At 43.5% G+C, this 115,343-nt stretch carries 80 protein-coding genes, 5 tRNA genes, 1 rRNA gene and 1 other annotated feature (1 of these 87 running past the window's edge); of the genes, 29 read left to right on the top strand and 57 right to left on the bottom strand.

Annotation, left to right across the window (positions count from 1 at the left end; translation table 11 throughout):
- Positions 1-106: the final stretch of a cation diffusion facilitator family transporter gene (locus HAP68_RS01235; protein ID WP_014304270.1), read on the top strand. The gene continues 788 nt to the left of window position 1, outside the view; 106 of the gene's 894 nt are visible here — the last part of the coding sequence; its start codon lies off the left edge, out of view; its stop codon occupies positions 104-106.
- Positions 107-186: 80 nt separating this feature from the next.
- Here HAP68_RS01235 and HAP68_RS01230 read toward each other — a convergent pair whose 3' ends face one another.
- The 4 genes from HAP68_RS01230 to glnK form a co-directional block, all read right to left on the bottom strand.
- The gene (locus tag HAP68_RS01230; RefSeq protein WP_003156693.1) at positions 187-351 is read right to left on the bottom strand and encodes a tryptophan RNA-binding attenuator protein inhibitory protein; all 165 of its coding nucleotides are present in this window, start codon (positions 349-351) and stop codon (positions 187-189) included.
- 88 nt (positions 352-439) lie between these two features.
- Positions 440-690 (bottom strand) — a binding site (T-box leader).
- 48 nt (positions 691-738) lie between these two features.
- A complete protein-coding gene (locus tag HAP68_RS01225; RefSeq protein ID WP_024084850.1) occupies positions 739-1,662 on the bottom strand; it encodes a macrolide 2'-phosphotransferase in 924 nt (307 codons plus the stop codon).
- 296 nt (positions 1,663-1,958) lie between these two features.
- Positions 1,959-2,906, bottom strand: coding sequence for a glutamine utilization two-component system response regulator GlnL (glnL, locus tag HAP68_RS01220; protein ID WP_024084849.1), 948 nt, complete (start codon positions 2,904-2,906; stop codon positions 1,959-1,961).
- A gap of 1 nt (position 2,907) precedes the next feature.
- Complete coding sequence (gene glnK / locus HAP68_RS01215) at positions 2,908-4,200, bottom strand: two-component system sensor histidine kinase GlnK (protein WP_041482349.1); 1,293 nt, start codon at positions 4,198-4,200, stop codon at positions 2,908-2,910.
- 243 nt (positions 4,201-4,443) lie between these two features.
- Here glnK and HAP68_RS01210 point away from each other — a divergent pair, with 243 nt between their 5' ends.
- The 4 genes from HAP68_RS01210 (at position 4,444) to HAP68_RS01195 (ending at position 9,468) form a co-directional block, all read left to right on the top strand.
- The gene (locus tag HAP68_RS01210; RefSeq protein WP_003156697.1) at positions 4,444-5,427 is read left to right on the top strand and encodes a glutaminase; all 984 of its coding nucleotides are present in this window, start codon (positions 4,444-4,446) and stop codon (positions 5,425-5,427) included.
- A 24-nt stretch (positions 5,428-5,451) separates the two neighbouring features.
- Positions 5,452-6,888, top strand: a complete 1,437-nt coding sequence (locus HAP68_RS01205) for an alanine/glycine:cation symporter family protein (protein ID WP_003156699.1) — start codon at positions 5,452-5,454, stop codon at positions 6,886-6,888.
- Positions 6,889-7,003: 115 nt separating this feature from the next.
- The gene (mmuM, locus tag HAP68_RS01200; protein ID WP_024084847.1) at positions 7,004-7,951 is read left to right on the top strand and encodes a homocysteine S-methyltransferase; all 948 of its coding nucleotides are present in this window, start codon (positions 7,004-7,006) and stop codon (positions 7,949-7,951) included.
- Positions 7,952-8,064: 113 nt separating this feature from the next.
- On the top strand, positions 8,065-9,468 hold the full coding sequence (locus HAP68_RS01195) for an amino acid permease (protein ID WP_024084846.1): 1,404 nt from the start codon (positions 8,065-8,067) through the stop codon (positions 9,466-9,468).
- A gap of 40 nt (positions 9,469-9,508) precedes the next feature.
- On the opposite strand, the gene HAP68_RS01190 is transcribed toward HAP68_RS01195, so the two are convergent.
- The gene (locus HAP68_RS01190) at positions 9,509-10,576 is read right to left on the bottom strand and encodes a branched-chain amino acid aminotransferase (protein WP_003156706.1); all 1,068 of its coding nucleotides are present in this window, start codon (positions 10,574-10,576) and stop codon (positions 9,509-9,511) included.
- A 370-nt stretch (positions 10,577-10,946) separates the two neighbouring features.
- On the opposite strand from HAP68_RS01190, the gene gltP reads away from it, so the two are divergent.
- Positions 10,947-12,197, top strand: a complete 1,251-nt coding sequence (gene gltP, locus HAP68_RS01185; protein WP_024084845.1) for a glutamate-aspartate/proton symporter GltP — start codon at positions 10,947-10,949, stop codon at positions 12,195-12,197.
- A gap of 36 nt (positions 12,198-12,233) precedes the next feature.
- Here gltP and trhO read toward each other — a convergent pair whose 3' ends face one another.
- The 9 genes from trhO to HAP68_RS01140 form a co-directional block, all read right to left on the bottom strand.
- Positions 12,234-13,202: an oxygen-dependent tRNA uridine(34) hydroxylase TrhO gene (gene trhO, locus HAP68_RS01180; RefSeq protein ID WP_003156708.1), complete on the bottom strand. Its 969-nt coding sequence runs from the start codon at positions 13,200-13,202 to the stop codon at positions 12,234-12,236.
- A gap of 106 nt (positions 13,203-13,308) precedes the next feature.
- Positions 13,309-13,584, bottom strand: coding sequence for a hypothetical protein (locus HAP68_RS01175; protein WP_024084844.1), 276 nt, complete (start codon positions 13,582-13,584; stop codon positions 13,309-13,311).
- Positions 13,585-13,626: 42 nt separating this feature from the next.
- Positions 13,627-14,442, bottom strand: coding sequence for a phosphatidylserine decarboxylase (locus HAP68_RS01170; protein WP_003156710.1), 816 nt, complete (start codon positions 14,440-14,442; stop codon positions 13,627-13,629).
- Positions 14,435-14,923: a DedA family protein gene (locus tag HAP68_RS01165; protein WP_003156711.1), complete on the bottom strand. Its 489-nt coding sequence runs from the start codon at positions 14,921-14,923 to the stop codon at positions 14,435-14,437. The genes HAP68_RS01170 and HAP68_RS01165 overlap by 8 nt, the downstream gene beginning before the upstream one ends.
- The gene (gene pssA, locus HAP68_RS01160) at positions 14,914-15,447 is read right to left on the bottom strand and encodes a CDP-diacylglycerol--serine O-phosphatidyltransferase (protein ID WP_003156712.1); all 534 of its coding nucleotides are present in this window, start codon (positions 15,445-15,447) and stop codon (positions 14,914-14,916) included. Before pssA ends, HAP68_RS01165 begins: the two co-directional genes overlap by 10 nt.
- Positions 15,448-15,924: 477 nt before the next feature.
- Positions 15,925-17,079 carry a phosphoribosylglycinamide formyltransferase 2 gene (purT, locus tag HAP68_RS01155; RefSeq protein ID WP_014304260.1) on the bottom strand — a complete coding sequence of 385 codons (1,155 nt, stop codon included), beginning with the start codon at positions 17,077-17,079 and terminating at the stop codon, positions 15,925-15,927.
- A gap of 81 nt (positions 17,080-17,160) precedes the next feature.
- Complete coding sequence (locus HAP68_RS01150; RefSeq protein WP_024084843.1) at positions 17,161-18,231, bottom strand: iron-containing alcohol dehydrogenase family protein; 1,071 nt, start codon at positions 18,229-18,231, stop codon at positions 17,161-17,163.
- A 72-nt stretch (positions 18,232-18,303) separates the two neighbouring features.
- Entirely contained in the window at positions 18,304-18,774 is a 471-nt protein-coding gene (locus tag HAP68_RS01145) for a helix-turn-helix transcriptional regulator (RefSeq protein ID WP_003156718.1), read from the bottom strand.
- Positions 18,775-19,033: 259 nt separating this feature from the next.
- Entirely contained in the window at positions 19,034-19,477 is a 444-nt protein-coding gene (locus HAP68_RS01140; RefSeq protein WP_017419322.1) for a hypothetical protein, read from the bottom strand.
- A 364-nt stretch (positions 19,478-19,841) separates the two neighbouring features.
- Here HAP68_RS01140 and HAP68_RS01135 point away from each other — a divergent pair, with 364 nt between their 5' ends.
- The 3 genes from HAP68_RS01135 (at position 19,842) to hpaB (ending at position 24,110) form a co-directional block, all read left to right on the top strand.
- Positions 19,842-22,016, top strand: coding sequence for a glycoside hydrolase domain-containing protein (locus HAP68_RS01135; protein ID WP_024084842.1), 2,175 nt, complete (start codon positions 19,842-19,844; stop codon positions 22,014-22,016).
- Positions 22,017-22,088: 72 nt separating this feature from the next.
- On the top strand, positions 22,089-22,514 hold the full coding sequence (locus tag HAP68_RS01130; RefSeq protein WP_015388753.1) for a hypothetical protein: 426 nt from the start codon (positions 22,089-22,091) through the stop codon (positions 22,512-22,514).
- Positions 22,515-22,664: 150 nt separating this feature from the next.
- A complete protein-coding gene (hpaB, locus tag HAP68_RS01125) occupies positions 22,665-24,110 on the top strand; it encodes a 4-hydroxyphenylacetate 3-monooxygenase, oxygenase component (RefSeq protein WP_015388754.1) in 1,446 nt (481 codons plus the stop codon).
- 55 nt (positions 24,111-24,165) lie between these two features.
- Here the strand turns inward: hpaB and HAP68_RS01120 are convergent, their stop codons facing one another.
- Positions 24,166-24,408: a DUF2651 family protein gene (locus tag HAP68_RS01120; RefSeq protein ID WP_003156724.1), complete on the bottom strand. Its 243-nt coding sequence runs from the start codon at positions 24,406-24,408 to the stop codon at positions 24,166-24,168.
- A gap of 334 nt (positions 24,409-24,742) precedes the next feature.
- On the opposite strand from HAP68_RS01120, the gene glpT reads away from it, so the two are divergent.
- Both glpT and HAP68_RS01110 read left to right on the top strand, forming a co-directional pair.
- Entirely contained in the window at positions 24,743-26,077 is a 1,335-nt protein-coding gene (gene glpT, locus HAP68_RS01115; protein ID WP_003156725.1) for a glycerol-3-phosphate transporter, read from the top strand.
- A 95-nt stretch (positions 26,078-26,172) separates the two neighbouring features.
- Positions 26,173-27,060: a glycerophosphodiester phosphodiesterase gene (locus HAP68_RS01110; protein WP_003156727.1), complete on the top strand. Its 888-nt coding sequence runs from the start codon at positions 26,173-26,175 to the stop codon at positions 27,058-27,060.
- Positions 27,061-27,154: 94 nt separating this feature from the next.
- Here the strand turns inward: HAP68_RS01110 and HAP68_RS01105 are convergent, their stop codons facing one another.
- Positions 27,155-28,774 (bottom strand): APC family permease, encoded by a 1,620-nt coding sequence (locus tag HAP68_RS01105; protein ID WP_024084839.1) that lies wholly within the window; start codon positions 28,772-28,774, stop codon positions 27,155-27,157.
- A 185-nt stretch (positions 28,775-28,959) separates the two neighbouring features.
- Between HAP68_RS01105 and HAP68_RS01100 the strand changes: the two genes are divergently transcribed.
- A complete protein-coding gene (locus HAP68_RS01100; RefSeq protein ID WP_003156732.1) occupies positions 28,960-29,220 on the top strand; it encodes a hypothetical protein in 261 nt (86 codons plus the stop codon).
- Positions 29,221-29,265: 45 nt separating this feature from the next.
- Here the strand turns inward: HAP68_RS01100 and HAP68_RS01095 are convergent, their stop codons facing one another.
- The 21 genes from HAP68_RS01095 to HAP68_RS00995 form a co-directional block, all read right to left on the bottom strand.
- The gene (locus tag HAP68_RS01095) at positions 29,266-29,964 is read right to left on the bottom strand and encodes a YqeB family protein (protein ID WP_024084838.1); all 699 of its coding nucleotides are present in this window, start codon (positions 29,962-29,964) and stop codon (positions 29,266-29,268) included.
- A 109-nt stretch (positions 29,965-30,073) separates the two neighbouring features.
- The gene (locus HAP68_RS01090) at positions 30,074-30,322 is read right to left on the bottom strand and encodes a sigma-G-dependent sporulation-specific acid-soluble spore protein CsgA (RefSeq protein WP_007408989.1); all 249 of its coding nucleotides are present in this window, start codon (positions 30,320-30,322) and stop codon (positions 30,074-30,076) included.
- An 80-nt stretch (positions 30,323-30,402) separates the two neighbouring features.
- Positions 30,403-30,879 (bottom strand): DUF4879 domain-containing protein, encoded by a 477-nt coding sequence (locus HAP68_RS01085; RefSeq protein WP_014304250.1) that lies wholly within the window; start codon positions 30,877-30,879, stop codon positions 30,403-30,405.
- Positions 30,880-31,034: 155 nt separating this feature from the next.
- On the bottom strand, positions 31,035-32,078 hold the full coding sequence (locus HAP68_RS01080; protein ID WP_024084837.1) for a methyltransferase: 1,044 nt from the start codon (positions 32,076-32,078) through the stop codon (positions 31,035-31,037).
- Positions 32,079-32,098: 20 nt separating this feature from the next.
- Positions 32,099-38,719, bottom strand: coding sequence for a non-ribosomal peptide synthetase (locus HAP68_RS01075; RefSeq protein WP_051401525.1), 6,621 nt, complete (start codon positions 38,717-38,719; stop codon positions 32,099-32,101).
- Between the two features lie 94 nt (positions 38,720-38,813).
- Entirely contained in the window at positions 38,814-40,337 is a 1,524-nt protein-coding gene (locus HAP68_RS01070; protein WP_024084835.1) for a phytoene desaturase family protein, read from the bottom strand.
- Positions 40,338-40,358: 21 nt separating this feature from the next.
- Entirely contained in the window at positions 40,359-45,149 is a 4,791-nt protein-coding gene (locus HAP68_RS01065) for a type I polyketide synthase (RefSeq protein WP_024084834.1), read from the bottom strand.
- 184 nt (positions 45,150-45,333) lie between these two features.
- Entirely contained in the window at positions 45,334-50,106 is a 4,773-nt protein-coding gene (locus HAP68_RS01060; RefSeq protein ID WP_052719505.1) for a type I polyketide synthase, read from the bottom strand.
- A gap of 43 nt (positions 50,107-50,149) precedes the next feature.
- Positions 50,150-51,403: an ACP S-malonyltransferase gene (gene fabD, locus HAP68_RS01055; RefSeq protein WP_024084832.1), complete on the bottom strand. Its 1,254-nt coding sequence runs from the start codon at positions 51,401-51,403 to the stop codon at positions 50,150-50,152.
- 82 nt (positions 51,404-51,485) lie between these two features.
- Entirely contained in the window at positions 51,486-62,240 is a 10,755-nt protein-coding gene (locus HAP68_RS19610; RefSeq protein WP_192580575.1) for a non-ribosomal peptide synthetase, read from the bottom strand.
- Positions 62,200-69,822 (bottom strand): non-ribosomal peptide synthetase, encoded by a 7,623-nt coding sequence (locus HAP68_RS19605; RefSeq protein WP_052719503.1) that lies wholly within the window; start codon positions 69,820-69,822, stop codon positions 62,200-62,202. Before HAP68_RS19605 ends, HAP68_RS19610 begins: the two co-directional genes overlap by 41 nt.
- Before the next feature lie 372 nt (positions 69,823-70,194).
- On the bottom strand, positions 70,195-70,890 hold the full coding sequence (locus HAP68_RS01040) for a thioesterase II family protein (protein WP_024084830.1): 696 nt from the start codon (positions 70,888-70,890) through the stop codon (positions 70,195-70,197).
- A 71-nt stretch (positions 70,891-70,961) separates the two neighbouring features.
- A complete protein-coding gene (locus HAP68_RS01035) occupies positions 70,962-71,135 on the bottom strand; it encodes a hypothetical protein (protein WP_223203784.1) in 174 nt (57 codons plus the stop codon).
- 55 nt (positions 71,136-71,190) lie between these two features.
- A complete protein-coding gene (locus HAP68_RS01030; protein WP_184123331.1) occupies positions 71,191-72,354 on the bottom strand; it encodes an ABC transporter permease in 1,164 nt (387 codons plus the stop codon).
- A gap of 2 nt (positions 72,355-72,356) precedes the next feature.
- Complete coding sequence (locus tag HAP68_RS01025; RefSeq protein WP_024084827.1) at positions 72,357-73,565, bottom strand: ABC transporter permease; 1,209 nt, start codon at positions 73,563-73,565, stop codon at positions 72,357-72,359.
- Between the two features lie 15 nt (positions 73,566-73,580).
- Complete coding sequence (locus HAP68_RS01020) at positions 73,581-74,513, bottom strand: ABC transporter ATP-binding protein (protein WP_024084826.1); 933 nt, start codon at positions 74,511-74,513, stop codon at positions 73,581-73,583.
- A gap of 217 nt (positions 74,514-74,730) precedes the next feature.
- On the bottom strand, positions 74,731-75,384 hold the full coding sequence (locus HAP68_RS01015) for a response regulator transcription factor (protein WP_024084825.1): 654 nt from the start codon (positions 75,382-75,384) through the stop codon (positions 74,731-74,733).
- Positions 75,385-75,407: 23 nt separating this feature from the next.
- Positions 75,408-76,565 (bottom strand): sensor histidine kinase, encoded by a 1,158-nt coding sequence (locus HAP68_RS01010; RefSeq protein WP_024084824.1) that lies wholly within the window; start codon positions 76,563-76,565, stop codon positions 75,408-75,410.
- Positions 76,566-76,620: 55 nt separating this feature from the next.
- On the bottom strand, positions 76,621-77,325 hold the full coding sequence (locus HAP68_RS01005; RefSeq protein WP_024084823.1) for a YjjG family noncanonical pyrimidine nucleotidase: 705 nt from the start codon (positions 77,323-77,325) through the stop codon (positions 76,621-76,623).
- Between the two features lie 92 nt (positions 77,326-77,417).
- Complete coding sequence (locus tag HAP68_RS01000; protein ID WP_024084822.1) at positions 77,418-78,803, bottom strand: amino acid permease; 1,386 nt, start codon at positions 78,801-78,803, stop codon at positions 77,418-77,420.
- A gap of 425 nt (positions 78,804-79,228) precedes the next feature.
- Positions 79,229-79,660 carry a MarR family winged helix-turn-helix transcriptional regulator gene (locus HAP68_RS00995; protein ID WP_003156749.1) on the bottom strand — a complete coding sequence of 144 codons (432 nt, stop codon included), beginning with the start codon at positions 79,658-79,660 and terminating at the stop codon, positions 79,229-79,231.
- A gap of 194 nt (positions 79,661-79,854) precedes the next feature.
- Here HAP68_RS00995 and HAP68_RS00990 point away from each other — a divergent pair, with 194 nt between their 5' ends.
- From HAP68_RS00990 to HAP68_RS00980, 3 genes are all read left to right on the top strand, one after another.
- Positions 79,855-80,259, top strand: a complete 405-nt coding sequence (locus HAP68_RS00990; protein ID WP_003156751.1) for a CidA/LrgA family holin-like protein — start codon at positions 79,855-79,857, stop codon at positions 80,257-80,259.
- Positions 80,229-80,921, top strand: a complete 693-nt coding sequence (locus tag HAP68_RS00985) for an LrgB family protein (protein ID WP_003156752.1) — start codon at positions 80,229-80,231, stop codon at positions 80,919-80,921. The genes HAP68_RS00990 and HAP68_RS00985 overlap by 31 nt, the downstream gene beginning before the upstream one ends.
- Before the next feature lie 110 nt (positions 80,922-81,031).
- Positions 81,032-81,877 carry an aldo/keto reductase gene (locus tag HAP68_RS00980; protein ID WP_079891861.1) on the top strand — a complete coding sequence of 282 codons (846 nt, stop codon included), beginning with the start codon at positions 81,032-81,034 and terminating at the stop codon, positions 81,875-81,877.
- A 52-nt stretch (positions 81,878-81,929) separates the two neighbouring features.
- Here the strand turns inward: HAP68_RS00980 and HAP68_RS00975 are convergent, their stop codons facing one another.
- Entirely contained in the window at positions 81,930-83,096 is a 1,167-nt protein-coding gene (locus tag HAP68_RS00975) for a DUF4885 family protein (protein WP_024084820.1), read from the bottom strand.
- Between the two features lie 134 nt (positions 83,097-83,230).
- Here HAP68_RS00975 and HAP68_RS00970 point away from each other — a divergent pair, with 134 nt between their 5' ends.
- Entirely contained in the window at positions 83,231-84,106 is an 876-nt protein-coding gene (locus tag HAP68_RS00970) for a hypothetical protein (RefSeq protein ID WP_024084819.1), read from the top strand.
- 114 nt (positions 84,107-84,220) lie between these two features.
- Here the strand turns inward: HAP68_RS00970 and HAP68_RS00965 are convergent, their stop codons facing one another.
- The 13 genes from HAP68_RS00965 to HAP68_RS00905 form a co-directional block, all read right to left on the bottom strand.
- Positions 84,221-84,874: an ABC-2 transporter permease gene (locus HAP68_RS00965; protein WP_024084818.1), complete on the bottom strand. Its 654-nt coding sequence runs from the start codon at positions 84,872-84,874 to the stop codon at positions 84,221-84,223.
- Positions 84,852-85,724, bottom strand: a complete 873-nt coding sequence (locus tag HAP68_RS00960; protein ID WP_024084817.1) for an ABC transporter ATP-binding protein — start codon at positions 85,722-85,724, stop codon at positions 84,852-84,854. Before HAP68_RS00960 ends, HAP68_RS00965 begins: the two co-directional genes overlap by 23 nt.
- 418 nt (positions 85,725-86,142) lie before the next feature.
- On the bottom strand, positions 86,143-87,945 hold the full coding sequence (glmS, locus tag HAP68_RS00955) for a glutamine--fructose-6-phosphate transaminase (isomerizing) (RefSeq protein WP_024084816.1): 1,803 nt from the start codon (positions 87,943-87,945) through the stop codon (positions 86,143-86,145).
- A 431-nt stretch (positions 87,946-88,376) separates the two neighbouring features.
- On the bottom strand, positions 88,377-89,723 hold the full coding sequence (gene glmM, locus HAP68_RS00950) for a phosphoglucosamine mutase (protein WP_003156759.1): 1,347 nt from the start codon (positions 89,721-89,723) through the stop codon (positions 88,377-88,379).
- Positions 89,724-89,740: 17 nt separating this feature from the next.
- A complete protein-coding gene (locus HAP68_RS00945) occupies positions 89,741-91,180 on the bottom strand; it encodes a CdaR family protein (protein WP_024084815.1) in 1,440 nt (479 codons plus the stop codon).
- Positions 91,173-91,994 carry a diadenylate cyclase CdaA gene (gene cdaA, locus HAP68_RS00940; protein ID WP_003156763.1) on the bottom strand — a complete coding sequence of 274 codons (822 nt, stop codon included), beginning with the start codon at positions 91,992-91,994 and terminating at the stop codon, positions 91,173-91,175. The genes HAP68_RS00945 and cdaA overlap by 8 nt, the downstream gene beginning before the upstream one ends.
- A gap of 166 nt (positions 91,995-92,160) precedes the next feature.
- Entirely contained in the window at positions 92,161-92,787 is a 627-nt protein-coding gene (rsiW, locus tag HAP68_RS00935; protein WP_024084814.1) for an anti-sigma-W factor RsiW, read from the bottom strand.
- Positions 92,788-92,800: 13 nt separating this feature from the next.
- A complete protein-coding gene (sigW, locus tag HAP68_RS00930; protein WP_003156766.1) occupies positions 92,801-93,364 on the bottom strand; it encodes an RNA polymerase sigma factor SigW in 564 nt (187 codons plus the stop codon).
- 229 nt (positions 93,365-93,593) lie between these two features.
- Positions 93,594-93,665, bottom strand: a tRNA-Gln gene (locus HAP68_RS00925).
- A gap of 4 nt (positions 93,666-93,669) precedes the next feature.
- Positions 93,670-93,754: transfer RNA gene (locus tag HAP68_RS00920), tRNA-Tyr, on the bottom strand.
- Between the two features lie 19 nt (positions 93,755-93,773).
- A tRNA-Thr gene (locus tag HAP68_RS00915) sits at positions 93,774-93,846 on the bottom strand.
- Positions 93,847-93,851: 5 nt separating this feature from the next.
- Positions 93,852-93,927: transfer RNA gene (locus HAP68_RS00910), tRNA-Val, on the bottom strand.
- A gap of 3 nt (positions 93,928-93,930) precedes the next feature.
- Positions 93,931-94,002: transfer RNA gene (locus HAP68_RS00905), tRNA-Glu, on the bottom strand.
- A 180-nt stretch (positions 94,003-94,182) separates the two neighbouring features.
- Here HAP68_RS00905 and HAP68_RS00900 point away from each other — a divergent pair.
- The 12 genes from HAP68_RS00900 to HAP68_RS00845 all read left to right on the top strand — a co-directional run bounded on the left by HAP68_RS00900 (position 94,183) and on the right by HAP68_RS00845 (position 107,742).
- Entirely contained in the window at positions 94,183-94,635 is a 453-nt protein-coding gene (locus HAP68_RS00900; RefSeq protein ID WP_003156767.1) for a 2-thiouracil desulfurase family protein, read from the top strand.
- Positions 94,636-94,653: 18 nt separating this feature from the next.
- Positions 94,654-95,130, top strand: a complete 477-nt coding sequence (locus tag HAP68_RS00895) for a GNAT family N-acetyltransferase (RefSeq protein ID WP_014304238.1) — start codon at positions 94,654-94,656, stop codon at positions 95,128-95,130.
- A 99-nt stretch (positions 95,131-95,229) separates the two neighbouring features.
- Complete coding sequence (murQ, locus tag HAP68_RS00890) at positions 95,230-96,159, top strand: N-acetylmuramic acid 6-phosphate etherase (RefSeq protein WP_003156769.1); 930 nt, start codon at positions 95,230-95,232, stop codon at positions 96,157-96,159.
- 128 nt (positions 96,160-96,287) lie between these two features.
- Positions 96,288-97,655, top strand: coding sequence for a PTS transporter subunit EIIC (locus HAP68_RS00885; RefSeq protein WP_024084813.1), 1,368 nt, complete (start codon positions 96,288-96,290; stop codon positions 97,653-97,655).
- Positions 97,656-97,673: 18 nt separating this feature from the next.
- Positions 97,674-98,957: a penicillin binding protein PBP4B gene (gene pbp4b, locus HAP68_RS00880; protein WP_024084812.1), complete on the top strand. Its 1,284-nt coding sequence runs from the start codon at positions 97,674-97,676 to the stop codon at positions 98,955-98,957.
- A 46-nt stretch (positions 98,958-99,003) separates the two neighbouring features.
- A complete protein-coding gene (locus HAP68_RS00875; RefSeq protein WP_024084811.1) occupies positions 99,004-100,917 on the top strand; it encodes a glycoside hydrolase family 3 protein in 1,914 nt (637 codons plus the stop codon).
- A gap of 15 nt (positions 100,918-100,932) precedes the next feature.
- Complete coding sequence (locus HAP68_RS00870; protein WP_024084810.1) at positions 100,933-102,177, top strand: exo-beta-N-acetylmuramidase NamZ family protein; 1,245 nt, start codon at positions 100,933-100,935, stop codon at positions 102,175-102,177.
- 137 nt (positions 102,178-102,314) lie between these two features.
- Positions 102,315-103,910 (top strand): bacillibactin transport transcriptional regulator Btr, encoded by a 1,596-nt coding sequence (gene btr / locus HAP68_RS00865; protein ID WP_024084809.1) that lies wholly within the window; start codon positions 102,315-102,317, stop codon positions 103,908-103,910.
- Positions 103,911-103,997: 87 nt separating this feature from the next.
- Complete coding sequence (locus tag HAP68_RS00860) at positions 103,998-104,954, top strand: ABC transporter substrate-binding protein (RefSeq protein WP_024084808.1); 957 nt, start codon at positions 103,998-104,000, stop codon at positions 104,952-104,954.
- Between the two features lie 19 nt (positions 104,955-104,973).
- Complete coding sequence (locus HAP68_RS00855) at positions 104,974-105,981, top strand: FecCD family ABC transporter permease (protein ID WP_003156779.1); 1,008 nt, start codon at positions 104,974-104,976, stop codon at positions 105,979-105,981.
- Between the two features lie 58 nt (positions 105,982-106,039).
- Positions 106,040-106,993 carry an iron ABC transporter permease FeuC gene (gene feuC, locus HAP68_RS00850; RefSeq protein ID WP_228841463.1) on the top strand — a complete coding sequence of 318 codons (954 nt, stop codon included), beginning with the start codon at positions 106,040-106,042 and terminating at the stop codon, positions 106,991-106,993.
- The gene (locus HAP68_RS00845) at positions 106,990-107,742 is read left to right on the top strand and encodes an alpha/beta hydrolase (RefSeq protein WP_024084806.1); all 753 of its coding nucleotides are present in this window, start codon (positions 106,990-106,992) and stop codon (positions 107,740-107,742) included. Before feuC ends, HAP68_RS00845 begins: the two co-directional genes overlap by 4 nt.
- Here HAP68_RS00845 and HAP68_RS00840 read toward each other — a convergent pair.
- The 5 genes from HAP68_RS00840 to HAP68_RS00820 form a co-directional block, all read right to left on the bottom strand.
- On the bottom strand, positions 107,731-108,672 hold the full coding sequence (locus tag HAP68_RS00840) for a bile acid:sodium symporter family protein (protein WP_088005472.1): 942 nt from the start codon (positions 108,670-108,672) through the stop codon (positions 107,731-107,733). The two genes, HAP68_RS00845 and HAP68_RS00840, sit on opposite strands and share 12 nt — an antisense overlap.
- A 150-nt stretch (positions 108,673-108,822) precedes the next feature.
- The gene (locus tag HAP68_RS00835) at positions 108,823-110,256 is read right to left on the bottom strand and encodes a SulP family inorganic anion transporter (protein ID WP_024084805.1); all 1,434 of its coding nucleotides are present in this window, start codon (positions 110,254-110,256) and stop codon (positions 108,823-108,825) included.
- Between the two features lie 228 nt (positions 110,257-110,484).
- Positions 110,485-111,531, bottom strand: coding sequence for a zinc-dependent alcohol dehydrogenase (locus HAP68_RS00830; protein WP_003156784.1), 1,047 nt, complete (start codon positions 111,529-111,531; stop codon positions 110,485-110,487).
- Positions 111,506-112,456 carry an inositol monophosphatase family protein gene (locus tag HAP68_RS00825; RefSeq protein ID WP_015388773.1) on the bottom strand — a complete coding sequence of 317 codons (951 nt, stop codon included), beginning with the start codon at positions 112,454-112,456 and terminating at the stop codon, positions 111,506-111,508. The genes HAP68_RS00830 and HAP68_RS00825 overlap by 26 nt, the downstream gene beginning before the upstream one ends.
- On the bottom strand, positions 112,453-113,721 hold the full coding sequence (locus tag HAP68_RS00820) for an aspartate aminotransferase family protein (RefSeq protein WP_015388774.1): 1,269 nt from the start codon (positions 113,719-113,721) through the stop codon (positions 112,453-112,455). The genes HAP68_RS00825 and HAP68_RS00820 overlap by 4 nt, the downstream gene beginning before the upstream one ends.
- Before the next feature lie 228 nt (positions 113,722-113,949).
- Here HAP68_RS00820 and HAP68_RS00815 point away from each other — a divergent pair, with 228 nt between their 5' ends.
- On the top strand, positions 113,950-115,161 hold the full coding sequence (locus HAP68_RS00815) for an MFS transporter (RefSeq protein ID WP_003156787.1): 1,212 nt from the start codon (positions 113,950-113,952) through the stop codon (positions 115,159-115,161).
- Between the two features lie 95 nt (positions 115,162-115,256).
- Here the strand turns inward: HAP68_RS00815 and rrf are convergent.
- A 5S ribosomal RNA gene (gene rrf / locus HAP68_RS00810) occupies positions 115,257-115,343 on the bottom strand; the annotation flags it as partial.

The raw sequence follows: 115,343 nt of genomic DNA, 5'->3' as shown, positions 1-115,343 counted from the left end.
TAAGCAGGGACACGATATAGCCCGGGAAATCCGAAATGAAATCAAAAGACACTTTTCAGATGTTGAAGAAGTGCTCATCCATGTGAATCCTTATTTTGAAGAATGAAAAAGCAGCTTGTAGAGAAAACGATGTTTTTTCTACAAGCTTTTTTGTTTTGTGCTGTTTCTTTACATATTCGTTTGATTTCACTGATCCATATGCTTTCTGATAAAATGCAGCAGCGTGTTTCCTTGAGCGGTCAATATGACGCCCTTCGCGCTGCACTTCGGACAGGGCGTCCCTTCTTTCTCCTCGCCGGTTCCTTCACAATGCGGACATGTGAGCTCAAGATCGTCGGTTGCGATCACCATGAATATCCCTCCTTTTTTGATTGTCTGTCCGTCTCCAGTCACTTTCCATGGCCATCACCTCCTTAACAACGCAAAAAAACCCCGTCCATCAAAGGACGAGGTTTTCGCGGCGCCGCCTTTATTAACGGCTGAAGAGCCATTCTCTCAAAAAGTACAGAAACTCAGGGTTTCAATACTCCTATCTTGATAACGGGGAAAGAATCCCGGCACCGCCTACTGTTATTTCAGCGCAGCAATTCAGAAGCCCATTCGGCACCGGACGGGGATCGGTTCACAGCGGCCACCGACTCTCTGAACCCCGCGCGCTGATGCGTACTTACTCTTCCTCAGCATTGTTCATCCGTTCTATGATTTTAAAATGTATCATACGCTGTCATCCGGCGGAAGTCAATAACCTTTCGGATCGGACAGTCCGAGCATGTCCCGCGCCATTTGCATATGCTCCTCTTGCCCCGTCTGAAGCGCGAACTTCGCCGTTTCCACAGGGTAAGCGGCCTGCCATTCTGACACATGCTCCTGCATTTTCGGCCAGACGCGCCCGCCCTCAGCTTCGTAGCTCTTCATCAGCCGTTTTGTTTCTTTTTCTCCTAATATCACTTGATAAAGGACAAAATCCTTGGCCGGATCGGCAACCTTTGCCTCCGTCCAATCGAGGAGACCCGTCACACGCTGATTTTCGCCGATCAAAATATGCGGAGGATGCAAGTCGCCATGGATCAGCGCAGAAAAATCAGGCCAGTACGAGCTGTCATTTATCCACGTTTGCCATCTTTTCCAAAGCTGTTCTGAAACCCCGATTTCTTTTTTTATATGATCCATTGATTCCGCCGCCCTTTGCCTGACGTCATCCGGTTTTATGATTTCAATTCCGGATCTGGAGGCCGCATCCGGGTCTGCCCCGTGCAGCCCGGCTAATGCTGCGGCAAGCGAGCCGACAAAACCGTCTGAAGGCGGCTCGTGTTCCATATTCCAGACATACTGTTTCTTATCCAGATCAATTGCGGCAGCCGGTATTCCGTCCAGTTTCGGATAAGCGATCAGTTCCGGTGTATGAATCCGCCAATCGGGGACTGATACAGCGGCATGGCTGCGGAGAAACGCGAGAACATCGCTTTCTGCAGCCGCTCTTTCGATAACATCGGGACGGCGCGGCTTTCGGAGCACCCATGTCACGCCGCTGTCATCTTCAGCAAATACGACTTGGAAGTCCATACCCGTTTCATTTATGTCCGCCCCTTCATATTTTAACCGTAAGCCATTTTCCTTTGCGATGTTCAAAACGGATTCTATTTCCCTTTGTTTTTTTGTCATCTTGTTTCCCCATTTCCCTTATTGACTGACACAGAGCTTCGCCTTTAGGCGGAGAAGAAAGAGATGTGTGAAGACGCCAAAAAGAGGGCGGCATAATCGCCGCCCCCTCACTATTACTGTCAGGTTCCTTATTCAGGCAGACAATCCCGGTTTCCTCCGCGCTCAAGGCAGAGACTTTGACACTATTTCATTAGTGCGAAAACCGGAATTTGATCAGCCATCAGGATCCCTCCGTTCCTTCTTAGTTAACATTATTTTACACAAAAACCTTATATACGTAAACCCTATTTATCAGCTTACCGGCTGCCTCCGCTGACAAATTTTGATCCTTCGCGTAAATCTTTCGCCTCCAAAAAAAAGACGTGAATGAATTTTTTCATATTCACTTTAACCGGAGAAAGCGGCACGGTTTCCTTGGCCTGCATTTCTTTCATTCTCTTGCTGACAGCTGGGAAATCAAAGAATTTCGAGGCGTAATATTCAAATTTGGGGTTTGAAAAATCAGTTGTGCCCAATGAAGCGAAATGGTTTAACGAATGAATGATCGCTCTTCTGATCCGCTGTTCCGAGGCTTTGATTTCTCTGTTAACCTCGGTTTGTGCCGCCGCAGGTCCCAGCTTCCGAATGGCGGCGTTTGTAAACATCTGCTTTAAAGACGGGATGTTTCTTTCCGCCTGTTCATCCTCAAATAAATAGTGAAGGACGGCCATGAGGTCATGCGCCCCGCTTTCTCCCACGATGCCTAATTCCGACAAAAGAAATTTTCCTGTTTCTTTGATTGACTTCTCGTGCATCCCCCCCGGCCCGCTTTTTTTCGGCTCATTCCGCTGAATAAGACGGCTTAACGAATGTTGGATGTCGCCGATCGAGGTTTCCAGTTCAATCCGCTCTTTTACTTTTCGCAAAACGGTGACGATCTCGATTTTGTTGATCGGTTTATGGATAAAGTATTCGATGCCGAGAGAATAAGCTTCTCCCACCATTTCCTTTGCCTCCACCTGCGATATCATCACTGCCTTTCCGTTGTACGCCCCCTGAAGATGCCGGATCGTCTCAATCCCGTCCCGGCCCGGCATCAGCAGATCAATTAATAAAATATCGACTTGTTTAAAATGGAGATAATGCCCTTCAATCTGGCTTCCGTCCTCTGCCTCACCGACGACTTCTCCTAAGTCCTCGTCCTCAATCATCTGTTTTAAAATGGAACGGATCGCCCGGTCATCATCAGCTATAAAAAAACGCATATTATGAGTTCATCCTTTCTGCAATCAAATGCTTCACCGGCAGCTTAATCGTAAATATGACGCCTTTTGGCTTGTTATGAAAGGAAATGTCTCCGTCAAGTTCGGTTACGATTTCCTTCACGTATGAAAGCCCGATGCCCGTTGAAGGTGTGCCGAATTCATCGTATTTGGACGTAAAACCGGGATCATAAACGACCTCTCCGATTTTTTCCGGAATGCCGGGACCGTCATCTTCCGTCTCAAATTCGGCCATCCCCCCCTCCGCCCTGCGCAGCGCGAGGCGGATCTCACCCCTGTCACCCATGGCTTCGACGGCATTGGCGGTCAGGTTATTTAAGATCGACAGGACGGTAAAGACGTGATAATCGGGGTGTTCTCCTTCAATCACGCTTTTGAATTGAATGTCTTTGCCTAAAGATTCGGCGTATTTTTCATTGATGCGGATAACGAGGCCGACCAGATCGGCGGCCTTCATGTAATCCCGGAATCTCTCATTTGAAATCAGCTTCGACAGGCCGGCGAATATTCGCTGATTGTCTTTTTTCACTTCATGAATTTCTCCCGCAAGGCGCAGCATTCGGCTCCCGAGCTCCCGGTCGTTCCCGCTCATTTCCCGATACAGCTGATAGGATTCTTTCGTCACATGCTCCGTCGTTTTTAACGTTTTTTTCAGATGAATCGTTTCTTCATATAAGTTAGACACAATCATCAGCATGTGCTCATGCTGCTTTCTCGTTTGTTTTTCCCTGACCTGAGATTCGTGCAGCTTCATCACGTTGAAAAAACTCAGCACAATAAATGTGTGAGAAACAGCGATAACCGCGATATCCGCCAGCTTGTCCGGCATCATAATCTGCTTGCCGCCGGAAAACTGAACCGTCATTTCAACGGCATCGGACGCCATTTCAATGAGAAAACCGAGAAACCCGATCATGAGCGGCCGATCCCAAAAAAGCCTGACCTTCAGCACATAAAACAAACAGGCATATGTAAAGTAAAAAAAGAAACTGGGATATTGGCTGAAAAAAGCCGCCGAAAATCCGGCATGCTCTCCTCCCCAGCACGCCAGGCCGATCCGGAATGCCACAACGGCTGCACCTGTCAACAGCCCTGACAATACCGCCGGCACATGCCGAAGCAGCAGAAGAAAAAAGAAAAAAGCCGGAGCGCCGAAGCTGATCCGATATACCTCATTCAGGGGGTAAAATTTCAGTTCCCCCGCCAGCGGCACGGTGATCAGCATAAGAGCGAAAAGATAGCCGTCTTTTTTCAGTAAATAGTCGAGCCTGATCATAATCACTTCCTTCTTCTGTCTATTTTGAACAAGACCGATACAGTCCGCAAATTTCTTTAGACCCGAATGGCGGGACACTCCGGCTGATTTATAAATCTATCGGCTTATTTTAAGAATGATTTTGTCGTATTTTGTATGATTCTGTAGATGTCATTATACATTAACATGGAACACGCTATTTTTGAAAACGTTTTCCAAGACCGATTTCCGCTTCGGACAGGCTTGCAATAGAGGAGGAATGTTATGAAAGATATGGTCAGAGAGCGCCTTGAAAAAGAGGAACTGGCTTCACTTTTACAAGATTGGGTCGAGCATTACCGACCGTTTTCCGTCAATGGAAAAAGCGCAAATTATATACCCGCCCTCGGAGAAATCAACGACTCTCAGCTGGGCATTTGCATATTAGAGCCGGATGGCTCAATGATTCATGCCGGTGAATGGAATGTGCCGTTCACATTGCAGAGCATCTCAAAAGTCATCAGCTTTATTGCCGCATGCATGTCCAGAGGCATTCCTTATGTGCTCGATCGTGTGGACGTGGAGCCGACGGGTGATGCGTTTAATTCTATCATCCGGCTTGAAATCCATAAACCCGGGAAGCCCTTCAATCCGATGATCAATGCCGGCGCCATTACCGTCGCCTCGCTGCTTCCGGGTGAAACGGCGCATAATAAATTAGAATATCTCTTTTCCGTTTTTGAAAAATTAATAGGAAAACGGCCTCACATTCACGAGGAGGTCTTCCGTTCTGAATGGCAGACCGCGCATCGGAACAGAGCGCTCGCCTACTATTTAAAAGAAACGAACTTTCTCGAGGCGGATGTGGAAGAAACGCTTGAAGTGTATTTAAAGCAGTGCGCCATGGAGGGTACAACCGAGGACATCGCTTTAATCGGATTGATACTTGCCCATGACGGCTACCATCCGATCCGACGGGAACAGGTCATTCCGAAAGATGTCGCGAAACTCGCCAAAGCCCTGATGCTGACGTGCGGGATGTACAATGCGTCAGGCAAATATGCGGCTTTCGTCGGCGTCCCGGCCAAAAGCGGGGTATCCGGCGGCATCATGGCATTGGTTCCCCCAAGCGCCAGAAGAGAGCAGCCTTTTCATAACGGATGCGGCATCGGCATTTACGGTCCGGCCATTGATGAATACGGCAACAGCCTGACCGGCGGCATGCTGCTGAAACATATTGCACAGGAGTGGGAGCTCAGTATTTTTTAATCAAACGAACCAAGAGGTGATTGGATGCAGGAATTCCTTGAAAATGTAATCGGCTCGGCAAATGATTTTTTATGGTCAAAACTGTTAATCGTACTGCTTCTTTCTCTGGGACTGTTTTTTACGTTCAGATCAAAGGGTCTGCAAGTCCGCATGCTGAAGGAAATGATCCGGGTTTTGAAGGAAGGCGCGGCCGCCCGGACAAAAAACAGCATTTCCCCGTTTCAGGCATTTTGCATCAGTATGGCGGCGCGTGTCGGAACCGGGAATATTACCGGAATCGCCATTGCGATCGCACTCGGCGGTCCGGGCGCTATTTTCTGGATGTGGATTATCGCAGTCATCGGTTCGGCTTCAAGCTTTGTTGAAAGCACGCTGGCCCAAATTTATAAAGTAAAAGATCAAAACGGATTCCGCGGCGGCCCGGCCTATTACATGGAAAAAGGCCTGAAGAAACGCTGGATGGGCGCGCTGTTCGCCGTATTAATCACACTGTCATTCGGGGTTGTTTTTAATTCCGTTCAATCCAATACGATCAGCGTCGCCTTTCAAAACGCGTTCGGCACCAGCCGGCTTACATTGGGCATTATTTTAATCTTGGTTTTCGGCGGCGTAATCTTCGGCGGCGTCAAACGAATTGCGAAAATGGCGGAATACATCGTAGTCGTCTTGGCCGTTTTATATATCGGTGTCGCCTTCTTTGTCATTCTGACGAATATCACCCAGTTGCCCGGCGTTCTGTCGCTAATCGTAAAAAATGCGTTCGGCATTGATCAGGCAGCGGGCGGCGCTTTAGGTGCGGCCTTGATGCAAGGTGTAAGACGCGGGATTTTCTCAAATGAAGCGGGTATGGGAAGCGCTCCGAACGCGGCGGCGACAGCTACGACGAGCCACCCGGTGAAACAGGGGCTCATTCAGGCATTCGGCGTCCTGACGGATACGCTCGTCATTTGTACAAGCACGGCGCTTATCATTTTATTTTCAGACGCTTATCACCAGCCGGGACTGAGCGGCATCGCGCTTTCTCAGGCCGCCTTGAGCGACCATGTCGGCGCGTGGGCGTCAGGTTTCCTTGCCGTCTTAATGCTTTTGTTCGGCTTCAGCGCTCTGATGGGCAACTATTATTACGGAGAAACCAATATCGGATTTTTAAGCCAGAACAAAAAGTGGCTGTTCATTTACCGCATCTGCGTGCTCGGAATGGTACTGTTCGGCTGTATTTCCAAAGTCCAGCTTGTGTGGGATATGGCTGACTTGTTCATGGGCTTAATGGTGGTCGTGAACTTAATCGCGATTTTCCTTCTGTCGAAAAAAGCATTTGCCGCTTTGAGCGATTATGCCCGGCAAAAGAAAGCCGGAAAGGACCCCGTCTTTTACAGAGATGTGCTCCCTGATGACGACGGGATCGAATGCTGGGAGTATTCAGATATCGCGAAAAGCGCGAAAGGCAAACACATTTCCTAAACAAAAGGTGTTCAGGCAGCGTCCTGAACACCTTTTTTCCGCCGGTTCATTGACAAAGAGAATAGCGTCCATTACCCTTTTTATATATTTTCAGTAAAGTCAGAAAGGAAGGCCTATGAATCCCATTACACAAATATTAAATGAATACCCGGTTATGATCATAGACGGCGCGATGGCAACCGAGCTTGAGCGGATGGGCTGTGATTTACATGACGATCTGTGGTCGGCCAAAATTCTTTTGGAGAGACCCGAACTGATCAAACAGGTGCATGCAGAATATTTTGCCGCCGGCGCTGATTGCGCGATCACCGCCAGTTATCAATCGACAATTGAAGGATTTGCAGCGCACGGCATCCCGGAAACCGATGCGATACGTCTCATTCAGACATCTGTTGAACTTGCCGCACAAGCACGCGATGAATTTTGGGCGCATGAAGAAAACCGTTTACACCGGCCCAAACCTTTGGTCGCCGCTTCTATCGGACCTTACGGCGCGAGCCTCGCTGACGGCTCTGAATATCGCGGGCATTACGGACTGACGGAAGATGAGCTGATCAGCTTTCACCGCCCCCGGATGAAAGCCCTCATAGAATCCGGCGCCGATCTTTTGGCCTGTGAGACCATTCCGTGCCTGTCAGAAGCAAAAGCGATCACAAGGCTGCTGGAGGAATTCCCCGGCACTTACGCATGGATCAGCTTCAGCGCCAAAGACGGGCGGCATATCAGCGAAGGCACGCCTATTTCCGAATGCGCGGCCCTGCTTGACTCCTGCAGCCAAATCGCAGCGATCGGCATCAACTGCACACCGATCGAATATATTCCGCCGCTGATAGAAGAAATCAAACAGGCAGCATCCAAACCGATTATCGCCTATCCGAACTCCGGCGAACAATATGACCCGGTGACAAAAACCTGGAAAGGCGCAGCGTGCGAAAACCATTTCGGAAAAAGCGCGCAAAGCTGGTACGAAAACGGCGTGAGCCTGATCGGAGGCTGCTGCCGGACGAAACCCGCGGACATCCAAGCCATTGCCGATTGGGCCAAGACCTTAAAAACAACTTGACTAATCGGAATAGTTTGTATATTCTATTCAAAAAGCCGGTTCGCCGGAATCTCGTGCCGTTCGCCGGCATGAGATTTTTTATTAGAACGGCCCTCGCAGAAAGTTGGAAAACAATGAACAACAAGAACGAGACGAATTTTCAGAGAAGTATGAAAAGCAGACACCTCTTTATGCTATCACTCGGAGGTGTGATCGGAACGGGGCTGTTTTTAAGCTCTGGGTATACCATTCATCAGGCGGGTCCGGCGGGCACCATTTTCGCTTACCTTTTGGGCGCGGGCATCGTCTATCTTGTCATGCTTTGCCTCGGTGAACTGTCAGTGGCCATGCCGGTGACGGGCGCATTCCACACCTATGCGAAGACCTATATCGGGCCCGCGACGGGCTTTACGGTCGCATGGCTGTACTGGCTGACGTGGGCGGTGGCGCTGGGCTCTGAATTCACGGCGGCCGGGCTCTTCATGCAGCGCTGGTTCCCGCATACTTCAGTTTGGATGTGGAGTGCGGTATTCGCTCTTTTCATCTTTTTATTAAACGCCTTCTCCGTGAAATTTTTTGCTGAATCGGAGTTTTGGTTCTCAAGCATTAAAGTCTTAGCCATCTTACTGTTTATTTTATTGGGCGGAGCGGCGATGTTCGGCCTCGTCCCGATGAAAAGCGGTGAGGCCGCCCCTATGCTGTCGAACTTTACGGATGGCGGCAGCCTTTTTCCAAATGGCTTTTTCCCGATACTGATGACGATGCTTTCAGTAAACTTTGCTTTCTCAGGGACGGAATTGATCGGAATCGCCGCCGGGGAAAGCGCCGATCCGGAAAAAACCGTTCCGCGCGCCATTAAGACCACAGTCTGGCGGCTGGCGCTTTTCTTTATCGGAACGATTTTTGTGCTGTCAGGGATGATCTCCATCAAGGAAGCCGGTGTGATTGAAAGCCCGTTTGTCACGGTATTTGACAGAGTCGGCGTGCCTTATGCGGCCGATCTGATGAATTTCGTCATTTTAACGGCGCTTCTGTCCGCGGCCAATTCAGGGCTGTACGCGTCATCACGTATGCTGTGGTCCCTGTCTAAAGAAGGGGAGCTTCATCCCGCCTTTGCCAGGCTGACCTCTAAAGGCATTCCTTTTAACGCTCTGATCTTCAGTATGATCGGCGGCATTCTGTCGTTGTTGTCAAGCGTATTTGCAGCGGATACAGTCTATCTTGTTCTCGTCTCCGTCTCAGGATTTGCGGTAGTGGCTGTGTGGATGAGCATCGCCGCATCACAATTTTTGTTCAGAAGACGATTTCTTAAAGAAGGGCACCAGCTTTCAGACTTGAAATACAGGACGCCGGGATATCCGGCCGTACCGATAGCGGCCTTTCTCCTATGCCTCGCCTCCTGTATCGGCATCGCTTTTGATCCGAACCAGGCCATTGCCCTTTATTGCGGAATTGTATTTATGGCCGTTTGCTACACCGCTTATTACTTGAAAAACCGGAAAAGCAGAGCCCGCGTGCAAGCCGTAAAATCCCAATAACCAAAAAAAGAACCCTGCGGCGCAAGGGTTCTTTTTTCATTTATACTTCAACGACCCATCTGAACGAATCCCGCACCTTCCCGACTTGGATGCCGGCAATCGTTTCATAGAGCTTTTCTGACACTTCACCGATCAAACCGTTATTCAGCTCAATCGTTTCTCCGTGAATATGCAGCGCGCCGACCGGCGAGATGACGGCCGCGGTTCCCGTACCGAATACCTCCGACACCTCGCCTCTCATTGCAGCCTCATAGATGTCATCAATGGCGACCTGTTCTTCCCTGACACGGATGCCCCAGCTTTTTAACAGCTCTATCACAGATGCGCGTGTGATGCCCCCGAGAATGCTTCCGTTTAACGCCGGCGTTACGGCCTCTCCGTTTATGATGAAAAAGATATTCATACTGCCTACCTCTTCGGCATATTTCTTTTCCACTCCGTCGAGCCAAAGCACCTGATCATACCCCAGTTCTTCGGCTTTCCGCTGAGCCTGTAAGCTGGCCGCATAATTTCCGGACGTTTTGACGTCGCCCACTCCGCCGGTGACGGCGCGCACATACTCATCCTCCACATAAATACGGATCGGTTTCAGCTGATCGCCGTAATACGAACCGACCGGCGTCAAAACAACCATGAACTTGTAACGCTTTGAAGGCCGGACGCCTAAAGAAGGCTCAGTCGCAATCACAAACGGACGGATATATAAAGAGGTTCCTTTTTCTATCGGTATCCATTCCTGCTCCAGCTCCACCAATTGTATCAATGCTTCCAGCGCCAGCTTCTCGTCAAGAGGCGGCATGCTCATCCGCCGTAACGATTTATTCAGCCGTTTTATATTTTGGTCAGGACGGAACATCAACACCCGTCCGTCTTCTGACCTGTAAGCCTTCAGCCCTTCAAATACGGCCTGCCCGTAATGGAAAACCGATGCGGAAGGATCCAGATGGACCGGTTCATAAGGTGTGATTCTCGGATCATGCCACCCTCTCCCCTCTTCGTAATCCATGACAAACATGTAATCTGTGAAGTACTTGCCAAATCCCAATGAAGCGGAATCCGGTTTTTCTTTTCTAGCTGTGACCTTACGTCTTTCAATCAGTTGATTCAACAAAAGCACACCTTTCTTCTAATTGTTTAAATTTTCAGTCTTCTCTGGGCTGCATGTTTTTTCTGTCCCGAATCTTGTATGCACAGATATATGAGAATGCAGTTGACCATATCATATCAAATATACCACTTATAAGAGGATAATTATCAAAATTTTTAATATTTTCAGCGGAAATCTTTCTTTATTCTTATGCTCCTTCATTTTTTTCAATGAGGACTTTCTGTCATATTCAATGATTGCGCTTACATAATGTAAAGCAATCCTTCCTTTCGCACAGTCAATAATGTGACAAATTTATGGCGGACAGGAAGGTGGTTGCCGCCTGCTTCACGAATTACGTAAGAAATGCGCAAGTAAAAGGGGGATTCGCTTGAAAAAATTTATCGCATTCCAGATTTTGATTGCTTTAGCCATCGGAGCATTGATCGGCCATTTCTTCCCGGATTTCGGGATGGCGCTGCGGCCTGTAGGAGACGGATTTATCCGCCTGATTAAAATGATTGTCGTGCCGATCGTGTTTTCGACCATTGTTATCGGAGCCGCCGGCAGCGGCAGTATGAAAAAAATGGGCAGTCTCGGCATCAAAACGATTATTTGGTTTGAAGTGATTACGACGCTCGTTCTGGCGCTCGGTCTGTTATTAGCGAACGTGCTGAAGCCGGGAGTCGGACTTAACCTCTCTCATCTTGCTAAAAAAGACATTCACGAGCTTTCCGGCTATACGGAAAAAGTAGTCGATCTGAAACAAATGCTTCTTGATATTATCCCCGTTAACATCATTGACGTTATGGCGAAAAATGATCTTCTCGCCGTCATTTTTTTCGCGATCCTATTCGGTGTTGCCGCAGCCGGCATCGGCAAAGCCTCCGCACCTGTCATGAATTTCTTTGAATCCACGGCAAATATTATGTTCAAGCTGACGCAGATGGTGATGGTCACCGCTCCGATCGGCGTTCTCGCCCTGATGGCCGCCTCCGTCGGGCAATTCGGAATCGCGCTTCTGCTCCCGATGCTGAAGCTGATCGGCACAGTGTTTCTCGGGCTGTTCCTGATCCTTTTCGTTCTGTTTCCGATCGTGGGGCTTATCTTTAAAATCAAGTACTTTGAAGTGCTGAAAATGATTTGGGATCTGTTTTTGATCGCTTTCTCCACGACAAGCACAGAAACCATTCTGCCTCAGCTGATGGATCGGATGGAGAAATACGGCTGTCCGAAGCGGGTCGTCTCCTTTGTGGTTCCGTCAGGTTTATCGCTTAACTGTGACGGTTCAAGCCTCTATTTATCGGTGTCCTGTATTTTCCTGGCGCAGGCGTTTCATGTGGAGATGCCGCTTTCTCAGCAGCTTCTGATGATGCTTGTGCTCGTCATGACAAGCAAAGGCATTGCCGCCGTCCCGTCAGGCTCACTCGTCGTGCTTCTGGCGACAGCGAATGCCGTCGGTCTCCCTGCGGAAGGCGTCGCCATCATTGCCGGTGTCGACCGCGTCATGGACATGGCGCGAACCGGTGTCAACGTGCCCGGCCATGCGGTCGCCTGCATCGTCGTATCCAAATGGGAAAAAGCCTTCAAATATAAAGGACCCGTCACGGCAGACCAGACCGCCCGGACAGAAAGTATGTAAACACAAAAAAGACCACCTCATTGGTGGTCTTTTCTATTAATCAATCGCCGCATGATCCTCTTTTTCAATCAAAGCAAGGCGTTCATTGATTTCTTCCTGAGTCATTTCGTGCTCTTTCACATACATGTTTCGTTCGTTCGTACGGCATTCGTGACTGCAGCTTCGCATGTATTTGTATTCATTCTCAGGTGTGCAGATCATTTTTTTATTACATGCCGGATTTGCGCAGTTCACATAACGCTCGCACGGCTCGCCCGTGAAATAATCTTTTCCGATGATAACGTGCTCTACGCGGTTGACCGGTACGCTGATTCTTTCGTCAAACACATAGCACTGTCCGTCCCACAGCTGCCCTTGCACTTCAGGATCTTTACCGTAAGTGACGATACCGCCGTCAAGCTGGGACACGTCTTCAAATCCCTGCTTCAGCAGCCAGCCGGAAAATTTCTCACAGCGTACGCCGCCTGTGCAGTACGTGAGGATTTTTTTGCCTTCAAGCATGTCTTTGTGTTCTTCAATCCAGTCCGGCAGCTCACGGAACGCCTCAATATCAGGTCTGACCGCTCCGCGGAAATGACCGAGGTCATACTCATAGTCGTTTCTGGCGTCGATCACGATCGTGTCAGGATCCTGCATTTGCTCATAAAAGTCTTTCGGTTTCAAATGCTTGCCCGTCGTGACATTCGGATCAACATCATCTTCGAGACGAAGCGTCACCAGCTCTTTTTTATGGCGCACAAACATTTTGCGGAATGCATGGCCGTCAGCCTCGTCAATTTTGATCGGCATGTCGGCAAAACGCGGATCAGCTTTCAGCGCATTCATGTATTGTTCCGTCTGTTCAACCGTTCCGGACACCGTGCCGTTAATGCCTTCCTCAGAAATCAAAATACGGCCTAACAGACCGAGCTCCTTACAAAACTTCAAATGCTGAGCCGTGAACTCTTCAGGCTCATCAATCTTTACATATTTATAATAAAGTAAAACTCTATATTGTTTTTCCATGATTTATACACCCTGTTCAATTATATTAATGATCACGCACACTATACTATATCATACAGGAAAACGGGCGAAAGATGAACATTTCCGTCCGTACTCTTTCTTCCAGTCACGCTTCGCCTTTTAAAACCTGCTGAAAATAAAACCGATACGTATTGCGCAAAAAGGTCTCAAGCGAAAGGCCGGCCGCGGTCTGATACTTGCCGATAATAAACGGAAAACGGTCACGGCCTTTTGCCCGCAGAAGATCCGCGCTGTCTTCAGCCAGTTCTGAGATGAGCGCCTCAACGACAGGCCGGCATGCATCCCGCACCGCTTCAAGAATTTGCTGATCGCCTGTATCCTGGTACTGTTCGATCAGTTTTCCCAAATCCTTTTCTTCCATAAAGTCCACTTCCTTACACCATATAAAAAAGAGGAGCAGCTTTTATAAAGCGGACGCCTCCTCCTGTGACTCCGCATAACCGATGATCTGACCGACCTGTAATTCACGGCCTTCAGTCAGGTTATCCGAAGGGGTAAACATACCTTTCTCGAATACTAAAATAACGGTCGATCCAAATGAAAAATAGCCCAGCTCTTCCCCCGTCTCAAGCCGGTTTCCGGTGTTTGTCTGAACGATCGAGTTAATATTCATCGCACCTACCGGAATCATGAGCATCTGCTGATCAGCACGGGTCAGCTCGTACACATAACGGTAATTTTTTGAGAGCACATCTTTCCCGTACTTTAACCCCATCGTATTAACGGGATAGGAGCGTTTCCCCAGCTCGGCCAGCTTTTTATACGTGCAGCTGACGGGAGAATGGAAACGGTGGTAATGTCTCGGGCTCAGGTAAAGCACGGCAAAACACCCGCCGTTATACTTGTGATCGGCGCTTTTAAACCCCGTCAGTTCGGCGAACGAATAATCCTTCCCTTTTACCATGAAAGTTTGATTGGGATTAATCATGCCCACCGTCTGAACGACGCCGTCCACCGGGCTGACGATGGCGTTCTTCTCTTTTGCCACGGGGCGGAGATTCAAATTAATATCACGAATGAAAAATGACGCCAGTGAATCAAAGTCAGAAGCCGTGCGTTCCGTTTCATTCCAGTTAATGCGATAGTGTTTGGAAAACAGCGGAATCATCGGCTTGCTCAGTTTCGATTCACAGAAGTTTTTAATGAGATAAGACGTCAATCGATTATTAGTCAGTTCAATCAATGAACGGTAAAGAACTTTAGCGGCAGTATTAAACATTGATTACTCCTATGAATTTTCCTATAGTAATAAAAATAAAACACCATAAAAACGCTCCGATGGCGGCGAAGCATAAGTAGGTTTTGAATTCCATTCTGCCGATTCCGGAAAAGTAGCAGGTCACGTGTCTGATGCCGGGGATGAAATAACCTAAAATAATGGTGTACGGCCCGTACTTCTTCATCCACCTGTCTACTTTCTCCATCCTCTTTTCCTTCAGGCCGACCCATTTCCCGAACTTATTAATAAACGGCCGGCCGGCTTTTCTGCCGATGAAGTAGCTGATAATCATCCCAAGGAGCGCTCCGATAAAGCTGATCAGAATGGAGAGCCCGTAATTCAGCACGTTTAAATGAGCGAAGTAACCCACAAGCGTCATCATGACTTCATCCGGAATAGGCAATCCGATAATACCGAGTGTCAGCATAAGAAAAATCGCGATATATCCGTAATCGGATATTAATTGCTGAACTAATTCCATCTTCTGCTCTCCAGGTTTTCAGGCGCCTGTTTTTTAAAGTGCGGAAATTTAATGTTGCTGACCATTAAATAACCGAGCGCGATCGTTCCCGCCCCCAGAAGAAAAGCGTTATTGATAAAGCTCAAAATGACAAGACACATACCCGCAAACGGAATCGGCATCCCGATAAACGTCGGCAGCTTGCTTTGTTCAATATTAAATCTGGAAAGACGGATCATCCCGCAGATGCTGTAGGAAAGCGCGATTAAAATTCCGATGAACGGAAGCGTATATAGTGAAACACTGTAAGCGAGCATGGACGGCGCTACGCCGAACGTCACGAGATCAGCAAAAGAGTCAAGCTCCCTTCCCATCTCCGATACCGCGTTCAGCTTACGGGCGGCCAAACCGTCAAAGAAATCAAGAAACATCCCGGTGAAAATAAAGATCACCGCAGAGTGTATATTATGATACAAAAGGGAATGAATCGATAAGAGCCCGCAAATAAAATTTCCAATTGTAATCATACTAGGTATATAATTCACAGTTTACACAAACCTCCAATTAAAACCATATCAAATCGGACTGCGTATGCATAAAGACTCCATTTTACGGAAACATAAAATGGAATTCTTTCAATGCTATCATTCAAATTCTTTTATTATACAGCATTTGGTGTTATTTGAACAATCTAATCTGGTGATTTTTGTTTTTTCGCCGTTCATATTAAGGTAAGCAATCATGGTTTCCTCTATTCCGGATTACCCTGCTTAAATATTCCATGCTGCGATCCGGATTGTCCGTTCTTGATGAATGAAAAGCCGTATGATGTATTGTTATTTCCTTCTCCGTGAAATGAGAACATTACATATAACGATTGCGGACATAAAAAGTTTCAAGAATTAAAAAACCGGCACAAAACGGCCTCATACATTATCTCACAACCCCGTTTTCCAGTATATAGTCTGTCCAAACAAAAAAGGCGCCTTACCATTACGGTAAAAACGCCTTTTAAGATCATTTTATGTAATTGATAAATGACTGAGTGCTTCGGCCGCTCTTTCTCTGGCCTCTTCAACGGTCTCGGCTGCAGAAAGCGCAACCGCCATACGGCGTCCGACTTTCGTGACGGGTTTACCGAATACGCGGACCTGAGTGCTTTTTACCGCCAAAGCTTTCTCCAAACCTTCAACCGCATAATCAGCAAGCTCTTTGGGCGCCTTCAGCGGACGGCTTGCCCCCGGCGACAGCTGAATGATTTCCGGAATCGGGAATCCCAAGACCGCGCGGACATGCAGCGCAAACTCTGACAAATTTTGCGTCACAAGCGTTACGAGCCCCGTATCATGCGGACGGGGAGACACCTCGCTGAAATATACTTTATCTTCAGTAAGGAAAAGCTCCACCCCGAACAAACCGTATCCGCCGAGCTCATCCGTTATGCTTTTCGCAATGTGTTTCGCCTCTTCAATCTGCTGTTCCGTCATATGATGAGGCTGCCATGATTCAATATAGTCACCGTCTTTTTGTTCATGTCCGATCGGCGCGCAAAAGGACGTACCGTTCGCCGCGCGCACTGTCAGAAGAGTGATTTCTGATTCAAACGGAATGAATTCCTCAACGATGACCCGGCCGTTTTTCACCCGGCCGCCTTCCATTGCCATGTCCCAGCAGCTTTTCAGCCCGGAAGCCGAGCGGCACACGCTTTGCCCTTTTCCGGAAGAGCTCATCAGCGGCTTTACCACGCACGGAAAGCCGATTGTTTCCGCCGCTTCTTTAAATTCTTCGTATGTATTCGCGAATTCATAGCCGGCAGTCGGAAGATGAAGCGTCTCTGCTGCAAGCCGTCTGATGCCTTCACGGTCCATCGTCAGCTTTGCCGCACGCGCATTCGGAATGACGTGAAACCCTTCTTCCTCGAGCTTCAGCAGCTCATCCGTCGCAATGGCTTCCACTTCCGGCACGATTAAGTCCGGTTTTTCTTTCTCAATGACTTCTCTGACCTGCGCTTTATCAAGCATATCAATCACATAGCTTTTGTGTGCGGCCTGCATGGCGGGAGCATGCTCATAGCTGTCAACGGCTACAGTGACAACCCCGAGCCGCTGCGCTTCAATGACGACTTCTTTCCCCAGCTCGCCTGATCCTAATAACAACATCTTCTTCGCCTGATACATGTCCTTTGGCCCCTCCCTTTCTATACCCCACTCATTATAACGGAAATATTCAAAAAATAAAGACAAGACAGATTACAAGCTCTATCCTGTCTTTTGTGCTGATTCGAGCGATTCAATCGCCGCTGACACGTCCTTCCCGCAATATTGCCCCATTAAGCATAACGATTCTTCCGCCCGGCAGGCGTGAGAAGCGATGCGGCGCTTTGCTTCCTCATGGTTGTCAAGGATGCCGAGAGCACAGAGACTGACGGGGAAACCGAGCCGGCGGTAAAACGGAAGCAGCTCTTCAATCTCATGTCTCCGATTCTCAAGCGCGAGCTGCACCAATATGCCGTAAGCAACCTTCTGGCCGTGCAGCACCTGATGTGTCTCCTGAAGAAAACTGAGGCCGTTGTGGACCGCATGCGCCCCTGCCATCCTGCACAAACGGCCGCCATACCCGCCGACCGTTCCCGCAAGCATAATGATCGTTTCCGCCGTATGGATGAACGGCACGGACAGCTCGCCTTTCTCCATGCTTACGACGGCGGCTTCACTGTAACGCAATAACAGATTACGGATATATTCCGCCTGTCTCAGCCCCGCCTGCGCCATCAGAGGCGGCGCTTCCTCCGTATTTCTGATGACCGCCTCGGCCTCATACCATTTCGCCAGCGTATCACCGATCCCGCTTTTCATATATTCAATGGGAGAGGAAAGCAAAAACAGCGGATCAACAAGCGTCAAATAGCTTGAACGCTTGTGATAATCAACTCTGATAAAATTGCCGCTGTCATCATATATGACACTCAACGGCGTACTTGCCGCACACGTCCCCGCAATGGAAGGAAGCATCACAGCCTCAATATCAAGCCGGTCTGCCGCCGCTTTTGCCAAATCCAAAATCGTGCCGCCTCCGATACCGATGATCACATCCGCGTCTTCCGCCTGCCCGCAGACCTTACGCACCGCCTCAGGTGAACAGTATCCTTTGTGCTGAATCACATCCCAGGAAGAACCGCCGCCGTAATCGGAGAACGCCTGATAAGATTTGATTCCGGTCACAATAACGGGTTTTCTGAATGTCTCCAGCAGCCCCGGAAGTTCTTTTGCGATTCCTTCCTTGCATATGTACTGATTCGGGCCGCTTCGGACGATATCTTCAGGCTTCATTCGAATCTCTCCTTTGGCTGGAATTTATACATATTTTCTCACTTGTCAGAAAATACATCAACCGGAGGTGCGTCAGCGCTTCGCTTCCTCCGCCTCCAAAAACAGCTCATCAAGCCGCTCCAAAGCTTCTGCCTTTTCAAAACTGCTGAACCACAGATCATCATAAGAATCAAGGATGCGGTAATGGTGGGAAATCAAATGCTGCTGCAAGCGGAACTCGCCTTTTTTCTCGATGGCTTTCCACCACACCTTGCCGCCCATCGTCTTCCCCTTCGGCCTGTCAATTGTGCGGTGAGCAACCGTTTCAATGACCTCCAGCGGATCATCTCCTAATACGGATTGCAGTGTTTCACTTGATCTGAAAAGCGCGCAAACCGCCACAACGTGCGGCCATTCCGCAAGCGCCCGCCCTTTCTCAATCTGCACCAGCGACTTTTTAGAAAGGCCGATCACATCCGCCATTTTCTCCTGTGTGTAGCCTCTCTCCGACCGGATTTTCTTCAGCTGGACTGAGACAAGCTCAGTCATATAATCTTGATCCATCTCAACCTCCATTTTTATCAATATAGCCATTTTACACCGCGGCACGCCTTTTTTATATCAGAACATTTTCAAACAAATCAAAAGGACCCGGGATTGGCTTTTCATTGAAACGATGTACCTTTCCGCATAATCCAGAATGATGCGGTGAATACAAACGTACGCCCGAAGAGACAGATGGCTCCCTGGCGGTTGAGCTCCGGAGAAAATAAAAAGCTGCCACAGCTGCGGCAGCTAAAACATTATAAGCTGAAAATCAAAATTATGAAGCGAATACAATCCAACTCGCACTATAATTGACACGTTTTTTCGAACCTTGATTGACCATTTTAAATCTGTATGAATCTCCTTTTTTTAACGAAGGTGTTTCAAAATAAGTCGTTCCATTTTTCTTTGCATTGGCGGTTTTGATTGTTTTCCAGGCACCTTTGCCGTTGACTTGCTTTTGAACGTATATTTTATACGTGCCCTTCCCTTTACTGTTGGATTTAAAAGTCACGGCTCTCAAGCTGTACTTTTTTGTCGTCTTAGTGAATTTAGGATGATATGTATTGATCACATAGTTAGTGAAATACCCGCTTTTATAAGTATGAAGCCAGTCTTTAGCCTCTGCTTTTTGCGGAGAAGAAAAACCCATAAAACCAATTCCGCTGATTAAAAGAGTAAAAATAATGATGAGCGACTTAAAAATCTTTTTGCTTTTCATCGAGAAAATCCTTCCTTCCTGTAACTATTTACCCTATTTATGTTAATGACAATATAGCTAATCATAAATCCGTCCAACTAACCATTTTGATTGCAGGAAGAGATGAGAACAGCCCTGAAAATGACTATATGACTAATACTTATGATTCTTGTTATTTTTGATTAAGTGATAAAGTTACTTTAAAGCGCTATCCATTTTGCTGTTTTTGTATCAATTGTCATAGAGAGATCTTTACCTATCAATGCCTCTCTATCGGCGTTTGTATGATGGGGCTGTCCTCTGACAAACTCCTGCGCCCATGACAAACTGTCATACGTTTGCCACCTATGAATGAACGCACACTACACGTAATGGAGGGATTGCAATGGACGAAATGGTCCTGGAAACACAACAATGGCTGAATGAGACGTACAAAGGCAGACACGGGTACAACAAGGTGCCGGAAAACGGAAAAACAGGCTGGGATACCATTTACGGTCTGACACGGGCGCTTCAAATTGAGCTCGGTATTTCAGAACCCGCCGATAACTTCGGACCGACGACACAAAGATTGTTTAAACCGTTGAAAAAGCAGGCTCCCGATTCTAAGCCGACAAACATGAATTACATTCTGCAGGGGGCGCTGTGGTGTAAAGGTTTTAACCCGGGCGGATTTTCTGGCGTTTTCTATGAAAATACCGAAAGCGCTGTAAAAGAGTTTCAAAAAGCGGCCGGGCTCACTAAGCAAGACGGCATCGTCACGGCACTCATTATGAAGGCTTTGCTGGATATGAGCGCTTTTCGGTTAGTAGCGGGAGGCGACAAAAGAATCCGCCAAATCCAGCAGAACCTGAACCGGGATTACAATGACTACATCGGCTTGATGCCTTGTGACGGCTTATATGCCCGCGATACAAACAAGGCTCTCATCTATGCTCTGCAAAAAGAAGAAGGCATGAGCACAAGCGTCGCCAATGGATTTTTCGGGAACGGAACGACCAGCTTATGTCCTACCTTGACTCCCGGCGATTCACGGACAGGCTTTGTTTTGATTGTTCAATACGCGCTTTACTGTAATGGGAAATCATTTGACCCCGGTGAATTCGACGGAAAATACGGCGTCGGAGTTGTATCGGCAGTGAAAGCTTTCCAAGAATTTATGTGCCTGCCGCAGACAGGTTATGCGGACATGCCGACGATTAAAGCTTTATTATCAAGCTCAGGCGACACAACGCGGGCTGCTTCAGCTTGTGACACCGCTGCCATTTTGACGGCAGATACGGCTAAAACTTTGCGTGAGAACGGCTATAAGATCGTGGGAAGATATCTGACCGGGAATGTGCGGACTAGCAGCGGACTGACATCGAAAGCGTTAACGTCAAAAGAACTTTCCGCGATTTTCAATGCCGGCTTAAGCGTGTTTCCGATTTATCAGGACGGCGGCTATGAATCTTCTTATTTTGTAAAAGACCAAGGAACGAGAGATGCGTACAGCGCTGCATCAGCCGCCCGAAGATTAGGTTTTCCGTCAGGAACGACCATTTACTTTGCCGTCGATTTTGATGCGTATGATTATGAAGTCACGGATAAAATCATCCCTTACTTCCAAGAAATCAAGTCAGCTTTTATGAAAATGCAGGCGTTCTCAACTGCGCCGAAATATGAAATCGGGGTATACGGACCGAGAAACATTTGTATCCGGACGTCAGAAGCAGGTCTGACCAAATATAGCTTTACGGCTAACATGTCGACCGGATTCAGCGGCAACCTCGGATACCCGATGCCGAAAAACTGGGCTTTTGATCAATTTTATGAAGGAACGATCGGAAGCGGAGCGGGAAAAGTCGCCATTGACAAAGACGGATACTCCGGAAAAGACTCGGGTGCAAGCAGCGTCCATCCGCCTTCTGATCCCGTGTATGATGCAAGACTGCGCACACTGACGGACATTTTAACAACCATTCCTGCTTTAGAAAATATATCGAATCTTGCGAATGCCATGTTTGAATTCGACAAGACAGAAACCATTTATGCATCACCTGAAATGGATATTCTTTTATCTACTTCACTTTTGGCAACAGTGCCAAGCGAAGGTTCTCCCAACACAGTTACCATTACAAATGGCAAACCGGGAGCTTATATTACCGGTCTGATGGGAGATTCACAAGTCTCTTTTACAGCATCACAAATTGATTCGTATCAAAACCTGCTTAACAGTCTGAGCTTGTCAGTCCGCAACGGTTATTTAGAAGTGTATGTCAATCCGGCTGCGGGATCGCTGAATATTCAATTTAAAATTTATACACCTGATATTCCGGTCGGTGACAGTGCTACTACTGGACTAACAACTACCATTACATTTAAAATAAAACAAAAGAGCTTCAGATTGCCGGATTCCGAAGAAGTGTACTCTCCGGATTGGGATTCTGTCGTGAATACCATGGCTATTGCAGGCGCAGGAATTATTGTTATTGTAGGGATCGGTGCTTTAGTCGTTTTAGCACCTGAATTAGGAGGAGCTGCAGCCTTGTTCAGCACAGTTTTATCACTATTTCTATAATTGAACAGGCAGCTCCTTGCTCCAGGAATGCTCAATGAGTATTCTTGGAGTTATTTTTTAAGGAGGATTCGTATGAAGATTGATATGCAGACATACAAGGACACCGTTCAAAAAATAGAAAATGATTTGATTCCGCGAAGTCAAAATGACAAAGAACTGCTTACATATTTAATGAAACAAGATTCGCTCACACTGAATCAAATGAAAATGTGTTTCACTGAACCGCTCCTCACCTTCCAACATACTGTCAAAATCGTATGTACAGTCACATTCATCACGTTATATATCTTTTTTTTCAGCACTCATTTTAATGATTTGATTGAAATGGCTCTGCAGATGGTTTTTGGCCTGGCCGGCCTTGTTTGGATTTTTGCTGTATTTCCGTTTTCAAGGAAAATCCAAGTGTCTGACCGTTTCAGACAAAAATCTGAAAACACCCGTATCACCGGAATGATAGACTTTGTCCTCGAACAACGATACAAAGACATGATCAGTTAAAAACCCCTCTGCTTAAGGGGTTTTTTTATGATGCAATCCCTTCACCCCCCTTATCAAAAAAGGCTCTTCCCCTTTGGAAATAACCGGAACACCCAATTTCGTTTTCAATATAATGAGGTAGTGGATCTGCAAAGAAAGAAGGGCGACATGATGGGTATCATTAATGGCAAAATGTTCATTGACCGATTAAATCAGCTAGGAAATGAGATTTGGCTTGATGGTGAAAAGATCGAGGGACAGATTTCTGAACATCCCGCATTTAAGGGCCTTCTGGAAACGAAGCGCTCTCTTTATGATTTGCAAACGAAACCGGACATGAAAGATCAAATGACTTACAGTCTTCCCGGTAAAAAAGAACGGGCCGGGCTTTCATACCTGCAGCCGAAAACGAAAGAAGACGTAAAAAGAAGAAGAAACATGTTCGAACATTGGGCCAGACACACGCACGGAATGATGGGACGAAGCCCGGATTATATGAATACCGTGCTGATGAGCTTCGCCTCCTCTGCCGCGCTTTTGAAAGACCGTGATCATTGTTTTCCGGAACATGTTCAAGCGCTGTACGAACGCGCTGCCGCACAGGATCTTTCTTTTACGCACACGTTTATCACCCCTCAGGTGAATCGTTCACAAATGGGTGTAAACGTATCGCCGACACCTATCTCGGCAAAAGTCGTCGATAAAAATGAAAAAGGCCTTATCATACACGGCGCGCGGATTTTGGCCACACAAGGCGGCCTGACGGATGAAGTGCTCGTGGTTTCTCTGCCTAAGATGTATTTTGAATCGGATGAAGCGTTCGCTTTTTCAATCCCTTCCAATACAAAAGGAGTAAAATTCATCTGCAGGGAATCTTTCGTACTCGGAAAATCATCATTTGATTATCCGCTCAGCTCAAGATATGAAGAAATGGATTCTATCGTTGTATTTGATCACGTTTTGGTCCCTTGGGAACGCGTATTTTTTTACAATAATTACGAGGCGGCTTTTGATTTTAATATGAAAAGCTCTTTTAACGCCTTCGCATTTCATCAAGTTATCACGAGACAAATTGTAAAGACGGAGTTTCTCCTGGGCCTCGCCCAGACGCTTGTCGATGCGATAGATGTGGGGGAATATCAGCATATTCAGGCCAAGATGGCTGAGATCATCACCGGTCTGGAAACGATGAAAGCCCTTTTGGAAAAGTCGGAGAATGATGCGGAAACAGACGAATGGGGTTATATGCGTCCGAGTGTCACTCCGCTTCGCGTGGTCAGCGCGATTTTCCCTGACATCTACCCGCGCTTCACGGAAATCATCCAGCTGATCGGGGCAAGCGGAATGGTGACTTTGCCGACTGAAAAAGCGTTCCGTTCCGACATCAGAGGAGACCTTGACCAATATTTACAGGCGGCCGAATTGAACGCTGAGGACCGGGTAAAAGTGTTCCGCCTCGCATGGGATTTGACCATGAGCCCCTTTGGAACAAGGCAGACACAATATGAGCGGTACTTCTTCGGTGACCCCGTCCGCTTAGCCAGCCATCTGTACAGAAGCTATCCGAAAGAAGAACAGACCGCGGTCATCAAGGAATTCCTGCACATTCATAAATAAAACAAAGCAGAGAACGCATCTCTGCTTTTGATAGCTGGATCGGCTGCCGCCGATCCTATTTTTTATTTTGGCTGATCACCACCATCGTAATATGCGATAACGCGAAAGAGACGAGCGTGTACACGACGGCCCACCCGATAAACGAGAAATTCAATATGGTAAAGGTGCATATAAGGCAAACGGCCAAAGCGGCAGCCGGCATAATGAACGCGTTTTTAAACAGGTACGTTCCGGCGACTGACAGGATGATGATACAAAGCGGCAGAACACCGAACGCAAAATCCAACTCATCAATCAACAGATGCACTCCCTTCGCTTTTCTTAGTTCGGCCTAACACATCTTATGCCTGAGTACAAAATCGAGTACATCAAATCTTTCGCGCTCCGGCTGATATTCCCTCCGGTTATTTATTCAAAAAAATGAAAACTTTCCTTAAAGCGTTTACATTCACGCCAGACTGTGATAATTTAAGAAAGCGCTATCATATACAAGTTAATGATTTTTGGATGGAGATGAGGAGAACCAGGAAACCGCGCCCTTTCATAAGGGTGATTTCTGGTTCTTTTTGTCATTTTCAAGGAAAGGAGTCATACATACATCATGATAGACGTTCAGCAAAGGGGAGGATATGATGTTTCAATTGTTCAAGCCGGCTCCGCATATTGAGAGATTGGATGATTCAAAGACGGATGCGGCCTATAAACGGCTCAGGCTGCAGGTATTTTTGGGGATTTTCATCGGGTATGCCGGGTATTATTTACTTCGCAAAAACTTTGCCTTCGCTATTCCTTATTTTCAGGAACAAGGGTTTTCAAAAGGGGAACTTGGCTTGGTGCTTGCGGCCGTATCAATCGCTTACGGCTTCAGCAAATTTATTATGGGGATGGTGTCTGACCGCTGCAACCCGAGGTATTTCCTTGCGACAGGTCTGTTTTTGTCAGGTGTCGTCAACATTTTATTTGTTTCCATGCCATGGGTCACGTCAAGCGTGACGATTATGTTCATTTTTATGTTTATTAACGGATGGTTTCAAGGGATGGGCTGGCCGCCTTGCGGACGGACGATGGCTCATTGGTTTTCCATCAGTGAACGCGGAACGAAAATGTCGATATGGAATGTCGCCCATAACATAGGCGGAGGTATTCTCGCCCCGCTCGTGACTCTCGGCATCGCCATGTTTGTTACTTGGAAAAGCGTATTTTTCTTTCCGGCGATTATCGCCATCGTCATTTCATTTGTGATTGTTCTTCTCGTTCGGGACACGCCGCAATCCTGCGGGCTTCCGCCGATTGAAGAATACCGGAATGACTATCCGAAACATGCGTTCAAAGACCAGGAAAAAGAGATGACGACCAAAGAAATTCTTTTCAAATACGTGCTGAATAATAAATTTCTGTGGTATATCGCATTTGCCAATGTCTTTGTTTATTTCGTGCGGTACGGTGTCGTTGACTGGGCGCCGACTTATTTGACGGAAGCGAAAGGGTTCTCTCCTGAAGATTCCAGATGGTCTTATTTCCTTTATGAATATGCGGGAATTCCGGGAACGATTTTGTGCGGCTGGATCAGCGACCGATTTTTCAAAAGCCGCCGCGCACCGGCCGGCGTGCTGTTCATGGCCGGCGTATTTATCGCTGTATTGGTCTACTGGCTTAACCCTGCCGGTCATCCGCTCATCGATAATATCGCGCTGATCAGCATCGGATTCTTAATCTATGGGCCTGTCATGCTGATCGGACTTCAGGCCATTGACCTTGCGCCTAAAAAAGCGGCGGGAACAGCAGCCGGCTTAACCGGGTTTTTCGGCTACATCGGTGGCTCTGCTTTCGCCAACGCCATCATGGGTTATGTCGTAGACCGCTTTGACTGGAACGGCGGCTTTATCATGCTTATCTCCTCATGCGTGCTGTCCATCGTCTTCTTGGCTATGACGTGGAATACAGGCAAGCGGGCGGAGCATGTGTAAGAAAACAACATAAAAGATTAATATTTTTGCAGTACAGCATTTACAACGATTTTCTACACTAGAGACAGATATTGATTTTTAAGGGGGAAGAAAACATGCGGAAACATAAGTTGTTTGCTTTGGTATTGCTTTCATTCGGTTTATTGTCATTCATCGTCACGCCTGTATCGGCGGCGGGAAAAGGAAACCTCTTGTCTCCTGACAGAATTTTAACCATTGCCCATCGCGGTGCTTCGGGGTATGTCCCGGAGCACACGATCCTTTCTTATGAAACTGCGCAAAAAATGAAGGCTGACTATATTGAGCTGGATTTACAAATGACAAAAGACGGCAAGCTGATCGTCATGCATGATGAAAAACTGGACCGCACCACAAACGGACAAGGCTGGGTGAAGGATCATACATTAGCCGAGATTCAAAAGCTCGACGCCGGTTCTTGGTTCAATAAGGCCTATCCGGAAAAAGCAAAACCGCAATACGCCGGACTTCGCGTTCCCACACTTGATGACGTGTTAAAACGGTTCGGCAGACATGCAAACTATTATATTGAAACAAAGGCGCCTGAAACATATCCGGGTATGGAAGAAAAACTGATCGCCTCACTGAAAAAATACAAACTGGCAGGTAAGCATGCGAAACTTGGACAAGTTATCATTCAGTCTTTCAGCAGGGAGAGCCTTCTGAAAATCAAACAGCTCGATCCGAAACTTCCCGCCGTCCAATTGCTTGAAGCGGAACAGATGACCTCAATGACTGACGCAGATTTAACAGACATCAAAACATATGCCGTCGGAATCGGACCGGATTACAAAGCGCTGAACGCTCAAAATGTCCGAAACATTCGCAGCCACGGCCTACTGCTTCACCCTTACACCGTGAACAGCGAGACGGACATGCGCCGTCTGCTGAATTGGGGCGTAACCGGTGTGTTCACCAACTATGCGGATATATTTCAAAAGGTTAAAAAAGAATATAAATCATAAAGCCAGCATGGGTTCGGAGATGATGCCGAACCCATGTTTTTTTGCCTGATCAAAAAACCTTGCGGAAACGTTACCGCAAGGTTTTTATCAATCATTATTCTTTTCCGGCAGCGGCTTCCGCCTGCCCGCCTTTTAATTGATCGTTGATTGCTTTGGCGTCTTTCAAATACTCAGTCTTGAATCCGCTCTTCAGCGCCCACGCATAGAAGGCAAGGGCAACGATTGCGATCAGCCCCATATCCCATCCGTACGGAATGATGTTCAGACCGCCGAATTTTTCACTTCCGAGCCATGAAATGACCATCATGCTGAGCAGATAGACAACCATCCAAACGCCGCCTTTAAAGTTTCTGCGGAATCCTCTCCACTTCGCTTTCGCTTGGTAGTAGAAATAAATCGGAAGGCCGATCAAAATGATAAACAGCACCTGCCCTGTTAACGGCCAGCGCGCCCAATACAGCACGAGAGACGCGAACACGAAGCCGAGCGGTGCAACCACGCTGAGTCCTTTCAGACGGAGAGGCCTGTACAAATCCGCCGCCGTCCTCCGCAGCGTCATTACCGTCACGGGACCCGTGATATAAGAAATCAGCGTCGCTACGGAAATGATTTCAGCAAGCACGCCCCATCCTCTGAATAAAAACAGAAAGATAAACGATACGATCAGGTTGAAAATCATCGCTTGGCGCGGCACGCCGTACAGCGGATGAAGCTTTCCGAAAATGCTCGGCATATATTTATTTTTTTCCATGCCGTAAATCATGCGTGACGTCGTAGCGGTATATGTGATACCCGTTCCCGACGGAGATACGAACGCATCCGCATAAAGAATAATGACAAGCCAGTTGATATTCAATGCGATCGCCAAATCGGCAAATGGAGAGTTAAAGTTCAGGTGACTCCAGCCGTGAACGATCATGGAAGGTTCAACCGCACCGATAAATGCGATTTGCAATAGGACGTAAATGACGGTTGCGACCAGCAGCGAACCGACAACCGCAATCGGAATCGATTTGCCGGGATTTTTTGCTTCTCCGGCCATGTTAATCGGGCTTTGAAACCCGTTAAACGCAAATACGATACCTGATGTGGCCACCGCCGTCAGCACGCTCGCCCAGCCGTTCGGCGCAATGCTTGAACCGGATGTGAAGTTTCCGCCGTGAAAACCGGTAAACAGCAGCGCTCCGATTGTCAGCCCCGGAATAATAATTTTAAAGATGGTAATCAATGAATTCGCTTTTGAAAACAGGTTAACTGTCCAATAATTCAGTAAAAAGTAAATAATCAGCAATACGGATGCGAAGCCGAGCCCCTCTCCCGTAAGTGTGCCGTTGTGAACGAGATTGCTTGTCCACTTTGCCCAGTCCCACGGCCATGAGCTCATATATTGAACAGACGCAACCGCCTCCACCGGAATAACGGAAACAATCGCAATCCAGTTTGCCCATCCTGCGATAAATCCAATAAATGATCCATGAGAATATTGAGTATATTTTACCATTCCCCCGGCTTCCGGGAACATTGAACCCAATTCACTGTAAGAAAGTGCGATAAACAAAATTACGATCATACCGATAATCCAGGAAATAATTGCGGCAGGTCCCGCAATCTGAGCCGCCCGCCACGCCCCGAATAACCAACCGGAGCCAATCATCGACCCAAGTCCGACCATCATGAGTGCAAACGTTCCCATTCTGCGATGTAATTGATTCATAAAGTTAACACCTTTCAATTAAAATATGACTCCAGCGCTATCATATATTTATAATATTATTCTGAAAATAGTTTTGTCAATCTTTATCGCATTAAAGCGGCAAGCCAAAATTAACCTTCCGATGTTTAAACAGCCGTTAAGCGGGAATAACTACTGCAAGCCAGAAATAGAAAGGAGTTTTTATCGTGAAACAAAAACTGCTCATTTCAGGACTTGCCGTGTCGACTGTCGGAGTGACTTCCTACCTGCTCAAAGATAAATCAAACCGCCAAAAGGTGATGAACTTTATCCGCAATATGAAAACATCGCTCTCCGGGAAGCAGGATATTGAATCATTCCCCGTCAACAAAGCAGGCAACCCGCATCCCGAAGATATTGAAGATAACAAAATGGTATCCGAAGGCTCCATGTACCCGGTTCAATATTATGATGACAAGAAGAAATAATCTGTTCCCGGGCTGCCCGGCCGTATCAAACGGCGGCAGCTTTTTTTATGCAGACGGCGTTTTATAGATCCGCCAATATTGGCGCGACCCTTTCTCCCGCACGGTAATGCCCAGTTTGGATATTTCCGCTTTCAGCTCTTTCGCATCAGCCTTTTCCTCCTCTTTCAGCGCCTTTTCTCTCGCTTTTAAAAGAGCATTTGCCCCAGGCTCCAAATCCGGCGTGTCCGGCACCCACCGTTTGTATTCTTCTTTAAAAGGATCTTCCGTCCCCAGCCAGACATACCCATGCGCGCGAAACGCATCAGCCGCTTTTTCAACCGCCGGCTCAAGCTTCTCCCGAAAAAGCTCCTGTCCTTCAGTGCCTAATAAGACAAGATACTTCCCATCCGTAAACACACCGGAAATGCTGTCTTTCGAAAACACGCTTTCTTCATTATATATGGTTAAGGACACCTCGCTGTCCGTCACGACTGCCACAAGACTTTCTTTAAAAGCTGCCCGCGTCAGCCACACTCCCCCAATTAAGCCGATAACGGCGGTTGCAGCCGCAGCCTTCCATCCGTGAAAGGAAGCGATTATTTCCAGCGGCCCGTGAAAAGGCAGCCAATCCAATGTTACGGCCCACTTCGCAATGACCGGCAGAAACCATCCGATGACCAGCCCCAATAATGGCGGCACCAGATAAACCAAAGCTTTTTCAACCGATGACAACTCAAGAACCGTCTGTTTTTTTATTTCGTTCATGTTTCTCCTCCGTCTGTGTTTTTCACAACTATCCATTATACAAAGGGTTGGATGATTCTGTAAACTGGTTCCGAAACAATAAAAAGCCTCCCGGCCGCCGGGAGGCTCTTTAAAATAGAAGCTCATATACTTCATTCAATTCCATCGTGCGCTTCTCATCCTGCTCGTTCTCAGCATATTTGATTTCCTTTTCAAGCACCTGATTCAACGCATCCATTTCCAGATCATTTAGATCTTTCACGAACTCGCCCTCATTTGCATAATGCTTCACCTGAAGCTTTTTATAAATCCCCCGGCACACATCATGCTCCAAGTGGTTCGAAAGCGACTCGCGCAAATATCCGAGTGTCCTGTCCATCATGTAAGCCCTCCCTTTTCTTTAGGAATAGCTTCCCGGAAAGAGAGGAAAACTATACATGAAAGCACCGGGCGGCTGTTTTAACTCTGTACCTGAATGGAGAAAAATCCGCTGCTTAACGGCGTGTACGGCCCGTTCAGCCCCGTTGCGGAGAAAGAGAACGTTCCTGAACTGACATAAGAAAGAGGAACGCTGTAATATTTAATATAGCCTGTAACGATATTGCCGTTTTTCGTATATTCATCTTCCAGCGCTTTTGACGTAAGATTTGTAATATTCGTTCCGTTGTTAAACGCCTGGATCGTATTATTGTTCGGATACCCTTGGAAATATACGGCTAAATAACCCGTTGTCCCCTTCATCGGTTTTGATGCGCTGATTTGGTTCGGACCGATATTTTCCCATTGGTAATTCTGACCGTCAGACGTCACACCGATAATACGGATTTGTGTTAAAGCAGGAGCCGGCGCCGCAGACGCTGACGGAGCCCACAACCCGCTCACAAGCAACAAAGCAGCGGCGGCCGCGGCAAATAGCATAACGAGTCTTTTTTTCATGTTTCTTCCTCCTTGTGGTTCAAATTTATAATTATGTTAAATATTATAAGTTTCATTTTATCAGAGAAATCAATAGATAGACAGAATCAATCAGTCAAATTGGTGAACTTTTTATATAAAAAAGCTATCTCCTAAAGGAGATAGCTTATATAACATTATTTCTTTCCACACTCCAAAATTGTGTATTTACTCGGGGTCTGAATTACATTTAATAGTGTTAATCCGGCTTTTTCAATCAATTGTTCAAACTCGGTTTTCTTTCTGACTCTGCCGCCTGCAGAACATACTAAAAATAATAAATCACGAAAAGCTTCTTCAGGGGACAGCCTGTCTGCTTCAGGCACATTTTCAACTATAATCAGCTTGGAATGATCAGACATGGCACCGGCTATATTTTCAAGAATAGCAACCACATGCTCATCATCCCAATCGTTTAACACTTTGCTTATCACATACAAGTCTCCGCCGGAAGGAATTTCCTCAAACATACTCCCTTCCGTAAACTGACAGCGTTCGCTCATCTCTGAAGATGCTAAATGCTTTTTTGCACTTTGTATCGTTTTTGGAAGATCAAACAATATCCCCTTTGATTTAGGAGCCACACCTAAAATGCCTGTTATTAACTGGCCCATTCCTCCCGCGACGTCTACGATAACATCAAACTTTTCAAATGAGTAAGCTTTCAATATGGATGGCAGACTCATTTTTGAATAAATCTCCATCGCCTTATCCATTGTTTTTAAGTAATCTTGATCAAGACTATTATTCTCATACCATTTATCACCATAAATGGCTTCAAAAGCGGATTTGCCGGTTTTGATACTATAATCCATTTTAAACATAGACTGCACTACTGTTTCATGCAGCAGATATTCTACCAAAGGCTCAATGGATTTTGCTTTCCCAGGCATCAAAGTGGCACCATACTCTGTTACATCATAATAGCCATTTTGAGCTTGGGCGACCAAACCGACGGATTCCAGCGCTCTTAAGAGCCTGAATAAGGCAGAGGGGTTCAATTCAAGGGCTTCAGCTATCGCTTCCGCTGAAGCTGGTCCATTTTGAAAAGCGGAAAATACATCCAATTCTACCGCTGTTTTAACTGCCAGGGAAAACCCCAGCCCTGAAACCATTTGCATGACTGCGGCCTGAGGATATTTCTTCGGTACTTGTTTATCTTGCTGAACTGAATTGGTCATTTACGTTAACCTCCGATTAATTAAATGGTTTCTGCTGCTTTTTTGATATAACGCATATACTGATTGAGCAGATTTTCTACAGTACTCTTATAGTACTGATTTTGATTATATTCAATTCCAATGCTCAATTTTTTCTCTCTTACCAACACAATAAACTTAAACTTGTAATTCCAAATTTCATCTTCACTTATATCATTCCCGGTTGAAAGCGGAGATACCGTAAAGCTTTCTGTGTGCAGTTCATTATCAAATTCGCCCATATAATTAAATGAAATGTCTGGTTTTGATTTCTCTTTTATATCTTGTTTTAAATATCTTAAAATACCATATCCTATCCCTTGATCAGGAATATTGGCTAAGGTCGAGTTAACATTATCTAAACTCGAACCGATATGATCAGAATCGGAGACCTCCAAAGCCACCGGATAGATTGCAGAAAATCTGCCTACTGTTCTGTAGATATTAAGCTTCTCACTCTGATGAGTGCGGCCATGGTTGCCTAAGTGCACGAGAGATGTATTACTGCCTGTTTGATGTTTTACTGTCAAACCTAAAGCTGTGAGCAAAACAGTCTCAATAGTGAAATGATCTTGTCCTTGAATCGCATTCATTATATTTTCAGTTTCCCGAACATTAAACTGCCTGTACACTTGTCTGTTATCTTTGACTTTGGCAATTTGCCCCTGAATATCAACCGGAATAGACGGAGCATAAACATTTTCGATTTTCGTCCAATACTCTTTCTCAAACAACAGCCGTTCACTTTCAGCATATTTATAGAGATAATCAGACCATTTTAAATACGAATCGGTTTTATTTGGTAATACAATGTCTTCGTTACTTTTAACTTGCTGATATGCTGTATTAAAATCTTCAAGCAGTATTCTCCAAGACATATGATCAATGATCATTTGGTGAATGACGATTAACAGATGTTCCCCATCTGCTTCCTTAATGAGTGCCAATTTAACAAGCGGGCCGTGAGTCAGATCCATACTGGCTTGTATTTGATTTATTTTCATTTTTAAAACTGATTGCGGCATGTTTATTGCATTGATCAGATGAAAGTCAAACAAGTCGCCGTCCGTCAGGCCTCTGATTACCTGTACCATTCTATCGCCTTTACGTTTGAATACTGTTCTCAGACTGTCATGATGCTGAATAATCCGGGTGAAAATGTCTTTTACAATATCTTCGCCAAACCCGGCTTCCCTGTATAACATAAAAGAAAGATTCCGATGGTGCAGAGTATCATTATGGCTTTCAGCCAGCCAGCATTGAATTGGCACAAGACGGGCTTCTCCCGTTATCACACTGTTATCAGATGCCGCTGTTATATAACTGACTTTATTCGAAACTCCTTCGATTGTCTGGTAATGAAAGATGTCTTTCACTTCCAGCCTAAGATTGAATTTTTCCATTCTGACCGCTGCTTGTATGGCTTTAATTGAATCTCCGCCTAAAACGAAAAAGTTATCTTTTATACTGATTTTAGAAACTTCAAGAATGTCGGACCAAACCTCACTGACGATTCGTTCAATCTCGTTTCTCGGAGCAATAAAGTGATGCAGCTCGGCATTATTTTCAGCTGGAAGCGGCAAACGTTTTACATCAGTCTTCCCATTGTTCGTCAACGGAATTTTATCTATGCCAATAATGACTGTCGGGATCATATATTCCGGCAGATATTCCAATAAGTATTCTTTTAGCTGAGAAGGCGGCTGCGTATCTTTACATACTGTATAGGCATATATCTGATCATTGTGAGCAATCGCAACCGCTTCTTGAACATTGCGGTGAGACAGCAGTCTGTTTATAATCTCATCCAGTTCAATTCTAAATCCTCTGATTTTTACTTGTCGGTCGATTCTTCCGGCAAATTCTATATTCCCATCCTCATTCCACTTGCCTAAATCTCCGGTTTTATACATTTTCTCACCAGAATGAACAAGATCCGGGATAAATTTAGCCTTGGTTAGTTCTTCACGATTGCAATAGCCTCGTCCAACTCCTTCCCCTCCGATGTATAACTCTCCGATAACTCCCGGCGGCACAGGCTTCTGCTGTTTATCTAGTATGTAGATAGAACAGTTTTTTATCGGTGTGCCGATAGGGATTCTCTTTATATTGGAAATATTATCCTGGTTTATCGTATAAGCTGCAGCATCAACACAGCATTCCGTCGGTCCATATACATTTGTTATATAAGGACGGTCATTCTTTTTAAATACTTTATAGAAACGCTTTACTTCTTCAGGTTTAAGCACTTCGCCGCCTATAATAAAATGTTTTACACCTATACGGCCACACTGCGGAGACTCAGAGAGCAGGCTGAGATAGGCTGGTGTTCCATCAGAAATAGTTATTTTATTTTGGATATAGAATTCAGCAAGTTTCGTGATATCATGCCTGGCTTCTTCAGAGACGATGTAAAGAGAGTGTCCCAAAAGCAGTGCAGAAAAAATCTGTTTGACAGAAGCGTCAAAAGAAAAGGGTGCCAACAACGCTACATTCTGCTGCCCGCCATGTTTGCAGTAGATACGTTCATGCAGGGCTTCTGTTAAATTCGCTATACTTTTATGTTCGATCATCACACCTTTTGGGTGTCCCGTTGATCCAGAAGTGTAGATGATATAGGCAAGGCTATGCCCTTCCGTTCCTCCTTTAACATTCCTCCCGTCGTCTGGAACTGTTTCCAATTCATTCAGACAAACACTTTCTACTCCGTACCTTTGACCATGATTGTTGCGATCCGTCAGTAACAAACGGGCCCCGCTGTCTTTGAGCATATACTCAACTCTTTCTTGCGGATATGATGGATCAATTGGCAGATAAGCTGCTCCTGCTTTTAAAATTCCCATTATTCCGATGATAAAATCAGTGGTTCGGTCTGCAGCTATGCCTACTGCTTCATTCTTTTTGACACCTTTTTGAATGAGTGCTCTTCCAAGCCGGTTTGCATTTTTGTTCAGCTCACTATAAGTTAAGCTTCCGTCTTGTGCAGACACAGCTATTTGATTCGGCGTTGCTTCCGCCTGCTTCTCAAAAAGCTCACAGATAGATGCATCTGTGCCTCTGCTTCTCAGTGATCTTCCACTGTAACTCAATATTTCGCGTCGTTCATTTTCTTCTAAAATGTTAATCTCCCCGATTAGTCCATCTTGACTTTCAACAATATGATTGAGGATCATTAAGAATCGCTGTGAGAATTTTTCTACAGTTGTGCGCTTAAACAAGTTTGATGAATAAGTGAACTCAAACTTGATATCCTCTTTTGAAGGAAATGCTTGAAGCAGAAGATCAAATTTCGCTGTTTTGTTTTCATAAAGATACGGCTTATATTTCAGCCCATTTACTTCAATTGCCGGATTATCCATCAGCTGAAGGACAAACATAACGTTGAAAAGAGCATTCTGGTTTATATCCCTCTCAAGGTTCAAATGGTCTACAAGCTCTTCAAAAGGATAATCTTGATTTTCATAAGCTAGAAGCGCATTATCCCTAACGGCTTCAAGCAGTTCTTTGAATGTTTTGTCGGCAGATGGTTTATTTCTCAGTGCCAGCGTATTTACAAACATTCCTATCATGTTTTCTAATTCTTTATGCTTTCTTCCGGCTACAGGTGTGCCGATAATAATATCTTCTTGACCAGTAAGTTTATGGAGAAGCACATTAAATGAAGCCATTAAAGTCATGAAAAGGGTGACTTTTTGTTTTGCGTTTAATTCTGTTAACTTGGCAGTCAGCTCTCTTCCTGCATAAAAATAGATTCGTTCACCTTGATCATCTCGTTCGGCTTCTCTTGAAAAATCTGCGGGCAGATTGAGAACGGGAATTTCTCCTTTAAACTCATTTAACCAAAAATCTTTTTGTTTTTTCATTTCTTCAGTATGAAATAATTCATTTTGCCATATCGCAAAATCCTTAAATTGAATGTTCAATGACGGCAGTTCGTTGCCTTCGTATAAATTTATCAATTCCCTTTGGAAGATCGGGATAGACGCCCCATCCGCTATAATATGCTGTAAATCTATCATTAAAAGATGTTTTTGATGACTAATCTCGGCTAATCCTGCACGCAGTAAAGGAGCCTTTTCTACATCAAACGGGCGGACAAAATTAGACATAAGGCTCTCTAATTCTTCTTCGGAGGTCTTGATTCTATCCATTTTAAATCGAACGTCTTTTTCTATGATTTGCACAAGCTGCCCGTCCCTTAAACCTATGGACGTTCTTAAAACCTCATGCCTGATTATTAATTTTTTAAACGCATCTTCTAAACGTTTATCGTCCAACTCTCCTTCAATCATTAAAAAGAACGGGATATTATAAGAAGTGCTGTTTTTATTTAATTGATCTAGAATAAAAATTCTTTTCTGTGCAGATGAGGCCTCATACCACTCTAAATCGCCTGCTTTGGGAATCACATTCACATCATTTGTCTTCCTCAGAGAATATTCATCCAAATAAGCTGAGAAGAGTTTTATATTCGAATGCTTTAGCAAGTCTGAAACTGAAAGCTCCGTTCCTTGCTGTTTATTGATAAAGTTGATGATTTCTATTGCTATGATTGAATCTCCGCCCATTTCATAAAAATCGGATGTAACATCGATCGGATTGATTCCAAGGGCATTTCCCCAAATTTGTCCTGCCATTAGCTCTGTTTCTGAATAACAGCCGTCTTCCCTGCCACTCAGTCTTATTATTTGAGGCTTGTTGACTGAAGGGTTATCTGGTGCATTGCTTATCGGTAATTTTTCAGGCAGTTTCACCCAATGTCTCTCCCGCAAAAATGCGTAACCCGGCAAGCTGATTTTTCTTCTTTTTTCTCCTTCATATAACATTTCCCAATCAATCTCTGCACCTTTTTCATAGAGCTTGCTTATATCAATCAGAAGACTCTCATCTGTTCTCCCGCCTGCATTATAAGCCTTAAGTTTTTTTCCAGCAGCGGTACTTAGATCTCTATCGGTCTTATAAGAAAATGCAGCTTCTTCTTGCTGAACCGGCGCTTCGAGCAGACTTTCAAGTTTTTCCTTCATATCTTCGATGTCTTTTACGAGAAAACACACTCTATTCTCCAGATGTTTTCTTCCCGTATTCGCTGTATAACAAAGATCAGAGAGATTCAAATTGTTTTCTTCCGAGATAAAATGAAGATACTTTGATGCTATATCATTCAGGACGGACTTATTTTTTGCAGACAGAGTGAATACCTCTTTTACCTGTCTCTGTTCAGTCTCACCTATTATTTCAGGTGCTTCTTCCAATACAATATGACAGTTGGTTCCGCTGAAGCCAAACGAACTTACACCGGCTCTTCTTGGCGTCTCTCCTTTTTCCCAATTTCTTATCATGTCATTCACATAAACAGGTGAATTCGAAAAATTAATTAAAGGATTCGGTTCATTAAAGTTGATACTTGGGGGGATGACCTTCTCTTTTAAAGCCATGCATGCTTTAATGAGAGACGCCATGCCTGATGCCCCTACTGTATGGCCGATATTGGGTTTGACTGAACCTATACCGCAAAACTGCTTTTTATCGGTATATTTCTTAAACGCATTCGTTATCCCTTTGATCTCAATCGGGTCTCCCAAAATCGTGCCTGTTCCATGTGTTTCAATATAAGAAATAGTTTCCGGACTAATATTCGCATTCTTCCAGGCACGGGAAATCAATTTCTCTTGTGATTCAGCATTAGGAGCAGTGATTCCGTTAGAAGCCCCGTCATTATTCGTAGCGCTCCCTTTAATGACAGCATATATGTGGTCTCTGTCTTCTATAGCCCTATGTAAAGGTTTTAATACAATAGCAGAAATCCCCTCACCCCATGCGGTCCCCTTTGCATTTTTATCAAAAATGCTGATTTTAGCGTTTTCCGCTTCTATTTCGCTCATCGTACCTATATTTTCAGGTCTCAGAAATAAATTAACGCCTCCCGCAATAGCCATGCTGCATTCTTCATTTTTAAGTGCCTCACAAGCAAGATGAACCGAAACGAGTCCGGAAGAGCAGGCTGTATCAACAACCAAGCTTGGCCCTTTCAGATTAAAAATGTAGGAGGTCCTGCTTGCCAATATGCCGGGATAAGTACCCGTCATTGCAATCATATCCGCATCCTTTACTAGGGAAGCATAGGAAAACTTCAAGTCACCGCTATGATCATGTCCAACGAAAATACCTGTATTCGAACCTTGTAACTTGTTCCCCGCATAACCGGAGTCCTCAATAGCGTGATAAACTGTCTCCAAAAACAATCTTTGTTTCGGATCCATAAGCATGGCTTCTCTTGGCGAAATTCTGAAAAATGATGAATCAAACTTATCAATTTCATCTAAGAATCCCGCTCTAAAATAAGAATTCTCATTCGCACTGGGCAGCAATGGATCAATATCTTTCCGCCGCTTCTCCGGTAAGTCCCGGATGCATGAGGCACGGTTCATAATGTTTTGCCAGTATTCTTTTGCATTATTGGCTTTTGAGAAACGGCAGGATATGCCGATAATGGCAATATCACATTGATTTTTCTTGGACTTATCAGATAATCCTTTTAAAATGCGCAAAGCCATTTCCCTGTCCATTTTTTGCTCTTTTACTTGCTCCAATACATATTGTTTTATAATCGAAATATCATCCACGATTAATCACCCCTATCGATTTTGATTCTATATAAAATATGAGAAGCATCATGGATATATAGAATAGCTGCTTCAATTGAAGCAGCTTATTGAATTAGTTAATTTTTGTCTCAAAAACCTTTCCATCTTCTTTACATAACACCTGCACCAGATTTCTGGCCTGTAAGACAACACTCGGAAGACCTCCTCCCACTTGACTCCAATGCCCAACCATATAAAAGTCTTTAAGTCCGGGAAGTGAACGTTTCAGTTTTTTCTCGTGCATGATGCCTTCCATCTGTTTTTCCCAGCCCTGCCAGCTTCCATTTCTATTATTTGTGTATCTTCTGATCGTATATGGGGTGGATACATCAGTCACGTCAATATTTGATTTAATTTCACCAAACCATTTGTCTAATTCATCAATCATTACATTCGCAATTGCTTTTTTCTCTTCTTCATATTTTTCGCGGTTGTTTTTTTGCAAAGTCTCCCAGTATTCAGCAGAAGTTTTCGCATACACGATAATACTCGTTTTGCCATCAGGCGCGAATGAAGGATTTTCGTTATATATTTTCACAAATATGTTTTTAACGTTGTCACAGCCATAGGCATTAAGAGGCTGTTCTAATTCCAGACTCAAATAATGAGGATATTTTTCAAACGTTTTTGATACGCCCAATCCGACATAAATTTGCGGTGCACTTGTTTTAAGGTTGTCATAACAAAATGTCAGTTCATCATCTGTATATTTTCCATCCAGCATTTCAAAAATAGTTTTATAGCCATCCGCTGCTGAAATGACGATATCTCCATAATGACACTGTCCGTTTTTCAGCTCTATTCCGATCGCTTTATCATTTTCTACTAAAACCTTAGAAACAGGTGATTTATATTGAATCTCACCGCCTAATTCAACATATCTGGCTTCAATAATTTTTGCGAATTGCAGAGAACCTTCTACAGGATGTCCTGAAGATTTGCTATTAGCCCAGCCTAAAGTAGCCATAAAGTAAGATATAGGGGTATCTACATTAAACCAAAACAGACGATTTACATTTTCTCTTACAAAACTGCTTTTAAAGCGCTGGGCGAATTCTTTGATCGTCACTTTTCCCCATTGCCCCATTACTTTCATGTAAGGGCCAGCCTTTGCTTTGAAGGCCTCAAAGTCTGCTAAATCGAACAGTTCGGGCGCTTTATCCAAATCCAGCTCTACATCAGAAACAACTCGAATGCCATCAGTTAAAAGCTTAATTGTTTCCGCATCTTCAGGTGCAACTCTTAAAAACTCCTGTTCTAATTTATCTACATCAGCATACAGCGTAAATGTATCACCATTTCTAAAGTTAACAACCGCAAATTCTTCATCATTAATGAATTCCATATTTTGTATTACATTCAGTTCTTTCCAAAATTTATGGAAGGTATTGTTAGGTCCTGAACCGACCAGCCAGCTGATACAACCGTCAAAAAAGTACCCTTTTCTCTTCCAGCCGGTACATAAACCACCCGGCAGCAAACCCATTTCAAAAATTTTCGTGCTGTATCCGTTCATTTGCAAGTAACAGCCCGCGGCCATTCCTGCAATACCGCCTCCGATTATGATTGCAGTCTTGTTTTCTTCTGTATTCTTCATTAATTTTCCCCTTTTCCGAAACTAGTTTTCTAGAATTTTCAATCCTTCTTGTATATTGATTTTGCCGTTCTCCAGGTCGTCAAATAGATTGTTGAGTTCTTGCTCAAGCCGATTTTCAGCAGTATCTTCTTCCGTTTCTTGCTGATGATCTTTATTCAGCTGCTTGTCAATATACTCTGATAGCTCCACTACAGAGGAATATGTAAATATATCAGATATATCCACAATGTCAGGATATTGTTGATTTATCAGTTTTAACAGTTGGGTTGCCATAATAGAATCGCCGCCCATGGCACTAAAGCTTTCATATAAATCCAGCTCTTGCATATCCAAAACCATAGAGTACATTTGCGCAATACTTTTTTCGGTATCAGAGTAAAGTTCTCCCTTTCCTTTCAGCACTATATCTTCAGTATCTGTTCTTCGACGTTTTTCTGCTTCGTTTTTTGTCCTGTTTTTATCTATTAATTTGTTTTTGATTTGCTCAGATAATTCAAAAGACAATTCATCCTTCGCAAAAGCGAGGAGCTTCATATTTAATGTACCTGGAATGATATTAGTAAGCTTATTCGATGCTATTTCTTCTAAAACGGAAATAGCCCTTTCTACCGTCAATAATCTGAAAATAGAGCTCTCATCAGTAATTCCATAATCGACAGCTATGCCGACCTCATCCCAAGCCGGCCAGTTAATTGACAGCGTGTTTTTCCCCTGTTTGTTTTGCATATAAGCAAAGGAATCTAAATAAGCATTTGCAGCTGTATAATCTCCCTGTCCGGCACCTCCGAAAATAGAATTAATTGAGGAGAACAAAATCGTGAAATCTAAATCTACGTCTCTCGTTAAATGATTGATAACCCATGTTCCATTAATTTTAGGAGCGAGCACTTCTTTAAAAATATTAGCTTCTTTTCTAAAGAGGAAACCGTCCCCGGCAACTCCGGCACAATGGAACACGCCATTGATCGTACCGTATTTCTGTTTTATTTCTTCAATTACCGGCTCCATGCTGTTTAAGTCAGAAACTTCACAGCTGTAGCAATCAACTTTAGAACCCATTGACTCGATAGCTCTGATGGACTTCAGTTTTCTGCAAAGCTTTAAATCCGTTCCATCAGCAATGATATCGTCCCATCGGCTTTGATCAGGCAGTTTAGAGCGATTGAGCAATACAGCATTGACGTTATGTTTTCCAGCCAGGTGCTTTGCGATCTCCAAACCGATTCCGCCGGTGCCGCCGGTAATCATATAGACACCGTTTTCTTTAATCTCCATACCGCCGTGTTTCTTATCCTTTATCGGTTCAACCGTATCCAACCGACTGATATACCGCTTACCATCCCTAAAGGCGACTTGATAGTGTTTCCCTTTTGTTCTTAACTCCTCACTAATAATTTCCGGTGAAGTATGTTCATCAATATCAATTGCTTTACATGAAACATTTTGGAACTCCTGCGAAATAACACGTCCCAGACCAAACAACGCGGCGCCCAATGGATTGATTGTATTTTCTTCTCCGGACACTTCTGTCACAAGTTCAGAAATAAGATGCAAATTAATATTGCTTTTCATCTTATTCTTACTTAATCCCCGGACTAAGCGGAACAGGCTGTATACGCCTTTATTCTGCATGTCTTCTAAATCTGTTAATGATTCCGTTCCTTGGCGGCTGATAGAAGACATATGTATAATGCTGCTGATATTTTGATCGTTTATGCTATGCAATAATTGAACATAGTCTTCTTCTGATCCGCTAATTAGGAATTTCCGCCCATTTATCTTCTGAAATTCATCCCCAAACTCCACTTCAATAACATCATCGTCATGAATTTTCAACTGTTCCAGTATAGATTTATAAATTTCCATGTTGTCTTTAAATAACAGTATAGGACCTGTTACCTCTGTTTTTTCTTCTTCAAAAGCTTCTTGCGCCATCCATTTTAATTGATAAAGTGATTCAGAACTTTCTTCAAAAAGGGCATTAATCCGATTTACTTTTTTTAATACATAATCGGTGATTTCTGCAAAAACATTTCCTTCTGTATCTATTAAATGAATATCACACAGCTTTGTCTCTTTACTGCTTGCGTTCTTTTTGACAAATGCATAAAAATGCTGCGGCATTCTTGAGTAAATCTTCACGCTTTTATATGAAAAAGGAAGGAATGTACTATCGTCATCATCTTCTCCAATAAACACGTTCACTGCATTATCTAGCAAAGCGGGATGTAAAAAGACGTCTTTTAAATCTGCTGTAAATTCATCAGCCAATTTTAATTCGGCCAATTGTTCATCAGGGCCCAGTATGACTTCTTTGAAGTTCAGCCACCTCGGTCCGAAAGTAAAGACTTTGCTGATTAAACCATTTTTATTTTCATAATTGACTTTTATCTTCTCTCTATTACTGTCATTCCTAACAGAGTCTAAATCAAACATTGATACAGAGTCTGTTAATGGAAACGCTTTTCCTTCTGCATGTGTAATCCAGGTTTCTCCTTCCTGACTGGCTATTATAAATTGAATACATTCTTTCTTTTTCTTAATGATTGTGTGTACAATCTTATTCTCATCCTCATTTACCGTTAACGGAGTGAAGAAGATAATATCTCGTAATTCTAATTGATTGCTTTTATAGTAAGCGGCACTTGCTCTTCTTCCCATTTCGATATAAGTCGTTCCCGGAATAACGCAAGCCCCCATGATTTTATGGTCACTTAAAACCCAATCCTTATTCACATTAAATGTCGTTGAATAGATCGTCTCATTCATTGAATCAGCCAAACACTGGTCAATCAGCGGGTGACTGATATTTTTCTGATGCGGCGCTTGACCTCTTCTGTCCTTTACTTCTCCCCAGCATAATGTTCTTTCAAATTGGTATGTCGGAAGACTGACAATCTTTCTGCGCTCATCCTTGTACATTTTTGTCCATTCTACTTTTGCTCCTCTGACATACAGGTTGCAAATTTCCGTAAGGTTTAGCAGTAAATATTCATCCCCTTCAGTAAGAATGTCATGTATCAAATTGTCAGATTGAGCATTCATTTTGCGATGTTCAGATAAGGAAATTTCTCCTTCATCCATAATCTGTTTTCTATCAGAACCAACTTTATGGAAAGAAAAATATACGCCTTTTTCTGATATTTCATTCAGGTTATGTCCTGCAAGCCTGCCGATTTTTCTCTTTAATTCTTCGTAACTTTTTACAATCAGAGCCAATCGGTAGCCGTAATGGCCCCGCCCTGTGTTTGCTGTATAGCAAATATGTTTTACGTTTTTTTGAGTTCCTTTTTTAAAGAATTCATTATATTCCTTGATGAGTTTCATTAAAGAATTCTCTGTTTTAGCTGATAAAGTAAATATCTCAAATGTTTCATTTGCAGGAATGACCTCTTCAACCTCATCTCCAGCATCTTCAATCACTACATGTGAATTGGTCCCCACAAAGCCGAAAGAACTGATTCCCGCTCTCCTCGGTGAGTTATTTTTAGGCCATTCATGGGCTTTGTCTGTAACAAATACAGGTGACTTCACAAAGTTAATCAATGAATTCGGTTCTTTAAAATTAATACTCGGAGGGATGACTTGATGCTTCATAGACAGAACGATCTTGATAAGTGACGCCAAACCCGAAACGGCAACGGTATGGCCAATATTAGATTTAACAGATCCGATCCCGCAAAACTGCAGCTTGTCCGTATATTTTGAAAACGCATTGGAAATCCCCTTTATTTCAATTGGATCTCCAAGCTTTGTGCCTGTACCGTGCGCTTCGATATATTGAATGGTTTCGGGATCAATTTGAGCATTTTCCCATGCCTGAACCAGTACTTCTTCCTGGGCGATGGCATTTGGAGCTGTCAATCCATTTGAGGCCCCGTCATTATTAACTGCACTCCCTTTGATAACAGCATAAATATGATCTCCGTCCTGCTTGGCTTTACTTAAAGGTTTTAAGATGACTGCAGCTACTCCGTCACTGAAAAATGTCCCGTCTGCGTCTTTATCAAATGAGTGTACTTTATCACTTACTGATTCCATCATTGATTTTTTGGACGTTTTGAAGCGCGGAAAGAATCCTAATGAAATTCCGCTGACAATAGACATATCGCATTCTTTATTTTTCAAAGCATTACAGGCAAGATGCACACCAAGCAGCCCCGAGCTGCAAGCAGAATCCAAAACCATAGAACTTCCTTTTAAATTTAATAAATAATTAATCCGCCCCGCCATCAAACCCGGCCAGTTGCCCGTCATACTTGTCGATTCTGATTCTGTAATGTAGCGGTACAACGTATTATTGACATGGTCTTTTCCAACAAAGAGCGATGTGTTGCTTCCATAAATTTTGTCCCCTGCATACCCTGCATCTTCAATCGCAGTCCATACCGTCTCCAGCAATACTCTGTGAGACGGGTCAATGGCCTTTGCTTCTTTAGGAGAAATATTAAAAAATTCAGGATCGAACTTGTCTACGTCTTCTAAATATCCGCCAGGTTTCCAGTTATCTGCTTGTTCTTCCGTCAGATATCCTGAACCGAGAAAATCAGTAAACCCTTTATTGTTTACGATCGGTTTAATGTAATTGATCATATCTTTTGGATATTCCGCTTTGCAGTCTTCTCCATTCATCAGATTCTGCCAGTATTCATCTGTATTGTTTGCTTTCGGCAGTCTGCAGGAAATTCCAATGATAGCAATATCTTCATTGCTGCTTGCAGCCTTTAATTCTTTTAGCATTCGCTTTGCTTCTTTCTGGCTTAGCTTATGCTGTTTCACTTGTTCAAATATATAAGATTGAACGCTATTCATTACGGATCACTCCCGCTTTCTTTCTAAGAAAATTTTTGATAGGAAGGGTAATAAGATCTACATTTTTACCTTAAAATGGAATTCAGTTCCCGTAATAATGTGATAGGCAGGCTGCTTTTTCTTCATTCAATTCGCAGCCTGCCAATATCCATTTTGCGAATATATTCTTACAGGCCCAATTCAGTTATTTTCGGTCTGGATGAAATATTTGATTTGCTTCGCTGACTTCCATCTCTCCGGATGCCAGCTTATTCAAAATTGCATCCAGGTCATCTTCATTGTCTTCTTCAGGGATTCGGTCAGAAGACTTCTGATCACTGAAGTGGGATTCAAGGTAGGTTGACATCTCCTTAATGGAGGGATACGTAAAAATATCAGAAACATCAATGAGAGAAGGCCATTCTTTCTCTATTTCTTTGACCAGATATATCGCGGATATTGAATCTCCGCCCAAATCATAAAATTTATCAGTTATACTGATTTGTTCTAAGCCTAAAACTTTTATCCAAGCTTTCATTAGTTTATTTTCAATATCGCTGAAGCTAAATGTCTGATCGGTTTTCGACTCAACAGATTTTTTTACAATCGCCTGCTCCTTAAAAGTCAAAATATCCGGAGATAATCGGAAATGAATTTGATCTTGATTTAATTCCAGTACCCGATGATCAATTTCCCCGATGATCACATTCCGGATGTCCTTTTGCATGACTTCATCGAAGGCACGTATCGCTTCAGCTGAGGTAATCGTCTTAAAGCCGTTTTCATCTTTATGTTCGTTTCCGGCCTTTTGACGCTCTTCAATATATTCGGCAAGCATACCCACATCAGACCAGCCGCACCAATTAATCGTAACTGTTTTTTCATCCGGTCTTCTTCGCTGTCTGCGTTCTGCAAAGGAATCCAGGTAGGCATTAGCCGCAGTATAATCAGCCTGCCCCATACTCCCCGCAAGTGCTGTGATAGAAGAAAACATTATGAAGAAATCCAGATGCTCATGCTTTGTCAGCTCGTTTAATATCCATGTTCCATTAACTTTCGGTCTGAGCACGTTATCAAACACTTTTTTTTCCTTTCTGAAAATAAACCCATCTCCAGAAACACCAGCACTATGTATGACACCGTGGATTGTATTGTATTTACTCTTTATTTCCTCGAATACATGAATCATTTCACTTTCATTTGCGACATCGGCCTTATAGTAATCTACCTTAGAACCGCTTTCTTTTATTTCTTTTAGAGCATCGATTTTCTTGTTGTTTCCCTTCTCCATGTTGATCTGCTGCTCGGAGCGTCCAATGAGGATTAATTGGACATTTTCTTTTGATGATAAATACTTGGCCATTTCTAATCCCAGTCCGCCCATACCGCCGGTAATAACATATACACCGTTCTTTCTGATGCTTATTTTCCCTTCCCGAATTACGGATAAGTCTTCAGTCTGGAGCTCTTGAACGTATTTATGCCGGTCTCTGTAAGCGACAAGCTCTGACTGTTTTTTTGAGTTGATTTCAAACAAGATGCTTTCCGCCATAAGATTTTGATCCAAATCTATGCATCTGACACTTACACGCGAATATTCCTTTTCAATTACTTTTCCAAAACCGAAAAATGCCGCGTTATGCGGGTTAATGTCTGGTTCTTCACCGCTTACTTGATGTGCAAGGTCTGCAAACAGCATCAGTTCTATGTTATTTTTTGTATTTTCTACAAGTGATTTTGTTAAATAAAATAAACTGTCTACCCCTGAGGATATTTTTTTCTGAAGCTGATATATGTTTTTGTCTTTCTCATTGCTGATAGACATCAAATGGACAATCTGAGAAACCTTTTCACTTTGAAGAGCTTTTACAAGACAGTCATAATCTTCTTGAGAATCACTGACAGTATAATGATGGCTTCCGATTTTAGAGAAATAGTCACCCTGTTCCGCGACAATCACAGTTTTCCCTTCCAGTTCTAACCTTCGAATGATTTCCTCGGATAAACTGCAGCCATTATTCTTAAATAATAAAATAGGATGATGAATTTCTCGCATCTCGTGTGATTGATCGTTTTCTCTTATCCAAGATAGCTTATGATATATATTGTTTCTTTTAGTCTTTTCAGCTGCTTTATGCACCCTTTTTACGATGTAATTGTTGATTTCACCGAAAACTTCTCCAGTGTCATTCAGCAGGACGATGCGAAACGTTCCTGTTTCCCCGTTGCTTCGGCTCTTTTTCTTGATATAACTGTAAAACTTTTTAGAAGCAGAGCCATAAATCTTAAATTCTTTATAAAAATAAGGGAGATAGGTTTCGTTATCTATTGTGAATGTCCCGGCATTAACGGCACAATCCATCATCGCAGGATGAAGCGAAAACTGAACGAAATCACTCTCATATTCTTTCGGCAATTCCAATTCACATAGAAGCCTGTCGTCGTCTCTGTAGATTGCGTTGGTGCATTTCCATCTGCCTCCGACTTGAACGATGCTTTCCGGTCTATTGGTATCTTCTATATGATAAACCGACTTGTATTCATCGGTGTTTATTTCCGTCAATGGATGATTATTACGTTGAATGACATAAACAGAATTAAAGCTTTTCTTTAAATCCTCAATGTCATATGTTTCCCGTACCGGTTCTTCTTTCGCAATGACCGCTTCCGCGTGTTTTATCCATTTATCGCCGGTCTTACTTATCACACTAAACTCTAAAACGCTGTCCTTTTTCTTTATGATCGTATGAACTTCTTTAACTTCATTTGCTTTTACCTTTAACTGATTTGAAAACGTAACGTCTTTTAACAGAATGCCGACAGGTTCGCCGAAGTATTTTCTTCCCGCTTCTCTAGCTGTTTCTATATAAACCGTTCCAGGGATAACGTAAGAATCATTCACTTTATGTTCATTTAAAAACCAATAATCAGTGACATTCAAATGGGATATATACACTTCCAGATTCAGTGACTGCACTGCAAGATTGCTCAATAAAGATTGTTTTTTCTCATCGGCTGAAGGGCCGTCTGCAGCCAGCTCAGCCCATAATCTTTTTCCGCTGAATTTGTATGTCGGCAAGCTGACCTTTTGAAAATTCATCTCGCTATAAAGATCTTCAAAGTTAATATTCGCCCCATCACAATACATTTCACATAAAATATGTAAGTCAGAGATTGGAATATTAGAGACGTCTTGTCTGACTCTTTGAATCACATTTTTTATTGTTTGAGTATTCTGCACACTGTCTGTATGCGTTTTTCCTATAAACTTTGTTTGATTTGTTATCGATTGAAAGTATATATTTTTCTCCCGATACGTTTTCCATTCAGAGCATGATAAAAACTCCAGCTTTTCCAGCAGTTCCGCGACAGAGCTTATTACCATAGCGAGTCTGTATTTGTTTGGCAATCTCCCAGTGTTTGCTGTATAACATATATCTCCCAGATTCACATCTGTTTCTCTCTTTAAATAATCAATATGATCTGTAAGCAAGTGCGCGAGAGATGTTTTAGTCCTAGCTGATACAGTAAAAATATGTTCAGATAAAACGGATTGATCGACTTTTTCAACTGCGGGTGCCTCTTCTAAAATGACATGACAGTTTGTACCGCTCAGCCCAAAACTGCTGATGCCGCACCTGTATACTCCGCTGCTCTCCCATGCTGAAACGGAGTCATTGACGTAAACAGGCGATTCATGAAAATTGATATTTCGGTTCGGCACTTTAAAATGTAAACTTGGCGGAATTTTTTTATGCTTTAATGCCATTACCGCTTTAATTAAACCCGCTATTCCCGCCAAACTATCAAGATGCCCGATGTTTGTTTTGACTGAAGATACGGCACAGAACTGTTTTCGGTCTGTATATTTTCTGAAAGCCCGTTGCAACGCATTTATTTCAATCGGATCCCCTAATTTGGTCCCTGTCCCATGAGCTTCAATATATGTAATTGTTTTAGGATCTATTTTTGCATTTTTCCACGCATCTACTATTACTTGTTCTTGAGCTGCTGCGTTAGGAGCGGTAATTCCTACTGAGCTGCCGTCCTGATTAACAGCGCTCCCCTTAATGACTGCATAGATCTGGTCATGATCACGAATCGCTTGGGCCAGCGGCTTCAGCAATACGGCAGCGACTCCTTCGCCGCTATTCGTGCCGTCAGCAGAATCATCGAAAGTCCTTACAGCAAAATCAGATGAAGAATTCCCGATATTTAACCTGCTCTCCTCTATTGTCTTTGGGAATACTTTTATATTCACTCCGCCGGCTAATGCCATATCGCAATCCTTATTTCTTATTGCCTGACAAGCCGTATGGAGGGCGACAAGCGATGAAGAGCATGCAGTATCGATTACCATTGCTGGCCCTTTAAAATCCAAGATATATGACAGTCTGCTTGCGATAACTGATTTAATGTTACCCGCGGTAGCCAGTCCGAGTAATGATTGATCTCCTTTTTCAAGCAATCTGAAGTATTCATTTGAGCCGTCACTGCTGAGTCCAATGTATACTCCCGTATTTGTCCCACATAATTTTCCGCCGCCGTAACCCCCGTCTTCCAATGCGTTCCAGGCCGTTTCAATAAATAATCTTTGTCTGGGATCAATCAACTTTGCTTCATTTGGAAGGATACTGAAAAAGTCACAATCAAATTTATCAATCTCATCCATATAGGCTATTTTTGTATAGGCTGCATCTTTACTGTACTTGGTTCCGCTGTTTTTTAATGACTGGTCAGCATCTTTTTTTCTGTTCAGAGGAATGTCTCTGATGAACTCTTTTCCTTGTAAAAGTAAATCCCAATATTCATTTACGTGATTGGCTTCGCCGATTCTGCATGATAAACCGACAATGGCAATGTCATCTCCGGAAATGTCTTTGGTCCCTTCCTCGTTTTTTTGTTTCTTTACATTAGGAGTTTGATTTGTAAAAGCGGCCGCTTTTAAGTTACTTAAACTTATAAAGTCTGTTTTCATTTTTTTACCTCGCTGAGAATCACTAGATAGGTGATCATACCTGTCAAACTTCAAAGTCTTCAAAGTGTTTTTTTGTGTTTGTTTCAGAAAATAATTGATTAAATCTTTTTTTCTGTTCATTTATAGGGGTTTTTTTTGTTCGAAACACTGACTTCAGCATTTCTACTGCCATATGCATTTGTTCTCTTGACGGCTGACGACCTGATGTTTCAAGTTCAGCCTGTATGGCAGCTACTTTTTCATATGGTTCGATTACACCTTTGGCGTATTCCTCATTGTTCCAGTTGTAATTTTTAGTAGCAACCGCGATCCCTAAACTTCTCGAGATAATAGAAAAACCGGCTTGCAGTGAAACAGATTCGTTCAAAAGAGTCTCTTTTATAATCTTCACGTCCTCTTCTTTGTCGTAGCTGTACGATTTGATGTCAGCGATATTGTTTCTTACAAGATTCCTTAATACAGATTTCGGCCCAAATTCAATCACAGTATCAGTATGATTTGCTTCTAAATACTTCATGATTCCCATCCAATTTACCGGTTTTACGATTTGAGTTCCCAGTATGTCAGCCATTTGCTGTTTATCTGAATATGGAAGAGCCGTCACATTAGATAAAACTTTGTATTTTGGAGTTCTGAGATCATACTTTTTTAACTCATGGCTGAATTTTTCCGCAGCAAAACCCATGATCGGAGAATGAAAAGCAGCACTTACATTTAATTTAAAAATGTCTGCTCCTCTGGCTTTAAGAGTTTCACTAAGCTCTTCAACTGCTGCCGCTTCTCCGGATACCACAACATCTTTATATCCATTGTAGTTAGAAACAGCAATCGTTTTTCCTCTTGAAGAGAGAGATTCGCACTCTTCTTCTGCTATTCTTTCATCCAGGTTCCTGATAACAGCCATTGCTCCGGTCCCTTGTTCGGCAGCTTCTTTCATTAATAATCCTCTGGCTCTCACCAGCTTTACAGCGTCCTGGAAATCCAAAACGTCACTGCAAACCAAGGCAGAATATTCTCCTAAACTATGGCCGGCGATATATTCAGGTTCTTTTCCGACCTCTTCCATGTAGATTCTGAATTGTGCAATACTTGTTGCCAGGATGGCCGGCTGAGTATTTTCTGTTTGAGATAGCTCAGCGGCACTTCCATCTATACATAATTTCTTCAGGTCAAATCCCAATGCATCACTGGCTTCGTCATACGTTTTTTTAGCGATAATAAAATTGTCACATAAACGTTTGCCCATTCCTGCATATTGAGATCCTTGTCCTGAAAATAAAAAACCTATTTTCGACATTTAAATACCTCCAAAGTCCCTATAATGCCTGATTTGCCTTACATTCTGCCGATCAGCAAAATGTAAGGCAGAACCGGCCGCTTTATATTGAATTGTCTGCTTTGTCTGCTGTAATCACTTGAATCAAATTCATGTAGTTATAAAATAAATCTTTCATTTTGTGCTCATTTAGTTTCTGATGGTTATATATAAAAACGATTTCTGCTTCGGATGGCTTTTCATGAACTGCAAAAACCAGATCATATAATTCTGAGTACTCTTTTTTTGATTCATTACTAATATAAAAAAGAGGAAAAACATCTTGGGCCGAACTTGATTTCTTATAGTGAGTATTCAAATCGTATTGTGAATCCTCTTGATTCTCAATCTGCTCCTTCGCCATACGAATAATATCGTGAAAATTCTCGATATCAGACAGATCAAAAGACAGCTGACTCATCCGATCATCTCCATGACCCGAAAATTGGATATGAACCAAGTTTTGCTGGCTGACATCAGCTAATAAAAATACATAACCCGCTAATAAAACATGAGAAATATCATATTTGTAGGTATTGCATATTGTTTTTAAACCATCATAATAATTCGCATTTACCGCATATTCGTGCATGGCTGTATGACTTTGTCCAGTTGATTCCGAGATGTATTCAAGCGGTAAAGTAATAGGAATGATTTCTTTTTCCAAGGACACTGCTATCTCCGCAAAGGCTATAGCTGATTCTATATATTCGGACAATCTGTAAATAGTCGGATATGCAAACAAGTCAGCAATTTGAATTTGTTTTGGATACAGCTTCTGAAGCTCATTATAAACTGCAACGATTTTGATTGAATTACCGCCTGCTTCAAAGAAGTTATCATGTATTCCAGGCTCTTCTATTTTTAAAACATCGGTCCAAACACGGCTGATACTTTTTTGTACATCCGTTACCGCTTCCTCAAAAGGCCGGTCAAAACCTGTTCTATCTATAACAGGTTCAGGCAGTGCCAGGACATTTATTTTTCCGTTTGCTGTCAGCGGAATTTGGTCAATTTTCATAAAGATCTGCGGAATCATATACTCAGGAAGCACAGGTGATAATAACTTAATAAATTCTGAAGGATATACAGTGCTTTCTGCCACATAATACAGAACTAAATCTTGGACTCCTGCGGAATTTGTTTTTCCGGCAGCTACACATTCCTTAACTTTTTCATGTTGGTTTACTATGCTTTCAATCTCTCCCAATTCTATCCGATACCCTCTGATCTTTACCTGATTGTCCATTCTTCCGATAACGTCCAGTTCACCATTTGGCAGCCACCTTGCTAAATCTCCTGTCTTATACATCTTGGTTCCTTTAACAAACGGATTGTCTACAAACTTTTGCGCAGTCAAATCTTCTTTTCCTAAATATCCTCTGGCCATTCCGGCTCCAGCAATGCATAATTCGCCAGTACTGCCGAGCGGTACAGTGTTTCCATCATGATCTACTATATATATCTGTGTATTCGCAATCGGCTTGCCTATATTTACACTATTTTCATTGGTTAAGTCTTTCACAGAAGACCAAATCGTCGTCTCAGTCGGACCGTACATATTATAGATCTTCAGATTTTTATATTTTTTTAGCTCAAATAACAATTCCCGTTGAAATACCTCGCCCCCAACCATGATGGTCTTCAATTTCTGAAGACTCTCCGTGCTGTTTTCTGCACTTAGCATCAGCTTTAATCTGGATGGCGTAAGCTGAATAGTATTGACATCAGTCTCAACAACGATCTTGTTTAACAAGTACGGATCTCTTTGTTCCGCTTCACCGGCTATGACAACTTTCAGCCCTTGAGTTAAAGGCAGCAGCGACTCTAATCCGAATATGTCAAATGAGCACGTGGTGACCGAAAGAAGGACATTGTCTTGTGAAAAGCTGATCCTGTCTGTTATTCCCTTAATAAAGTTATGAACGGCACGGTGCTCTACGGCGACCCCTTTCGGTTTTCCGGTTGATCCCGACGTATAAATGACATATGCTAAATCTTCGGCCCTGTTAATAACATCAATGTTCGTCTCCAACTGATGTAATAAATCCTCTGAATCTATGTTAAATATGGTTCCGCTGTACGTTAATTCATTTGGAAGTCCTTCTTCAGTTAACAGCAGGCCGCTTTTACTGTCTTTCAGCATATAATTGATCCTGTCTGCCGGATAATCAGGATCAAGCGGTAAGTAGCATCCCCCTGCCTTTAGTATTCCTAATATTCCTATAATCAATCGGAAAGACCTTCTTACCAAAATAGGAACCACAACATTCTCTTTGATGCCGTTTTCCCTGAGGGCTCTTGCCAATTGATTTGCCTTATTATTCAGCTCCTTATAGGTCAAGAAGTCTCCGTTCCATTCCAGAGCGATTGCATCAGGTGTCCTTAAAGCTTGCTCTTCGAAGAGCTCTTGTAACGTCTTTTCTTTCTTATATGATAATTCCGTGCAGTTGAATTCTTTCACCAGCTTTTGTTTCTCTGTCTCATTTACCATATCGATCTGAGAAACTATTACTTCATGATCAGCCGCTGCCTGCTGTAAGATGCTAACCAGGTTATCTAAGATTGAACTTACCGTTTCTTTACTGTAAACACTGGCGTTATATGTGATTTTCATATGCAAGTCGTCACCGGGAGCAATTAAAAGCTCTAAATCATAGTTGGTTTGTTCAAACCCATGTTCAGCAGTTATTTTTACACTCGAACGGGCTGAATCTTGGAAAAGATCCTCACTCAACGGGTAATTTTCATACACGACTACGTGATTGATTAATTTATTCTTCATACTTGTCAAAGACTGTATGTCTGCCAGAGAACAATAACTGTATTCGTTCGCTTCAATAAAGTCTTTATTTATTTGTTTAGCCAATGAAATAAATGATGTATCACATTCTCTTTTCACTCTGATTGGCACTGCATTTATAAATAAGCCGACCATATTTTCAATTCCGTTTATCTCACTCGGTCTGCCTGAAACAATGGAACCAAATACCACATCATTTGTATTGTTATATTTCTGAAGCAATATCCCCCATGCTGTTTGAACGATAGAATTTAATGTAATGCTGTTTGACTCAGCGATTTTTTTCAGCTTAGCGGCGGTTTCACCGTTAAGCGCTCCCAGTTTTTGATCATGCTGATACTCGTCAGATTTCAATTCCAGTTCCGGAAATGAGATCTCTTGTTCATATGCAGAAAGATATTCCTTCCAATATTCAAATGCACGGTCCTTGTCCTGCTGATCAAGCCATTCAAGATAACGACTGTACGGTACAGGTGATTCTTGAAGGAGTTTTTTCCCTTCAGCCACGTCTCCATATAGATCCATAAGCTCTTTTAACAGGATACCGACACTCCAGCCATCCAAAATAATGTGGTGGAAACTGTATATGACTTTAAATTTATTTCTTCCCAGCTTGATCACCGATACTCTGATCAGACAATCTTTGTTCAGATCAAACGGAGTATTCCTGTCTCTCACCTTGAATTGCCCTACAAAGGCATCCTTCTTCTGCTCCTCCCATTGGCTGATATCATGATATTGAATGTTTAGTTTTCTTTCTTTTAAAATGGCTTGTTTAAATACACGGAAACCGTTATAGAAAAATGACGTTCTTAATATTTCATATTTAGCAATCAGCCTGTTTAATGCGTCACTGAGAACTTCTGTATTCAGATTTCCTTCAACTGTTATTTCACTTTGTTCGAAATAAGCGCTAGATTGATGGTCAATCACAGCGTTATACAGCATGCCTTCCTGCATCGGTGAAAGAGAATGAATTTTTTCTACTTCAGCACCGCTTGCAAGAATTTGATTTAACTCCTCTATTTGAAGATCGGGATCCCCATAATCCCATGGAGTTTTCTCAGATATTTTCTTATTCACACAATGTTCTATGATCTGATTTATTTTCAATTGATAGGCTTTCGTAAATTGCTCAATCGTCTCTCGTTTATATTGGTTTGCACTGTAATTGAACGTAAACATCAGCCTGCCATCCATGATATATCCATTTATTTCTATACTATGTGTCTTTTTATTTCTTCCAGATATGCTCGTTCCGGCGGACAAAGGTGATATTTGAAATAGGTTGCTGCGATCTTCTTGGCCAAATTCACCCAAGTAGTTAAAACTGATATCAGGTTTTAATTGAAGATGAACCGAGTCCGACAAATATCTGAGTATTCCGTAACCAATCCCGTTATGGGGGATATGTCTAAGCATTTCCTTTGTATACTTAATGGAGCTTGATAAACTATTACTTTCCGTCATATCGAGAACAATTGGGTATATTGTCGTAAACCAACCTATTGTGCGATGGACCGGGGTTTTTATAACACTTTCACGGCCGTGCCCTTCAAGATTCACAAGGATCTTCTCGTTGCCGGTCCATTCTTTGGCTGCAAGTCCCAGTGAGCAAAGCAATATATCATTAATTTGTGTATGATATGCTGCATTTGTATTTCTTAAAAGTGTTTTTGTTTGATCCTCTGTTAATTCAATTTTAATTTCTTTACTATCTTCATAAGAGCAGCTTTCGGCAATGAAATCCTTTGGAAGAGGTTCAATAATAGCCGTTTCTATGGTCTCCCAGTACCCAGCTTCCTTTTGAAGAGCCTTGCTGTTTGCATATTCTTTCAATTGACGCGCCCATTCTTTGAACGATGCTGTTTTAGTTTCCAGCTCCACCTTGTTCCCATTAACTGTTTGAAGATAAGCTGTTTCAAAATCTTCCAATAGGATTCTCCAAGATACTCCGTCAATGATCATATGATGAATGGTTAATAGAAGATGATCTCCGTTTTTGGTTTTAAATACCGCCAGTTTTATTAAAATCCCCTTTTCCAAGCTCAATTCGTTCTGCATACGGTCAGCCAGTGATTCAATTGCCATGGCTGGATCTTCTGTTTGTGTCATATCAAATACTTCTAAAGTAAATGTTTCTTTTGCCTGTTTAATGCCCCTATTCCATTGCTTAATTTCACCGTTTTCCTTTTTAAACTGCATCCTGAGGGCATCATGATGCCTCACCAGTTCCAAAAAGGCCGTTTCGATTGCTTTTTCTTCTATGCCGGACTTTTTGTAAAGCATAAAGGCTTGGTTATAGTGGTTTTCTTGTTCAAATCTCTGTTCTATAAACCATTTTTGAATCGGTGTCAGATCAACGTCTCCTTCTACAATCGACTGATCTGCTTGTATATCAGCTGATTTTACGTGAGCACTCAAGTCTTTTATGTGCGGATATTTCATTAAATCTCTGACTTCAAGTTTTAAGCCGTATTTTTGGAGTTCGGAAACTACTAAAATGGATTTAATTGAGTCTCCGCCGATCTCGTAATAGTTATAGTTAATCCCGATTGATTTCATCCCCAGAACTTTCTCCCATACGCATGCGAGAATTTGTTCCTTTTTATTTCGCGGTGCTTCATATGCAGACTCCAATACATCCGCAATATCTATAATCGGCAATGATTTCGCATCTATTTTTCCGTTTGAACTTAACGGCATTTTTTCAATCTGGAAGATATAACTTGGCACCATATATAACGGTAATTCTTTAGACAGATTTTCTTTTAAAGCATAAACATCTATTTTTTTGTCGGAAGTAACATAACCGCAGAGATATTTATCCCCATGTTGGTCATCTCTCGCTACAACAACAGCCTCTCTTATGTGACTCATTTTCAGAAGCCGGTTTTCTATTTCTCCCGTTTCAATACGATATCCTCTGATTTTGACTTGATCATCAATTCTTCCTAAATAATCAATTGTCCCGTCCGGCATCCATTTTGCCATATCCCCTGTTCTGTATAACTTAGCCCCGGGTTCAAAGGGGTTATCTACAAATTTTTCTGACGTTAAGCCCGCTTTATTTTTATATCCGTCTGCAAGTCCTTCTCCGCTGACACAAAGTTCCCCGGCTGCCCCTAAAGGAAGTAATTCCAATTGTTTTCCTAATATATAAAGCTTAGTATTATCCGCAGGTTTGCCTATTGATACTGCATTGCCATTGTCTCTTTCAATATGATATTGATGAATCATACACCCGACTGTAGCCTCTGTCGGGCCGTATTCATTGTAGATTTTGACATGACCGTTAAATGCACCGTGTATTTTTTTTGCAAGCCCGGTTTTCAGCTCTTCCCCGCCGACGATTATTTTTTTTATCTTTGACGTACTTAAATCTACATTCTCCAGCAATCTCAAATGCGTCGGCGTTAGCTTAATAATATCCGCTTTATTTTCTTCTATAATTCTTCTGATCAGAAGAGCCTTGTCCGGTCCCTCATAAATAATAATTTTATTTCCTGAAATAAGCGGTGTATAAATTGAAGTAACCGTTAAGTCAAAAGAAATAGAAGAATACAGAGGAAAATCAATATCTTCATCATTTACATATATCTTATTTGCCCAATGAATATAATTTACCACGCCTTTATGTTTTACCATGACGCCCTTCGGCAGCCCTGTAGTCCCTGAAGTATAAATCATGTAGGCAAGGTCTTCCGGGCAACTGACATTCGGCAGATTACTTCTGTTATGCATATATAGAGCAGGATCACTTAATGATAAAATTTCTTTATTGAATGTAATACCACCTGACAATCCGTTTTGAATTAGGAGAATGTTTGCATCACTGTCTTTCAGCATGTAATTTACTCTTTCATCAGGATATTCAGGATCTATCGGCAAATACGCTCCCCCTGCTTTCAGCACCCCGATAATTCCGATGATCATCTCAAGAGATCTCTCTGTCATGATTCCGACAATGCTGTTTTCTCTAATTCCTTTTTGTCTCAAAAGATTAGCCAGGCTGTTTGATTTCTCGTTTAGTTCTTTATAGGTTAATAGCGTATCTTCTTGGACAGCCGCAATACGTTCAGGTGTTTTTTCTGCCTGCTCTTCAAATAATTGATGAATCGTTTTATTCCGAGGAAATTCAGCTGCCGTGTCATTGAATATATGGAGCAATGTGTGCTTCTCCTGTTCAGGAATCAAATCCAGTTTCATTAAAGGTTGATCTAGGCCGGCAGCTGCACTTTGTAAAAGCTTCGTAAAATGGGCACCCATTCTCTCGGCTGTTTCTTTTTCAAATAATTGACTGGAGTATTCCAAGTGGAACTTGATTCCTTTATCAATTTCCGTCGCGGTTAACGTTAAATCGAATTTTGAAATATTGATCTCGGTTTGAATATGCTCTTCCGGATTTGGATCCAAGTGATTTTCAATACCGTAATCTGCATTTTCAAGTACAAACATGACATCAAACAGCGGGTTCCGGCTCGAATCTCTTTTTACCCCGAGTTTTTGAACAATATTTTCAAATTGGTAATCTGTATTCTCAAAATCTTTTAACGTATGATGTTTGACCTCTTCTAAAAACGCTCTGAATGTTTTATGTTCCTCAGGAAAATTTCTTATGGCGACGGTATTGACGAACATCCCCACCGTATTCTCCAGTTCGGTGTCTGACCTTCCGGACTCTGCCGTTCCGATGATCACATCCTGCTGACCGCTGTATTTTGAAAGCATGACATTATATACCGCCAGCAGCACCATGTACAAAGTTGTTCCTGTTTCTTTCGCCACCGACTTTAAGCTTGATGTTAACCTTTCATCGGCCGTAAAGCTGACTCGGCTTCCTTCAAAGCTTTTGACTCTCGGCCGCTCGTAATCAGTCTGCAGATTGAGAATCGGCAGATCTCCGCTTAACCGCTTAAGCCAATACTCCTCTTGTTCCTTTAACGCCTCTTTTGTTCCTGAGCTTACTTGCCATTCTGAATAATCTTTATATTGCAGCGGCGGCTGTTTTAGTTTATGACCCGCATACAGCGCATTGAATTCTTTGCGGATTATTCCAACCGATACACCGTCCGCAGCGATATGATGAACATCTAACAGCAGCAGATTCCGGTCTTCATACGTTATGAGTCCGGCTCTGATTAACGGTGCTTTGTCCAAATGAAAGGGTCTGATAAACTGCTTCACATATGGTCGTATCCCATCAGACGGCAGCTTCTGATAATTAAATTCGAGCTCCCATGTATCGTGAATAATCTGAACCACATCGCCGCTTACAACATCGAAACTTGTCCGTAAGGCTTCGTGTCTGCCAATAATCTCTTGTAAAACTGATTCGGCTTTTTTTACATCTAATTTTCCGTTTAGTTCGATCATAATCGGCAAGTTATAAACGATACTGTCTTTATCCGTCTCCCAAAGGGCAAACATTCTTTTCTGAGCAGATGACGCTTGATAAGAAGACTGCTTTCTCGCTTTACTGATGACCGGATAATTCTGTTTATCCCGCTTTTGAATAAGACGGCTCAACTGTTTGATGGTAGGCTGCTCAAAAAGCTCCTTCACCTTTATATCCGTACCGAATGTTTTCCTGATGCGGGAAATAGTGAACGCAGCTGTTAAAGAATGTCCGCCCAGTTCGAAGAAATCTTCATTTATACTGATCCGTTTATGCCCAAGCATTTCTTTCCAAATTTCAGCTAGTTTTTCTTCCGTTTCATTTGCCGGAGCTTCGTATTGAGGTACTGACAACCGTTGCAAGTCAGGAAGAGGCAGCTCTTTTCGATTGATTTTTCCGTTAGCTGTAAGAGGCAACTCTTTCAGTTGTATTATGAAACTCGGAATCATATACTTCGGAAGAACCTGTGCCAATTTCTCCTGTACGAACGAGCCTTCCATCTCAATGTCCCCAGTAATATATGCAGAAAGATATTTCTCCTCTATATAAACAACCGCCGCTTCTTTTATACCTTCCAGCTGTAATAGTTGGTTTTCGATCTCTCCGATTTCAACTCTAAAACCCCTAATTTTGATCTGGTTGTCAATCCGGCCTAAAAATTCTATATTTCCATCCGGCATCCATCTGCCAAGGTCTCCTGTTTTGTACATTTTTGCTCCACGATGAAAAGGATTATCAATAAATTTTTCATTCGTTAATTCTTCATTATTGACATATCCCGATGCTAAACCTACCCCGCTGATACAAATCTCACCAGGTGCTCCCACAGGGACCAGTTGATCTGAACGATCCACAATATAGATATTAATACCGTGAATTGGTCTTCCTATTCTATTGTATATTTCACAGTTTTGAATATGATCTAGATCAATGCTATGTGCAATACAGCCAACAGTGCTTTCGGTCGGCCCGTAATGGTTAATAAACTTCATCCATCTGCATTTTTCAGCGAGCTTTTTGACGTTGCCGATGTTTATGCTTTCGCCGCCCAGTATAATAACTTTTAAATCAGGACAAGACGCCAGCATGTCAACATCCTCCATCAATGTTGAAAATAAAGTGGGTGTCATTTTAAGATATGTAATACTATTTTTATGAATATATTCTATTAATGATAGAGAGTGAAGATACACTTCTTTATCAACAAAGTGGACTTGTCCGCCACCGGATAAAACTGGAAATATACTGGTGTAGCATAAGTCAAAACTATATTTTGACGTCACTAACGACCTGCTGTCAGAATTTATGTTTATTTGATCACATACCCATAATGAATAATTAACTAATGATTTATTTTTCACCTTCACCCCCTTCGGTTTTCCCGAAGTACCCGAGGTATATATAACATATACCTCGTCCTCGAGATCATACTGAACATCAGGGTTTGATGTATTTTGGCTGGTATAAATCGATTTATCCGTAATATCCAAACATTCCGCCGCAATGTTTTTATCAGCTAAAAAGCACAAATCTGTAATGAGGATATCAGCTTTGCTATCTTTTAAAATATGATTTATCCGACTGACCGGTGATTCATCATCAATAGGCAGAAACGCACTTCCGGTTTTTAAAATTCCCAGCATCCCAATCATTGAATATTCTGAAGGACGGATCATCATAGCCGTAATGCTGTTTTTTCCTGCCCCTTTTTCCATTAATAATGTTGCAACTTGATTTGCCTTTTCGTTTAGCTCTTTATAAGTGATATGCTTTCCTGCATAGACAGCCGCTGTTTGGTCAGGTGTCTTTTCCGCTCGTTCTTCAAAAAGGTCTTGTATCGTTTTATTCACCGTATAATTAGAGGACTGCTTATTAAACTCCTGGAGCATTCCGCGCTCTTCTTCATTTACAGCGCTGATGTCTTTCAGGACACGCGTAGGATCAGTTGCCACTTGCTTTAATACATGACAGAAATTAACACCTATACGATTAATGATATCTTCACGATAAACATTATTGTTATACGTCATCTCTGCTTTGATTTGGCTGCCTGGAATAATAACCAGCCCAAAGTCATAGTTCGTCTGTTCAAACACTTCCATATCTGTAATCCTTAAAGCATCAGTTGTATTATCGACCGCCTTGCCATAGTCATCAACAGGATAATTTTCATAAACCAACATATGGTTGATCAGTTTCTCTTTCATCTTTGTAAGAGCTTGTATATCCGCTAAAGAACTGTAACCGTATGATGTATTCGCTTTGATAAAGTCACTGTTCAGCTTTTGGGCTAATGCTATAAATACCGTATCACCATCGCCTTTTACTCTCAGAGGAACCGCATTGATAAATAACCCCACCATTTTTTCTATGCCTTGCACTCTGCATTGTCTTCCGGAAATAACCGCACCAAAAACAACATCATCCACGTTGTTATACTTCTGCAAAAGAACTCCCCATGCAGTCTGAATCAATGCACTTAAAGTAATGTGATATTGATCAGCTGCAGCTTTCAACATCGAAGTACATGTTTCATCAATAATGAATGTTTTCTTCCTATTATTGAAACCGCCCTCATCAGCAGAACTTTGGAATACCGGCTTGCTGCTCATATTCATTTAGATAATCCCCCCAATATTCTAATGCGGCACTTTTGTCCTGATTATCCAGCCATTCTAAGTAGGTGCTGTAAGGCTCGGTATGCTGAAGCACTGTCTCTCTTCCTTCTTTTAATGACGTATAAATAGTTTTTATATCATTCATTATTAAACTCATACACCAGCCATCCATAATAATATGGTGAAAACTGAACAGCAGTTTATATTCTTTCTCATCAGTTTTTAATACGGTTACTCTTATTAAGCAATCATTCGTCAAATCGAATCTCGTTCCCCTGTCTTTAAACTGGACATTTTTAAGCCGGACTTTCTTTTGATATTCCGAGAAAGTGCTGATATCTTCAAATTCAATTTTAACTTTTCTCTCTCTTAGAACAGCCTGTTTAAACTTACTTAGTCCTTCATGAAAAAAGCATGTTCTTAAAATTTCATACTTCTCGATCAGCATATTAAAAGCTGTATTTAATCTGCCAATATCAAGCTGACCGGATAAAGAAAATGTAAGCTGCTCAAAATAGGCTTGTGAAAACGGATCAAGCAATGCATGATAAAGCATCCCGCTCTGCATAGGAGTCAGGGAGTGGATTTTCTCTATCTCTTTTCCGCTTGATAAAATCTGCTCCAAATCTCCGATGGATAAATCCAGATCTCCATAGTCAAAGGGTGTTTTTTCAGGAATTTTTTTCATTCCGCAATGCTGAATAATATCGATTAACCGGTTTATATAGGATTCGGTTAATGTTTTAATTGTTTCTTCTTTAAACTCTTTCGTACTATAGTTAAATTCCAACTGCAGTTGACCGTCCATAATAAAGCTGTTGATTTCGATGGCATTCAATTTTTTATTAGATAAAGAAACACTTGTACCAGATGATATATCTGCATGCTGAAAAACAGCCCGCTTTTTTTGAGAGATTTCTCCCAGATAGTTAAACCCGATCTCGGGCTTTATCGTAAAACTGATGTCTTTTTTATGTGCCGGTGCCGTCAAGTATTTAATAATTCCGTAACCAATACCTTTATGAGGTATTCTTCTTAAATACTCTTTCGTATTTTTTATGCAATAAGGCAGATCATCACTGTGCTCCATATCCAGCACGATCGGAAATAGTGAGGTGAACCAGCCGATGGTTCTTTCTATTGAAATATTTTCTAATATGTTCTCTCTTCCGTGGCCTTCCAGACCGATTAAAACCTTGTCAAGTCCCGCCCATTCTTTTACTGCCATTCCCAGTGAACAAAGCAAGATGTCATTAATCTGTGTGTTATAAGCTGCATTTGTATTCCTCTGGAGCTTATCAGTTAACTGCTTTGTAAGACTGACAGTAATGGTGCGGCTTTCCTTAAATACACTGTCAGTTTTATTGAAATCTCTCGGAATTTCTTTAATCTTCGTTTTCTCGATATTCTCCCAATACCGAAGTTCCTTTCTTATCTCACTTCCGTTTGCATATTCCGCCAATTTACGTGTCCATTCTTGAAAGGATGCCGTTTTTGGCGGAAGAACGGCCGGCTCTCCTTTTTGCAGATTGTTGTAGACCTGCTCCATATCTTCAAGCAGAATTCTCCAAGAGACTCCGTCAATCACCATATGATGTATAGCAATAAGTAGATAATCGCCCCTCATTGTTCGAAATAAACCAAGTTTCATTAAAAGTCCTTTTTCAAGATCCATTCCGCTTTGTAACTGATCGGCAAGTTTTTCTATTGTATTTTTGTAATCCGTATCAGCAAGCAGATCATATATGTCCAGAGTAAAAGTATCCCGGGCGGCTTGGACATCTCTGACTTCTTGTTTTATTTCGTCATTTTCGGCTGTATATATCAACCTCAAAGCATCATGATGCTTTACTAATAATTCAAATGTCTTTGCCAGAGCGTGTTCATTAATTTTTTCTTTCACTTGAAACATGAATGCCTGATTAAAGTGGTGAATGTCCGCAAAGTCATTCTCTATAAACCACTTTTGTATCGGTGCCAGTTCAGTTCTCCCGCTAACCGGGCTCTGATCTGTTTGAGCTTTATATAATTTCACGTGTTTACTGAGGTTTTTTATTTGCGGATACTGCAAAAGATCTTTTACCTCTAGACTGAGACTGTATTTTTGAAGCTTTGATACAATCAGTATAGATTTTATTGAGTCTCCGCCCAGCTCATAGTAATTATCATTAATACCAATATCATCAATTTTCAGAACTTCCGACCAAACATTTACCAGAATCTGTTCGACTTCGGAACGGGGTGCTTCAAGGTGCTCCTTTATATGTTTAGGCTCTTCTATTTCTGCAAGTGCTTTCCTGTCAATTTTCCCATTTGGTGTGAGAGGCAGCTGTTCAACCTGGATGATGACACCGGGAATCATATATTGCGGCAAAATGTCACCCAATTGCTCCCTCAAAGCTGCTCCGGATATTTTATATTCTGCGGTTACAAATGCAGAAAGGTATTTGTCACCGTGAAGGTCGCACTTATCTATAACAACTGCTTCTTTTATCCCGCTTATTTTCAGAAGCTGGCTTTCTATTTCATCAGTTTCAATCCGGAAGCCTCTGATTTTGACTTGATTATCAATTCTCCCCAAAAATTCTATGTTTCCGTCAGGAAGCCACCTTGCCAAGTCTCCTGTTCGGTACATTTTAGTTCCGGACTCAAATGGATGATCAATAAACTTCTCACGCGTCATTTTCTCTTTATTGAGATATCCTCTTGCTAAGCTGTCACCCGACACACACAATTCTCCCGCTAAACCAATAGGCACAAGATTGTTGTTGTGATCAATTATGAAGGCTTTCAGATTTCTGATCGGCTTACCGATAGGAATGGTCTTTGCCATCGCCCTCTCAGCTTCTGAGTATCTCCACATTGTAGAGCAGATTGTCGTTTCAGTTGGACCGTAGGCATTAATATAGTCTATTTTATTCACGATCCGGTTCAAGGATTTTGTAGATATCTGAGAACCAGCAGTAATTAAGAGCCTTAAAGCTGATAATCCGTTTATATTTATATGGTTGATGTATACAGGCGGCAAAGTGGCTACAGTAATGTCATGCCGGTTAATATACTCTTCAAATAATGTATAATTATTGATGACTTGACTTGAAAGGATGTGTAGTTCCGCTCCGGTCAACAGTGCCATACTGATTTCCCACACTGATGCATCAAATGAAAAACTTGCAAATTGAATAATTTTATCCCGGTAATTGATATTCATATCATGTTCAAAGACACTTTTGAGATTACTGATTCCGATATGCCGGATCGTTACACCCTTTGGTTTTCCAGTCGTTCCAGAAGTATAAATGACATAAGCAAGATGTTCTGCGGAACTCATCATTGGCAGGTTATGCCGATCTCCGGTGTAAAGAGAACTATCTGTTAAATCAATAACCTTCCCGTCAAACGGAATATTGTCAGCCTGACTATTCTGCACTAATAAAATGTCAGAACCGCTGTCTTCAATCATGTATTTGATTCTCTCAGAAGGATATCCCGGATCAATTGGCAAAAATGCGCCTCCCGCCTTCAGCACACCCAATATGCCTAACACCATCTCTAATGATTTGTCAGCAACAATACCTACTATTGACTCTTTTTTCACCCCCATTTTCATTAGTATTCTCGCCAGACTATTTGATCTTTCGTTAAGTTCTTTATAAGTTACTTTATTATTTTCATACACTGCCGCTATTCTTTCCGGTGTCTTTTCCGCTTGTTCTTCAAACAATTGATGGATTGTCTTATTATGCGGGAAGTCGGCTGCTGTATCATTGAATACATAAAGCAGTTTATGTTTCTCATCATCCGTTATCATATTCAGTCTGCAGATTGCCGTGTCCGGTTCTGATACAACCTGTTGTAAAAGCCGGGTATAATGAGCACCCATTCTTTCGACTGTGTCTTTCCTGAATAAATGATTGCAATATTCCAATTGGAAGTTAACGCCTTCATCGGTTTCCATTGCAGTTAACGTTAAATCAAATCTTGATATATTGACCTCAGATACTAGTAAATTTGATTCTGCTGTCTCTTCATTTCCTCCGAATCCGTAATCCTTACTCTCAAAAGTAAACATGACATCAAAAAGCGGGTTCCGGCTCGAATCTCTTTTTACCCCGAGTTTTTGAACAATATTTTCAAATTGGTAATCTGTATTCTCAAAATCTTTTAACGTATGATGTTTGACCTCTTCTAAAAACGCTCTGAATGTTTTATGTTCCTCAGGAAAATTTCTTATGGCGACGGTATTGACGAACATCCCCACCGTATTCTCCAGTTCGGTGTCTGACCTTCCGGACTCTGCCGTTCCGATGATCACATCCTGCTGACCGCTGTATTTTGAAAGCATGACATTATATACCGCCAGCAGCACCATGTACAAAGTTGTTCCTGTTTCTTTCGCCACCGACTTTAAGCTTGATGTTAACCTTTCATCGGCCGTAAAGCTGACTCGGCTTCCTTCAAAGCTTTTGACTCTCGGCCGCTCGTAATCAGTCTGCAGATTGAGAATCGGCAGATCTCCGCTTAACCGCTTAAGCCAATACTCCTCTTGTTCCTTTAACGCCTCTTTTGTTCCTGAGCTTACTTGCCATTCTGAATAATCTTTATATTGCAGCGGCGGCTGTTTTAGTTTATGACCCGCATACAGCGCATTGAATTCTTTGCGGATTATTCCAACCGATACACCGTCCGCAGCGATATGATGAACATCTAACAGCAGCAGATTCCGGTCTTCATACGTTATGAGTCCGGCTCTGATTAACGGTGCTTTGTCCAAATGAAAGGGTCTGATAAACTGCTTCACATATGGTCGTATCCCATCAGACGGCAGCTTCTGATAATTAAATTCGAGCTCCCATGTATCGTGAATAATCTGAACCACATCGCCGCTTACAACATCGAAACTTGTCCGTAAGGCTTCGTGTCTGCCAATAATCTCTTGTAAAACTGATTCGGCTTTTTTTACATCTAATTTTCCGTTTAGTTCGATCATAATCGGCAAGTTATAAACGATACTGTCTTTATCCGTCTCCCAAAGGGCAAACATTCTTTTCTGAGCAGATGACGCTTGATAAGAAGACTGCTTTCTCGCTTTACTGATGACCGGATAATTCTGTTTATCCCGCTTTTGAATAAGACGGCTCAACTGTTTGATGGTAGGCTGCTCAAAAAGCTCCTTCACCTTTATATCCGTGCCGAATGTTTTTCTGATGCGGGAAATTAACATAGAAGCCTTTAATGAATGACCGCCGATTTCAAAGAAATTTTCATCTATACCGACGCGTTCCCTGCCAAGTACAGCTTCCCAAATCTCCGAAAGTTTTTTCTCCGTTTCATTTGTCGGCGCTTCATATTTTGTTTCGGACATTTGAGATATATCAGGTCGAGGAAGTGCCCGTCTGTCAATTTTCCCATTTACCGTCAAAGGCATGTTATCCATTTGTTTAAAGTACGATGGAACCATATATTCCGGAAGAAAGTCTCTCAGAAAGTGCTGCAATTCAATCTTTGCGATTTTATGATTTGAAGTGTAATAAGCACAGATATATAAATCATCATCACCATTATGATTTACTGTTACTGCCGCTTCTTTAATTTCTGTATGATTGATCAATCGGGCTTCTATCTCCCCAAGCTCGATTCTAAAACCGCGGATTTTGACTTGCTCGTCCCGCCGTCCGATAAACTCCACATCGCCATTTTCTAAATAACGCACTAAGTCTCCTGTTTTATAAAGACGTGCTGAAGGATCATTATTGAAAGGGTGTGATATAAACCGTTCCTTCGTTAAATCAGGCCGTCGCCAATACTCTCGCGCCAGCCCATCTCCGCCAATAAACAGCTCACCAGGAATACCAGGCGCTACCGGTTTTAATTGCGAATCTAAAATGAATATTTCTGTACCAGAAATAGGCCTCCCTATAGGAAGCGTACTGCCTTTCCAATCATGAGGGACCGGGAAACAACAGGTAAAGGTCGTTCCCTCTGTCGGCCCATATCCGTTAATTACTTGTACCTTTCCAAGTGCTAATACTTTTTGAACATGCGGAACGGAAACCACATCTCCGCCTACCAATAATTGCTGAAGCCCTTTTAATGATTCTAACTGCTGATCAACTACTAGAGAAAATAAACCGGCCGTCAGCCAAAGAGTCGTAATGTTATATTTTTTTACAGCTTCTGCAATATCATCAGCCGTCGGTATTCCCGGAGGCATTATAGCCAGACATCCCCCATTCAATAAACAGCCCCAGATCTCGAAGGTAGAAGCGTCAAAAGCGGCAGAAGCTAATTGCAGAAACGTTTGATTCTCATCAAATACCGCATAATCAGTCTCCTTCACCAGCCGAATCACACCGCGGTTAACAATACTTACTCCTTTAGGCAGTCCCGTTGAGCCTGACGTATACATGACATAAGCCAGGTCATCCAAGGAACCTTTTATGCCAATATTAGATCCATCCATCTTTTCAATTTCTTCTTTCATACCATCCAAACAGATTACGCCGTCCCCGTGAGGCGGGAGTTGTGACTGAATGCTTTCGTTTGTAATCAGCAACTCTACACCTGAATCTTCGATTAAGAATGATAGTCTTTGCTTCGGATATTGAGGGTCTAACGGCACATAAGCACCGCCTGACTTTAATATTGCCAGAATACTAATATACAAATCAAAAGAGCGTTCTAAAGCAATTCCGACAAGGTCTCCCCGTTTTACTCCGCACTCCTGAAGATACCGTGCCAGCTGGTTCGCACGGTGATTAAGTTCTGCGTAACACATTGAAGAGTTTTCTAGTACCAAAGCAGTCTTATCCGAATATTCATCAGCCTGCTGCTCAAACACCTCCGAAATTGTTCCAATTTTCGAATAATTATCTTCCCAGCCAAAGATTTTCTTTTGCTTATTTTTTTCTTTCAGGAATCTCATATCTTTCACTCTGATATTTTCAGGAGTTATCATAGCTTCAAGGATCATCTGAAATCGCAGTGACAAATCTTTTATCATATTTTGAGAATAGAGGCATTCGTTATAGTGTATGGCTGTCTCTATGTATTGTTTCTGGTTTATAAACGAAAATAGGATATGAATAGCGGGATTTTCTTGATTAAGTATGTATTCTTGAATATTTTCAAGGACTATCATGACATCAAAAGGAAGGCCAGTCATTTTATCACTTGTTCGAGAATTATTTTGGGGGCTTTCCAATGCCTGTTCTACGGTGAATTCGACTTTATGTATGATCTCTTTTAATAGGTCTTCACCATGAACAGCATTTTTAAGAGTCAAAATTTCTTGCTCAGAATCAATCGTTCTGTTCTTTCTGAAAACAGGAGTCTTGATTACAATATTTTGTCTTTCTGTATATTGATTTATTAACAAAGTCAGTGCCGCTGTTAATACGACATGCAGACGTTCATCCGATCCATTGCAGCATACATTCAGCTTATCGCTTAATTGCTGTGACAATTTATATGTAAGATTTTTCATTCTTTTTTCTTTAGAAGGTTTACTTCCCACTAAAAAATGCTCTTCAGTTTTTAACTCACCAATACTGTTTTTATCTCCCTTTATACTTTTTGTCATAACAAAAACTCCTTCACTTGATATCAAAATTCAATTCATTCACTGAATTAAAACAGCAGAGGCTTTCGGTGGATTTTTATGTTAAACTGCATCACAGGCAATAACGCTCACCAATAATTGTTGTTGTAGTCTGACAGTTTATTTATCGGCAGCAAAAACCATTTTTTAATGATATAGACCCGTATAAACACTTTTTTTAAAAAAAGGATAATGAAGAAGAACTAGCCATCTTTAAGAAATATTATACAAATATTTAAGAGTTGTCAATTAGCGGGGAAAAACACCTAAGCACATTAACCCAGTTTTTATTTTTCGTATTAACATAAAAAAAAACCGGGACAAAGTAACACTCCCGATTTTTCAATCAACAATTTATCTCAAGGTTTTATTTATAATGTCAGTTATTTCATTCGAAAATTGATGAATAAAAAAGTGATTTCCTTCAAACGTATAAAAATTGCATTTCCCTAAAGTATAATGTCCCCAATTACATATTAAATCTGAGCTTATCGTCTTGTCATTAATACCATGCAACACTGTTATATCACAGTCCATAACATTCTTATTTTCAGAAATAACATCCTTTTCCAACATTTTGAAATCACTTCTTAAAATAGGAAGATATAATTGTTGTAATTCCTTGTTATGTAACAGTTCTTCCGAAGTCCCGCCCATATCCATGATTCTTTGCAAAAATAAATTATCCGGCAAAGCATGAATCATCCCCTCTGCTTTTTTCGTTTTAGGAATGCCGCATCCGGAAAAAAATATGTGATTGGGCTTCTTCTGCTGCATTTCAGCAATTTTACAATATAACTTATAAACTAATCGGCCTCCCATACTGTGGCCGAATAAAGCATAATCACACTCCCTGATTTGATCCTTTATCAGATCATATATATCATTAACAGCCTCATCTAAATGTTCATAAAAATCTTCGTTAATTCTTGTACCTCTTCCTTTTAACTCAATAGGATGTATTGTTAAAGAGTCACTCATTAACCTTCTCCATTTATAGTATATTGCACTTGATCCCCCTGCATACGGAAGACAAAATATTTTTTTCATAATTCACCTCAGAAATTTTGTAATAACCCGATAAAAAAACACCCTGAAAAGGATGTTTTTACTATCTCATTTTATATATGAAATGCTCTTGAAACTCCGTTGATGATGAGGAAGATTCCTATTACTCTTAAAATGATCCTTGTTGTTCTGTTATCTTTTCCAAAAGCAACTTGCCCGATTTTACCGATAAATACATTCATGAGTACACCTATAATTAATTCAGCCATTCCAAATAGTTCTTCCATACCCAATTTCCTCACGTCCTTTTTGATCTGTTAATTTTATCCGATTATTGTTGATTTAATTTTCTTTTTTAATCTCCCTGCTTATCAAGATGAAAGATACAATAATACTTAATAAGCCGACACTTGCAAAAATTACGATCGGAAGCCATTCAGTTCCTAAGGTACTCTTACTAAAGATAATGTTGTTTAAAGACTGTATTGCCCATGCTTCGGGTGTAAATTTAGAAATAACCTGCATATATTTTGGAGCAATTTCCAATGAGAAAAAGGAACCGCCTATCATTCCGCTTACTGCAATTATGATCGATGCGGCAGAAGTAAACTGCTTTTGGCTTCTCATAAATGGAACCATAATCATCGTAATGCAGGTCAATGCAAATAAATAAACAGCGAGCATAACAGCGATGGCAAAGATGTTATGACCTATGCTGATCTTGAGTAAGTATTTTCCCGCAAGTATTATAACGATTATATGAATGATTCCGGAAATATAAGTAGCAGCCATTTTGGATAAAACATATTTTGTATAGTTTATAGGCGTACTTAGTAATCTGCTGAAAGTATTATTCTCTTTTTCATCAATAAGTGTTCTTAACCCTTGAATAACAACAAACCAAATAAACATTACAAGAAAACCAATTAATCTCATTGTCGCATTATCCTGAGTATGTTTACCCTGGCTTAATGTTTTGTCATTCACTTCTATTCCTGAATTGTTTTTCAATTTCTTGAAAATGTTCTTTTCTATATCTTTTGAGTCCGTATGCAACTGTGCAGACATATATTGCGAATCTTTAACTACCTTTTTAAGAGTTCCCGCCTCATTTGTGACCAGCTGCTCTAACAATGTTCCGCTGCCGTTCTCATAGTTTTGGATGATTTTCATTTTTATCTTGTGATTGTCCGCCAATTCCTTTCCAAAACCTTTTTCAATAACGACCCCAAAAGGAATATCCTGATCATCGACTTTTTTCTTTATTTCATTTTCCGTTAGCTTTATAACTTTAATATTTTTATGCTCTTTTATCATTTCAATGAGCTTTGCAGCATAGTTGCTTTTATCAGCATTGGCTATATACAAGTTCTCTTTGCTATCCGTATCTTGGGAAAAAGAGAACAAAAATGTAAGGATTAACGGCACTGAAATAGTTGCAAAAATTGCTAATCTATTTCGGAGCATCAGCTTCAGCTGATGTTTAATCATGGCAATCAATTGCACTACTACGCCACCTTCTTCCTGTTGAATACCATAATATTAATAAAGACAAAGATGAGACCAATACCAATTAGCTCAAGCAAATCAATATACATGCCGCTAAGGCCAATATTCTGTTTGACTTTTAAATAAGAGTTTATTGCCTTACCGTTCGGTATGATCTCTTGGACAACCCTCAAGCTATCAGGCAGTCCGTTCTTAGGAATAAAACTGCCTCCCAAAAAACTAAAAATATAAAGAACCGGAGAAGCCATACTGGACACCGCCACGTGGTCCTTAGCGGTAAAACCCCAAAACAATACAATGCTGCCTATAGCAAATGCGTATACTACCGTAATAACAAAAATATCAAACAAGTTGCCCCAGTTCATTCGGAATACGACCCAGCTTATCAGAATAACAGCAGTCATCTGCATTAAGATCGCAAAAATAATACCTGTCAACTTTCCAAGCACATACTGAATATTTAAAGTCGGTGTAGATTTAATTCTGAACAGCGTATTATTCTGCCGCTCATCAACAATGCTATGAACAAGCACAAAAGCCGTCATAATGGAAAACATAACAACCATTGCAATTGAATAATACTGCATGGAATCGACAGGAACCGCATTTTTATTTGTCGCTGCTTTTGGGATATCAGCGGAGATCCCGTCATTATCGGCCAAATCGTTCATCATTTTTTCTATTTTTTCTTTTGGTACGCTGCCGCCGGGGCTGATATGTTTTATTACTTCTTGTTGCTCAGCACTCATTGTTTTCACGCTTTTCGTAAAGCCCTCCAAAACAGCCTGAACAATATTTTTATCTATGGTCTTATTATTATCTCCAATTAAATCGATATTTGTTTTCCCGTTGTTCATAACGGCTTTCGTAAAGTGTTCCGGTACATAGATAAAAGCTGCAGCCTTTCCTTCTTTAACTAATTTTTCACCGTCATTGTAGCTCTCAGCTTCTTTTAAATGAATGATATCTTTGAGATCTCCTTTCTTAAAAACTTTATCCTTTAAGACATCACCTAAAGAAACACTCTCTCCTGAATCTGCTGAGTAAAAAGCTACATCAAATGCTTCGATTTTTGAATCTGAATTACTGAACACACTGCCCAATATGAGTATTAGCAGTGATGGAAACAGCATCAGCTTTAAATAAAATGACTTATTTTTTGTTAACAGCTTAAAATCAAGAAAAAATAAGTTGAATAATTTTCTCAAGATAGCCTCCTCCTACTAATCTCTTAGGTTTTTCCCTGTAATTTGAAGGAAAATGCTTTCCAAATTTACTTCCTCGTACTTAAAGCTAGTGAGGTCGATCCCCAGATTTTTGATATCATCTACAATTTCAATGATGTTTCTTTCCTTCGTCGATACAAGCATTGAAATTTGTTTATGATCTACCGTCACTTTATCAATTCCTGTAATGCTGTTTATCCGGCTGAGTGCCTCTTCATCAGCACCCTTAAAAGTAACAGTTAAAGTGTCACAAGCATTTAAGTTTTCCTTGAGTTCTTCTTTCGTTCCTAAAGCAATAAGAGATCCATGATCAACAATTGCCACCTTCTCGCAAAGATACTCTACTTCTTCCATGTAGTGGCTGGTATAAATAACAGTCATTCCTTTTTCTTTATTCAGCCTTTTTACTGTTTCAAGAATATGATTTCTTGATTGCGGATCAATTCCTACAGTAGGCTCATCAAGAATTAATAATTTAGGATTATTCATTAACGCCACGCCTATGTTGACCCGGCGTTTCATTCCCCCGGAAAACTCTGATACATTTTGATTTTTTTTATCTGTCAGTTCAATAATCTCCAGAACCTCATCAGTTCTTTCTTTTAGCTTTTTCCCTTTCAGCCCGTAAAGGCTTCCGAAGAAGTTCAAGTTATCTTTAGCGCTTAACGTTTCATATAAAGCTAAATCCTGTGGAACAACCCCCATTATTTTTTTTATCTCAATAGGTTTTTCCTTAAGTGATTTATTATCTACTTTAATTGTCCCGCTGGTAGGTGCAAGAACAGTGCTAATCATAGAAACCATTGTTGATTTGCCGGCACCGTTAGGACCCAATAGTCCGAATACTTCTCCATCTTCTACAGTCAGCGAAATATTATTAACTGCCGTAAAGTCATCATATTTTTTGGTAAGTTTTTTTAATTCAAGCATAATTAAAACACCCCTCGTGGTATTTCGGTTCTTTTATTTTAACCTGAATGGAATATTTTTAGAATTTACTATAGTACTCATTTACCTTATTACTTTAGTTACGAATCGCATCGTTACTTTAGTCATATACGGAAGGTGTAAGTCCGGATATATTCAGAAGAAAATGGAGGAAAGGAATTTGATGAAATTCCTTTCTGATTGAAGGAAAAAAGTTGAATCACATATGCTTTTGTAAATATAAGCTAAGCTCCGTTCGGTTGTTCATTTGAAGTTTTTCCAGTATTCTTGATACATAATTTTTGACTGTGCCTTCAGTAATAAACAGTGCTTCGCTTATAGCTTTGTTGCTTTTCCCTTCCATAATCTGTTTAGCGACTTCTTTTTCTCTGGGAGTAAGCAATTGCACCAGCTGTTCCTTTTCATTATTTTCTTGAACAAGCTCTTTATTATGTTCTACCGAATTTAGAGCCTTTACAACTTTTAGCGTTACCTTAGGATTTAACAGAATATTGCCTTCACATGCTGTTTTGATGGAATCAATAATTTCTTGTGAATCAGAATCTTTCAGTATGTAACCATCAGCACCGCTTTTCAGTCCAGTAAAAATGTATTCACTATCGTTAAAGGTTGTCAGGATAATCACTTTAATATCCGGATATCTCTCTTTAACTAGCTTTGTTGCTTCAATGCCGTCCATTACGGGCATTCTTATATCCATTAAAATGATTTCAGGCCTTATCTGTTTTAGCAAATCTAATAAATGTTCACCATTAGAAGCTTCGCCTACAATATTAATTTCCTCGTGCAGACTCAGAATCATTTTAAGCCCTTCCCTGACAATTTGCTGATCATCCACAATGATAATATCCATATCAATACCTCCTCACATTCCGATTAAAGATCTGCTATCTCGGGGATTACGGCTTCCACAGTAAATCCTGAATCTAGCCCTGAATAAAAATCAACCTCTCCTCCAAGTGCGGCAAATCTTTTTTCTATTCCGTTTATTCCATTTGACTTATTAATTTCAGAACATCCTGTTCCGTTATCAGTTATCGATATAGAGATTTTTTCAAAAGACTTACGTATTTTTATTGAAAAAAACGTAGCATTTCCATGTTTTATCCCGTTGGTTATAGACTCTTGTACTGTTTTATAGAGACAATTCTTGATATCTGGATCAGCTGACTCTACTTTATTATCCATATCAAGCTCGAATTTTATTTCATTTGTTTGCTGAAAATTGTCAAAAATCTCATTGATCGATTTCAGAAGCCCTTTTTGAGGAGCAGGGTCATTGAGCAAAGCGACAGCTTCTCTCAGGTTAATAATACACTCCTTCGATAAATCATGTGACTTATTGATGACTTGTTTAGCCTCGCCGGGATTTTTACTTACTATTTTATCGGCGAATTCAAGATTCATTGTTAATGCGATCAAATAATGCCCCAGGGAATCATGAAGCTCTTGTGCAATTCTTGTCCGCTCTTTAGAAATAGTTAACTCTTGAATTTTTTGAGAATAATTCTTAAGTTTAGTGTTTACACTTTGTAATTCTTTATTTAATGTTTGTATTTTTGCTTTTTCGAGCAGTACGTTTCTAAACAGATAAATAATAGCCATGATCACTAAATAGGACATCAATATATCTTTCCCGCTGGTCCCTGCTGCTTTAAGAGCTGTAAAAAAAATAATAAAATGCAGACTTACTACAGTCCAGGGCAGTTTACGAGTTGTTACAATAATCTCGATCAGTAAGAAAATATTATATATTTGAGAACCGAGACAGTTAATTTTAAACAATAAAATGCCTGATAAAAGGTTACTTACTAAAAAAGATGCATAATATCTAAAAGAATACTGACCGCTTAGGTATTTTAATCTGATATGATCGTTGACGACTAAAAAAATGGTGATAATCAGCAGGTAAGCGGATTCCGAAGCCGTAAAAGTTGGCGTTTTAAAAATAGAACTGATAATAGAATATAAGGAAAAACAAATAATGGTTTTCTCTATGAGCACTCTTGTACTAATTGAAGAAAGATTTTTCATAATAATCCTTCCCGAGACAACTTGATATAAATTATATTATATATATATTGAGAAATCATAAAGCGACAACCTCCACGTTCAGCACATCATACAGCTCATCAAGCGAATGAATTTCATACGTCGGGATGATCCCGGACTCATTTGCTTTCTTTCCGGGATTAAACCAGCACGTATCCATTCCCGCCATCTGACCGCCTTTTATGTCCGCGCTCAATGAATCGCCGATAATAAGCCCGTGCCCGGCAGAAAAACCGGGAATTCTCGCAAATACATAATCAAAGTATTCCTTCATCGGCTTTTGAAAACCCGTGTCCTCAGATACAAACACATCTTTAAAAAACGGATACAGACCGGAGTCGCCCAGCCGCTTATATTGTGATGTTGAGACGCCGTTCGTCACGATGTATAAATCAAATAAAGGACTCAGCCGTTCAATCAGCTCATAAGCTCCGTCTATCATCTGGTGCCCTTCTTCTAAGTATTGGCGGTACGCCTGATTCATCAGCACGCCGTCGGCTTCAAGGCCGTATTCTTTAAACAAAAGGGCAAACCGTGTATTCACCACTTCATCGCGGGTCATTTCCCCCTCTTCAAACGCCTTCCACAGCCCTTGATTTAACGCTTTATAACGGGCTTCCACCTCTGCCGTCAGCTCCAGCTTTGAACCTTGGAACAATTTTTGAAGAGCATCGGTTTCTGAAGCGGTAAAATCCAGCAGCGTATTGTCTATATCAAATAATAACGTACGGTAATGACTCATCGATGTTTCCCCCGGTTCTGCTTTTTTTAACCAGTATACCACTCGCGGACAAGCCGAAAAAGACACCCCTGTAAGAGAGGTGTCTTTTTGAATTATACAGCGTCTTCTATTTTCGATTTTTCACCAGGCATGCGCTTGCCGATACCGAACGCATAATAGCTGACCGTCACAATCGCCAGGAAAATCACCCCGACAACCAAAGAAATCCGCGTATCTTTGTTAAACCACATGCCGATCAATACCATGAGTAAGAAAGCGATCGTCAAATAGTTTGTAAACGGCGCAAAAGGCATTTTAAACGGATGCTTATCAAGCCCAGCGCCTTTCGCTCTTCTGAAACCGAGATGGCTGATCAAAATGACGAACCACGGAATCATTCCCGGCAGCACACTCGCGCTGTACACATAAACAAAGATTTTCGGAGGCGCGATGTAGTTCAGCACGACACCGATCACAAGTCCGATTAATACCGCAAGCGTACCGAATATCGGCACACCGCTCGAAGAAACTTTCTTAAAGAATTTCGGTGCCTGTCCGTTCACGCCTAACGTATAAAGCATACGTCCCGCACTGAATATCCCGCTGTTGCATCCGGACATCGCAGCGGTAATCACCACAAAGTTAATCAAACCGGCCGCCGCCGTAATCCCGACTTTCGCAAATGTCGAAACAAACGGACTGCCGAGTGAGTGAAGCTCATTCCACGGATATACGGTAACGATTACGAAAATCGCACCGATGTAAAAAATCAAAATCCGCCAGATAATACTCTGAATCGCGCTTCGCAGCGTTTTTTGCGGGTCCTTCGCTTCCCCTGCCGTAATTCCGATCAGCTCGACCCCTTGATAGGCCGCAACAACCAAAGACAAAGCAAAGAAAAATCCTGAAAAACCATTTGTAAAGAAACCGCCGTGCGACCATAAATTAGATAATCCGATCGCATGCCCTCCGTTACCGAAACCGAAGAAAATAATTCCGATTCCGGCCACAATCATCAGAATAATGGTGACGATTTTGATCATGGCAAACCAAAATTCAAACTCACCGAAAGATTTTACTGAAATTAAATTCGCCGCACCGAGAATGGCCATGGCGATAATGCCGGGAATCCATGCCGGCAGATCAGGAAACCAATATTTCATATACGAACCGACGGCGATAATTTCAGACATCCCGACGATCACCCATTGAAACCAGTTGCTCCACGCCGTCATATAGCCGGCTAACGGATGTATATACTTATGGCCGAATGTCGCAAACGACCCTGTACTCGGCTCTACATAGAGCATTTCGCCCATCGCACGCATGATAAAAAAGATAAAGATACCCGAGATCGCATAAGCCAGCAGGACAGACGGCCCGGTCCATCCGATCGTGCTGGATGACCCCATGAATAAACCGACACCGATCGTGCCGCCCAGCGCAATCATCTGTATATGACGAGCGCCTAAGCCTCTCTTTAATTCTTTGTTTGCCACTTCGCTTCCTCCTCTTAACAGCTCTGATATATGTGAAATAATGAAGCAGAAGGTGCACCTGTTGAACCTAACTCAATCTTCATTTCCCGCAATATTGGAAATATTCTATCTTCCTATCGTTATATAATCTCCAATTTCCTTATTCCATCATAATAAATTTTCGTGGAAAATACAATTGTTTTTTTCAGGCAAACACCTTGCACTCTGAACCAACGGACTAAAAATAAAGCGCTTTCATTTTTATTGAATTGTGAATATTGAGATAATAAATGCCGCAGCCTCCGAGAAACATTATTTCCCAGGAGAAACGTTTTCCGCCCCCTATCCAATATTATTTTTGCTAAGCAGAATGGCGTAAAGCCTTACTCTCTTCCATTCTCCCTTGTATACGCCATAATCCTGCTTAACCCGGCAAAAATCATGCATTAATCGATAAATGCCTCATTCAGCCGCAGCAAAAGCCGGCCGAACATTTCTTTTTCATCGCCGGACCAATCGTCAAGCATACGATGATACCGCTCAAGACGCATCTTTTTATCAGCTTTTAACCTCTGTTTGCCAAGCTTCGTAATCGCAAACAGACTGACCCGCCCGTCAGAAGGATCGGAAAAACGCTGGATCAGCTCTTTCGACTCCAAGGCCGCTGCCTGGCGTGATAATGTGGAAATATCCAGCTTAAATGATTCGGCCAATTCCTTCACACGCGCCGGCCCGAATTCATCCAGCTGCCGTAATAACAAATACGCAGCCCTTTCCAGATGTCCGATTTTACGGTCGGAGTTATCAAGATAAACAGCTCTCCTGATGAAAGTGGTGAGTTCATATTCAATTAATTCAATCGGATCTTGTTTTGACAAACGCCTCACTCCTTACATTGACAACAGCAACATTAGTTGTATAATACAAACATATGCACATTTACTCAGAAAACATATAGAAATATTTTGCATACATATATTTGTATAGTACAAATATATGTGCCAAAAGTAAAGAAACTTATAGAAACATTAAGAAAGGGGGAAGCTGCTCTTCTCCAAAGAACAGCATCGTTGTGAAAGTCATACGCATCATCTTGCAAATCATTATTTTATTCGCATTTTCCTTTATCGGGGGAGCCGTTCAGCAGTTCTTTCACCTGCCCATTCCCGGAAGCATCATCGGTTTGATCCTGCTGATCATATGTTTATCGGTTAAGATCATTCCCGTCAAAATGATTGAAGACGGAGCCGGATTTTTGCTGTCTTTTCTTCCGCTGTTATTCATTCCGGCCATGACGGGCGTCATCAATTACCCGTCACTGTTTTCCGCCAGCGGGGCTGCTCTGTTTCTGATCATCGTGCTGAGCACCATCGTCACAATGATCGCCGCAGGGTACGCCAGCCAGCTGTTAGAGCATAAAGCCAATCAGAGAAAGGAGAAAAAGAAGTGCAGCAAGCATGTATCGCAATCCTTATAATTTTGTTCACGGCCGCCGCCTATCTGGCTATGGTGAAATTATATGTGCGCTTTCCATACCCCTTTCTCATACCGGTTTTGACGACTACGATTTTCATTATCGCCGTGCTGCTTGTTTTTCATATTCCGTATAAAGACTATATGATCGGCGGACAATGGATCAATTCACTGCTCGGCCCCGCCGTGGTGGCTTTGGCATACCCGCTTTATAAGCAGCGCCGGGTGTTAATCAAGTATATGTTTCCGATCATCGGCGGCGTGTTGGCCGGTTTATTCTCCGGAATGGTCAGCGGCCTGCTATTTGCAGAGCTGTTCGGCATCAGCCGGAGTTTGATTTTGTCAATTATCCCAAAATCAATTACCACGCCTGTCGCCATACAGATTGCGTCCGGTATCGGCGGTGTCCCTTCCATGACAGTCGTGTTCGTCATGATCGCAGGGTTTTCCGGCGTTATCTTAGGACCGCTGCTTCTCAAGTGGATCCGCATCCGCAGCTCACTCGGGAAAGGAATTGCATTCGGGAGCGCCTCCCATGCGCTCGGCACCTCAAAAGCAATGGAGTACGGTGAATTAACGGTCTCCATGAGTTCTGTTTCCATGACGCTCTGCGCCGTGTTAGGGTCGGTCTTCGGCCCCGTCGTAGCATGGATGTTTCAAATTTAAAGCCGGCGGTTCTCCGTCAGCTTTTTTCATGTGCGGATCACTTCATTTCCTTCCATTATTATGTTTCATTTGTAAGAATAATGGTAAAGTAGAAAACAAGGAGGGATTTAATGATGACTGGGACAATTCCGCAAAAGAAACTGCTGGATGGGACAAACATTCCCGCGATCGGCTTCGGTACATACGCTCTTAATGGAAACAATGGCGTTCATGCCATTACCAGCGCCATTGATATCGGCTACCGTCTGATTGATACCGCTTATAACTATGAAAATGAAGGGGCGGTCGGAGAAGCCATCCGCAGAAGCTCTGTTCCGAGAGAACAGCTATACGTGACGTCCAAGCTGCCCGGGCGCTACCATGACTATGACAAAGCTGTACAAACCATCCAAGAATCTTTATACCGCGCCGGTCTGGACTACTATGACCTGTATCTCGTCCATTGGCCGAATCCGAAACAAGACCGCTACACGGAAGCATGGCAGGCACTGATTGATGCGAAAAAATGGGGCCTGATCCGATCCATCGGCGTCTGCAATTTCCTGCCTGAGCACATCGAACGGCTCGAACGTGAAACCGGCGTAAAGCCAGGCATCAACCAAATTGAACTGCATCCCGCTTTTAATCAGCAGCAGCAGCGCCAATGGCACGAAGAACAGGGCATCGTGACAGAATCATGGAGTCCGTTATCCCGCGCCGGCGAAGTATTGAACGATCAAAAACTCGGACAGATTGCGGACAAATACGGCAAAACCATTTCTCAAGTCATTTTGCGCTGGCATATCCAGCTGGGCGCCATCCCGATTCCAAAATCAGCATCGCCCGAGCGCCAGCTTGAAAACATCTCTGTTTTTGATTTCTCCCTTGATGAAAACGACATGAGCATCATCGACTCGCTTACCCGCCCCGACGGACGGATAAACGGCCAAGACCCGGCGGAGTATGAGGAGTTTTAAGAAAAGACATAAAGAAAGCTGACGGCATCATTTGTCAGCTTTTTTCTCATTTTTATATACGCACACCCAGCTCCCGTTTCCATTCAGAAAGCCAATCTGTATCCCCAGATCCGTATTGCCTGCTTTGACCGGCATCACGCAGAGATCCGTTTTTATACTCAATGGACAGAACCAAATCAGGAATGGCGTCATAACCCGTTCTCGCAAGCTTCGTGAGCCCCTGTCCGTAATGGGCGGCCGCTTCTGCCGCCGTATGTCTCAACAAAGGATCTTGCTGCAGCGCTTCCTTATAGACGTCTAAAAGGTCGCGTCCGTCTTCTGTGACGTACTTTCCGTCCACGATCTGCAAGTCTTTCAGATGATAGCCGGTCACCTCGTACATTTCCCGAACGACTTGATATTTCTCATATGTTTCCGGCGTAAACTGCGAGGAGTCATCACTCCGGCTGCGAATGATGTGCGCAAACAGCTCTTTGCTGTTTTCCCCGGAGTTTAAGACAGCTTCAATCTGCTGAGTGAGCTCTTTATCGTCAGTCCCGCTCACTTTTAACAGATAATCAATCGGTGATATCGTAAATGTAAGATTCGCACCCTCCGGAATCTGAATATGATTCCGATGGAAAAGCATCTCAATCTGCTGATTCACCTGCGCCCGCTGAAACACCTTTTCATTTTCGACTTGAATCTCTCCGTTGAGCGTTTCACCCCGAAACGCCGCATCACGGAAATCATAGCTCTGGGCTTTCCCCTTAAACAGCCATTCCGTTTCATTATGATAAGCGGCCTGACGCTCCGATTCTGATAAATCACTTCTGAAATAAGGTGAATCGGCATGCTGGTATTTATCCTTAATATAATGCAAAGGAACTGGTTTTCGTTTATTGATTTCATTGATACGGCTGTATTTCTCATCAAGAATCTTGCTCGCAATATCACTCTCAGACTCATACGGATTATTAGCGTCTATTACCGTCTCATTCCCATTATCCGTAATCGTTTTCTGATTTGCAGATTGATATAAACGGGACAGGCTGCTCCCTTTCTCAGTGACACCGCTCCTTGAATAATTCACCTGGCTCAGATCGCGGCTCCCGCCTGTCTGAATCAATAAGCTGTCCGATCCTTTTGCCGCATCTTTCACATTTGTTTTGGAAGAATACCGCTGAAGCACTTGCTGAGCCATTACTTGATTTTTTATATAACGAGCGTTTAGGCGCATGTTTTTAACCTCCGCTTGAGATAATGTTCTAGTATTTGTATCGGCTGTTTTCCAGTTGATTTTAAACTAAAATAACAAATGTTTACATTACGGGAGTTTTTATGTATGATGTTGTCAAAAAGGGGGATTTTTCCATGAAAAAGTATATATCTATACTATTTGTCAGTGCAATCGTATTATCAGGCGTATTGATTGCACCTTCAGCCTCTGCGTCTCAAAAGAACTCATCACAAATAAGCGCTATTACAGGAAATCACTCATTTGAAACTGCCAATCCGGTAGGCTACTGGAAATATAAAAATATTGATACTGCCATATTGCCGGAAGGGGAAAAAGAATCGTACTTCACTTTCACGGCAAATAAGGGAGAAAGACTCTATGTCAGGAGCTCAACAAGAAGTGAATACAAGGGAATGAGCATTGAAATTTATAATAAAAACAAAGTGCTGATCAGTAAAGGCACAGAAGTGATAAACCCTGATACGCCGCTTCCTTTTATCTATGCCATTACAGATGCGAAAGAAAACAACGAGACGTTCTACGTAAAAGTGTCCCGCGGCTCATACACTGACGATATATACTTTACACTCTCCATTTACGATCGAATCAAAGCCGGAAGCGAGACCTTCGCATTCAGCGGCACAGCTGAAAATAAAGGAAATACAAGCCTCAGTCCGAACGGATCAGATTCAACCGTTCTCAGGCTCGACTTAACCAAACAGACAAGCATTCCAAAAGATGCCATAGTGAAAAGAATCAGCACCGCCGCGACTCAAATACCAAGTCAAGGAAACACAAGACACTGCATAATGACAGAAGAAAATAAAGTGTGGCACCGCGCACTCGCAAACAGCTCCACTCAAGGAAATTACGGTATCACACTGGAAGATAACCTCTCAGTCTCAAGCATCTGGAATTTTAAATACAACACACTTGCAACAGCAAAATCGGCTATGAAAAATGTGAAATTGAAGATTGATTATGAGTACGATGTGACAACGCAGTTTTAATTAGAAGAACAGCCGCCCATTGTGCGGGCGGCTGCCTGCTTGGATTTAAAGTAAAATCATGAGCCCGTGCCATGCCTTATCCTGTTGTCACAGCATAAAATCATTAAACAGCTGCTAAAATTCTTTTTTATGATATATAGCTGCGGCGATGAAAAATGAAATGATATATAAGATAACGCCGATCATGAGATATATAATCGGGACATATAAAGAAGGATTTATGTGCAAAAATGACAGCGGTACTTGTTCTGCTGCATACCCAACGACACTTTGTAATCCAAAGGTAGCAAAAAGTCCCCCCATTGCCCCTCCAATCACGATAGCATCGGATTTTTCCGGGCCTATCATGTAGAGAAGAGGATAAACGATTGCACCGGCAAAGAGAACGATGAACGTTCCAAAAGAGACAATATTAAATATACCGTCAATTGGTTCATCAGAACCCAGGCTGTATACAAGGAAAATACCATAAGATATTACAGCTCCGATCACAACAATCAAAAGATAAAAGAAATAGTGACTTTGAACAATATTTGTTCTGCTGACCGGTAAAGTCAGAACATACCTGTCATAGCCTGACTTGCTCTCATACTTTATAACCTCAAGTGCGGGCATAACGACAAACAAAATAATCAGCATAGCAACAAAACGATGCATTGAAGCATCCCCAAAATAAAAAATGACTGCTGATACCAATATGGCCAACCCCGTGTATGCAAAGAAACTCCGATAAACCAAGTAATAGTTAGTCAGTAACAGACCTCTCAATGTTTTCACTCCTCGTTAAAAAGACGCTGATTTCTTCTATGGAAATGGTGTTGGCCGTTACGCCATTCGGCAATTTCTGTTGATCCGATACAAGCACACTCCAATAAGATCCATGATTCCTTTTTGCTAGAACGATATCTTCGTCAATCTCAGCCAATTGACCTTCATCAACGTCTATAACGGTATAGCTTTCAAGAACCTTATCTTTCTCTTCATTTAATAAAATTTCGCCATCTTTCATCATAATGATATGGCTGGCTATCTTCTCGACATCAGTCATAATGTGCGATGAAAGTAAAATACCTCCGTTGCTTTTACTCACAAAGCTTTTTAATTCATTTAACAGGTCATCTCTTGAAGAGGGATCAAGCCCTCCCGTTGCTTCATCCAGAAGTAATAATTTTGCATTATGCGACAAAGCAACAGCTACAGATAACTTCATTGACATGCCGCGCGAGAATGTATTCACTTTTTTGTCCATAGGTAAAGAGAAAGAATGAACCAACTGGTAAAATTGATCTTGGTCCCAAGCACCGAACAGTTTCTTAAATACATGATTCAGCTGCTTTATCGTAAGGTGCGCGGGAAGATTCATCGCATCAAATACGACCCCAATATCTTCTTTAAACTTTATATGTTTATCCAGATTCTCTTTACCAAAGATTTTCACTTTACCTCTATCCTGAGAAATTAATCCTAATATCGTTTTAAATGTTGTTGACTTGCCTGCGCCGTTATCACCGATAAAACCGACAATTGATCCGGCAGGCACATTGAATGTAACATCCTTTAAAACAGCTTTATGACCAAAAGATTTGCTGATGTTTCTGATTTCTAAAAGGTTTGACATCATTCCACTCCTATCATTGTTGTCAGGACTTTTTTAAGAATTGAACCGGATTATTGCAAAAATGTTGTGATTTTCATATCTGGTCTAGGTATTCATAATGGATCAGGAGTCGGGAAATACAAAAGGGATTTTAAAGTCTTAAGCATAATATGGAAGTGTAATCGATTGATTAGGTTTATATAATGGGATATTCATGATGAAAACTGCTGAGGTGTTTACTTTCCGATGAGGTATACACAAAATGATTTACTAATGATTACATTTATGGATGTTAACCGGAATGCATCTCGTATTATAAAGCAGGTGTTACTCCTTTTCAATATATAAAAGGGGATTTCTTTACAATCGCAAAGAGTATGCATTTCTCATTTCCGCATTAAAAAACCCCTCTGGCTAATAACCAAAGGGGTTAAATATATTATTCCACCGTAACACTCTTCGCAAGGTTGCGCGGTTTATCAACGTCACACCCGCGATGCAGTGCAGCGTAGTAAGCGATCAGCTGCAATGGCACAACAGATACCAGCGGAGCAAGCGCAGGGTTGACTTCCGGCAGGATGAATCTGTCGTCTGCGTCTTCTAAGCCTTTCAGCGAGATGATGCAAGTGTTGGCGCCGCGGGCTGCGACTTCCTTCACGTTTCCGCGGATGCTCAGGTTGACGTGTTCTTGTGTCGCAAGCGCAAAGACCGGTGTTCCTTCTTCAATCAGAGCGATTGTTCCATGCTTCAGCTCGCCGCCGGCGAAGCCTTCCGCCTGGATGTAAGAAATCTCTTTCAGCTTCAGGGCGCCTTCGACACATACGAAGTAGTCAAGGCCGCGGCCGATGAAGAAAGCGTTTCTTGAAACAGTCAGGTACTCACGCGCGATCATTTCCATTTCGTCCTTCTGGTCGCAGAGGGCTTCCATGGCGTTTGCCGTGATACCTAATTCTTTGACTAAATCAAAACCGATATCAACGCCGTTGCGTTCTGCTGCAACGGACGCAAGGATCGCAAGCACGGCAATCTGAGCCGTATACGCTTTTGTTGATGCAACCGCGATCTCAGGGCCTGCGTGCAGAAGCAATGTGTAATCCGCTTCACGGGAAAGCGTTGATCCCGGAACGTTTGTAATCGTCAGCGCTTTGTGACCCAGCGCTTTGACTTGAACAAGCACGGCGCGGCTGTCCGCTGTTTCTCCGCTTTGAGAAAGGAAGATAAAGAGCGGCTTCTTAGACAGAAGCGGCATGTTGTAAGAGAATTCACTCGCTACATGCACTTCAACCGGTACGTTTGCCCACATTTCAATATATTGTTTCCCGACAAGACCGGCATGGTAGCTCGTTCCGCAAGCCACGATATAAATGCGGTCCGCTTCCGCCACGGCGTCAGCGACATCGCCGGCCACGGCCAGTCTGCCGTTTTCGTCCTGATACGTTTGGATGATTTTGCGCATAACAAGCGGCTGCTCATCCGTTTCTTTTAACATGTAGTGAGGGTATGTGCCTTTTTCGATATCACTGGCGTCAAGCTCAGCGATATAAGACGCACGTGTCATGACTTCACCGTCAAGGTTTTTAATCACGGCTTCGTCTTTTGTCACGATCACCATTTCTTTGTCCAAAAGCTCAACGTATTCATTCGTTACTTGAAGCATAGCCATCGCGTCAGATGCCACGACGTTAAACGTATCTCCAAGGCCGATTAACAGAGGGCTTTTGTTTTTTGCAACGTAAATGGTGTCTGTGTTTTCACCGTCAAATAATGCAATTGCGTAAGAGCCTTTTAACAGAGTCAGTGTTTTGCGGAACGCTTCTTCTGTGCTGAGTCCTCCCGCCACAAATTGCTCGATCATTTGAACGACTACTTCAGTGTCCGTGTCGCTTTTCAGTTCAACGTTTTCAAGATATTCGCGCTTCAGCTGAACATAGTTCTCGATCACACCGTTGTGAACAAGTGTAAAGCGGCCGAGTGCGCTTTGATGCGGGTGAGCGTTCAGGAAGCTTGGTTCGCCGTGAGTCGCCCAGCGTGTATGGCCGATTCCCGCTTGAGATTCAACCGTGTGATCCACCACTTCACGAAGGTCGGCGATGCGGCCTTTTTCTTTGTACACATGCACGCCCTGCTCATTCGCCACAGCGATACCGGCAGAGTCATAGCCGCGGTACTCAAGCTTCTCTAATCCTTTTAACAAAATCTCTTTCGCATCAAGCTGACCGATGTAACCTACAATTCCACACATATTTTCTTCCTCCTAAAGGTGTAAAAGGAGACGAAGAAAGTCAAATTACAAGGGGACTTTCAATCGTCCCCTCCCACATGTTTTTTTGGAAGATCATGTGATTTCCCTTTGTTCGGAGAGTCGCCCCTCCGGTTTGAAGAAATCCTTACGGCTGTGATCTAAATGAATCAGCCGGGAGGCATCCGCCGAAAATTCGATAACCTCCATCCTCGTCAACTAAGCCGTTTTTCGGGCGCTTAGTTCGGGCGCTGTAATTATAAAAGATGCAAACAATCCCGCCTTTCCTGCAAGTGAAAAACAAAGGCTGAACAAGCTTGATTTTACAGCATGTGCCAAGGACGGTCAATTATTTTTTGCCGCCCCGGCATCATGTTTACTATCATTTTATGCTGATCGCACTTGTCTTGTTCGCTCTCTGCTTATAAACTTCGCTACTCCGCTCCCATTTCTGTCCGCACGACATCCACGATTTTTGTGACATATTCGTCACAAAGCTCTTTTGTTCTCGCTTCCGCCATCACGCGTACGAGCGGTTCGGTGCCTGACGGGCGCACTAAAATCCGGCCGTCTCCGTTCATTTCTTTTTCCACTTCAGAAATCACGGCCTTCACCTTAGCGTTTTCTTCTACCTTATATTTATCCGTCACTTTCACGTTCACTAAGAGCTGCGGGAATTTTTTCATTTCATCCGCAAGTTCTGAAAGGGTTTTGCCGGACGCCTTCAGCGTATTCACAAGCATGATCGCGGACAAAAGACCGTCGCCGGTAGTGTTGTAATCAAGGAAAATAAGGTGCCCTGACTGCTCTCCGCCGACATTATAGCCGTCTTTTTTCATCGCTTCTACGACATAGCGGTCGCCGACTGCCGTTTGAACGCTTTTGATTTCTTCTTTTTCAAGCGCTTTGTAGAAACCGAGGTTGCTCATCACGGTCGATACGACGGTATCATCCTTCAGACGGCCTTCTGATTTCAAATACTTCGCGCATATGTACATGATCTGATCGCCGTCGACGATGTTTCCTTTTTCATCAACGGCAATGAGGCGGTCGCCGTCGCCGTCAAACGCAAGGCCGATATCGGCGTTTTTTTCTTTGACGAAAGCACTCAGCGCTTCCGGGTGTGTAGAACCGACGCCATCATTAATGTTTAATCCGTTCGGAGACGTCCCCATTGTAGATACGTCAGCATCGAGATCGGCAAAAAGGTGCGTCGCAATAGAAGATGTCGCACCATGGGCGCAGTCAAGCGCTACATGAATGCCCGTAAAATCTTCGTCCGCCGTCTGTTTTAAAAATTGCAGATACTTTTGAACGCCTTCAAAATAATCGTTCACAAGCCCGAGGTCCGCGCCTGTCGGTCTCGGCAGCTTATCTTCCGGTTCCTCCATGAGACGTTCAATCTCGGCCTCCTGCTCATCAGAAAGCTTAAAGCCGTCCCCTCCGAAAAATTTAATTCCGTTATCCTGTACGGGGTTGTGAGAAGCGGAGATCATGACGCCCGCCTCAGCATCCATGGCTTTCGTTAAATAGGATACCCCCGGCGTAGAAATAACGCCGAGGCGCATCACTTCAGCTCCGATCGATAAAAGTCCGGCGACAAGGGCTCCCTCCAGCATATGTCCGGAGATACGTGTATCACGGCCGATCAGCACTTTCGGGCGCTGCTTATCTTTGGTCAGGACATAACCGCCAAAACGCCCCACTTTAAAGGCCAGCTCTGGCGTAAGCTCGCTGTTGGCAACACCTCTTACACCATCTGTTCCAAAATACTTGCCCATTTTGTATCGCTCCTTTTTCATTCTGTTGAAGAAGAATCAGCGCTTGATCCGTCTTCATCCTGGTCTTGATTTTGATCCTGGTTTTGACTTTTATTCTGATCGCTGTCAGTGTCGTCTTCCCGGTTCTTGCTCTTGTCTTTGTCTGCGTCTCCGCTTGTGCCGTTCTTATTGCCGGAATCAGCGGAGCCGCCGTCATTTTTATTTGAACTTGTGTTTTTGTTAGAAGTCAGCTTGATCTTAACCGTGTCTTTTGACAGGGACCATGTGACGTTTTGCGGGCCGTTTACTTCAAGCTTTACAGAGTGCTCTCCGTCATCCAAGTCCGAGACATTGGCATACAGTTCAATGTCCGACTTTTTCAGCGCCTTAATGTTGGCGGGAGAGCCTTTGGCCGTAATATTTATCGCCTGCGATTCAGGGTCGAGAAACTCAATCTGCTGTGAGCCTCCCAGTCCGACCGTCTTGATTGCGACATTGTCAAAATCCTTTTTGTCTTCACTGTCCACTTTAACATGAAGCGTGATTTTTTCCGGTGATACCTTAGTGACGCCCTTAGGAAGCGGGATATCGGCATTGATATCGGTATCTTTATGAATTTTGCCTAAATCAAGAGATACGCCGTCAATAAATTCCAGTGAATCCAGCACATCCTGCGGGCCGTAAACCGTCACCTCACTCGGATTCGAGTCAATACTCGCAACACTCACCCCGTCCGGAAGACTTCCCTTCCTTTCGATTTTGAAAGGAAGCTTTTTGCTCGGACTGGCTACGGGAACCGTCACTTTAATGACTGACGGTTCAACATCAACAGGAAGTGCGTTGCCGTCTTTGTCATAGACGGTCACCTTCACTTCCTTTTCAATGGTCTCATTTGCATTTTCAAGGTTCACGGATGCTTTGACAAGTGAAATGTTATCAATCACATTTTTCGAACCTGTAATCTGCACGTTTTTCGGGCTGATAATCGGCTGCTGAGGGGTATATCCCTTTTTCATTTTGCTTTTATTGTAGTATTCAACTTCCACGGGAAAACTCTCAGCCGTTTTTTCCTGAATCGTAACCGTCGTGACTGACGGGTTTATGGAGATCGTCAGTCCGTCCGATACGTTTTTCGCCTTCAATTCGACCTTATGAGTCCCGGTCTTCAGCTTATTCATATCGGCGTATATCTCAAAATTCTTCGTCTGTCTCGCTTTTTTCACCGCGCTTGTCGAGCCTTTAATCGTGACATTTACCGTCTGGGGCACGCCGGTGACGACATAGTTCGCTTCATCGTAGTATGCTTTTACAGGAATATCAGTAAGCGTAGCCTCGTCAGTCGTTGATGTCGGAAAAAAGGATTCCCCCGGCTTTTTCGGAGTCGGCGCCTGGTTGTTGTTAACCGCAACGTAAAGCAGCAGCGCCAAGAGCAATGCAATGATCTTTACAGCCCAGCGGTTGTTTAAGAATTTATCCATTTTTCTTGCCCCTCCAGTACCAGCGGTTAGAAGAAGTGTCTCTGGCGTTCTTCTTAAACTCGGCTTCAAGCATTTCTTTCAGTGCTTCTTCCGTCAATTCTCTGTGAAGGTCTCCGTTTTTGGCCACACTGATGGCGCCCGTCTCTTCAGATACAATAATGGTTAAGCTGTCCGTCACTTCACTGATGCCGACAGCCGCTCTGTGACGCGTCCCCAGCTCCTTTGAAATAAACGGGCTTTCAGAAAGCGGCAGATAACAGGCAGCCGCAGCAATCTCGTTATTTTTCATAATGACCGCTCCATCATGCAGCGGTGTATTGGGGATGAAGATATTAATCAAAAGCTCCGAGCTGACCTGCGCATTAAGCGGGATGCCCGTCTCAATATAATCGCCCATTCCCGTATCGCGCTCAATGGCGATGAGTGCGCCGATGCGGCGTTTCGCCATGTAGCTGATCGATTTTGTAATCGCTTCAATTGTCTTATGCTGCGCTTCCTCCACAGGGGTTCCGCTCCTGGAAAAGAACCGGCCCCGTCCGAGCTGTTCAAGCGCCCGTCTCAGCTCAGGCTGGAATATAATGATGATCGCTAAAAATCCCCATGTTATCGCTTGGTCCATCAGCCACTGAAGCGTGCTGAGTCCCAAATATGAACTGGCCATCCGGACCAATACGATGACGACGATTCCTTTTAAAAGCTGAACCGCCTTCGTCCCGCGTATGACCATGATTAATTTATATATCACATACCAAACAAGGAGAATATCAACGGCATTGCCGAGGTATTGCAAAAATGGGATGTCCTCAAAAGCCATTTCCTCGTCCTCCAAGAATTCAGTCATTTCGTTTTTTCCGTTATGAATTGTGCTGCATGAGCAATATGTACATCATATAGCGTGCTCATTATACCACATTTTGATTTCTCAAGTGAAATGAGCCGGCGCGGCGTTGCACAAAAAAAGAGTAAAGCGATTATACGCTTTACTCATCTTCATTCGGGTCCAAAGCGCTTACGACGCCCTGTCCCGCCGATTTCAGTTCGTACCAGACCCAGTCAAACAATTGGTTAATCTCTTCAATCTGCCCGGTGACTTGTCCGGCTGAGGCCATGTATTTTTCTCCGTTGACGACGGTCACATTGCCGTCGACTTTTCCTTCAATGAACAGCTTGCCGTTTTTTACTGTGACATCGCCCTTTACGGTCTCGCCTTCAGGGACGGTGACCGTGTGATTCTGCACGACAAGGTTCGGCTGTTTGGACACACTGAAATTGTGGTCATTATGCCAGCTGTTGAAAAAACCGCCGCCCATTAAAATCACAAAAACCGCTGCGGCTGCAATTATCGGATGAGTTTTGATCCATCGTTTTACAGAAGCGCGTTTTTTCTCTTTTGGAAGATTCGCCATAACTTTGGCAGTAAAATCAGCAGGGGCCGTGACATGCGATGTGCTTCGGACGAGTGCTACGGATTTCTCCATTTCATGAAAATGCCGTTTGCAATTCCCGCATGACTGCAAATGTTGTTTTAATACGTTTTCATCTTCAGGAAGGATATCTCCATCAAGATGCTTATGCATAAGCTGCACAATCTGTTCAGGACAGCTCATTTCATCACCCCACTTAAAGATCCCTCAATTGTTTTCTAAGAGCCTCTCTGCCTCTGTGTATCCTTGTCTTTACGGTGCCGACAGGGATATTCAGAATCTCCCCGATTTCAATTAAAGAGAGTTCGTCAATATACTTTAATACAATAACCGTTCTGTACTTGTCAGGGAGCTTTAAAATCTTTTTCTGAATTGTGTCCGACAGCTCCAATGACAATACGGCGTCTTCAGGGAGAACCCCGTCCGCGGCGATCTGCGAATACATCGTCAGCCCTTCTGCTCCCGCTACTTCTGCGTCCAGATAGTAATCAGGCTTTTTCTTGCGGATGCGGTCAATGGTCAGGTTGGTCGCAATTCTGTAAAGCCACGTTGAAAACTTTCTGTTGATATCGAAACTGTCGATATTGACATACGCTCTGATAAAAGCTTCCTGCGCAATATCTTCCGCTTCGTGCACATTGCCGAGCATGCGGTAGCAAAGCTGGTAAATCTTATCTTTATAAAGGTCAACGATTTCTGCAAACGCATTTTGATCGCCTTTTTTGACTTGCTTGATTCTTTTTTTAATCAGGTTTTCCATGTTTTATCTTACCTCTGCCCTTCACCGGTCTGTATCTATACGTTGATTGTTTTAAAAGGTTTCATTTTTTTATTACATTTATTTTACCAAATTTCAGGCAGGGTGTAGATGGAAAATACAGAATATACTGCCTTAACAGCAGCTTAAAAATAGTATATCTGATGAACAATCAAAAATCGAAACAAAATGCCGATAAAAAAAGACACCTTTATGCAAAAGGTGTCTGAGACTGGGCTAGCTGGATTCGAACCAACGCATGACGGAGTCAAAGTCCGTTGCCTTACCGCTTGGCTATAGCCCAAAAATGGTGGAGGGGGGCAGATTCGAACTGCCGAACCCTGAGGGAGCGGATTTACAGTCCGCCGCGTTTAGCCACTTCGCTACCCCTCCGTATTTTTTTGGAAAACAGTGCCGGCCAGAGGACTTGAACCCCCAACCTACTGATTACAAGTCAGTTGCTCTACCAATTGAGCTAGGCCGGCAAATATGGTGGAGGATGACGGGCTCGAACCGCCGACCCTCTGCTTGTAAGGCAGATGCTCTCCCAGCTGAGCTAATCCTCCATATGACCCGTACGGGATTCGAACCCGTGTTACCGCCGTGAAAGGGCGGTGTCTTAACCGCTTGACCAACGGGCCGCTGTGTCCGCGTCGAGCTGACAAAAGTTATTATATACAGGTTGTACCCCATTTGTAAAGAGAAAAATTATTTTTTTTATTTTCAAACTTTTTTACCCGTTTTTTAACTGAAAAACTCATCCCTCCTCTCTTATTTCATTTATGATGAAAGTATCAAAATATTGAAGGGAATGGACACAGATGATCTTAGTCAGCTCTTGTCTCGGCGGTATCGAATGCAGATATAACGGCTCTCACGCCGCTTCGGAAAAAATCCGCAGACTCGTAGAAGAAAAGAAAGCTGTTATGGTCTGCCCCGAACTTTTGGGCGGCTTCACCACTCCCCGCGAACCGGCGGAAATCATCGGCGGCACGGGTGAAGACGTGCTGAACGGAACGGCAAGAATCGTAACGGCATCAGGCGAAGACGTTACAGCTTTATATATGGACGGCGCGGAAAAAACGTTAGCATACGCAAAAGAAATAGGCGCCGCAACGGTCATCCTTAAAGAAAACAGTCCGTCCTGCGGCAGCAGCTTTATCTATGACGGCACTTTCTCAGGAAAAAAAATACTCGGAGACGGCATCACTTCCGCTCTTTTAAAACGGGCAGGCTGCCGTGTTCTATCAGAAGATGAATTGGATCAATTATAAAAAAGGAGAGTAGATATCATGGATGTAGCCCTGTCCTTTTATAAACCGGAGCATGCAGACGGGCTGAACGGGTTTGTGCTGAGTGAAGAAGATAAAAAGTTCACAGCTCTGCCGATAGATGTCCTGCCGCAGGCGCTTGTCATCCGGGATCGCTACCCGACAGTCATTTTAAAAGAAGACCGCCCCGTCGGTTTTTTTATTTTACATACCTCAAAAGAAACCATTGCTCCGTATTCGAACAATGTGTCTGCCATTTTGCTGAGTGCGCTGTCATTACATGCGCCGCATCAGGGAAAAGGTTATGCCAAACAAGCGATGCTGCAGCTCCCCGCTTTTGTTGCAAATTACTTTCCTTGGTGTGATGAAATCGTGCTTGCTGTAAACCATCGCAATCAACGTGCAAAGAACCTGTACAGGTCTTCCGGTTTTATTGACAAAGGGCGGCGCAGGATCGGTCCGATCGGTGAACAGCACATTCTGCATCATTTTTTGTGAAAGCGCTTGATTATTCATCTCATCCCTGCCGATTTTTCTTGAAACATCTATTCAGAAGCCCATATACTTCAAGTATTAACGACTTGGGAGGGTACAATCATGACAGACCGGCTTAACATTCACAGATTGACCACAGAAACCAGAAATCCGCAGACCGCTTCAATCCATCAGGCAGACACGATGGAAATTCTCCGCATCATTAACGAAGAGGATTTCAAAGTGGCTGAAGCCGTTCAGCAGGTGCTGCCCGATATTCAGATTGCCGTTCAATTCGCCCATCAGTCCTTACGGCGAAACGGCAGGCTGATTTATGCGGGAGCGGGCACAAGCGGCAGACTCGGTGTACTGGATGCGGTTGAATGCCCGCCTACATACAGCGTAAGTCCCGACACCGTCATCGGTCTGATGGCCGGAGGGGCAGACGCCTTTTTGCAAGCGGCTGAAGGTATAGAAGACAGCGAGGAAACCGGCGCTCTCGATCTCAAAACGATCGGGCTTACCGCAGAAGACACCGTGATCGCCATCGCGGCAAGCGGGCGCACGCCGTATGCGGCCGGTGCGCTGAAATATGCAAAAACAATCGGCGCCAAAACCGTCGCGCTCACATGCAATAAGGACTCATTGATCAGCACCTTTGCCGATCACAGCATCGAAGTCATTGTCGGTCCCGAAGTGATTACAGGGTCAACACGAATGAAAGCCGCGACGGCACATAAAATGATTCTGAACATGATTTCCACGGCCGTAATGATTAAAAGCGGCAAAGTGTACGAAAATTTAATGGTGGACGTTCATGTCAGCAACGAAAAATTGAAAGAACGCGCAATCGGCATTATCCAAAGCATCACGGGCGTTCCGTACGACAAGGCAAAAGAAACGCTTGAGGCCGCAGACAGCCATGTCAAAACGGCAATCGTCATGCTGAAGACGAATTCGGACGAAACACACGCGAAGGCACTGCTCAAAGAATCAGAAGGATTCATTGATAAAGCCATTGAACAGCACGTTTCAAGAGAAAAAGAACGCTGATCGTTCTTTGGAGAAAAATATTGTGCTTTTACGAGCCCGCGCCGTTTTCATGTTCGGCGCAGGCGCTTTTAGGACGCGTTTCAGGCATAGCTCCCCGGGAAAAATCGTACAGAAAAAGGAGGATCTCCATGAGCAAAGAGGCATTTTATCAGTCACTGGCCAAAGATATCCTGGACAATTGCGGCGGTTCATCGAATATTTCAGGCTTTACCCACTGTATGACACGCCTGAGGATTACACCTTTAGATCGGGACAAAACGGATATTGAGGCGCTGAAACGGCTTGACGGGGTAATAGGCGTCGTCGAAGCCGAAACACTGCAGATCATTCTCGGCACGGGTGTCGTCAATCATGTCGCCGACGCTTTCGCAAAACTTATGCCATCCGGAAAAAACATTGATTTAAAAGAAGCCGCCTCACGGAAAAAAGCCGATCTCAACAGAAAAAACACCACACCCATCAAATTGTTTCTGAGAAAAATATCAAGCATCTTCATTCCCCTTATTCCCGCACTCATTGCATCAGGTTTAATCACCGGTATTACGAAAGCCGTCATTCAGGCCGGCTGGCTCCCGAAAGAATCCCAAATCGCACTTATTTTAACGGTTATCGGTTCAAGCTTGTTCGCTTACCTCGGCGTCCTTGTCGGCATCAATGCGGCGAAGGAATTCGGCGGGACACCCGCGATGGGCGGCCTTGCGGGCATATTGATCCTTAACCCTGAGATCGCCAATATCAGTTTGTTCGGAGAGAATCTGCTCCCTGGCAGGGGAGGATTAATCGGCGTTCTTTTCGCTGCGGTTTTTATCGCTTATACCGAACGGTTTATCAGAAAGTACGTCCATCAATCCATCGACATTATCGTCACGCCTACATTGTCTTTACTTATCACCGGGCTGGTGACATATGTCGTTTTTATCCCCGCAGGCGGTTTTATTTCTGATCTGATTACATCAGGTTTATTGTCGCTGCTGAATGTCGGGGGAGTGCTCTCAGGGTTTGTACTGGGAGCCGCCTTCCTGCCGCTTGTCGTCACCGGCCTGCATCAGGGCTTGACTCCCGTACATTTGGAATTAATCCGATCAATCGGAGATGACCCGCTTCTTCCGATTCTCGCGATGGGAGGCGCGGGTCAAGTAGGCGCGGCCTTCGCCATCTTTATGAAAACAAAAAAATCCTCATTAAAAAGAGCGATCGGCGGCGGACTTCCATCCGGTCTGCTCGGAATCGGGGAGCCGCTTATCTTCGGCGTCACGCTCCCGCTCGGCCGGCCGTTTTTGACGGCGTGTTTAGGGGCGGGAATCGGCGGCGCCTTTCAAGCCCATTTTCAAGTAGCTACTTTTTCAATCGGTGTCTCCGGCCTTCCGCTCTCGTTTCTCGTACAGCCGGCTCAAATCGTTATGTATATCATCGGTCTCTTCATCTCTTACGCGGCGGGCTTTGTCTTCACTTATGCGTTCGGATTTAAGGATGACATGGCTGCTGAATTTGAATAAACCGGGAGGGATCAGAATATGAAAACACTGACAGCCGCCATACTCACAATGGTCATCAGCCTCTCTTTTCTGCCGCAGCACAAAGCCGAAGCCCAATCCAAATTATACGACGCAGCAAAGCTCAGAAAGGTTGATCAAATGATTGAAAAAGACATCGCAGCAGGATTCCCCGGAGCTGTCCTCGTCGTCGTAAAGGACGGACGGGTGATCAAAAAGAAAGCATACGGCTACAGCAAAAAATATGACGGGAACACCCTTTTATCCCGTCCGAAAAAAATGAAAACATCAACCATGTTTGATTTAGCTTCCAATACAAAAATGTACGCGGCCAATTTTGCACTACAGCGACTCGTCAGCCAGGGAAAGCTTGATGTGTATCAAAAAGTCTCGGCTTACCTTCCTGATTTCAAAGACAGAAAAAGCGATCCGATTCAAGAAAAAGACCGCATACGCGTCATCGATGTGCTCCAGCATCAATCCGGTCTGCCGGCAAGCTTTTATTTCTATCAGCCGGACACCGCAGGCCCTTTATATTCACAAGAACGGGATAAAACGATTCGTTTTCTCACCCAAATCCCGCTTGAATACAAGCCGGGAACAAAACACGTATACAGCGATATCGGTTACATGATTCTCGGCTGCATCATTGAAAATATAACCGGAAAAACCCTTGATACCTATGCGGAACAAGAACTGTACAAACCGCTGAAACTGACGCACACACTGTTCAATCCGCTGCAAAAAGGTTTCAAAGAAAAAGCATTCGCAGCTACTGAACGTTTAGGCAACACACGTGACGGAGTCATCCATTTCCCTCACATCAGGACGTATACGCTGCAGGGGGAAGTTCACGATGAAAAAGCATTTTACTCAATGGGAGGGGTGTCCGGTCACGCCGGGCTGTTTTCCAGAGCTGATGATATGGCCGTCCTTCTTCAAGTCATGCTGAACGGAGGCAGTTATAAACACGTTTCTCTCTTCAATAAAAGAACGGCCGATTTGTTCACAACGGCGGCATCCTCTGATCCGACTTTCGCTCTCGGCTGGCGGAAAAACGGCAGCCCGGATATGGAGTGGATGTTCGGACCTTATGCAAGCAGGCAGGCATACGGCCATACGGGATGGACCGGCACCATCACGATTATTGATCCCGCTTATAAGCTGGGGATCGCACTTTTGACCAATAAAAAGCATTCCCCCGTCGTCAGCCCCGGTGAAAACCCGAATGTTTTTGAAGGGGATCTTTTCCCGACCGGAAGCTACGGCAGCGTCATAAAAGCGATTTATGAAGCCATTGAATGACAACCCATGTCTTTTGTCCAAACTATGACGGCAGGAGGGCACCATCATGAAACTTCTCATCTCAGCTGTATTACTGTTGTTCATTGTATTCGGCACGCATCATGCATCAACAAAACCGGACATTCCGTCACAGGCGGAACAAGCGGTATCCCGTATGACATTAGATGAAAAATTAGGGCAGATGCTCATGCCTGATTTTCGAAATTGGCAAAAAAAGGGGCAGTCATCACCTGAAGCTCTTACCCAAATGAATGACGAAGTCGCAGGGCTTATTCAAAAGTACCGGTTCGGCGGGGTTATCTTATTTGCAGAAAATGTAAAAGACACTGAGCAAACGGTACGCCTGACAGATGCCTTTCAAAAGGCGAGCCCTGACATTCCGCTATTATTAAGCATTGATCAGGAGGGCGGCATCGTAACTAGACTTGGTGAGGGCACTCATTTCCCAGGCAATATGGCGCTCGGGGCTGCTAGAAAAACAGCCTACGCGTCCCAGACCGGCGCCATTATCGGGAAAGAACTGAAAGCACTGGGCATTAATACGAATTTCGCTCCCGTTCTCGATATCAATAATAATCCCGGAAACCCTGTCATCGGCGTCAGGTCGTTCAGTTCAGACCGTGATCTGACAGCTTCACTCGGTCTTGCCTCAATGAAGGCTCAGCAAAAGCAGAATGTCGCTGCCGCCGTCAAGCATTTCCCGGGACACGGCGACACGGATGTCGACAGCCACTACGGTCTTCCGCTTGTCACCCACAATCAAGAAAGGCTGCGTCAGATTGAACTTTATCCGTTCCGGCAGGCCATTCAGGCCGGAGCTGATATGATCATGACAGCCCATGTGCAATTTCCCGCTTTTGACGATACAACCTATAAAAGCAAGCTGGACGGTTCAGACATCCTCGTACCCGCCACACTCTCGAAAAAAGTGATGACTCATCTTCTCCGTGAGGAAATGGGATTTAACGGCGTCATCGTTACGGATGCATTAAATATGAAAGCCATTGCCGATCATTTCGGTCAGGAAGAGGCGGTCGTCATGGCAGTAAAAGCAGGAGTCGATATTGCCCTGATGCCGGCCCAAGTGACATCGCTGCAAACGGAAAACCGCTTTGCCCGGGTTCATTCCGCTTTAAAAAAGGCGGTACAAAAAGGGGATATTCCGCTGCAGCAAATTAACAAATCAGCGGAACGCATCATTTCCCTGAAAATAAAACGAGGGATATATCCCGCACCGAAAGAGACAAATCTGAAAAAGAAGATTGCAAAAGCAAAGAAAACCGTCGGCAGCAAAAATCACCTGAAAGCTGAAAAACAAATCGCGGAAAGATCCGTCACCGTCTTACAAAACAAAAACCGCACGCTCCCATTCAAACCGAAAAAGAACAGCCGCGTTCTCATTGCCGCTCCTTATGAAGATCAAACAGCGGCAATGGAACAAACCATTCGGCAGCTCATCAAGAAGAAAAAAATCCGGCCGGTAACCATCAGTAAAATGAACTTCGCCGAGCGCACATTTCATGATGAACACAAAAAGCTGGTATCCGACGCGGATTACGTGATTACAGGCTCCTATGTCGTAAAAAATGACCCTGTCGTAAACGACGGCGTGATTGACGATTCCGTCACAGATCCCGGCAAGTGGACGACCGCATTTCCGCGGGCCGTCATGAAAGCCGCACAATCGAACCAAAAACCCTTTGTGCTGATGAGCCTGCGTAATCCTTACGACGCCGCGAATTTTGAAGAAGCTGAAGCCCTTATCGCAGTCTACGGCTTTAAAGGATATACAGACGGACAATTCCTCCAGCCAAACATTCCGGCAGGCATTGAAGCGATATTCGGACAGACAACACCGCAAGGCAGGCTGCCCGCTGACATTCCTTCAGTCACGCATCCGGGAACGACACTGTATCCTTATGGTTTCGGTATCAATCTGAAGACCGGAAAACCGCTTTAAACAGGAGGGCTGATTATGAAAACACATACGGCTGCACTTCTCGCCGGACTTGTCGTCATCAGTGCTATGACGGCAGTCTCGGCGGCTTCTGACAGAAACCTTCATACCGCCAAGAAACCAAGCATCCAAACAGGCATCGACCGCCTGCTGAAAGATTATAAACAGGAACTGAAGGGAAAAAGGGTCGGGCTGATCACCAACCCGACCGGTGTGAACGCATCATTGAAAAGCAGCGTTGACGTGCTGTATGAGGCGCCAGACATCCGCCTGACGGCATTATTCGGACCGGAGCACGGTGTCCGCGGCGATGCTCAGGCCGGAGACAAAGTCACATCCTATATAGACGAAAAAACAGGGCTTCCCGTCTACAGCCTATACGGGGAGACGAGGAAACCGACGCCTGACATGCTGAAAGATACAGATGTGCTGATTTTCGATATTCAGGATGTCGGAACCCGGTACTACACCTACATTTATACAATGGCCTATGTCATGGAAGCGGCCAAAGAAAAAGGCATTCCTTTTTATGTCTTGGACCGGCCGAATCCGCAAGGCGGACGAAATCCGGACGGCCCGGTTCTTGAACCGGATTACGCTTCATTTGTCGGACTGTATCCGATCCCGCTGAAGCACGGCATGACGATCGGTGAGCTTGCTCTTTTATTCAATAAAGAGTTTCATATTGGCGCCGACCTCACCGTCGTAAAAATGAAGCGCTGGAAGCGGACGATGACGATTGAAGATACCGGTCTGCCGTTCGTCCTCCCTTCGCCTAATATCCCGACCCCGGACAGCATATTCGCATATTCGGCAACAGGACTAATCGAAGGCACAAACGTGTCCGAAGGAAGGGGCACGACAAAGCCGTTTGAACTTATCGGCGCGCCTTATATGAAAAGCACCGAGCTCGAAGAACGCCTGAACAGTCTCAAGCTTCCGGGCGTCACCTTCAGAGCCGCTTCATTCATCCCCAGCTTCTCCAAGCACCAGGGCAAGCTGTGCCACGGCGTACAAGTCTACGTAACAAACAGAAACACATTTGAAGCGGCAAAAACAGGGCTCTCCATTCTGAAAACCATGCATGACTTATATCCGAATGACTTTTCATTCTTGCCGACAGGCTCTTTTGACAAGCTGATCGGTAACGGCTGGGTACGCAAAAAAATAGAAAAAGGCGCTTCCATTGAAGACATCACCGGCACATATCAACGCCGGCTGGACCAATTCAAAACTCTAAGAAAACAATACCTCATATACTGACAACATTCGTGTTACACGTGTAACATTTTGTCGCATTTCACATTTCCGTTTTTTATAGGAAAACATTCATTTATTTGGTACAATTTAATTGATAACTGTTATCATTTAAATGAATGTTTCCTAAAAGGTGGTTTCTCATGAAAAACACATTATTCTTTCAGCCCATTGATATCATCTCCGTGAAAAAAACAGCCGACCTTCTGTCAGAGCATCAGCTCACTGATTCCCCCGTATTGATCTTTCATGTGAACGGCGAGGGACAAATTGATATCGGCACAGACAGCTTTCCGCTGCAGAAGGAAACGCTCTACATCTGTCCTTGTGATGAGACATTCAATATTGCCCCTATATCGTCAGGCGGCATCCATTTGTATATCGTCAGACTCCGTGTTTTCTCCTATTCCTCAGATGATGAAGCGATGCTTCCGGATAACGGGGAAGACATCTTCCACGGACTTCAGCAAATGAATTTACAAACGGTTGATCATTTGACAAGCCGGCTTCAATCACTTTCTGAAAACGTGCGATCGGCGGATGGATTGCAGAAAATGAAATATACAGCCGACTTTCAGCAGCTGATGTACGACCTTTATGCCGCAAAAGTATGCCATCAAAATAATACGAAAGCGGCGATCGAACAGACAAAACAATTCATACATGCTCAGTCCGACACAAAAATCACGCTCACCCAGCTCGCTCATATGGCGGGAATCAGTCCCAAGCATTACAGTGAAACCTTTAAAAAACTATACGGGCAGAGCGTAACTGAATATATCACAGACATCCGCATAACCAATGCGAAAAAACTGATGGCCAAGGCAAGCTGCAAACTGCGGGAAATCGCTCATCAAATCGGCTACCAGGACGAATTTTATTTCAGCCGCATCTTTAAAAAACATACCGGCAGCTCACCTACAAGCTACATGAAAAAAAGGCGCACAAAAATGGCCGCGTACGGAAAAGAAACGATGGGGCATCTGATTCCCCTGCATCACGTGCCTTACGCTGCGGCGCTGCACCCGAAATGGACGGCCTATTATTACAAACAATTCTCTTCCGATATTCCGGTTCACCTGAGCGCTTACCGCTATAATGCAAATTGGGAAGACAACCTGCATACGCTGTCTCAAGCTGCCCCGGACATCATTTTCAGTCTCGATTCTGTCAGTGAAGAAGAAAAACAGCGCCTGAATGACATCACTGAAGTTTTTTATCTTCCGGCTCAAGAGAATTGGAGAGACCAGTTTCTTCGCACAGCCGCATATCTGAATGAAGAGCAGGAAGCGCGGCACTGGCTTAAAACTTATCAAAGTCTCACCCATACAGCGAAAGATGCTCTTAAACATGTGCGGCACCAGCGGTTCTTATTTGTCCGTGTATATAAAGAAAATATGTACATCGCCCATAACAACAGTATTGAGGAAGTCTTCTTCGGTGATTTGGACTTTGCCTCCGCAAAACCGGAATCTTTTGCTCCTGACGAAAAGATTTCCTTGGAAATGCTGGCGGATTGCCAGGCTGACTGCATCATGCTTTTCACTTGTAAAGAACCGGAAACGCTTCGCTATTTTCAGCGGATTCAGCAGTCCGGGATATGGCAGAACCTTAGTGCCGTCAGCAATAAACGCGTGTTTCCCATTTCATCTGACCCGTGGATTGAATATTCTCCAAGCGGACATCAGCGGATGATCGAGCAAAGCATTTCCATTTTATCCGAAGATCGTCCATGGTAATGCCGAAAATTATCCATGGTCTTATCCCTATTCATTCTCTATAATTCCAATTGATAATAGTTATCAATTGAACAGGAGGAACAATAGATGAAGAAATTGGCATTCGCTTTCATGATTTTGCTTTTGGCTTTCACGGCCGCGGCTTGCGGAAGCTCAGAAACATCTGATACAGCAAGTAAGGGAAAGGACGCTTCTTCAGATAAAAAGAAAATCGAATATCTCGGAAAAACATATGAAGTCAAAGCGCCGACTGACAAAATCGCCATTACAGGCAGCGTAGAATCAATGGAAGACGCCAAATTGCTTGACGTTCATCCGGCAGGAGCAATTTCTTTCTCCGGCAAATTCCCGGAACTGTTTAAAGATATTACAGATAAATCCGTATCAACGGGAGAAAAAATGCAGCCGAATATGGAAAAAATTCTTGAGCTGCAGCCGGACGTCATTCTGGCATCAACCAAATTCCCGGAAAAAACCTTGAAAAAATTGAGCGGCACCGCTGAAACGATCCCTGTCTCTCATATCTCATCAAACTGGAAAGAAAACATGATGCTGCTCGCCCAGCTTACAGATAAAGAGAAAAAAGCGAAAAAAATCATCGCAGATTACGAACAGGACCTGAAAAAGACAAAAACAAAGATCAACAGCAAAGCGAAACAGTCAAACGCACTGGTCATCAGAATCAGACAAGGCAATATTTATATTTATCCTGAACAAGTTTATTTCAACTCCACGCTTTACAGTGATTTAGGCCTGAAGGCGCCGGACGAAGTCAAAGCGGCGAAAGCGCAGGAACTGATTTCTCTTGAAAAATTAAGCGAAATGAACCCTGACCATATCTTCGTACAATTTTCTGATGACGAAAACGCAGATAAGCCTGACGCTTTGAAAGACTTAGAGAAAAATCCGATCTGGAAGAGCCTGAAGGCAGTCAAAAAAGACCATGTATACGTCAATACGATTGATCCATTAGCCCAAGGCGGAACCGCGTGGAGTAAAATCAGCTTCTTACAGGTTGCGGCTGACAAATTGACTCAAGACTAATAAAGAGTAGGTTTTTCACATGTATGCAAAACGGCGGACACACATTATTATCATTGCTTCACCGATTGCCATTGTTCTGTCACTGCTCCTTTCCGTTTTATACGGCGCAAAGCAGCTTGACATCCATACCGTGTTCTCCGCATTGCTGCACTTTAATCCGGAGAATACCGACCATCAGATCATATGGCATTCAAGAATCCCGAGGGCTGCCGGCGCTATGTTTATCGGCGCCGCCCTTGCTGTTTCCGGAGCGCTCATGCAGGGAATCACACGGAACTATCTGGCCTCGCCTTCGATCATGGGTGTGTCGGACGGCTCCGCTTTTATCATCACCCTTTGCATGGTATTGCTCCCTCAATCGACATCCATTGAAATGATCATCTACTCGTTTATCGGTTCCGCATTCGGCGCCGCTCTTGTTTTCGGGCTGGCCTCCATTCTTCCCGGCGGTTTTACCCCGGTGCAGCTTGCCATTATCGGAACGGTGACCAGTATGCTTCTCAGCAGTCTGTCGGCTGCGCTTTCGATTTATTTTCAAATTTCGCAGGATCTCAGTTTTTGGTACAGTGCGAGACTGCATCAAATGAACCCTGATTTTTTGAAACTGGCCGTCCCGTTTTTTGCGATCGGAATCATTACGGCCATGATTCTCAGCAAAAAGGTCACTGCCGTATCATTAGGAGACGACATTTCAAAAAGTCTGGGACAGCAGAAAAGAACCATCAAACTCATGGCGATGGCGGCTGTTGTCATATTGACCGGAAGCTCGGTGGCGCTCGCCGGAAAAATTGCCTTTGTCGGTTTAGTCGTTCCGCACATCACACGTTTTCTCGTCGGATCGGACTACAGCAGGCTGATCCCATGCGCGTGCATTATCGGCGGCGTCTTTCTGACCCTTTGCGACCTTGCGAGCCGATTCATCAATTATCCGTTTGAAACGCCTATTGAAGTTGTCACTTCTATCATCGGTGTTCCTTTCTTTCTTTATTTGATTAAAAGAAAAGGAGGGGATCAGCGTGGTGCGTAAAACGGCAGGAATTTATATCATTCTGATTGCTCTCATATTGCTCGTAAGTTATTTCAGCATGACAAGCGGTTCTTTTTCCGCAAAGCCGGGTGAACTGCTCAGTACGCTTTTCCGCATCCATCCGAATCCGCAATATGACATTTTGCTGTTTCAGCTGAGGCTGCCGCGCATAGTCATGGCTGCTGCCATCGGACTCGGATTGGGGATAGCCGGAGCCGTTATTCAGGCCATTACCAAAAACGGTCTTGCCGATCCCGGTATTTTGGGCATTAATGCAGGAGCCGGAGCGGGAATCGTCACGTTTATGCTTCTGTTTCAGGGACAATCTGAAGCGACGGCACTTGCCTCTGCGATGGGTATGCCTGTCTTCGGCCTCATCGGAGGACTGATGGCGGCCGTGCTGATCTATATTTTCGCCTGGCACCGGGGGCATCTGGAATCGGGCAGAATTATTCTCGTCGGGATCGCCATGAATTCCGGATTCAGTGCGCTGTCTTTATTTCTATCATTAAAAATGGACCCGCAGGATTATGAGATGGCGATGGTTTGGAAAAACGGCAGCATCTGGTCGGCAAACTGGATGACCATTACGGCAATCCTTCCGTGGCTGATCTTGTTCATTCCTCTTCTTATGGCGAAAACGTCATTGCTTGATACCATTCGTTTCGATGAGGACACGGTGAAAAGCCTCGGTGTTTCAACCAATAAAGAAAAAACCATTTTGCTCATTGCCTGCATCGCTTTGATCAGCGCATGTGTAACCGCAGCGGGCAGCATGGCATTTGTCGGACTGATCGCGCCCCATATTTCCCGCAGGCTCGCCGGGATTGAGCACAGATACTCATTACCGGTCAGCGGACTGGTCGGTATGCTCCTCGTCATATCCGCCGACTTTGCGGGCAAATTGTTCTTTCAGCCTTCAGAAGTGCCGGCGGGAATTATCCTTGCAATTCTCGGCGTTCCTTATTTCTTTTTTCTTCTGTTTAAGCAAAAAAAGGGGATGGACGCATGAGAGGCACCCTTACAGAACACCCGATAAACGGAAGGGAATGCACTGTGTATCTTCCTCCTTCCTATTCGGTTCAAACAGGGGCTTTACCCTGTGTGTACGTACTTGACGGGGGTTCTTTGTTTTTAGAACAGATAGATAAGCTTGAATCCCAATTTACGAACGGAACACTTCCCGAATTGATTTTCATCGGCATCAAACCGGCTGACAGACTCGATGAGTACACACCGTGGCCCGCGCCTTCCCTGAGCCCTGCGTTTCATGATTTCGGCGGCAAAGGGAGGCTCTTTCTCGAGGAGCTGACAAATGTCATTATTCCCACTGTTGAAGATACGCATCACATTTCTGCGCATCCGGAAACGAGAGGACTGATCGGTGCGTCATTAGGCGGACTGTTTTCGATATACGCGATGCTGCAAAAGCCTGAAATATTCGGCAGAATCGGCTGTATTTCCGGTTCCTTCTGGTATGAAAAATCAGCAGATTATGTCCGCTCCGCACCTTTGCGGCCGGCACGGCAGCGTATCTTTATGTCTGTCGGCAGCCGTGAAGCAGAGCAAAAATGTAACATCCAAAACACCATGATCGGACAAAATAAAGACGTGTACAAAAGCCTGAGGCAAAAAGGCTTTTCTCAATCTCAGCTCTCATTCACGATCGAAGAGGGCGCCGTGCACCATCAAGAAGCGTTCAAACGACAATTTAATTCAGCACTAAGCTGGCTGTACGGAAAAAACCGCTCACGTGACTGAGCGGTTTTTTTCATACTTGATCACGACCGGCTTAAGCTCAAAGCGTCTCAGCAAATAGCCGAACAAAGCGGCAAGGATTTGCTGAAAGAGCATCCCGATGACGACCGGAACCGCCACTTGAGACGGAAAGAAAGACACGGCGAGAACGGCTCCGGCGCTGATATTGCGCATGCCCCCCGTATAAATCAGAGACACGATTTCATCCTGGCTCCGCTTCATCAGTCTTCCGATCAGCCAAGCCACGGCATAACCCGTCATGGCAATAAAAAATACCGTGCCTGCGATGCCCGCAAATTTGATATCCACGTGCGTGACATACGGCGCGATTTCCGAACTGTTAATGGCAATGACAATCATCAGACAGATTTTTGAAAAAGGAGACAGTGACCGGCTTATCGCCTGAGTCCTTACCGGCGGGGAAAACTGGTTGACCATCATCCCTGCGATGGACGGAATCACCACCATCTCCGCCAGCCCTTTCATCATTCCCCACACATCCATCTGAACATTCGCCCCGGCCAGGACAGACAGGCTTAATGGTACGATAAAAGGAGAAAGTACGGTATCAACCAGGATAATAGACAGCGTCAATCCGACATTTCCCTTATACATCGCAGCCCAAATCAAACTCGTAATTCCGGTCGGAATCACCACACCCATAATCAGCCCCGTCACAGTTAAAGGGTCACCGCTGAAAATCAGATGGCCGCTTCCCCATGCAAAAACAGGCATGAAAATATGCAGAACAAACAATGCCATGATCATCGGGAGCGGCTTCTCGATACTGCGCTTCAGCGATTGAAAATTGGCACTCAGACTGCCCGTAAATGTAATAAATGCAAATATCCACGGCACAGCGCCGGCCATCCAGCTGATATGCTGAGATAACAGCACACCCGCCGCCACACTAGACGGAGTCAAAAGCGGCATGATTCTCCCCAACACTTGGTTCAACTTCTGAAGCCACATCATATGCAAGTCTCCTATATACGGTTTTCAAGTCTCATTCATTATAACAATGCACACCGGCAAATTTAACCGAAAAAAAGCCCGGATATATTCATCCGGACTTCACAAATTCTATGCCATTTGTTTCATTAAATCTCGGCTTTTCTGATTTAATCCCTTTAATTCAGCCTCAATTCCGTATTCTTTACATTTGGCGACAATCTTCTCAAGAGCAGCCGCTCCAGAATCATCCCACACGTGGGCATCAGTCAAATCGATGATAATCCGTTTCACGTCTTCATCATAAACGATGGCATTCATCAGTTCAGACACGGAAGCAAAAAAGATCTGTCCCGTTACCTTATAAGTTCTGACATCTTTCTGTTCGGAATGTGACACAATCTTCAGCTTAGAAATTTTCGCCGTAAAAAAGATCGCGCTTAGCAGCACACCCGCGAAAACACCCTTCGATAAATCATTTGTCAGAACGACCGTCACGACGGTAATCACCATAACGATCGAATCAGTAAGGGGCGCTTTCCGCAAACCTTTAATCGATGACCAGTCGAACGTGCCGATGGACACCATAACCATCACGGCCACAAGCGCAGCCATCGGAATTTTCACGACGATACCGCTTAATACGGCAATTAAAAACATTAAAAACGCTCCGGCCGTAAAAGCCGACAACCGGCCGCGACCGCCGGCTTTCGTATTAATGACAGACTGGCCGATCATGGCGCATCCGGCCATGCCTCCGAAAAACCCGTTCACAATATTGGCGATGCCTTGTCCGCGGCTTTCTTTGTTCTTATCACTATCCGTATCCGTCATTTCGTCAATGATCTGGGCCGTCAGCAATGACTCAAGCAATCCGACGAATGCAAGCGCCAGTGAATACGGGAAAATAATCCGCAATGTCTCAAACGTCCACGGAACATCCGGTATCAAGAAATGCGGAAGTGAACTTGTAATCCCGCCCATATCACCGACCGTGCGGACATCCGCATGGAAGACCACCGCAATGATCGTCATGACAATAATCGCCACCAGCGGAGACGGCACAGCCGTCGTAACCTTCGGCAAAAGATATATGATAGCCAGTGATCCGGCAAGCATGGCGTACATGACCCATGAAGCTCCTTTGAACTGCGGCAGCTGCGCAGAAAAAATCAAGATCGCCAAAGCATTCACAAATCCGATCATGACCGAACGCGGAATAAATTTCATCAATTTCGCTATCTTACTGACACCAAGAATAAATTGAATAATACCTGTCAAAATGGTTGCCGCAAACAAATACTGCAGCCCGTAATCAGCCACCAATGTCACCATGACAACCGCCATTGAACCCGTAGCGGCTGAAATCATTCCCGGTCTGCCGCCGAAGATAGAAATAATAATCGCGATACAAAATGATGCATAAAGCCCGACCATCGGATCAACACCTGCAATAATTGAAAATCCGATCGCCTCAGGGATCAGAGCGAGAGCAACCAGAATACCGGCCAGAATGTCTTTACGGACATTCCCGAACCATTGCTGCTGTAACGTATAATCTTTCAAATGATAACGACTCCTTTTCACTATAAAAATCCGCACCTTATCAGTTGGAAACATTGATTTTTATCTGGGGAATATGAGGCAAGCTTACGGGGAAAAAGGGGACACGCTCAGAGTATAATGTCGTTGAGGAAAGGAATGGTTAACAAAGAGTATCATATTAAACTTTAAAGAAATGTGCAAGACCATAAATAAGAAAAAAAACGGCTCTCACTGGAGCCGTTTCCGCTTTTATAAAAGTTCCGGATCAGACACAAGAATCGTTTTTATTGCGCTGATATCCTTTCTTTCTTTTGTCACCGGGTCGATGCCCATGAGATGATCAATGGCTTCTTCATAATTCTTCAGTTCCGTCTTTTCCGTAATAAAATCATAGAGCTGCGGAAGGTCGGACGCGCATGCTAACGCAGCCTCCATGATCTGACGGGCTTCACCTGTGCCCACAATCGTTACGCCGTTTGACAGCAGCTGGTACGGCCTGACTGTCATCTCATACGTATCATCAAAGCCCATCGGCACGATTCTGCCTCCCTTTTCAATAAAAGGATAAGCCCAATCAAGCTGATTGCCGATCGCGTCAAAAATTACATCAAATTTTCTTCCTTGATTAATCCGTTTCACTTCATCCACGGTTAATGCTTCAGGGTGGTAGACATAATCCGATATCCGGCTCGCCGCCTCGCTTCGGAAACTGCCTATTTCAGTCGCAACCGTCAACCGCGCCAGTTTTTTCACCATCATTTGCACAAGCAGTCCGATTGGCCCCGACCCCAAAACCAAGACCGAGTCCTCCGGCTGAATCGAAGCTTTGTCCACAACATTCAGCACACAGGAGAGAGGCTCAACCAATGTGGCCCGCTCCCATTCCATTGAATCCGGAATTCTGTACATGAACCTGTCTTCTCCGACGTAATATTCCGCAAACGTTCCGTGCGCCCCGATTCCGAGCTGCCAATCCTCGAAGGTTTCGCAATAACACGTCAGCCCTCTCCGGCAATAATGACATTTCCCGCAAAACTGCGTAGGATCAATCACGACGCGGTCTCCGACTTTTACATTTGTCACGTCCGGTCCGATTTCCACGACCGCTCCCACCGATTCATGCCCCATAATCATATGATGGGTTGCATTCATTTTTCCTTTCAACACATTTAAATCCGTTCCGCAGATACCGGTGCCGAAAATTTTCACTTTCACATCATTGGATTTCCGAATTTGAGGCTCGTCCACCTCTTGATATTCAAGCTTATCATTAGGAGTCCAGACCAACGCCTTCATATTTCTCTTCCTTTCTGCCCCAGCGGATTTGGTCTAACAATGTTTGATGAAGCTCCTTCGTTGATGCCGCAATACATGATTGCTGGTTCTGATAACTTAAATCTGTCAGAAGCGTTTCGTCCAAAGACCGGCCGTATGCATCCGTAATGACCACTCCCGCTTTCTTCGCCAAAAAGACGCTTGCGGCAATATCATAAGGAAACAAATGCAGCACCTCTCCGTTTCCGACCTGCTGAAAATCTGAAAGCAGCTTCGGATCATCTTTCAGCAGACGATTGCCGATATCCACATAAGCATCCATCTGCCCCGTGATAATTCGTGAAATCGAATAAGAAGCGCTGTTGAAAACAAAAACCCCGCCATTATTGGCTGACCGGTCAATCAGATGACCGTATGCATCCGTCATCAGCTGTGCCGGATGCCCGTTAAATTCAAGGCTCCAAAACATATTTTTAATATCCCGCACTCCGCTCAAATTCGGTAATTCTCCCTGATACCCCTCAAACTGAATGGCATCGCTGTAAATATCACCGTACATGTAAGCGCCCGATTTCAATTCAAGCAAAAAAGCAAATTCGATATCCTTAATCTTTGCGTTTGGCTTATATGAAGCAAGCGCAATCGAAATACACGACATTTCAAGCCCCGCGGCGGCCGGACGCGTTCCGTCTATCGGATCTACAATTAAAATATATTGCGGATCTTCTCCAATCAGCTTCAGGCCGCCATCCTCCGTGTAAAAAGCAACCGGATGGCCCTTATCTTGAATATAATCCAGCACCGCCTCCTCAGCAGCGGCGTCTATGTTAAATTGGGCGTCGCCTCCCGGAGAATAGCCGTTTACGAGCCGGTTTTTCAGCGTGCCTTTTTGACTTTTCACCTTATGATAAACAAATTGTCCAAGCCCGATGATATAGTCTCTCACTTGATTTCCTCCAATAGCTTGCGAAGTCTGTAGCAGAGCACTTCGGCTTCACTAAGTGTAATGGTTAAAGGCGGACGGATTTTAAATACATTTCCGAACCCGTAACGGGATGTCCGGAGAATCAGCCCGTAATCCATTGCCCGTTTTGCAATATAATTGGTCAGCTCCACATCCGGTTCATTGTTCTCTTTTACAATCTCCACACCGATCATAAGACCGACGCCTCTTACCTCAGAAATAAAAGCGAAATCCTCTTTCATCGTTTCTAAGCGATCCATAATATAATGACCGACCGTCGTTACATTTTCCAAAAATCCCGGACGCTGCATGATATCTATGGTTTTACACGCGGCAGCGGCGGCCATCACATTTGAGCCGTACGTGAAGGAGTGCGTATACCCCGGAAGCCCGGTATACTTGTCCTCCGTCAGAGTGGCGGCGACTTGGAAGCCTGTGCCCCCGAGCCCTTTTGCTACCGTCATCATATTAGGTTTCACATCGAAGTGGTCCGCGGCAAACATTTTGCCCGTCCGTCCGAACCCGGTCTGAATTTCATCAAAAATCAGGGCGATATCGTGTTCATCACAAAGCTGTCTCAGCTGTTTAAAATACTCTTTAGGCGGAACGACGTTTCCACCGTTTCCGGATATCGGTTCAATAATCATGGCGGCAATTTTTCCATTACTCGCATACTCAATAAAATCATTAATTCTTTCTACGCACAGCATACCGCATGAATCAGGTTTCTGATTATAAAAACAGCGGCTGCAATACGGATCGGGGACTTGAAGGCCAAAAGAAATTTGCGGCGGGAAAGGTTCTTTTCTGAATGAGTTGCCGGACAAAGCGGAAGTCATATACGTTTGTCCGAGGTGGCTTCGAAATAAGGAGATGACATCGGTTTTTCCGGAGTAATACTGAGCCATTTTAATAGCTCCTTCATTTGCACCGGAACCGCTGCTGACTTTAGGGTGTACTTTTGTGAGATTATCGGGGGCGATTTCTACTAGTTTTTCTGCCAGTTTATTTACGGCGTCTGTTTGAAAAGATGATGTCACATGGATCAGCTTATCGGCTTGTTCTTTAACCGTATCAATGACTTCTTTGTTACCGTATCCTAAATTCAAGTTAAATGTGGCAGAAGCGCAATCAATGTACTCATTCCCCTCTTGATCGTACAGGTAAATCCCTTCTCCGCGCTCCATTACTACATCGTCAACACTGTAATACAAGCTGTCTGGATTCGTGATTTCCTTCGTTCCCACAAATACCACCCCTATGAAATTATTAGAATTTCGCTTTTTATCGTATTAATTATTGAAAATAATGTCAACGATCTTTCTTGTAAAAAATGTTAACAATTTGTTAACGCTACCATAAGGGATGTACGAGAAAAAGTTATGTGATATAGTAACAATACTTGGATTTTTTGTAAAAACGTCATGTCATACGAGTAGAGAGAAATATTATTTTACGAATAAGGAGATAAAATGATGAAATCTCGTCTGCTGTGGATAAGCTGTTTTTCTTATGGATCGATTGCTTTTACACTTGTTATTCTGGGAGCCGTACTGCCTGAGTTACTCACACATTATTCACAAAGCTACAGTAATGGCGGAGTATTGGTATTCTCTCAGTTCATGGGCTTTCTCATCGGTGTTATTGGCATGCCATACATGGTGAAAAAGCTTGGGCGCAAAAACGTCGTTATCTTTGGCCTGGCACTCATCAGCTGTGAAATGTTCATCACCTTCCTGCCGCCCTGGCCGCTGCTCTTTCTTCTCGTCAGCATCGCGGGGCTTGGCGCCGGATTGGTGGAATCCTGTGTAGGCACGATTATCCTCACCGCTATTAAAGAAAGACAGGCTGTGGCCATGAGCAAGATGGAAGTGGCCTACGGATTAGGTGCGCTTTTCATGCCTCTGCTCTCAGGCTTTCTTATCAACAACCACATGTGGACAATTGCTTTTTTAGTATTAGGGTTATCCAGTTTTGCACTTTTAATCGCATGGAAGCAGATGAGTTTCGGCAGTATTGATCAGCTTCTCATCCGAAAAGAGGTCTCTTCCGATGACACTAAAAAAGAAAGCACCGGTTATCGGTCACACGGATTGCTGTTTATTGCCTTGGCGGGGGCTTACTTCTTCTTTTACGGAGGCAGTGAAGTTTCAATTGTACATTTTATCCCCTCCATTTTCTCTGAGAAATGGGATATCCCCAACTCTTTGGCAACGATAACAGTTACAGTGTATTGGACGGGGATGATCATCGGAAGGTTATTAACAGGCCCGGTATCAGAAAAGCTGACATATCACCGTTATCTTCGTCTCATAAGCATTGGCGGTCTGGCAGCACTTACCGTATTGGCACTAAGTAAAAACGTATGGTTCGGTTTTGCCCTTTGCTTCTTTTTAGGGCTGTTCATGGCAGGCATGTTTGCAATAGCCCTAATCATCACGAATCATTTTTATCCCGGAAAGACAGAAACGACTACCAGTATTCTGCTCGCTTCAAACGGATTAGGAGGTTCACTCCTTCCGATCGCCGTCGGCTGGAGCTTAGATGAATATCCCGCACAAACTGCGTTCTGGCTGTTTACTGCACTGATGCTCCTTATGCTGCTGATTGTGTTCAGTTTAAGAATACTCGAGACAATAAAATCAAACAATCTTCAAAATCACAACAGCAAAGCAAAATCAATGTAAACAAAAAAGCTAATGCCTTTGAAAGGCATTAGCTTTATATATCTATGTGATCTTTCAAATAAAAAAACCAGTTCATCATGAACTGGTTTAAGACAGCTTGGCGGCGTCCTACTCTCACAGGGGGAAACCCCCGACTACCATCGGCGCTGAAGAGCTTAACTTCCGTGTTCGGCATGGGAACG

It is taken from the genome of Bacillus sp. Bvel1 (genome assembly GCF_014872755.1).
Taxonomy (GTDB): Bacteria; Bacillota; Bacilli; order Bacillales; family Bacillaceae; genus Bacillus; species Bacillus velezensis.
This window is presented reverse-complemented; position numbering and strand designations above follow the sequence as displayed.

Bases quoted from the DNA above. Each gene is read 5' to 3' on its own strand.
- HAP68_RS01230 (WP_003156693.1), bottom strand. From the start codon at position 351: ATGGTGATCGCAACCGACGATCTTGAGCTCACATGTCCGCATTGTGAA.
- HAP68_RS01225 (WP_024084850.1), bottom strand. From the start codon at position 1,662: ATGACAAAAAAACAAAGGGAAATAGAATCCGTTTTGAACATCGCAAAG.
- glnL (WP_024084849.1), bottom strand. From the start codon at position 2,906: ATGCGTTTTTTTATAGCTGATGATGACCGGGCGATCCGTTCCATTTTA.
- glnK (WP_041482349.1), bottom strand. From the start codon at position 4,200: ATGATCAGGCTCGACTATTTACTGAAAAAAGACGGCTATCTTTTCGCT.
- HAP68_RS01210 (WP_003156697.1), top strand. From the start codon at position 4,444: ATGAAAGATATGGTCAGAGAGCGCCTTGAAAAAGAGGAACTGGCTTCA.
- HAP68_RS01205 (WP_003156699.1), top strand. From the start codon at position 5,452: ATGCAGGAATTCCTTGAAAATGTAATCGGCTCGGCAAATGATTTTTTA.
- mmuM (WP_024084847.1), top strand. From the start codon at position 7,004: ATGAATCCCATTACACAAATATTAAATGAATACCCGGTTATGATCATA.
- HAP68_RS01195 (WP_024084846.1), top strand. From the start codon at position 8,065: ATGAACAACAAGAACGAGACGAATTTTCAGAGAAGTATGAAAAGCAGA.
- trhO (WP_003156708.1), bottom strand. From the start codon at position 13,202: ATGGAAAAACAATATAGAGTTTTACTTTATTATAAATATGTAAAGATT.
- HAP68_RS01175 (WP_024084844.1), bottom strand. From the start codon at position 13,584: ATGGAAGAAAAGGATTTGGGAAAACTGATCGAACAGTACCAGGATACA.
- HAP68_RS01170 (WP_003156710.1), bottom strand. From the start codon at position 14,442: ATGTTTAATACTGCCGCTAAAGTTCTTTACCGTTCATTGATTGAACTG.
- HAP68_RS01165 (WP_003156711.1), bottom strand. From the start codon at position 14,923: ATGGAATTAGTTCAGCAATTAATATCCGATTACGGATATATCGCGATT.
- purT (WP_014304260.1), bottom strand. From the start codon at position 17,079: ATGTATCAGGCGAAGAAGATGTTGTTATTAGGATCAGGCGAGCTGGGG.
- HAP68_RS01150 (WP_024084843.1), bottom strand. From the start codon at position 18,231: ATGAAGCCTGAAGATATCGTCCGAAGCGGCCCGAATCAGTACATATGC.
- HAP68_RS01145 (WP_003156718.1), bottom strand. From the start codon at position 18,774: ATGGATCAAGATTATATGACTGAGCTTGTCTCAGTCCAGCTGAAGAAA.
- HAP68_RS01140 (WP_017419322.1), bottom strand. From the start codon at position 19,477: ATGAAAAGCAAAAAGATTTTTAAGTCGCTCATCATTATTTTTACTCTT.
- HAP68_RS01135 (WP_024084842.1), top strand. From the start codon at position 19,842: ATGGACGAAATGGTCCTGGAAACACAACAATGGCTGAATGAGACGTAC.
- HAP68_RS01130 (WP_015388753.1), top strand. From the start codon at position 22,089: ATGAAGATTGATATGCAGACATACAAGGACACCGTTCAAAAAATAGAA.
- hpaB (WP_015388754.1), top strand. From the start codon at position 22,665: ATGGGTATCATTAATGGCAAAATGTTCATTGACCGATTAAATCAGCTA.
- glpT (WP_003156725.1), top strand. From the start codon at position 24,743: ATGTTTCAATTGTTCAAGCCGGCTCCGCATATTGAGAGATTGGATGAT.
- HAP68_RS01110 (WP_003156727.1), top strand. From the start codon at position 26,173: ATGCGGAAACATAAGTTGTTTGCTTTGGTATTGCTTTCATTCGGTTTA.
- HAP68_RS01105 (WP_024084839.1), bottom strand. From the start codon at position 28,774: ATGAATCAATTACATCGCAGAATGGGAACGTTTGCACTCATGATGGTC.
- HAP68_RS01095 (WP_024084838.1), bottom strand. From the start codon at position 29,964: ATGAACGAAATAAAAAAACAGACGGTTCTTGAGTTGTCATCGGTTGAA.
- HAP68_RS01090 (WP_007408989.1), bottom strand. From the start codon at position 30,322: ATGGACAGGACACTCGGATATTTGCGCGAGTCGCTTTCGAACCACTTG.
- HAP68_RS01085 (WP_014304250.1), bottom strand. From the start codon at position 30,879: ATGAAAAAAAGACTCGTTATGCTATTTGCCGCGGCCGCCGCTGCTTTG.
- HAP68_RS01080 (WP_024084837.1), bottom strand. From the start codon at position 32,078: ATGACCAATTCAGTTCAGCAAGATAAACAAGTACCGAAGAAATATCCT.
- HAP68_RS01070 (WP_024084835.1), bottom strand. From the start codon at position 40,337: ATGAAGAATACAGAAGAAAACAAGACTGCAATCATAATCGGAGGCGGT.
- HAP68_RS01065 (WP_024084834.1), bottom strand. From the start codon at position 45,149: ATGAATAGCGTTCAATCTTATATATTTGAACAAGTGAAACAGCATAAG.
- HAP68_RS01060 (WP_052719505.1), bottom strand. From the start codon at position 50,106: ATGAAAACAGACTTTATAAGTTTAAGTAACTTAAAAGCGGCCGCTTTT.
- fabD (WP_024084832.1), bottom strand. From the start codon at position 51,403: ATGTCGAAAATAGGTTTTTTATTTTCAGGACAAGGATCTCAATATGCA.
- HAP68_RS19610 (WP_192580575.1), bottom strand. From the start codon at position 62,240: ATGAATATGAGCAGCAAGCCGGTATTCCAAAGTTCTGCTGATGAGGGC.
- HAP68_RS19605 (WP_052719503.1), bottom strand. From the start codon at position 69,822: ATGACAAAAAGTATAAAGGGAGATAAAAACAGTATTGGTGAGTTAAAA.
- HAP68_RS01040 (WP_024084830.1), bottom strand. From the start codon at position 70,890: ATGAAAAAAATATTTTGTCTTCCGTATGCAGGGGGATCAAGTGCAATA.
- HAP68_RS01035 (WP_223203784.1), bottom strand. From the start codon at position 71,135: ATGGAAGAACTATTTGGAATGGCTGAATTAATTATAGGTGTACTCATG.
- HAP68_RS01020 (WP_024084826.1), bottom strand. From the start codon at position 74,513: ATGCTTGAATTAAAAAAACTTACCAAAAAATATGATGACTTTACGGCA.
- HAP68_RS01015 (WP_024084825.1), bottom strand. From the start codon at position 75,384: ATGGATATTATCATTGTGGATGATCAGCAAATTGTCAGGGAAGGGCTT.
- HAP68_RS01010 (WP_024084824.1), bottom strand. From the start codon at position 76,565: ATGAAAAATCTTTCTTCAATTAGTACAAGAGTGCTCATAGAGAAAACC.
- HAP68_RS01005 (WP_024084823.1), bottom strand. From the start codon at position 77,325: ATGAGTCATTACCGTACGTTATTATTTGATATAGACAATACGCTGCTG.
- HAP68_RS00980 (WP_079891861.1), top strand. From the start codon at position 81,032: ATGATGACTGGGACAATTCCGCAAAAGAAACTGCTGGATGGGACAAAC.
- HAP68_RS00975 (WP_024084820.1), bottom strand. From the start codon at position 83,096: ATGCGCCTAAACGCTCGTTATATAAAAAATCAAGTAATGGCTCAGCAA.
- HAP68_RS00970 (WP_024084819.1), top strand. From the start codon at position 83,231: ATGAAAAAGTATATATCTATACTATTTGTCAGTGCAATCGTATTATCA.
- HAP68_RS00960 (WP_024084817.1), bottom strand. From the start codon at position 85,724: ATGTCAAACCTTTTAGAAATCAGAAACATCAGCAAATCTTTTGGTCAT.
- glmS (WP_024084816.1), bottom strand. From the start codon at position 87,945: ATGTGTGGAATTGTAGGTTACATCGGTCAGCTTGATGCGAAAGAGATT.
- glmM (WP_003156759.1), bottom strand. From the start codon at position 89,723: ATGGGCAAGTATTTTGGAACAGATGGTGTAAGAGGTGTTGCCAACAGC.
- HAP68_RS00945 (WP_024084815.1), bottom strand. From the start codon at position 91,180: ATGGATAAATTCTTAAACAACCGCTGGGCTGTAAAGATCATTGCATTG.
- cdaA (WP_003156763.1), bottom strand. From the start codon at position 91,994: ATGGCTTTTGAGGACATCCCATTTTTGCAATACCTCGGCAATGCCGTT.
- rsiW (WP_024084814.1), bottom strand. From the start codon at position 92,787: ATGAGCTGTCCTGAACAGATTGTGCAGCTTATGCATAAGCATCTTGAT.
- sigW (WP_003156766.1), bottom strand. From the start codon at position 93,364: ATGGAAAACCTGATTAAAAAAAGAATCAAGCAAGTCAAAAAAGGCGAT.
- HAP68_RS00900 (WP_003156767.1), top strand. From the start codon at position 94,183: ATGATCTTAGTCAGCTCTTGTCTCGGCGGTATCGAATGCAGATATAAC.
- HAP68_RS00895 (WP_014304238.1), top strand. From the start codon at position 94,654: ATGGATGTAGCCCTGTCCTTTTATAAACCGGAGCATGCAGACGGGCTG.
- murQ (WP_003156769.1), top strand. From the start codon at position 95,230: ATGACAGACCGGCTTAACATTCACAGATTGACCACAGAAACCAGAAAT.
- HAP68_RS00885 (WP_024084813.1), top strand. From the start codon at position 96,288: ATGAGCAAAGAGGCATTTTATCAGTCACTGGCCAAAGATATCCTGGAC.
- pbp4b (WP_024084812.1), top strand. From the start codon at position 97,674: ATGAAAACACTGACAGCCGCCATACTCACAATGGTCATCAGCCTCTCT.
- HAP68_RS00875 (WP_024084811.1), top strand. From the start codon at position 99,004: ATGAAACTTCTCATCTCAGCTGTATTACTGTTGTTCATTGTATTCGGC.
- HAP68_RS00870 (WP_024084810.1), top strand. From the start codon at position 100,933: ATGAAAACACATACGGCTGCACTTCTCGCCGGACTTGTCGTCATCAGT.
- btr (WP_024084809.1), top strand. From the start codon at position 102,315: ATGAAAAACACATTATTCTTTCAGCCCATTGATATCATCTCCGTGAAA.
- HAP68_RS00860 (WP_024084808.1), top strand. From the start codon at position 103,998: ATGAAGAAATTGGCATTCGCTTTCATGATTTTGCTTTTGGCTTTCACG.
- HAP68_RS00855 (WP_003156779.1), top strand. From the start codon at position 104,974: ATGTATGCAAAACGGCGGACACACATTATTATCATTGCTTCACCGATT.
- feuC (WP_228841463.1), top strand. From the start codon at position 106,040: ATGACAAGCGGTTCTTTTTCCGCAAAGCCGGGTGAACTGCTCAGTACG.
- HAP68_RS00845 (WP_024084806.1), top strand. From the start codon at position 106,990: ATGAGAGGCACCCTTACAGAACACCCGATAAACGGAAGGGAATGCACT.
- HAP68_RS00840 (WP_088005472.1), bottom strand. From the start codon at position 108,672: ATGCCGCTTTTGACTCCGTCTAGTGTGGCGGCGGGTGTGCTGTTATCT.
- HAP68_RS00830 (WP_003156784.1), bottom strand. From the start codon at position 111,531: ATGAAGGCGTTGGTCTGGACTCCTAATGATAAGCTTGAATATCAAGAG.
- HAP68_RS00815 (WP_003156787.1), top strand. From the start codon at position 113,950: ATGAAATCTCGTCTGCTGTGGATAAGCTGTTTTTCTTATGGATCGATT.